The following is a 98,369-nucleotide window of genomic DNA, read 5'->3' on the forward strand; positions in this document are numbered from 1 at the left end:
CGACCACGCCGCCGGGCGAGTGTGAGGAGGGCGAGCCCGACTGCGAGCCCACCACACCTCCCACCACCAACCCGCCGACCACCACGCCCCCGGGTGAGTGCGAGGAGGGTGAGCCGGGGTGCGAGCCGACCACGCCTCCGGGTGAGTGCGAGGAAGGCGAGCCCGACTGCGAGCCCACCACGCCTCCGGGTGAGTGCGAGGAGCCCGAGCCGGGGCAGACCCCCGAGCCCGGCTGCGAGCCGACCCATCCCACCACCCCGCCCGAGCTCCCCGACACGGGTAGCGATCCCGCCCTGTGGGGAGCGGCCGCGATCAGTGCCGCCCTCATCATCGGCGGTACCGTCGTCCAGCTCCGCGGCGGACGCCTCGTCCGCACCCGCCGCCACTGACGTACGGCTGACGTGACGTCAACAGAGGCCCCCACCCTCACCGGTGGGGGCCTCCGGCGTTGCTGCACATGGGGGAACCCCGCGCGACGTTTCGGCCGAGAGGCTCGTTCACACGGCATGAATCTGCGCTCTCACGCCGGCATGGGCCTCCTCATGACCGCGCTCGCCTCCGCCGCCATGGCCACCCCGGCCGCCGCCGTCGAGGCCCCGGTGGTCGTTCCCCTCCAGGGCCTGGAGCCGGTCCTCCCCATGGACGCCCCGACCGTCGCGACCGGCGTCCCCGTGCCGGTGCCCGGCGCCCCCACCGGTTTCCAGAAGGGCTTCGGCGCCCTGCCCGACGTGGTCCTGCCGAGCGTCCCGCTCACCGGCACCCTGCCCGAGACCGTCGTGGCCGCCCCGCTCCCCGAGCTCCTGGAGGGCAGTGAGCCCGGCAGGGCGCTCCTCGCCACCCCGCACTCCGAGATGCAGGCCGCCACCCCCGGCGCCATCCTCGGCAACCCCCTTGAAGCCCCCCGCGGCAACGGCCTCGCCGGCGTGCCCGACCTCCACGTGCCGCAGCTCGGCCTCGTCACCCCCATGCTCAGCGGAGCCCTCGACTCCCAGCTCGGCCTCGCCCCCGAGCACGGCTGAACCTTCCCCTCCCTGCGCTCCGGAATTCTGTACGAACGCGATCCGGGCGAGTGAAGACACGATTCTTCCCCGCTACCGCACGGGGTGCTCCTCGTTGCACCGGAAGGCTTGTCGCATGGCCGCGGCCCGTGGTCCGGTGCCCCGCCCGTCGTATCCGACGGCGGGCGGTCGCCGGACCACGGACCACTTCTTTCCGGGATTCCCTTCCTGAATCCGGGGCTTTTCAGATTTCCCTCCTCCCGTTCGGTCCAAAGGCCGTGACCCGTCCCGTGGTACGGCGTTGAACGGAAGTGACGGCCGTGATCCCTGCGGTCGCTCGACCCATTCAAGGAGTTCTGATGTCTCGCTTCGCCAAGGCTGCCGCCGTTCTGGCCGGCACCGGTGCCGTTGCCCTCACCGGAGCCGGCCTGGCCGTCGCCGACTCGGGCGCCGAGGCCGTCGCCGCCGGCTCCCCCGGTGTCGTCTCCGGCAACGTCGTGCAGGTCCCGATCCACGTGCCGGTCAACCTCTGCGGCAACACCGTGAGCGTCATCGGTGCGCTGAACCCGGCCTTCGGCAACACCTGCATCAACGCCGACGGAGGCCCGGACCGCAACGGCGGCGACGGCGGCTACGGCGGCTGAACCCGCCCCCGTGCTTTCCCGGACGTCCCCCCGGTCCCGCCAGGGCCGGGGGGACGTCCGTGTCCGGGGGCCGGTCCCGCCGGGTCAGACGTACCGGTAGATCTGGCCGTGGTCGGACATCTCCGCCGGCGTCACGCCCCACGGCGCCATCGGCTCGTGCCGCGCCACCACCTTCCGGTACTGCGCGTCGCCCAGCGGCAGCGGTTCCGCCGGCAGGTACGCGGCCCCCGGATTGCGCTGCTGCCACCGCGACCACACCAGGTCCACGAAGGAGTGGTGCAGCCAGAACACCGGGTCGTTCACCGAGCCGCCGCCCAGCATCAGACCGCCCACCCAGCGGTGCACCCGGTTGTGGATCCGGAACCGGTCGTTGCCCGAGCCCGGCGCCCACCCCTCCAGACGGTTGCGGAGACCCGAGGGACTGGTCGAGTTCCAGGGAGCCGTGTCGTACGCCCGCTCCCGCAGCACCTCGTCCAGCTGGGCCGCCGTCGGCAGCGTGATCGGATCGCGCGGACGGCCGAAGTCCCTGGTCAGGTACGAGACCTCGGTCATCGCGTACTTCACCGTCCACCTCCCGGCGGCGTAGGCGAAGGGGCCGGTGGTCACCTGGAGGTCCGAGCGGCGCCCGTTGCCGCCCATGAAGTCCTCCGACCAGAGCGAGGCCGCCGGCGTGTTGTCCCGGGTCCAGTCCCAGTACGGCACCGTCACCGTCGCGTCGATCCGGCGCAGCGCACGCTCGAACTCAAGGAGGAACTTCCGGTGCCAGGGCAGGAAGCTCGGCGCCATGTGCGCGACCCGCAGCCGGCCGCCGCCGTCGGCCGTGTAGAAGTCGATGTGCGTGCGGACGAACTCGTCGTACTCGCCGCGGCGCTTCAGTTCGAGCACCGCGGCCACGAAGCTCCGGCGCTCGGCCGCGGTCAGATCGCGCTGGTTCTTACGCGTGTACACCACGCGGGTTCCCTCCCGTGAAGTCGCTGAAGTCGCTGGGATCGGTGTGGTCGCCGTGCGCCGCCGCGTACCGGGACAGCGGGGCCGGTCCCGCCGCGTCCACGGCCGTACGGGTGGCGGCGAGCGGGGTCGGGCAGGACGCGTAGTGGTCGAGCGGGGTCACCCAGCCGCCGTCGGCGCACCGCATCAGGTGCAGCGGCCGGCCGTCCACCAGGGCCACCGGCTCGCCCCCCGGCCCCGTGAGGCCGCGGATCCGGCGGCCCGCGTACATCTCGTCGAAGAGGTACGGATCCGGTTCCTCCGATTCGGGGGAGCGCGCCGCGATCCGGCCGAGGACGCCGCCGGTGGCGGCGGTGACGGCCAGCGCGAAAAGGGACCGGAGGGCGACACGGCGCGGGAAAGGCATCGGCGATCTCCTGGTGTCGACGAGAGGATTCGGGAACGGCGGTGCTTCGGGAACAAGGGGGCTTCAGGGCACAACGATGAAAACCCGGGTTCGTTGCGGCCGGGAGTTCGACCGGGGGAATGTCGGCCGGATGAGTGAATTCGGCACGAGGAAAGAGCGGCCGGGCCACTAGCATCCGTCCCCATGACCACTCCCCCTGTCCTTTCCGAGGCGCGCAGCGCCTCCCCGCTCGGCACGCTCACGGTGATTCCGTGGTCCAGCGAGGCCACCGACGACTCCGCCGGGACGCCTTTCCTCATGGCGTATTCGCTCGGTGACGGCCGTGACGGGCCGGAGGCCGGTCAGCAGGCGATGCGCTCCGCCCTGGAGGCCATGGGCCTCTCGGTCGGAGACCGGCTCTTCGACCTGGAGAAGGACGCCGGGATCAACGCCTCGCTGCTCGTCGAGGGCGGTTCCGCGGTGCTGACCCTGCCCTTCCTCAAGGTGCAGTGCCCGGTGCCCGCCGAGTGGCAGGCCGCCGCCCGCGAGAGCGGCAAGATCTACTTCCTCTGCTCGGTGCGCCCCTGGGCTGAGGGGGTCCCGGGGCGGCCCGTGGACGAGGACCGGCTGCGGGCCTTCGTCTCCGACGAGGAGATGCTCGCCGACTGCGCCCATGTCCTGATGCCGGTCCGGCGCGTGCAGGGCTGAACGGAAGGGGCGGCGCGATGACGACGCTCGGGGTACGGGACGGTGTGCCCGGCCGGAGGCAGGAGGACCGTGCGGCGCCGGCCGGGCGGCGGGAGGACGGGACGGTCGGCGCGGGGCGGGCGCTCGGCTGGCTGCTGGTCGTCACCGGGGCGGCCGGGATCCTGGCCGCGTGGGTGATCACGATCGACAAGTTCCTCCTCCTGGAGGACCCGGGCTTCCAGCCGGGGTGCAGCCTGAACCCGGTCGTGTCCTGCGGGAGCGTGATGAAGAGCGAGCAGGCCTCGGTCTTCGGCTTCCCCAACCCGATGCTCGGTCTCGTCACGTACGCCGTCGTCGTCGCCGTCGGGGCCGGGCTCCTCGCGGGGGCCCGGTACCGGGGCTGGTTCTGGCTGGGGCTGAACGGCGGGATGCTGTTCGGGGTCGGCTTCTGTACCTGGCTGATGCAGCAGTCGCTGTACGAGATCAACGCGCTCTGCCTGTGGTGCTGCCTCGCCTGGGCGGCGACCCTCACCATGTTCTGGTACGTCACCGCGCACAACGTGCGGACCGGGGTGCTGCCCGCCCCGGCGGCGGTGCGCGGCTTCTTCGGCGACTTCGCCTTCGCCCTGCCCGTCCTGCACACCGGGATCATCGGGATGCTGATCCTGACCCGGTGGTGGGACTTCTGGACCAGCTGACGTGACCTCTTCCCGTACGTGGCCGCGGGCCGCACTCCTGGTGCTGCTCGCGGCCGGTCTCGCGTTCCTGCTGCTGCACGACCGGCTCGCGCCCGGCGAGCGGCACACCGGGACCCGGGCCGCGCCCGGCGTCTCGCTGCTGCCCCGGGTGCCCTCCGGCTTCTTCACCGGCTCCGACGCGGAGGGGGTGCGGCGGATCTCCGGGGCGGAGGAGTGGCTGGGCGGCGGCGAGCTGCGGGTCGGGCACACCTATCTGCCGGGCGACCGGTGGTCCAACATCGAGGGGCATCCGGAGCTCTTCGCGCCCTGGGCGCGGTGGAAGGCCGAGCGGCCGGGGCGGCTCTTCGTGCTCAACGTGCCGATGATGGACCGCAACGAGGCCGGGCTTACCGACGCAGAGGTCCGCGAGGGGCTGCGGCGGGGCGCGGGCGGCGCCTTCGGCGTCCACTTCCGGGCGCTCGGCGAGAGGCTGGTGGAGCACGGGCTCGGGGACGCGGTCCTGGTGCTCGGCTGGGAGATGAACGGCACCACGTACGGGCACCGCTGCGGGCCGGACCCGGCGGCCTGGAAGGCGTACTGGCGACAGACGGTCGGGGTGCTGCGGGCGGTCGAGGGGCAGCGGTTCCGCTTCGACTTCACGCCGAGCCGGGGGCGGGACGCGGTGCCGTGGCCGGAGTGCTACCCCGGCGACGACGTCGTCGACATCATCGGGATGGACGCCTACGACCAGCCGGAGGGGCTCTCCTTCGAGGAGCAGGTGGGCGAGGAGTACGGGCTCGCACACCACGTGGCCTTCGCGAAGGAGCACGGCAAGCCCGTCTCGTACCCGGAGTGGGGGCTCTTCCGGAACGGGGACAACCCGGCGTACGTGCGGGGGATGCTCGAATGGTTCGCCGCCCACCGGCCCGTCTACCAGACGGTGACGGACTACTGCCCGCACGGGGTGTGGGGGTGCGCGGACAATCCGCGGTCGGCCGAGGTGGTCAGGGGCGCGCTGGGAGCGCCGGGCCGGCCTTGAGGGTGTCGACCGTGCGGTGCAGCAGGTCCATGAGGTCCTCGGTGAGGCCGCGTTCCGCCCAGTAGAGGGTGGCCTCGCGCAGGGCGCCGAGGACGGCGGCGGTGAAGACCCGTACCTCCAGGTCGTCGGGGGCGCGGCCGGTGCGGTCGGCGAGGGCGCGGGCGAGCCGGCGGCCGGTCTCGGCGGTGGTCTCGGTCAGCCGGGCGCGGACGGCGGGGGTGTCGGCCATGAGCCGGGCGCGGAGCCGGATCTCCTCCGGGTCGGCCGCCAGGGCGGAGCCGAAGGCCTCGGCGAGGACCGCGCGGAGGGATTCGAGGGGCTCCTCGCCGGCGGGACGGGCGCGGAGCAGGGCTTCGAGGTGGTCGTCGTTGTCGTCGGTGAGGAGGATGTCCTCGCGGACGGGGAAGTAGCGGACGACGGTGGAGGGGGAGACGTCGGCCTCGGCGGCGATCCGCTCGACCGTTGCCGCCTCCCAGCCGTCGGAGGCGGCGATCCGGCGGCCGGCACGGCGGATCTCCGCGCGGGTCCGCTCCTTCTTCCGTTCCCTCAGACCCTTGGACATACCGTCATTCTGCCTGGTCAGGCCTGGTAGGCGACCAGGGAGATGCCCACGTAGTGGACGATGAAGGCGGCGAGGGTGAGGGAGTGGAAGACCTCGTGGAAGCCGAACCAGCGCGGGGACGGGTTCGGGCGCTTCATGCCGTAGATGATGCCGCCGGCGCTGTAGAGCAGGCCGCCGACGATGACGAGGACGAGGACGGCGATGCCGCCGGTCCGCATGAAGTCGGGGAGGAAGAAGACGGCGGCCCAGCCCATCGCGATGTAGCAGGGGGTGTAGAGCCAGCGGGGGGCGCCCACCCAGAAGACGCGGAAGGCGATGCCGGCGGCCGCGGCGGCCCAGACCGCCCACATGAGCGGGGTCGCGGTGGAGTCGGGGAGCAGCAGCAGGGTGAGCGGGGTGTAGGTGCCCGCGATGATCAGGAAGATGTTGGCGTGGTCGAGGCGGCGCAGGACCGCCTCGCCGCGCGGGCCCCAGTTCCCCCGGTGGTAGAGCGCGCTGATGCCGAAGAGCAGGCAGGCGGTGAGCACGTAGACGCCGCAGGCGATGCGGGCGCGGGGGGAGTCGGCGAGGGCGACCAGGACCAGGCCCGCGACGATCACGGCGGGGAACATGCCCGCGTGCAGCCAGCCTCTGAGCCGTGGCTTCAGCGGGAGCGACGGGGCCTGGGCGGGCGGGGCGGAGGCGGCCTGGGTCACGTCCGGCATGGCTGCAGTCATGAGACGGAATCGTACCTACGGACCCGTAGCTCTCGGATATGAGTGGCGATGCTCACGTGTGCACCCCCCTGGACATATGGGCGTTTCCATCGGATGATCAAATGAGTGCGGTCGGCACCGGATGAGCAGCTACGACGCATCCGGGTCGCAGCCCCCACGGGGCATACAGCGGAACACACCCCTCTACAAGGAGCGATCGTGGCGCGCGACAACGCGGCTCCCCTTCCCACCCAGCACCAGGAGCTCATCTCCTGGGTGAACGAGATCGCGGAGATCACCCAGCCGGACAGCATCGTCTGGTGCGACGGTTCCGAGGCCGAGTACGACCGCCTGTGCGAGGAGCTCGTCGCCAAGGGCACGTTCACGAAGCTCGACCCGGTGAAGCGACCGAACTCGTACTACGCCGCCTCGGACCCCAGCGACGTCGCGCGCGTCGAGGACCGCACCTTCATCTGCTCCGAGAAGGAGGAGGACGCGGGCCCGACCAACCACTGGAAGGCCCCGGCGGAGATGAAGGAGATCTTCGCGGGCGAGAAGGGCATCTTCCGCGGGTCGATGAAGGGCCGGACCATGTACGTGGTCCCCTTCTGCATGGGCCCCGTCGGCTCCCCGCTCTCCGCCATCGGCGTCGAGATCACCGACTCCGCGTACGTCGCGGTCTCCATGCGCACCATGACCCGCATGGGCCAGGCCGTCCTCGACGAGCTCGGCACCGACGGCTTCTTCGTCAAGGCCGTCCACACCCTCGGCGCCCCGCTCGCGGAGGGCCAGGAGGACGTGCCGTGGCCGTGCAACTCCACGAAGTACATCTCGCACTTCCCGGAGACCCGCGAGATCTGGTCGTACGGCTCCGGCTACGGCGGCAACGCGCTCCTCGGCAAGAAGTGCTACGCCCTGCGCATCGCCTCCGTCATGGCCCGTGACGAGGGCTGGCTCGCCGAGCACATGCTCATCCTCAAGCTCACCCCGCCGCAGGGCGAGGCCGAGGCCCCCAAGTACATCGCCGCCGCCTTCCCGTCGGCCTGCGGCAAGACCAACCTCGCCATGCTGGAGCCCACGATCCCCGGCTGGACCGTGGAGACCATCGGCGACGACATCGCCTGGATGCGCTTCGGCGAGGACGGCCGCCTCTACGCCATCAACCCCGAGGCCGGCTTCTTCGGCGTCGCGCCCGGCACCGGCGAGCACACCAACGCCAACGCCATGAAGACCATGTGGGGCAACTCCGTCTTCACCAACGTGGCGCTCACCGACGACGGCGACGTGTGGTGGGAGGGCATGACCGAGGAGGCGCCCCGGCACCTCACCGACTGGAAGGGCAACGACTGGACGCCGGAGTCCGAGACCCCGGCCGCCCACCCGAACGCCCGCTTCACCGTCCCGGCCGGCCAGTGCCCGATCATCGCGCCGGAGTGGGAGGACCCGAAGGGCGTGCCGATCTCGGCGATCCTCTTCGGCGGCCGCCGTGCCTCCGCCGTGCCTCTGGTCACCGAGTCCTTCGACTGGAACCACGGCGTCTTCCTCGGCGCCAACGTGGCCTCCGAGAAGACCGCCGCCGCCGAGGGCAAGGTCGGCGAGCTGCGCCGCGACCCCTTCGCCATGCTGCCGTTCTGCGGCTACAACATGGGCGACTACATGGCGCACTGGATCAAGGTCGGCGCGTCCGCGGACGCCGCGAAGCTGCCGAAGATCTACTACGTCAACTGGTTCCGCAAGAACGACGCCGGCCAGTTCGTGTGGCCCGGCTTCGGCGAGAACAGTCGCGTCCTGAAGTGGATCGTCGAGCGCCTCGACGGCAAGGCCGAGGGCGTCGAGACCCCCATCGGCATCCTGCCGACGAAGGAGGCCCTGGACACCGACGGCCTGGACCTGGCCGACGAGGACCTGGACTTCCTGCTCACCGTCGACAAGGACGTGTGGCGCGAGGAGGCCGGCCTGGTCCCCGCGCACCTGGAGACCTTCGGCGAGCACACGCCGAAGGAGCTGTGGGACGAGTACGAGGCGCTGGTCGAGCGCCTGGGCTGATCCCGTAGCGGCACCGAGACTCGTGGTGGGCTGCCCCGACATTCCGCCCTGACCAGTGGGGGTCACGACGGTCCACCACGACGCATCCGGCCCCGGAGCCCCCTCAGGCTCCGGGGCCGGCGCATGTCCGCCGCCGGCCCGGAGGACCGGCCGGGGTCAGAGGATCGGCTGGGTGGCCTCGACCACCGCGATGGCGGCGCGGCAGGCGTCGCGGAACTTCACGAACTCGCCGTTCCAGCTCGACGCGCGCCCGCCACGGGACCCGTAGTCGTCGAAGAGGCTCTGGCGCAGCTCGGTCGTCAGCTCCAGCTGGGCGCCCATGGACAGCATCGTGCGGTTGCACGGGTTGTTCACGTGGCTGCCGTCGAAGTCGGCCAGGGTCGCCGAGTACGGGGACTTGAAGGCGTCGACGGCCTGGAAGCCCGCCTTCTTCAGCTCCGTCACCAGGGCCGTGCGGAAGGCCGGGTTCAGACCGCCGACGACCGCCACGCGGCGGTTGCCCGTCGCCGGGAACTCCGAGGTGGGCAGCTTGAGCTGGTCGAAGGTGCAGCCGTGCAGCGAGAGCACGTTGAGGTGGCTGGACACCAGCGACAGGGCGACGTGGTCGTCGCAGTTCTTCGAGGTCACGTGGAGCGCCCTGTTCCCGCTGGAGAGCAGGCCCTCGAACATGAAGTAGTCGTGCGTGACCGGCAGCACCGGCGCGCCGGCGGAGTCGCTCGGGCTGTAGCCGGCGATGCCGAGGCACAGCTCGGAGGTGCCGATCTCGATGCCGCCGCCGTGCAGCGCGAGGACCGCGGTGCGCGGGAAGTCGTACTTCTGGCCCATCTGGAGGTCGAACTTCTCGTGCCTGCGGTAGCGGCGGCTGAAGGTCGAGCCCTCCTCCGAACCGAGCGCCTTGTAGAGCGCGGTGTTGGAGGGGTACTCCTCCGAGTAGTCCGCCGCGACCGCCGGAGCGGCGGCGGCGAGCTGGCCGAGGAGCGGAGCGCCCGCCGCGGCTGCGGCGAAGGCCGTCAGGACGGTGCGGCGGGACGCGGAACGATCATTGAGTGTCATGCCCGGAACATAGCCCAGGGGGGTGGCGGCCCCGGTGTCAGGTCCCCCGGTCCTCCAGATAGCGGGTGTGCGCCCGCTGGCGGAGCTCCTCCGCCTCCTGGAGCTCCGCCGCGATCCGGCCCGCCTCCTCGCGCAGGGCGGTCAGCTGCCGCTCCAGATGCCGCTCGGGCGGTTCGGAGCCCGGGTTCACCCGGGACCACCAGCGGGTCCGTACGAAGGCGTCGACCGCCTCCGGCACGTCCTGGCGCACCGCGCGGGCCAGCACGTGGAGGTGGTCCGGGTCGCTGACCCAGCCCGGTTCGAGCAGCGCCTCGAAGAGCGCGTCCAGGGCGTCGAGGAGCTCCCGGGCCGGCTCCGGCAGCTCCACCTCCGCCAGGTACTCCCGCAGGGTGGCGTGGTCGGCGCGCAGTGACTCCAGCTGCTCGTCCGTGCCGGGGAAGGCCGGGGCGTCGGGCCGCTCGGGCGGGGCGATCAGCGCCCCCGCCGCGTACAGGCCCGCCACCACCAGCGGCCACAGCGCACCGGCCGCGCCGGTGAGGGTGAGGCCCACGCCGACGAGGCCGCAGGCGCAGCCGGTGAGGTTCTTGCGGGACTCGGCGTAGCGGAGCACCGGGTTACTGGTAGCCACGGATCTCCTCGAAGGCGCCGTTCAGGGAGCCCTTCGTGGCGTCGAAGAGCTTCCCGCCGGTCAGGTCGGCGATGTGCTCCAGCTCGACCCGGTCGGAGTCGCCGAAGAGGATCGGGAAGACCGGGGTGTGCCGCTGCCCGGCGGGCAGGTCGCGGAAGAAGGCGTCGAAGTCGCCGCCCTTCATGCCGTCGGTGTTCTCCCCGTCCGTCATGAGCACGATCGAGGTGAAGGTGTCGCGGGGGGAGGCGCCCAGACTGCGGTAGGCCTCGGTGAGGCTGGAGTAGATCGCGGTGCCGCCGGAGGCGGTGAGCCTCCCGGCGTCGGCGCGGATCGCCTCCCGGGCCTTCGCCGGGTCCTTCGGGTCGACGGTGTAAGCGCGCACCTCGCCGGTCTTCACGGTGCTGCCGAAGGGCATCAGGGTGACCTCCTCGCGGTCCCGGAAGTCCTCGGTGAGCTCGGCGAGCGCCTCCTTCAGACGGGTCAGCCGCTCGCCGCCCATCGAGCCCGAGGTGTCCAGGACGTAGACCGTGCGGGAGGGGCGGCGGAGCGTGTTGTCGTACGCGTCGAGCAGGCCGTCGGCGACGGAACGGCTGCCGGGGAAGGGCAGTTCGCGCCGCAGCCCCCGGTCCAGCCGGGGCGAGGGCTCGACGCCGGCGACGACCGGGCGGCGCAGGGTGGTCTCGGTGATCCGCCGCTGGGCCTCGGGGGTGCGCAGGTAGGCGGTGAGTCGCTGCGCGGACTCCTTGGCGCCCGCGGAGGCGGCGGTGAGCAGGGTGAGCGGGTAGTCGGCGGTGACGACGCCGTCGGAGGGGCGGATCACGGTGAGCGCGCCGGGCGTGGAGAGCAGCACGGACTCGTAGTTGACGAGCGCGTCGACGTCGGCGCGGCGGGCGTAGGAGGTGGCGAGCCAGCCGGAGGAGCCGGAGGTGAGCTTCTGGCCGGCGAAGAACTCGCGGAGCTTCGGGGTGGCCTTCCTGACGTCCTGGTCGGTGAGGGCGGACTGGGCGCCGGAGAGACCGGAGGCGACCGACACCAGGGCGGAGAAACCGGAGTTGGAGCGCTTCGGGTCGGTCATGCCGTACGTCAGCTTCCCCGCCGCGACCGCCTGGTGCAGCTGCGACCAGGTGACCTTCCCCGGGTCCCAGCCGAGCCGGGTGACGACCTCGGGACGGACGCCGAGCGCCACCGGGGAGGTCATCACCGGGGTCTCGTTGGTGATCCGCCCCGCGGTGTCGGGGCGCAGCCGCAGGTAGTCGTTGGAGGAGAGCCAGACGGCGTCGTACTCCTTCTCGGCGCGGCCGGAGGCGATCTGCTCGACGGCGTCGAGGGTGCCCGCGTAGGTGGGGCGGACGGTGACGCCGGTGGCCTCGCGGGCCTCCTCCAGGACCGGTGCCATGTCGGCGAGTTCGGAGGAGGCGAGGACGCGGAGGGTGCCGGGCGCGGCGGGGGCGGTCGGGTCGGCTTTCGGGCGGCTTGAGCTCTGGCCGCCCTTCGGATCGTCGGAGGACGAGCAGGACGCGGCGGTGGTGGTGAGGGCGAGGCCGAGGGCCAGGGCGGCGAGCAGTCGCGTACGGGATCTCATGCGGGTGTTCACGCGGTCGGGCCGCCTTCCAGGGCGTTCGTGCGGCGGCTGCGGTCCAGATGGGCGCTCGCTTCCCGGAGTTCGCCGGTGAGGGACCGTACGGTCTCCGCCATCGCCTCGGTCGCCTGCACCTTGTACGTGTCGATGGCGTCGAGGGTGCGGTAGATCTGCTGGAAGGCGGTGCGCAGGGTCTCGGCGCCGACCGCCGGGTCGGCGGCGATCCGCTGGATCTCGCCGGCCTGGCCGGCGAGCATCTCGGCGTTGCCCCGGATCAGGTCCTCGGTGGTCGAACGGAGCGCGTTCACCTGCTCGGTGACCTTGCGCTGGTTCTCCAGGGCGGAGGCGAGCACGACCGCGATCCGCAGCGCCGACAGGGTCGTCGTCGCGGCCCGGTCCACGCCCTTGATCAGCTCGTCGTTGTTCCGCCGGACCACGTCCATCGCGAGGTATCCCTGGGCGCAGACGGCGAGTTGGGTGAGCAGGTCCTGGTGCTTCTGGCGGACCGGGAAGAGGACGTCGGCGCGGAGCGCGTCCGCCTGGGCCGGGTCCGCGGTGGCCGCGATCCGCTGCTCCACGGCCGCGTCCAGGGCCTCGGTGAGGACGGCGAACTCCTGGAGCTTGCCCATGGTCTCCCACAGCCGGGCCCGCTCGGTCTGCAACGCGGCGTTGTCGCGGCGGAGTTCGTCCTGGCCGCCGCGGAGCGCGCCGACGATCCGGTTGAGGGCGGCCTGCGAGGAGGCGTACGCGGCGACGTGGTCGCGGAACCGGTTGCCGCCGGGCAGCTTCGAAAGGAGAGCCTTGAAGCCCTTGCCGGGGGTGTCCCGGGGGTCCAGGTCCTCGACTGTGCGCCGGAGTTCGACGAGCGAGGAGCCGACGCGGGCCGGGGCGTCCCCGCCGCCCCGGCCGAGCGAGCGGACCGTGCGGTCCAGCATCCGGTTCGACTGCTGGGCGGCGGCCCGCATCTCCCCGGAGCCGAGCGCGGCGATCTCGCCGATGCGGTCGGCGAACTCGGGGGAGCGCGGGTCGAGTCCGGCGAGCGAACCCACGTACTCCTCGGCCCGGCGGACCGTCTCCGCCCGCACCGACTCGTCCAGCGGCACCAGGCCGGAGGCCTGCTCGGCGCGGACGGCGGGGGCCGGGGCGGGCGGGGTGAGGACGAGCGGGGTGTCGTGCTCGGGCGGGGTCAGGACGAAGGTGCTCTCCGGCGGGCCCGCGTACGGGTTGCGGGCCCGCCCGCCGGCGCGCGGGTCGGTGTGGTGCTCGGTCATGCGGTGCCCCCCTGGTCACGGGTCCGCCGCGCCATGTCGCGCAGCACCGCGCCGGTGGGCACGGGCGCCTGGCGGACTCCGGTCAGTGTCTGGTTGAGGTATTCGCCGTGCGGGGTGGTGGCCTCGGTGAACTCGGGCGCGGCGCCCTGCGGCCGGAAGCCGTGCCGGACGGCGAGGCGGCGCAGCTCCGGGTCCTCGGAGAGCAGCCGGCCCAGCTCCTTGCCCCCTTCGGTGAGCGGGACGAGGGTGTGGTCGCTGTTGACCGTGGTGTCCGGGTAGAGCACGACGAGGTCGCCCATCGGCCGGTCGGCGAGGAGCTGGGCGGCGACCTGGGACTCGTACACGAGGACCAGCGGGTTGCCGACGCCGCTCACGAAGTCCCGGAAGGGGGCGTCGGATCCGGTCTGCTGGGCGCCCTGCACCCGGGTCAGCTTCCGCAGCAGCGGGGCGGTGCGGCCGACGGCCTCCTTGCCGTCCGCGACCCGGCCGCCGTCGGCGACGTAGCTCGCGGCGGCGAGGTAGAGGGCGCCGGAGTTGGAGGCCAGCGGGTCGGTGGAGGTGATGAAGAGGGTCCCGCTCAGCTCGGCGTGCCGGTCGGCGCCCTTGAGCTGCTGCCAGGTCCGGTCGGCGCGGACGGCGGCCAGGTAGGCGTCCATCCGGAGGATGCCCCGGGTGCCGCGGGCGGTGAGGGTGACCAGGCCGTTGTCGGCGAGGACCCGGGCGGCGTTGTTGTGCGCGACCACCACCAGGGGCGAGTAGAACGGGCGCAGCGGTGCGGCGAGGGCCTTGTCGGCGGCCTTGGCGCGCAGCTCGTCGGCCGGTCCCTTCGAGGACGGGAACGCGAAGTCGTACCCCTTGAGGGGGAGTTGCTCCATGTCCCAGGACCCTGAGGTCTCGGTCCGCACGGTGAGGCCCTTGGCGGACAGGGCCTTCACGACGTCGGGGTCGGCGAAGAACTCGCTCTTCTCCGACCCGATGACTCCTCGCACGGTCTTCGTCGCCGTGCTCTGGTCCTGATCGCCGCCCGTCAGGAGGACGGCGGCCACGCCGCCGAGGAGCAGGACGGCCAGGACGATTCCGAGAATGCGTCTCACGCGGGCAGCGTGCTCGCGGAAACCCACATTCCAGGGGGAGTTGGGTGGACGGCGGGTGAAGTGCCGATCCCGGTAGGGAACCGGAGGGACGCCCGCCGGTGGGTTGGTTGGCTCCCGGGCCGCGCGTTTCGTGCCGCGCGGCCCGGGGCCGTCAGGGGGCGGCGACCGGGGGTCCCCGGCGGCCGTCAGGGGGCGGCGGCCAGGGGGTCCCCGGCGAGCGCCGCGGTGTGCGCGTCCATCCGCTCCGCCGCGAGGATCGCGGCGGAGGTGTCCGCGCGGGAGGCGGCGACGACCAGGGCGCGGCCCGCGAGCGCGTGCGCCTTGCGGTGCAGTTCCTCGCGGGGGGCGCCGCTCAGCCCCGCGTGGCGGGCGGGCGGCGCGCCGCGCAGCCGGGCCACCTGCCGGGCGATCCGCTCGCCGCCCTCGTCGTCGCCGAGCTCGTCGGTCACGGCGAGCAGGGCGGCGAGGTGCCCGGCGAGCTGGATGTCCAGCTCCTCCTCGCGGGAGCGGTGCGGGTAGGCGCCGGGGGCGTCGGCCGCCGTGTGGACCGACTTGGTGCGGATCGGTTCGTACATGGGACGGCCTCCTGACTGCTCGAAGACCATCCTAGCTTAGATACTGTCTAAAGTTGAGCTGCGTCCGATCCGTGGGCGGGCGGCGCTCCCAGGGGCTCAGTGCTGGCTGTAGCCGTCCAGGAAGCGGCCGATCCGCGTCACCGCGTCCGCGAGGTCCGCGACCGCCGGCAGCGTCACGATCCGGAAGTGGTCCGGCTCGTGCCAGTTGAAGCCCGTCCCGTGCACCACCATGATCTTCTCGGCCCGCAGCAGGTCCAGGACCATCTGCCGGTCGTCCTTGACCTTGTAGACGTTCGGGTCGAGCCGCGGGAACAGGTACAGCGCGCCCTTCGGCTTCACGCAGGTCACGCCCGGGATCGAGGTCAGCAGCTCGTACGCCGTGTTCCGCTGCTCCAGGAGCCGCCCGCCCGGCAGCACCAGGTCCTCGATCGACTGCCGCCCCTGGAGCGCGGCGGCCACCGCGTGCTGGGCCGGCATGTTCGCGCACAGGCGCATGTTGGCGAGGATCGTCAGGCCCTCGATGTACGAGGACGCGTGGTGCTTCGGGCCGCAGACCGCGAGCCAGCCGGAGCGGAAACCGGCCACCCGGTAGTTCTTGCTCATGCCGTTGAAGGTGAGGCAGAGCAGGTCGGGGGCGATCGCGGCGGTCGGGGTGTGGGTGGCGCCGTCGTAGAGGATCTTGTCGTAGATCTCGTCCGAGCAGACCACCAGGCCGTGCCGGCGGGCGATCTCGGTGAGCGAGCGCAGCATCTCGTCGTCGTAGACGGCGCCGGTCGGGTTGTTCGGGTTGATGATCACGATCGCCTTGGTGCGGTCGGTGATCTTCCGCTCGATGTCGGCCAGGTCAGGCATCCAGTCCGACTGCTCGTCGCAGCGGTAGTGCACCGCCGTACCACCCGCCAGGGAGACCGAGGCCGTCCACAGCGGGTAGTCGGGGGCCGGGACGAGGACCTCGTCGCCGTCGTCGAGCAGCGCCTGCATCGACATCTGGATCAGCTCGGAGACGCCGTTGCCGAGGTAGATGTCCTCGACGGAGAGGTGGATGCCCTTGGTCTCGTAGTGGCTCATCACCGCGCGGCGGGCCGAGAGCAGCCCCTTCGCGTCGCCGTAGCCGTGCGCCTCGGAGAGGTTCCGGAGGACGTCCTCCAGGATCGCGGGCGGGCACTCGAAACCGAAGGCGGCCGGGTTTCCGGTGTTGAGCTTGAGGATGCGATGACCCGCGGCTTCGAGCCGCATCGCCTCTTCGAGCACCGGGCCCCGGATTTCGTAACAGACGTTGGCGAGCTTCGTGGACTGGATCACCTGCATGACGAGAGCTTACGGCGGCCGGGGGCGCGATGCGTCGTGTTCTCGGACACGTCGGGCATCCCGGAGGGAGCCGGGGCGCCGATCGCGGGAGGGCCGGTGGTGTGATCCACGCAACGTGGCGCGCTCCCTGCAATGCGGGGCCATGAGCTTCGAGGACCCTGACAGACGTTCGAACGGCCGCCGCCGTCACGCCTCCGCCCGGCGCGGGCGGGGCGCCCTGTGGCTGGCCGTCGCGGGCGGGGTCGCGGTCCTCGGACTCGGCGCGGCGGCCCTGTCCGGCGGGAGCGGGGGGACCCGGGGGCCCGCCGAGCGGGAGCGCGAGGGCGCCGGCCTGCCCACCCTGATCCAGCCGGGGGCACCCAGCCCCTCCGACGGCTCGGAGCCCCCGGCCACGGCGGGGCCCGGCCGCACCGCCGACGCGACCCCGTCCGCCTCGGAGACTTCCTCCGCCTCCCCCACGCCTCCCGCGCCGGAGACCCCCTCCGCGCCGGCCACGGCCCTTCCCTCCGCCACCACCGGCCCGGCCCCCACGGCGACCGAAGGCGGCGGCGAGGGCACAAGCCGGGGCAGGTCCGACGACGCCCCCGGGGTCAGGAAGAAGCCCAGGTAGTTTTGTCGGTCATGTGGGTCGTGAGCGGTTCCGGATGCCGGTGGCTGGGTGCGGGCGGCGCGCTCGCCGTGACCGTCGGCGGGTACGCGGCCGGCGCGCTGCCCGTGCTCGGCGGGGGACCGCTGTGGGAGCAGAGGGGGACCGGGGGGACCGGACTCCTCGGGGCGGTGCTCGCCGCCGTCGGGCTCACCGTGCTCGTCGCCGCCTGGTGGCGGTACGGCGTGCTGCTCGCGCGCGGGGCCGCCGGGGGAGTCCTCGGGACGCTCGCCGCGTGGACGGCACCGCTGCTCGCCGCCCCGCCGCTGCACAGCGCCGACGTGTACAGCTACATCGCCCAGGGCGCGATGGTCCTGGAGGGGTACGACGTGTACGGGGCCGGGCCCTCGGTGCTCGGGCCCGGTGAGCTCGGCGCGGAGGCGGCGGCGAGCGTCGGCGGGAACTGGACCGACACCCCGGCCCCGTACGGGCCCGCCTTCCTGCTGGTCGCCGAGGCGGTCGTCAAGCTCACCGGCGGGGCCGTCGTCCCGGCCGTGCTGCTGCTGCGGCTGGTCGCCGTCGGCGCGCTGGCGCTGATCGTGTGGGCCGTACGCGGCTTCGGGCGCGGTTCCGGGGACGGCGAGAGGGACGGCGAGAGGGACGGCGACGGGGCCGTGTGGCTCGCCGCCCTCAACCCGCTGCTCCTCGTCCACGTCGTCGGCGGCGTCCACAACGACGGCCTGATGGCCGGGCTCATGCTCGCGGGCGTGCTGCTCGCCGTGCGCGGGCGGTGGGTCCTGGGCAGCGCGCTCGTCGGGTGCGCCGTGATGGTGAAGTCGCCCGCCGCCGTCGCGCTCCTCTTCATCGGGGTGCTCGTCGCCCGCCGGGCCGGCGGCGGGGCCCGGGGGATCGCCCGGGGGCTGGTCCTCCCGGGGGCGGTCGCCGGGGCCGTGGCGGCGGGGGCGAGCCTCGCCGCCGGGACCGGCTTCGGCTGGCTGGGCACCCAGTCCGTGGCCGGGGCCATCCACACGCCGCTGTCGCTCACCAGCGACCTCGGCCTCGCGCTCGGCTCGCTGGTCGCGGACGACCCCGGGCCGGTCAAGGCCGTGGTGCAGAAGCTGGGGCTGCTGGCCGCCGTCGTGATCATCGCGCTGCTCGCGCTGCGCGCGTACCGGGGCCGCCTCGACCCCGTCCTCGGCCTCGGGTACTCCCTGGTGGCCCTGGTCGCGCTCTCCCCGATGGTGCAGCCCTGGTACCTGCTGTGGGGCACGGTCGTCGTCGCGGCCGTCGCCTGGCACAGCAGGGCCGGGCAGGTGCTCGCCGTCCTTTCGGCGGCGCTCGTGTACGAGACCCAGCCCTCCGGTCACACCCCCTGGTACGGCTTCGTCGCCGCCGGTCTCGTCCTCGCGCTCGGCGCGGTGTGGCTCCGGCGCGACCGGTGGCCCGCCGGAGCCGGGGACCTCAGTGTCCGTCCAGCAGGGACCGCAGTCCGCGTGTGAGGCGCTCGTACTCGTCCGGCCGGTTGTAGACCTGCCCGCAGACCCGGATCCCGCCGCCGCCCGGCCATGGCCAGATCAGCACCCGGCAGCCGAACCGGACCATGATCTCCTCGCGCAGCGCCTCCGCCTCGGGCCGCGTCCGGGCGAACCGTTCCGGCAGCCGGAGCGCGCGCATCGCGAGCCGCGCGTCGGACGGCAGCGGCGTCACCCCCGGCAGCCGCGCCAGAAGCCCGGCGCCGTACGCCGCGAGGGCGCTGTTGTGCGCCCGTACGGCTCCGGCGCCGAGCCCCGCGAGCAGGTCCAGGCCCTCGGGGGCGGCGAGCAGGCCCGTGTAGTCGGCGGTCGCGCGGTACTCCACGGAGCGGGGGAAGCCCCGGTGGTCCTCCCAGGACGGCACCGGCGCGGGCACCCGGTCCCGCAGCGCGGGCGCGACCGCGAGGACGGCGCTGCCCGGAGGCGCGTACCCCCATTTGTGCAGGTTGCCGAACCACAGGTCCGGGCGTCCGGCGAGGGGATCGGCCAGCATCCCGGGCGCGTGCGCCCCGTCCACGACCGTGGTCACCCCGCGCGCGGCCAGCTCGGAGAGCAGCCCGGGCCCGGCGACGATCCGGGCCGTCGGCGAGCTGATCCGGTCGAGCAGCGCCACCTTCGTGCGGGGCGTCAGCGCGGCGAGCACCGCCTCCCGGACCGCCTCCTCGTCCGGGAGCCCCGGGTCCAGCGGGACGGTGACGATCCGGGCCCTGCGGGCGGCGGCCGCGACGACCGTCCCGTAACCGTGGTCGGTGACCAGCACCTCGTCGTCGGGGGCGAGCCGCAGCGCGTCCAGGGCGAGGTGCGCGGCCTCGGTGGCGTTGGTGACGAGCGCGATGCCCTCCGGCTCCGCGCCCAGGTGGGCGGCGATCCGCTCCCGGGCGGCGGCCAGCCGGTCCGGCGCGCCGAGGAAGAACGCGTCCGGATCGGCGGCGGCCTCGTCGGCGATCCGCCGCCGCGCCCGGGCGACGGGCAGCGGGACGGCGCCGAAGGAGCCGTGGTTGAGGTGCGCCACGCGCGCGTCGAGCCGGAAGAGCTCCGGACCGCCGGGGAAGACGCCGGCCGTGCCTTCCGAGTCTTCCGACGGGCTCATCGGACCTCGGCCGTCGCCGTGGCGCCCGGGGCGACCTTCACGCGGACCGTCGTGTACGTCACGCCGTCGATCGTACGGGTCTCGGCCGGGCGGGCCGTGCCGTTCACCACGACCGTGCGATGGGCGCCGGGGAAGCGGGCCTCCCAGGTGTACGGGGCCGGGCCCGCCGTGTGGGTGAGGGCGGAGCGGCGGGCGCCGTCGTGCCGCAGGGCGAAGACCGAGTCGCCGATCCGCAGGTCCTCGATGCCCAGCCACTCCATGCCCGAGGGCAGCCGGGACAGGGTGGAGAGGGAGCGGGCGGGGGCGTCCGGGGTGACGCCGAGGAGGCCCTGCACGGTCTGGCCGACGAGGGTGAAGGAGACCTCGGGGTAGTCGCCGTTGGTGCCCTGGCGGCGGTTGACGTGCGGGACGTCCTTCCGGGCGTGGATGTGCTTCATCCACGCCCAGGCCGTGTCGGGGCGGCCGTTGGCGAAGAAGGTGTCGGGGAGGTAGGTGAGCGCCTCGATGTTGGCGGGGCGGTCCGCGCCCCGCGCCTGCTCCTCGATGTAGTCGAGGTACGCCTCGCGGCGGGGACCCGGCGCGACGATCCCCTTCATCGGCATGAACCAGCTGTTCTCCTTGCCCCAGCCGGTCAGCGCCCGCCCGTCGGTGGTGTAGCCGCGGACCATGTCCGCGCCCGAACCGGTCCCGCTCCACTCGGAGTTGAAGTACCGCTTCAGCTCGGCGGCGCGGCGGGCGAAGTCGGCGGCGAGGGCCCCGTCGCCCTTGGCGCGGGCGAGCGCGGACATCGCCCGGTACGCCTGGTACTGGGAGCCGATGGCGTCGCCGGCCTCGGCCAGCGGCTCGTCGCTCTGCTCGTTGTAGCTGGCCACGCCCTGGAAGATGCCCCCGCCGGTGCCCTCGGCGACCTTCACCCGGGCGCCGTTGTCCTTCCGTCCGTCGTGGAGGGCGACGAACTCCTCGGTGGCGTGCCGGTAGAACTCCCACAGCACCGGGTCGTCGAGGTAGCTCCGGTCGCCGGTCCAGCGGTACGCCTCCTCGGCCTTCTGGACCAGTTCGAAGACGGCGGGGACCTCGCGGACGAAGAGGTCGGGGCGGCGGTAGTCGATGGACAGGTAGGTGCGGTTGTCGAAGTTGAGCGCCCACACCGGGTAGTAGGCGTGCTCGGCGGTGGCGGAGGCGGCGAACGCGCGGAGCATCGCCTTGTTCTCGGCGTGCAGGCCCAGCACGCCCGCGCCGGAGAGCTGGTGGGCCGTGTCGCGGGAGTAGTAGCCGCTGCGGTTGGCGTAGCCGGCCCAGTAGGAAGGGGCGTAGACGCCGGTGCCGGTGCCGCCGGTCTGGCGCTCGTCGGCGTTCAACGGGCCCTCGGTGCCGGGGAGGTGGACCCAGCTGTTGGCCTTGGCCGCCGCCCAGGCGAACATCGCGGCGGCCTCCGGGTCGCTGGAGCTCACCCGGGGGACGGCGGCGGCGGGGGAGACCATCACGTCGTCGGCGTTGACCCAGCCCTGGCCGGACTCGAAGGCGATCTCCAGGCGGTCGCCGGGGGCGAGGGCGACGGGACCGAGCGTGTGGCGGCGGTAGTCGGCGGCGGCCGGCAGCTCGACGGAGGCGGCGGGGGCGCCGTTGACGCGGAGCACGTACCGGCCGCCGGGACCGCCGGTGGCGAGCCAGGCGGAGACGACGTACGCCCCGTGTCCGGTGGCGGTGACCGTCTGCGCGACCTTCAGGCCGCTGCCCGCGTCGAGGTACGCGAGCCGGGCGCCGGCGTGCGGGTAGTTGGTCGCGGTTCCGGTGCCGGAGGTGAACTCCCAGCCCTGGCCGCCCGCTTCGAAGCCGGGATCGGAGACGGCGAGGAGCGCCGGGGCGGCGGACGGCGGGGTCCCGGCGGCGGCCGGGGCCGCGGTGAGCGGGGCGAGGGCGGCCAGCAGAGCCACGGCGGAGGCCAGGACCGTACGGGAACGCGTCATCGGGTTCTCCCGGAGGGCGGAGGGGTGGGGTGGGGGGTGGCGCGCGGCACGCTAGCAACCCGTACGCAGGCTTGCAATGGTTCTAGCAGGCTTCAAGCGACGGACGAACTGAAAGTTTTCACCAGAGGATTGCAACTCGACTCGGGCCGCTTGTACTGTCCCGGCCCATGGCAGACAACGACCGCGACGACGCGGACAGAAGCCGACCGGACCGCAGAGCCGTCCTGCGCATGGGCGGCGGCGCACTCGCCGCCGGACTCGGCGGCCTCGCCCTCACCGCCTGCACCGGCACCGGCGCGGACGGCGGCGGAGGCGGGAAGGGGGACCCGGGGAAGGGGAGCGTCAGCGTCTGGTCCTGGCAGGGACCCGCCGCCGAACTCAAAGCCCTGATACCGGAGTTCAACAAGACCTACCCGGACATCCAGGTCACCGTCGAGGACATCGGCAACCCCGCCATCTGGGAGAAGATCACCGCCGGACTCGCCGCCGGAGGCCAGGGTCTCGCCGACGTCCTCCACATCGGCGTCGACTACCTCCCCGGCTACGTCGAACGCTTCCCCGGCGGCCTCGCCGACCTCGCCCCTTTCGGCGCCACCGCCCACAAGGACGCCTTCGCGAACGGCCTCTGGGGCACCGTCAGCCCCGACGGGAAACGGGTCGACGCCCTTCCCTGGGAGGCCAATTCGGCGGGCTTCTACTACCGCGCCGACCTCTTCGAGAAGGCCGGCGTCGACGCCGAAGCCCTCCAGACCTGGGACGAGACCGTCGAGGCCGGCAAGCAGATCAAGGCGAAGACCGGCGCCCACCTCCTCGGCATCGACAAGCCCGCCTCCCAGGCCGACGCCGCCAACTTCTTCCAGATGCTGCTCCAGCTCCAGGGCACCTTCTACTTCGACCTCGAAGGCCGCGTCGCCCTGGACTCGCCCGAGGCCGTCCGGGCCATGACGCTCATCAAGACCATGAACGACGCCGGTCTCGTCAGCGACCTCTCCGGCGGCTGGAACACCCTGATGAGCTCCCTCAAGAAGGGCACCAACGCCGTCGTCCCCTACCCCACCTGGTTCGGCGGCGTCATCGAGGAACAGGTTCCCGACCAGGCCGGGCGGTGGAGGGTCCGGCTGCCCCCGGCCGTCCGCCGCGGCGGCCCCACCGCAGCCACCGTCAACTCCACCCACCTCGCCGTCGCCGGCAGCAGCAGGCACCAGGCCGCCGCCTGGTCCTTCGTCGAGTACGTCCTCACCCGCCCCGCCTCCCAGGTGCGGATCTACCGCGGCAAGGGCATCGCCCCCGCCCTCATGAAGGCCTACGACGACTCCGTCTTCCACGAGCCGTCCGCCTTCTTCGGCGGCCAGAAGAAGGGCGAGATCTTCCTCGCCGCCCTCAAGGCCCCCTCCCCGCCGGTCAACTACACCGCCGACTACGCCCGCGCCCTCAAGCTCGTCACCGACGCCCAGTCCAAGGTCCTCCTCAAGGGCGCGGACCCGGCCGCCGTCCTCCGCGACGCCGCCGCCGAACTCGTCCGCCAGACCGGCCGGAAGGCCGCCCGGTGACCCTGGCGAAACCGCTCCCGGCCACCGCCGCCGTCGCCCGCCCCCGGCGGCGGCCCCGGCGGCACGGCCGGGCGGCCCCCTACCTCTTCGTCCTGCCCGCCCTGCTGCTCTTCACCGCCTTCAAGCTCTACCCGATCGGCTGGTCCTTCCTCCTCAGCCTGCACCGCACCGTCGCCGGCACCGACACCTTCGTCGGCCTCGACAACTACGCCCGCCTGCTCGACGACCCGCTGATGTGGACCGCGCTCCGCAACACCCTCGTCATCCTCGCCGTACAGGTCCCGCTCATGCTGGCCCTCGCCACCGGCCTCGCCGTCGCCCTCGACTCCCGCATCCTCAAAGGCCGTTCCGTCTTCCGACTCGGCTTCTTCCTGCCGATGGTCACCGGCCTCGTCGCGTACGGCATCGTCTTCTCCGTCCTCCTCAACAAGGACTACGGACTCGTCAACTGGCTCCTCGGCCGCGCGGGCATCGGCCCCGTCCCCTGGCTCACCGACGGCATGTGGGCCCGGATCTCCCTCGGCCTCGCCCTCACCTGGCACTACACCGGCTACAACGCCGTCATCCTGCTCGCCCGCCTCCAGACCGTGCCCCGCGAGCTGTACGACGCCGCCGCCGTCGACGGGGCCGGAGCCCTCGCCGCCTTCCGCCACGTCACCCTGCCCGGCCTGCGCCCCGCCCTCCTCCTCACCACCGTCCTGTCGACGATCGGCACCCTCCAGCTCTTCGACGAGCCGACCGTCCTCACCGGCGGCGGACCCGACAACGCCACCCTCACCCTCGGCATGTACCTCTACCGCAACGCCTTCACCTACTACGACTTCGGCTACGCCTCCGCCGTCGCCTACGCCCTCACCCTCCTGATCGGCCTCCTCGGCCTGCTCCAGTTCCGCCTCCTCGGAGACCCGAAGGGAGACGCGCGGTGACCCCACGGACCACCGGCCGGTCGATCCTCCTCACCTCCGGCCTCGCGATCGCCCTCGCCGCCGTCGCCGTCCCCTTCTACTGGCTCGCGATCGGCGCCACCCACAGCTCCCAGGAGCTGTTCACCAGCCCGCCGCCGCTGCTGCCCGGCGGCCACCTCGCCGAGAACATCGAAACCCTCCAGGAGACCGCCCACTTCGGCCGGGTCGTCCTCAACTCCCTCGGCATCGCCACCGTCTACACCCTGCTCGCCGGCGCCGTCTGCACCCTCGCCGGATACGGCTTCGCCACCTACCGCTTCCGCGGCCGCGAAGCCCTCTTCGGCCTGCTCATGCTCGGCCTCGTCGTCCCCGCCCAGATCACCCTCGTCCCCCTCTTCCGGATGATGGCCGAACTCCACTGGCTCGGCACCTACCAGGCCGTCATCGCCCCCAACCTCGCCCTCCCCTTCGGGATCTTCCTCATGCGCCAGTCCATGGCCGCCCTCCCGCAGGAGCTCCTCGACTCCGGCCGCATGGACGGCTGCGGCGAGCTGCGGCTCTTCTGGCGGGTCGCGCTGCCGCCCATGCGGCCCGCCCTCGCCGCCCTCGCGATCTTCCTCTTCCTCTACCAGTGGAACGACTTCGTCTGGCCGCTCGTCGTGCTCCGCGACGACCTCACCTTCACCATCCCCGTCGCCCTCGCCTCCCTCCAGGGACTCGACGAGACCGACTACGGCGCCATCCTCGCCGGCACCTCGATCGCCGCCGTCCCGATGGCGGTCGTCTTCCTGCTCCTCCAGCGCCACTTCGTCTCCGGCCTCCTCGCCGGCGCGGTGAAGGAATGACCATGGACCCCCGTACACGCCAAGCCACCGAACCCCTCACCACGGCCCACGAGACCCCCGCCCCCGCCGAACCCCTCATCGACCGCGTCTCGATCGCCCTCCACGCCCCCGGCACCGACCCCACCTGGACCCTCACCCCGCTCCCCGGCCCCGCCGGCCTGCGCGCCCTCGACGTGCACGCCCCCGGCGCCCCCGTCGAGATCCGGCTCTCCGTCCCCCTCGGCGACGCCGCCGGCTACTGGCACCCCCAGGCCGGCTGGCACCGCACCCTCGTCCCCGACTGGGCCGGCCGCACCACCACCTGCCTCGTCGACGGCCCCGCCGCCGGCAGCCTCTACGAGCACTCCGGCGCCACCGTCCTCACCTGGGCCGCCGCCGACCCCGTCACCGAGGCCACCGTCCGCCACGGCGTCTCCGAGGAGCACGACACCCACGTCGTCCACCTCCGGCTCCCCGCCGCCGACCGGCCGCACCGGCTGCTCCTCGCCCCCCGGGCCCCGTCCGTCGCCGCCGCGCTGCGCCCGCTGCGTACCCACCTCGCCGCCGCGCACCCGCCCATGCCCGTCCCCGACGCGGCCCGCGTCCCCGTCTACTCCACCTGGTACGCCTTCAACCAGGACGTCACCGCCGAGGCCGTCGAGACCCAGGCCGCCCTCGCCGCAGGACTCGGCTGCGGGGCGCTCATCCTCGACGACGGCTGGCAGAAGTACGGCTCCGGGCGCGGCTACGCCGGTCTCGGCGACTGGGAACCCGACCCGGCGAAGTTCCCCGACCTCACCGCCCACGTGGCCCGGGTCCGGGCCCACGGCCTGCGCTACCTGCTGTGGGTCGCGCCGCTCCTCCTCGGCCCCGGCGCCGACCGCCACGCCGACTGGGCCGCCGCCGCCCCCCGCCCCGCCTCGGCACCCGGCGCCCACGTCCTCGACCCGCGGCTCCCCGAGGTCCGCCGGCACGTCACCGACCTGTGCGTCTCCCTCGTCACCCGGCACGGCCTCGACGGCCTCAAACTCGACTTCCTCGACGAGGCCGCCGTCTACGCGGGCGACGGCCACGGCGACGTCGGCCACGCCATGACCACCCTCCTCGACGGCCTGCGCCGCGCCCTGGAAGCCGTACGCCCGGACGTGCTGATCGAACTGCGCCAGCCGTACACCGGACCCGGCATGGCCCCGTACGGGAACATGCTGCGCTCCTTCGACTGCCCGGCCGACGCCACCGCCAACCGGGTCCGCACCCTCGACACCGGCCTCCTCGCCGTCGGCGGCGCCGTCCACTCCGACATGCTCATGTGGTCCGCCGACGCCGGCGAGGAGGCCGTCGCCCGCCAGCTGATCGGCGCCCTCCACTCCGTACCGCAGATCTCCGTCCGCCTCGACGCCGTGCCCGCCGCGCACCGGGAGACCGTACGGTTCTGGCTCGGCTGGTGGCGGGAGCACCGGGAACTGCTCCTCGACGGGGAGACCGAGCCCGGCCGCCCCGACGCCCTCTACCCGCTGGTCACCGCCGTCCGCGGCGAGGAGTGCCTGATCAGCGTGCACGGCGACCTCGTCGTCCCGCTCGACACCACCGCCCACCGGACCTTCCACCTGGTCAACGGCTCCGCCCGGGACCGTCTCCTCGTCGAGGCCACCGGCGGCGGGGGGCCCGTCACCGCCCGGGTCCACGGACCCGGCGGCCGTATGATGAATAACCCCCTGACGTCGCTGCCGCTGCTGCCGGAGGGTCCACGGCCGCTGGCCGTCCCGCGCGGCGGCCTGGTGTCGCTCACACTCACGGAAGGACAGCGATGAAGGTCGGCATCACCGACCTCGCCGCCCACGCACAGGTCAGCGAGGCCACCGTCAGCCGGGTGATCAACCGGCGCCAGGGGGTGTCCCGCAAGACCCGCGAGGCCGTCGAGCGGGCCATGGCCGAGCTGGGGTACGAGCGCCCCACCCAGGGCCAACTCGTCGCCGTGGTCACCGAGTTCGTCTCCAACCCGTTCTTCGCCGACGTCGCCGAACGGATCGAGTCGGCGCTCGCCCCGCACGGCCTGAAGACCGTCCTCTGCCCGGTCTTCCCCGGCGGCGTGCAGGAGCTGGACTACCTCACCGCCCTCGTCGACAAGGGCGTCGCCGCCGTCGTCTTCCTCTCCGCCTCCAACACGGTCGAGGGCGCCGACACCGAGAGCTACGAGCTGCTGCGCCAGCGCCGGGTGCCGTACGTCGGGATCAACGGCGAGTTCGCCGACGGGGTGCCCGTGCCCGTCTACTCCACCGACGACGCCCTCGCCGCCGAACTGGCCGTCGACCACCTCCACCGCCTCGGCCACCGCCGCATCGGCATGGCCTCGGGGCCGGCCGGCAACCGGCCCGCCGACCGGCGGGTCCGCGGCTTCGTCGACGCCATGACCCGGCGCGGCTCCACCGACGCGGAATGCTGGGTGGTCCGCCAGTCCTACACCGTCGAGGGCGGCCAGGCCGCCGCCTCCGCCCTCGCGGGCCAGGGCGCCACCGCGATCGTCGCCGCCAGCGACTACATGGCCCTCGGCGCCGTCCGGGGCCTGCGCAGGCTCGGCCTGTCGGTCCCCGAGGACGTCTCCGTCGTCGGCTACGACGGCACCTCGGTCACCGAGTTCACCGACCCGGCCCTCACCACCGTCCGCCAGCCCGCCGACCGGCTCGCCCTGGAGGTCGGCCGCTCGGTCCTCGCCCTCGTCAGCAACAGGGACGTGCCCACCGGCGAACTCCTCTTCGACCCGGAGCTGGTCATCCGGGCGTCGACGGGACCGGCGAAGGAACGCTAGACCGGGGTGCGGCGCACCGCGCGGCCCGCCAGGACGTCCGTGCGCCGCCCGCCCTCGATCGCGAAGCGGCCGTTCACAAGGACGTGCGGGATGCCGACGGGAAGGGTGCGCGGGGAGTCGTACGTGGCTCCCGCCGCGACCGCCGCCGGATCGAAGAGCACCAGGTCCGCCACGTACCCCTCCCTCACCAGGCCCCGGTCGGGCAGCCGCAGGCGGGCCGCCGGGCGCGAGGTCAGACGGGCCACGCACTCCTCCAGGGAGAGCACGCCCTCCTCGCGCACGTACCGGCCCAGGTACTCGGGGAAGGTGCCGTAGGCGCGCGGGTGCGGTTTGGCGCCCTGGAGGATGCCGTCGGAGCCGCCGGTGTGCGCCCGGTGCCGCATGATCGCCCGGACGTTCTCCTCGTGGCCCACGTGCTGGAGGACCGTCGTCCCCAGGCGGTCGGCCAGGAGGAGCGCGCGGGCCTCCTCCCAGCCGGTGAGGCGGCGGCCCACCCGGTCGGCGAGCACGGGGTCTGTGACGCCCGAGACCTCCACCGTCGACCAGTCGACCGGCACCCCGTGGCAGCCGTCCGAGCCCGTCACCTCCAGGTCGTGCCGGATCCGCTCCGCCGCCGCCCCGTCCGCGAGCCGCCCGAGGACCGCCTCCGGGCCGCCCTCCTGCGCCCACGACGGAAGCAGGGCGAGGAGCGTGGTGCAGCCGGCGGTGTACGGGTACGTGTCGAGGCTGAGGTCGCAGCCCTCGTCGAGGGCCCGGTCGAGGAGCGCCAGGAGCTCCGGCGCCCGGCCCTCGTTCTCGCCGAAGTTCAGGGTGGCGTGGGCGAGATGGAGCGCGCAGCCCGCCTCCCGGGCGAGCGCGATCGTCTCCTCGTACGCGCGCAGGGCGCCCGCCCCGTAACTGCGGTGGTGCGGGCAGTAGTAGCCGCCGTACTCCGCCACCACCCGGCACAGTTCGGTCAGTTCGACGTCGGGGGCGTACATGCCGGGCGTGTAGGTGAGGCCGGAGGACAGGCCGACCGCGCCCTGCTCCAGGCCCTCGGCGACGAGCCGGCGCATCCGGTCGAGCTCGGCCGGGGTCGCCGGGCGGTTCTCCCAGCCCATCGCGTACATCCGGACCGTGCCCTGCGGGACCAGGTAGGCGGCGTTCACCGCGATGCCCTCGCCGCCGTGCGCGGTGTCGAGCCGGTCCAGGTACTCGCCGACCGTCCGCCAGTCCAGGTCCAGGGCCGTGTCGTCGGGGCCACCCCCGTTCCAGCCGGCGACCGCCCGCCGGACCTCCTCCCGGGTGCGGTCGTCGACCGGCGCGTACGACAGGCCGTCCTGGCCCAGGACTTCGAGGGTCACGCCCTGTGCGACCTTCGCGCTGTGATCCGGGTCGCGGAGCAGTGCGAGGTCGCTGTGGGCGTGCATGTCGACGAAGCCGGGGGAGAGGACCAGGCCCTCCGCGTCGACGACCCGGCCGGCCGTCGGCCGCCGGCAGCCCGCCGCCGCGGCCTCCCGCACGACCGAGACGATCCGGCCCCCGTCCACGGCCACGTCGGCCCGGTAGGAGGGGGCGCCGGAACCGTCGACGACCTCGGCGTCACGGAAGACGAGATCCCACACCCCGGGCCCCTAGAAGAACGTGCGGACGTAGTCGACGACCGTGCCGTCCGCCTCGACCAGCGGGATCAGCTGCCACTTGTCGAAGGACGTGCACGGGTGGGACAGCCCCATCCCCACCCAGTCCCCGACCTCCACGTCCGCGCCGTCCCCCGTGCTCAGCCACGCGTGCTGGTCGGACAGGGCGGTCACCGTGATCCCGTTGGCCGGGCGGATCTCGCCGGTCCGGGCGTCGCGCACCACCTGCGCCTCCGGCAGGTGGAGGTCGTACGCGGCGTCCCGCTTGCCCGCGTTGGTGAACGCCTGCCCGGCGGACGGGCGCGAGACCACCTGCGACCAGAGCCGGAACGCGGGCTGGAGGGCGCCCTCCTCGGGGACGCGGTTGAAGGGGGTCTTCTCCCGGTACTGGCCGTCGTCGTGCGAGACGTACGCGCCCGAGCGCAGCAACTTCAGGACGGGCAGGGAGAGTTCGGGGATCTCCGCGAAGACGTCGGCGACCGCGTCGAACCAGGCGCTGCCGCCCGCGCTCACCACGATCTCACCGACGGACGGGGCGAAGCGGCCGTCCTTGTCGAAGGCGGCGGCGAGACCGGTGAGCCGGCGCAGCCAGGCCCGTACCGACTCCCCGTCCGCGCCCGGCACTTCGGCCTCGTAACCGGAGACGCCGACCAGACGGAGGGTGGTGGTCGCGGCGACCGCGTCGGCGACCGCCGCGCACTCCGCCTCCGTACGGGCGCCGGTACGGGCCCCCTCGCCGGCGCCCAGCTCCACCACCACGTCCAGCGGACGCCGGGCCCCGGCAGCGCGCAGCGCCTCGTCCATCAGCTCGACCCCGCGCACCGAGTCGACGTAGCAGACGAGTCGGAACTCCGGGTGCGCGTCGAGCTCGGCGGAGAGCCAGCGCAGCGCCACCGGGTCGACGACCTGGTTGGCGAGGAAGATCCGGTCGATGCCGTGGGCCCGGTAGACCCGCACCTGGTGGGGGACGGCGGCCGTGATGCCCCAGGCGCCGTGCGCGAGCTGGCGGTGGAAGAGGACCGGCGCCATCGAGGTCTTGCCGTGCGGCGCGAAGGCGAGGCCGTGCCGCTCGGCGTACTCCTCCAGGGCGCGCAGGTTGTGCTCCACGGACTCGGCGGAGAGCGCGAGGACCGGGGTGGTGAAGCCGCCGGTGAAGAGGGAACGGCGCTGGGCGGCCAGCTCGCCGACGGTCAGGCCCTCCGCGTCCGGCGGCAGGCCCTTGAAGCGGTGGTCGACGCGCTCGTTCGCCAGCTCGTCCGGCATGGACCCTCCTTGTGGGAGTGTTGCAGGGGGAGTGTTGCATCATCTGCAACGTTCATTGCGTATGTCGCTCGTCGCTGTCTAACATCCGGGCCGAGGCCGGGTCAATGGACCGGCCGCGCCCGAGGAGCCGGAGGAGCGACCGTGGCCGAACCGCCTGCCGAGGCCGCCCCCGAGGTCGTCTGCGTGGGGGAGTCCCTGGTCACCTTCCTGCCCTCCGTACCCGGCCGCCTCGCCGACGTCCCCGCCTTCACCCGCGCCATCGGCGGCGCCGAGTCCAACGTCGCCTGCACCCTCGCCGCCGCCGGGCACCGCGCCCGCTGGGTCGGCCGGGTCGGCGCCGACGGCTTCGGCGACCACCTGCTCGCCGCCCTCGCAGCGTACGGAGTCGACACCGGCGCCGTCCGCCGCGACCCGCACCGGCCCACCGGCGTCTACTTCCGCACCGACGCCGACCGGGCCACCGACGCCCACGAGGCCGTCTACTACCGGACCGGCTCCGCCGCCTCCGCGATGTCCCCGGCGACCGTCCCGTACGAGACCGTCGCCGACGGCCGGATCCTCCACCTCACCGGCATCACCGCCGCGCTCTCCGCCGACTGCCGGGCGCTGCTGTACGAGCTGACCGCGCCCCGGCCGGGGCGGCCCCTGGTCTCCTTCGACGTCAACCACCGGCCCGGGCTGTGGCGGGACGGGCGTGCGGCCGAGGTGCTCCTCGACCTCGCGAACCGCGCCGACCTCGTCTTCGTCGGCGCCGACGAGGCGAAGGCGCTGTGGACCACCGGCGACCCGGCCGCGCTCCGCGCGCTCCTGCCCGAGCCGGCCGTCCTGGTGGTGAAGAACGGCGAACGGCCGACGGTCGCTTTCACGCGCGCGGACGGGGGCGACACCGTCACCGCCGTCCCGGCGCCCCGCGTCGACGTCGTCTCCACCGTCGGCGCCGGCGACGCCTTCGCCGCCGGTTTCCTCTCCGCCACCCTCCGAGGCCTCGGCATGCGGGCGCGGCTCCGCCACGGCCACCTCATGGCCGCCGCCGCCCTCACCGCCCCCGGCGACCTCGCCGCCCCTCCCCGGCGCGCCCACGCCGACCGCCTCGCCGCGCTCGACGCCGGCGCCTGGGGGAGACTGCACCTCGGCCCCGGCCGGCCGCCCGCCGGTACGGAGGCCGACGAGGAGGTACGTACCCGATGAGCCAGACCGTCGACCGCGCGCTCGGCATCCTGCCGCTGCTCGCGCGGGGCCCGGCCGACCTGGGCCAGGTCGCCGACCACCTCGGCGTGCACAAGTCGACCGCCCTGCGGCTGCTGCGCACCCTCCACGAGCACGGCCTCGTCCACCGGCAGCAGGACCAGCGCTACCGCCTCGGCGCCCGCCTCTTCGCCCTCGCCCAGGAGGCCGTGGAGAACCTCGACGTCCGCGAGATCGCCCACCCCCACCTCGCCGCCCTCAACGAGCGCACCGGCCACACCGTCCACCTCGCCGTGTACGAGGACGGCGAGGTCCTGTACATCGACAAGGTCGAGAGCCGCTACCCGGTCCGCATGTACTCGCGCATCGGCAAGCCCGTCGCGATCACCGTCGCCGCCGTCGCCAAGCTGCTCCTCGCCGACCTGCCCGAGCCCGAGCGGCGCGCGCTCGCGGCCCGGCTCGACTACCCCCGCTACACGCCCCGTTCGACCCCCGACGCCGCCGCCTTCCTCCAGGAGCTGGCGACCGTACGGGAACAGGGCTGGGCCACCGACCTCGGCGGCCACGAGGAGTCCATCAACTGCGTGGCCGCCCCCGTCCGGGGCCCCGACGGCCGGGTCGTGGCCGCCCTGTCGGTCTCGGCGCCCAACGTCGTCGTCACCGCCGGGGAACTGCTCGCGCTGCTGCCGCAGGTGCGGCGTACGGCGGAGGCGATCGGCCACGACTACTCCGGCACCACACCACCGGTCCCACCGAAGGAAGCAGAGGCGTCCGCCGATGAGTGAGAAGACCGCGATCGTCCCCGCCACCCACACCGCCCCGCCCGCGAGGTTCTCGCACGGCGTGCGGAAGGGGAACATCCTCCAGGTCGCCGGACAGGTCGGCTTCCTCCCGGCCGTCGAGGGGCAGCCGCCGACGCCGGCCGGGCCGACCCTGCGCGAGCAGACCCTCCAGACGCTCGCCAACGTCAAGGCGGTCCTGGAGGCGGGCGGGGCGGGCTGGGACGACGTGATGATGATGCGCGTCTACCTCACGGACGTGGACCACTTCGCCGAGATGAACGCGCTCTACGACCGGTACTTCGAGGAGCAGGACCTCAAGGCCCCGCCCGCCGCCCGCACCACGGTCTACGTCGGCCTGCCGAAGGGTCTCCTCATCGAGATCGACGCCCTCGCGGTTCTCGACTGAACCCGCTTGTGCCCTTCACAGGTGGGTCGGCCATACTGCCGCCGTGGAGCAGAGCATGGGACCCCTGATCAAGCACCTGGAAGGTGCCTCGGCCGACCCGTCGTTCGTCCCCGGCATCACGGCGGCGACGGCAGCGCCCGAGGACGTCGCCGAGAACGTGACCGAGGACCTCGTCGAGGAAGAGGCGCCTGCCGAGGAGGCGGCCCCGCCCGCGCCCGCCGACGGGCCCGTCTTCGAGGCCGCCGACCGGCGGGGGCGGATCGTCGCCGACGCCGAGGGGGTGCGGCTGAAGTACGACACGGAGGAGTGCGAGTTCCGCTGGGACGAGCTCGCCGCCGTCGAGAGTGCGAAGGGACGGTTCGGGAAGCGGTTCACCGTCACCGTGCACACCCCTGACCGGCGCTGGTATCCGATCGACATCCAGGCGCCGGACAAGGGGCGGCTCTCCGTGTGGGAGTCGGAGCTCGACGCGGTGCTCGACGCCTACTTCGACGAGACGGCGTCCTGACGGCCGGTCAGGCGGTCGGGCAGTACTGCGCCTGCTTGCCGATCGAGCGGTACATGCAGTCCGCGTTCTCCAGGAGCTGGAGGACCGCGTCGCGGTTGCGGGCGGTCTCCCGCTCGATCACCTCGTCGGGCGGGTAGAAGCCGCCGTTCCAGGACGAGGTCGGGTACATCTCGAAGGTGTAGCCGAAGATCTTGTGGACGCCCCAGAGGTAGTCGTCGATCGACCCGTCGGTGATGTAGAGGTCGCTGGACTGCTCGGGGGTGTAGCCGTTGCTCGCCGCCATGCTCCGGCCGACCGTGGCGAAGGCGTCGCGGTCGTCCTGGGTCATGCCGGGGGCGGTGTCGGCGGTCGTCCAGCCGAAGGGCCACAGGACCAGTTCGCTGTAGGTGTGGAAGTCGATGCCGGCCTTGATCTGCTGCTTGCCGCCCACGACGCGGGAGCGGACGAAGTCGGCGACGACCTTCACCTCGGGGGCGGACTCGGGGGCGGTGCCCCGGTAGGTCTCGGAGCTCTTGGAGCCGGAGGAGCCGCCGCAGCAGCCCCACTTGTAGTCCCAGTTCCGGTTCATGTCGGTGCCGACGTACCGGGAGTTGGCGTTGGGCTGCCGGTTCTTGCGCCAGCTGCGGTAGGAGCCGGTGGCGATGTCGTACTCGCCGCCGTCGGGGTTGAGGTCCGGGATGATCCAGATCTCGCGGTTGTTCACCATGTTCGTGACCCGGGGGTCGGTGCCGTATCCGGCGCCGAGCTCGCGGAGCAGGTACAGCGCCATCTCGACGGTGAGGTGCTCGCGGGCGTGCTGGTGGTGGGTGAAGAGGACCTCCGGCTCGTTCTCGTCCACGGCCACGTTGTCGCTGATCTTGATGGCGACGATGTCGCGGCCCTGGTAGCTCTTGCCGATGACCCGCTTGCTCATGATCGACGGGTACGCGGCGAGCCGCTGGTCGATCTCCGCCGTCATCTCGGCGTAGTTGTGGTACCGGGAGTCGGCGGAGGGGAAGTCGAGCGTGCCGAGGGCGGACCGGGCGGACTCGCCACGGTCGGGCGGGCCGGGCAGGGCGACCGGCTCATAGCCGAGGGCCTTGAGGCGGCCGAGCTGGCGTTCGTCGGCGCTGACCACGACCGAGCGGGCGTCGACCTCGTCGATCGAGACGCCGGTGGCGGTGAGCGCGGTGCGGGCGGCGGTGGTGGAGGGCCCGGCGATCTCGTACTGCCGGATCACCTCCTCGCCGCCCCTGGCGGCGGTCGCCTGGTCGGCGCCGGCGGGTGAGGAGAGGGCGGAGAGGGGCGCCGCGAGGGCGAGCGCCACGAGGGCCGCGAGGGTGGCGGACCTTCTGCCGCATCGGGGACGTCGCATGGTGTCTCCTGGGTGGGGAGTGTGGGGGAGTGCGACAAACAGGTGCGGGTGTCCGGGGCACATGGTGGGGCCATGTCATGGACGGGTCAAGGTGGGGAGTTCGGCCATGGTCGACGCCAAGTTAAGCGAGGAGAGCCCTGGAAACGCGGCACGGCGCCACCGGAGGGGGCGGTGGCGCCGCGCGTAGGGGGACGCGTACGGGACGGTGTTACGGCCTTGTGGGTTACGGCAGACCGTGGACGTGCGGGCCGACCGCGTTCGACCAGGCGTTGCCGGCCGTCGCGTCCCAGTTGGTGGACCAGGTCATGGCGCCCCGCAGGGTCGGCCACGCCTGGGCCGGCTTGAAGGTGCCGCAGCCGGTCAGCCTGGTGAGGCAGTCGAGCGCGCTGTTCACGACCGACGGGGAGACGTAGCCGCTGCCCGCGCCCCGGGTGGAGGCGGGGACGCCCAGGCCGACCTGGGACGGGTCGAGACCGCCCTGGATCTGGATGCAGGCGAGCGCGGTGAGGAAGTCCACCGACCCCTGGCTGTACACCTTGCCGTCGCAGCCCAGCATCGAACCGCTGTTGTAGTACTGGGTGTTGACGACCGTGAGGATGTCCTTCACGGCGAGCGCCGTCTTGAAGTACTCCGTGCCGGTGTTCTGCATGTCGATGGTCTGCGGGGCCATCGTCAGGACCATCGAGGGGCCCGCCTTGGCGGAAAGCTGCCGCAGCGCCTTCGTCAGGTAGGTGGAGTTGATGCCGTGTTCGAGGTCGATGTCGATCCCGTTGAAGCCGTACTCCTGGAAGAGGGCGTAGGCGCTGTTCGCGAAGGCGGTGGCGCTGGCGTCACTGTTGATCGTGACGTTGCCCTTCTCGCCGCCGACCGAGAGGATCACCGACTTGCCGGCCGCCTTCTTGGCCGCGATGTCGGCCTTGAAGTCGGCGACCGAGGCGTAGCCGACGGCCGGGTCGAGGTTGAAGACGATCTGGCCGGGCGTGGCCGTCGAGTCCGCGAAGGAGACGGCGATGATGTCGTAGGCGTTCTGGACGTCGCGGAGCTTCTGCTTGGCGGCGCCGTTGTCGAAGTTCTGCCAGTAGCCGGTGACGGCGTGCTTCGGAACGGCCGGGTTGTCGCCGCCACCGCCGCCCTTGGCCGTACGGGCGCCGACCGGGGCCGACTTGGCGGACTCGCCCGCCGCGTTGACGGCCGAGACCTGGAAGGAGTACGCGGTGTCGGCGGCCAGACCGGTGACCGTGGTCGAGGTGCCGCTGACGGTCGCGGCGAGCGAGCCGTCCCGGTACACCTTGTAGCCCGTCGCGCCGGAGACCGCGTTCCAGCTCAGCGGGACGGAGCTGGTGGTGGGCGTGCCGGCGGCGAGCCCGGCCGGGGTGGCGGGGACGACCGGGTCCGGGTCCTGACCGCCGCCGCCGTCGGGGCCGTAGACGCTCACGTCGTCCACGAAGTAGGCGGCGGTGCCGTACCACCCGTGGGTGTAGATCTCGACCGAGGTGGTCGAGGCGCCGGTGGTGAAGCTGGTGGTCAGCTGCTTCCAGGACGGCGAGTCGGGCGTCCAGGTGGAGACCGAGCCGCTGCCGGTCCCGGTGCCGCTCGCGCCGAGGTAGGCGTACCCGCCCTGGACCCAGGCGCTCAGCGTGTACGTCGAGTTGGGCTTCACGGCGACGGTCTGCACGCACTTGGCGTTGTCGAGACCGGCGGGGGTGGCCTTCAGGGCGCCGGCCCCGCTGCGTACCGGCGAGGAGACGGCGGCGCCGCTCCCGGCCGAACAGGCCCAGTTGGCCAGGCCGTTCTCGAAACCGGCGTTCTTGGCGTTGTTGACGTCGGCGGCCAGCGCGGTGCCGGTGCCGCCGGCCAGGGCGAGCCCGGAGCCGACGGCGAGCGCGAGCGCGCCGCCGAGCCAGCGGCGGGCGGCCGGGCGGGAGACGGCCCGGCGGCCGGCGGTCCGGCGGTGGGTGGTGCGGTCCACGTGCATCCTCCGGTGGGGGAGTCGGGGATTCGGGGATCGGGGCGGTGGTCGGGGATCGGGACGGTGTCCACCGCCGTTGCCGCACCAAGTTGGTCCAGACCAATTGCGTTGTCAAGGCCTCTGGCAGGCGGAGCCGAGGAATCCACTGACGGGAAAGACCGCGGGAGTTGATGGATTATGCGTTCACCACCCCGGTCCCCGTGGATAAGGTGCAGAACAGTCGTGGTGAGCGGCCCCCGGGGCTCCCGAGGCCGGGCGCCGGGAGGGGGACGGGAAGACGGGGGGTCCGACGTGCCGACAGCGATCGCGGTCACCGGCGCCGACCTGGTGCTGCCGCCCACCGACCCCGGCACCCCCAACGCCGCCGTGCTCGCCGACCCGGCCGCCCGCACCCTCGACGACTCCGTCACCGAACTCCGCCGCTTCGTCGACCGCTTCGGGCACGTCCTCGTCGTCTGCCCCGCCTCCGCGCCCCCCGCCGTCGCCCACCGCCTCCACACCGTCCGCGGCCTCCTGGAGAGCGACCGGATCGCCCTGGTCAGGACCGACCTCCCGCCGCTCGGCACCGCCGTCCTCGTCCGCCAGCTCCGCCAGCTCTCCGCCTGCGAGTTCAGCCCCGGGGTCCTCGCCTCCGCCGCCCGCCTCCTCGCCCACTACATCTACGCGGGCGCCGTCCTCGGCTCCGTCTCCCGCCTCGACCGCGTCCCCGTCACCCTCGGCTCCCACCTCAAGAGCTGGCTCCCCGGCGCCCACTTCGCCGTCCTCGCCGGACCCGCCCCCCGGATCGTCCGCGTCGGCGCCGACGAAACCGCCTTCGCCGGACCCGAGTTCACCACCCGCCTGCTGACCGCCCGCGGCCAGCTCGCCACCGACTGGCCCACCGCCACCCTCGCCCCCCGCTGGGCCGTCGCGGGCCCCGTCGAGGAGACCGCCCTGCCCGCCTCCTCACCCGCCTGGTGGGGCACCCCCAAACTCGTCGAGTTCGCCGCGTACCTCCCCGACCTGCCCGTCCTCCACCAACTCGTCGCCTCCGTACGCCGCGAGACCTGCCACTGGTGCGGCATGGAGCTCATCGGCGACCGCTGCGGCTTCTGCGCCGCCCCCCTGGCGACCCCCGCCCTCCCGACCCAGGCCGGCCCGCCCCGATGAACCCGCCCACGCCCCTGACCGAGGAAACCCGAACCGAGGGAACCCGATGAACTCCCGCCAGCGCCGCGGCGTCATCCTGCTGCTGCTCTCCGTCCTCTGCGCCCTCGGCGCCTTCGCCGGCGTCCTCGCCGTCATCAGCGACGTGAACGCCAAGGTCGGGCCGGAGACCACCGCGTACCGGGTCAAGGACAAAGTGGAGCCCTACACCCCCCTGAGGGCCTCCGACTTCGAGAAGATCTCCATGCCGAAGCGCTGGCTGCCCGAGACCGCCGTCACCGACCTCGCCCGCATCGAGGGCAAGATCGCCGTCACCCGCCTCGCCGCCGGCTCGCTCCTCCAGAGCGACATGATCGTCCAGCGCCCCGCGCTCGAACCCGGCGAGCAGGAGATCGCGATCATGATCGACGCGGCCACCGGCGTCGCCGGCAAGATCAACCCCGGTGCCACCGTCAACATCTACGCCACCTTCACCGGCGAGAAGAAGGGCGAGCCCAGCCAGTCCCGCCTCCTCGTAGCGGGCGCCCGCGTCATCGACGTCGGCAGGCTGACCTCCATCAACGCCCCCGCCGGCAGCCGCGCCAACCGCGCCACCGAGGCCGTCCCCATCACCTTCGCCCTCTCCGCCCAGGACACCCAGCGCGTCGCCTACGCCGAGTCCTTCGCCGAACACGTACGCCTCGCCCTCGTCGCCCCCTCGGCCGCCGGCGCCCCGCCGGCCCCCGCCCCCGGCGACCGCACCTACACGCTCGACAAGGAGAAGTGAGGCCCGGCCATGCCCACCAGGATCCTGCCGGCCGTCGGCGACCCCGACGCGGCCCGGGCCGTCACCACCCTCCTCGGCCAGCTCCCCGACACCGAGCCCGCCCCGCCCGTCCCCGACTCCACCCAGCTCGTCGACACCCTCGCCCGGCTCGCCGCCGACTCCCTCGACGCGCTCCCCGAGGTCGTCCTCGTCCACGAGCGGATCGGCCCCGTCCCCGCCCTCGACCTCGTCCGCGAGGTCGCCCTCCGCTTCCCCGCCGTCGGCGTCGTCCTCATCACCGCCGACTCGGGCCCCGGCCTGCTCTCCGCCGCCATGGACTCCGGCGCCCGCGGCCTCGTCTCCCTCCCCCTCGGCTACGAGGAACTCGCCGTCCGCGTCCAGGCCGCCGCCCAGTGGGCCGCCGGCTTCCGCCGCCACCTCGGCGGCGGCGCCGAACTCCTCACCGCGGGCCCCGGCGGCACCGTCGTCACCGTCAGCGGCGCCAAGGGCGGCGTCGGCACCACCCTCACCGCCATCCACCTCGCCCTCGCCGCCCGCGCCTCCGGCCGCACCGTCGCCCTCGTCGACCTCGACCTCCAGAGCGGCGACATCGCCTCCTACCTCGACGTCCAGTTCCGCCGCTCCGCAGCCGACCTCGCCGCCATCACCGACCTCTCCCCCCGCGTCCTCCAGGACGCCGTCTACGTCCACGAGACCGGCCTCTCCCTCCTCCTCGCCCCCGCCGACGGCGAACGCGGCGAAGAGGTCACCGACCGCGCCGCCCGCCAGATCGTCAGCGCCCTGCGCGGCCGCCACGAGGTCGTCGTCGTCGACTGCGGCTCCCGCCTCGACAGCGCCAACGCCGCCGCCGTCGAGATGGCCGACACCGCCCTCCTCGTCACCACCCCCGACGTCATCGCCGTCCGCGCCGCCAAACGGACCGTACGCATGTGGGAACGGCTCCAGGTCCGCAAGGCCGAGAAGAGCGTCGCACTTGTGAACCGCCACTCCCGCACCACCGAAATCCAGCCACCCCTCGTCCAGAAGATCACCGGCACCCGCATCGCCGCCGCCACCGTCCCCGACGCCCCCAAGGAACTCCAGGCCGTCGTCGACGCCGGCCGCCTCCACGAACTCGACGCCCGCTCCACCGTCAAGCAGGCCCTGTGGTCCCTCGCCGGTGAGCTGGGCCTCGTGGGCACGGCGGCGGCGCCCGCCCCCGGCAAGCAGCTCGCCCGTGCCGGGGACCGGGGGGCACTGGGGCTGCGGCGGCGCGGGGGAGGGCGCTGAGCCGTGGAGAGAGTGAGGGGGCGGGGCGACCGGGGCCAGGTGGCGGTGGAGTTCGCCGGGATGGTCCCGTTGATCCTGCTGACGCTCGCCCTGCTGTGGCAGGTCGTCCTTGTGGGGTACGCGTACACGCTGGCGGCCAACGCGGCGGACGAGGCGGCGCGTGCGTGCGCGGTCGGCGACGACGGCAAGGCGGCGGGAGAGCGGCACTTCGACGGCGCGTGGCAGGGCTCGGCCACATGCAGCGGCCCGGCGGGCGGGATGGTCACGGCCGTCGCCACGGTCAGGATCCCCGTCCTCTTCCCCGGCACGGCGGGCTTCGGCGACGCGAAGGCGACGGCGGGCGCCGTCTACGAGGGATCGGTGGGGACGCCGTGAGGCATACGAGGGTGGGGAAGGGCCTCGCGAGGCCGGGCGGTACGGGCCTGCGGGGCGACGCCCCTCGGAGTCGTACGACATCTCCGTCCGCTCGTCGGGACCGCGGCCAGGCGGCCATCGAGTACCTCGGCTTCCTGCCCGTCCTGCTGCTCGTCGGCCTCGCCGGGCTTCAGCTCGGCCTCGCGGCGTACGCGGCGCAGCAGGCGGGGACGGCGGCGCGGGCGGCGGCACGGGCGGCGAGCAGCGACGCGGAGGACGCGCCGAGCGCGGAGGCGGCGGCAGCGGCGGCGGTCTCCGGATGGATCAGACCCAGAGTGGAACACGGCGGGAGCGACGGCGAAGTGACCGTCACCGTCGAAGTCGACATCCCCAGCGTCGTCCCCTTCTGGAACTTCGCCCCGGCCACCAAGTCCGCCACCATGCCCCTGCCCCGGACCTCGGAAGGGGACGACCGCCGATGAGCCTGCGCGCCCGCATCCACCACCACCCCGGTGACGACCCGAGCGCCCTCGGCCCCGGCGCGGGCCGGGAGGACGGCCACCTGGTCGCCTCCTTCCGCGCCAAGCTCCTCGAAGAGATCGACCTCACCGAGATGTCCGCGCTCGCCGCGACCGAGCGCCGGGCCCGGCTCGAACGCGTCCTCGGGCACATCATCAGCCGCGAGGGCCCGGTCCTCTCCACCGCCGAACGCGGCCGCCTGATCCGCCGCGTCGTCGACGAGGCCCTCGGGCTCGGCGTCCTCGAACCGCTCCTCGAAGACGCCTCCATCACCGAGATCATGGTCAACGGCCCGGACCAGATCTACATCGAGCGCGGCGGCCGCGTGGAACTCCTCCCGCTCCGCTTCGCCTCCCACGACCAGCTGATGCAGACCATCGAGCGGATCGTCTCCACCGTCAACCGCCGCGTGGACGAGTCGAATCCGATGGTCGACGCCCGTCTCCCGTCCGGCGAGCGCGTCAACGTGATCATCCCGCCGCTCTCCCTCACCGGCGCCACCCTCACCATCCGCCGCTTCCCCCGCGCCTACACCCTCCACGAGATGATCGGCCTCGGCTCGCTCGACGAGCAGATGCTGCTGCTCCTCTCCGGCCTGGTCCAGGCGAAGTTCAACATCATCGTGTCCGGCGCCACCGGCACGGGCAAGACCACCCTCCTCAACGCCCTCTCCGGCCTGGTCCCCGAGGGCGAGCGGATCATCACCATCGAGGACTCGGCGGAGCTCCAGCTCCAGCAGTCCCACGTCATCCGCCTCGAAGCCCGCCCGCCGAACATCGAGGGCCGCGGCCAGGTCACCATCCGCGACCTCGTCCGCAACTCGCTCCGCATGCGCCCCGACCGGATCATCGTCGGCGAGGTCCGCGGCGGCGAGACCCTCGACATGCTCCAGGCGATGTCCACAGGGCACGACGGCTCCCTCGCCACCGTCCACGCCAACTCCGCCGAGGACGCCCTGATGCGCCTCCAGACCCTGGCGTCGATGTCGGAGGTGAAGGTCCCCTTCGAGGCGCTGCGCGACCAGATCAACAGCGCCGTCGACGTCCTCGTCCAGCTCACCCGCCACCCCGACGGCACCCGCCGCGTCACCGAGATCGCGGCCCTCGCCTCGCACGGCAGGGAACGCTTCGTCCTCGCCACCGTCTGCCGCTTCCAGGCCGAGCCGCTGGCCGCCGACGGACGGGTCCACGGCCGGTACGTCCACCACCCGCTGCCGCGCCGCCTCGCCGAACGCCTCTACCTGGCGGGCCAGCCGATACCGCCGGCGTTCGGCGTGGCCGCCGACGACACCCACCTGACCACCCGAGAAGCGACCTGAGGAGGCCGGTGACGTGACGATCGACCCCTTCTGGCTGACGACCGGGGTGGCGCTGCTCGCCTGCGTCCTCGGTGTCACCGGCATCCAGGTGTACGCGAACGGCGCCCGGCGCCAGGCGGCGCTCGTCGCCCGCCTCGACGACACCGCCGTCCCCGAGACGCCGGGCCGCCGCAGGCGCCGCTTCGTCGCCCTTGACCGGAGGGTCCGGGCCACGGCCCTGGGCCGCAACCTGGAACGCCGCATCGCCGCGACCGGCCTGGACGTGACGCCGGGCGAGTTCGCGGTGGGCCTGGCGGCGACGGTGGCGGTCCTCTGGGTGATCGGCCAGGCGGCCCTCTCCGCCTTCTTCGGCCCGATCTGCGGCCTGTTGGGCGTGTGGGTGGCGTACGGCTACCTCAACTGGCAGCGTCAGAAGCGCATCGAGAAGTTCATCAACCAACTCCCCGAACTCTCCCGCATCCTGGCCAACGCCACCCAGGCGGGCCTCGCCCTCCGCATGGCGATCAGCCTGGCGGCGGACGAGATGGAGTCCCCGGCGGGCGACGAACTGGAGAAGGTGTCCCAGCAGTTGGCGGTAGGCGCCCCCCTGGACGACGCCCTGGCGGAACTGGCGGACCGCCTCCCCTCCCGCGAACTGGTGGTGTTGGTCACGACCTTGGTCCTGGCGAACAAGGCGGGCGGCACGGTCGTCTCCTCCCTCCGCAACCTCACCGAGACCCTGGAACAGCGCAAGGAGACCCGGCGCGAGGTCCGCACCCAGCTCTCCCAGGTGAGCATGACGGCGTACGCGGTCCCCGTGATCGGCTTCGGCTCACTGCTCCTGATCGACAACATGCAGCCCGGAGCCCTGGACCGCATGACGGCCTCCCCGATCGGCCAGGGCGCGGTCATCGCGGCCTGCGCCCTCTACGTCCTCGGCTTCGCCGCCATCCGCCGCTTCTCGAAGATCGACGTGTGAGGGTGAGGGACGGAACCGGATGCTGGAACTAGCCATCGCCCTCCTGGCCGGCCTCTCGGTGGCCGGCTTCGCCTACGGCCTGCGCCTCTACCGCGCCGACGCCCGCCTCCCCGACGACCTCCGCCTCGCCCTGGAGGTCGGTTCGACCCGCACCGGCGCCGTCGACTCGGCGGTCGACCGCCTCGGCATGCGCTGGTCGCCCACGATCCTCCGCTGGATGGGCCCGAAGCGCGTCGACAAGGTCCGCCGCCGCATCGACCTGGCGGGCAACCCCGGCGGCCTGACGATCGACCGCTACGGCGCGAGGCGGGCCGTCTACGGCTTCCTGGGCGGCGTAGGCGCCCTGCTGATGCTGAGCAAGGGCTCGTACGTGACGGCGGCCCTCCTCGTGGCCTTCGGCGCCTTCTGGACGGAGGTCGGCATCTGGTCGGCGGTCCGCATCCGCAAGGACCAGATCGAACGCACCCTCCCCGACTTCCTGGACGTCCTGGCGGTGGTCGTCTCGGCGGGCCTCGGCTTCCGCCAGGCGCTGGAGCGTGTGGCGGAGAAGTACGAGGGCCCCTGGTCCGACGAACTCCGCATCACCCTCCGCCAGATGGACATGGGCGTCCCCCGCCGCCAGGCCTTCGACGAACTCCGCCGCCGCAACGACTCGGAGCAGGTGGCCCAGTTCGTGACGGCGTTGCAGCAGGGCGAGGAGCTGGGCGCCCCCATCGTCGACACCCTGATCCAGATCGCGGAGGACATGCGCCGCACAGACGCCCAGAACGCCCGCCGCAAGGCGGCGAAGGCAGTCCCGAAGGCGACCATGGTCATCACGACGCTGATGGTCCCGGCGACGATGATCCTGCTGGGCGCGGGCCTGTTCCTGGGGACGGGGACGGACCTCGGCTCGATCGCGGGGGAGTGAGCGATGGAGTGAGTGATATGGACCAGACAGAGGTACTGCTCATCGGGGGGCGCGCCGGCGTCGGCAAGACGACGGTGGCGTGGGAGGTCTCGGCGCGTCTGCGCGCCGCGCTGGTCGACCACTGCGTCATAGAAGGCGACTTCATGGCGCAGGTGCATCCCGCTCCGGACGGGGACCCCCAGCGCGAGAAGATCGCCGAGCGCAATCTGACGGCGCTCTGGTCGAACTACGCCGATCTCGGCCATCGCCGCCTGATCTACACGCAGACGGTGAGCGTTCTGGCCGAGAACGAGGGCATGTTCCGGCGCGCCATGGGTGCGGACGTCAGGATCGTGCGGGTGGTGCTCACCGCGACGGATGCCACGGCCCGCGAGCGGCTGACGGGGAGGGAACAGGGCTCGGAGCTGGAGCAGGAGCTGAAGAGCAGCGCCCGTAAGGCGCGGATCCTGGATGAGCGGGCACCGGCGGACGCGGTGCGGGTGGTGACCGACGGACGTTCCGTGGTCGACATAGCGCGCGAGGTGGTGGGGGCGGCCGGCTGGCTGGGCGGCGCCTCCGGTTAGCCGCGGCGGGCGGTTTGTGCGGCCGGTTTGTGCGGCCGGTTTGTGCGGCGGTGGGCGGCCCGCCGCTGACCGCGAACCGGACCGGCCGGGCATCGCCGGCTCGATCCGGTCCCGGTCCCGTTCCCGTCAGGGGCGATGGTCAGTCGTCGTCACCGTCCCGCCGTCGGTCCCGGTCCTCGAAGAGTTCCAGCACGTCCGGCAGGGGCGAGTAGTGCGGCGCGCACGCCGGGCAGGCGTAGACGTTGAACCCGGGCCCGGAGCTCTGGTGCACCTCGGCGACGACGACCGGCTCCGCGGTGATGGCGCAGCACCGCACGCACATCCGCACGGGCCGCCGCGCGGGGCCGGGGAGCGGCAGGGCGCCGTCCCTCACGCGACCCCCAGCCCATGCAGGTCCCGGGTGTCCAGGTCGATCCCGAAGTCGGCGGCGAGCACGAGCACGAGCCGCCGCTGCCGCTGCCGAGCCCGTTCCTTCCGCCGCTCCTCGGCGACGAGGTAGGGCCGGACGAGGACGGAGGCGGCGCCGTCGAGGGGAAGGTCGAGGCCGTAGGGGGAGCGGGGTGCGGGGAGGGGGAGGGGGAGGGGGAGGGGGAGGGCGGTTGGTGGGGTGCGGCGGTGGTACGGCGACGGGGCTGGTGTCGCGGTAGCGGCGGGCGGACGGAAGGCGACCCTCGCCCATGCGACGAGGGCGCGGATAAGCTGCGACATGTCGACCTGCTTCTTTCAGGTTGGCCACGCCCCGGGAGTCCTGATCCGACTCGCCGGGGCCTTTCATGTCGGCAGCGTAACTGATGCCGACAGTAGTCGACAGTGGACGGCAGTGGTTGACAGTTGTCGGCGATGCGCGAACGTTGTCGGATGCTTATGTTCGATTGCGTGACAGAGCAGATCAATCCCGGCGCCGCCGCCTACCACTACGAACAGCTCGCGAAGATCCTGGAGGGCAGGATCAGGAGCGGGGAGTTCCCGGCGGGGGTGCGCCTGCCCGGTGAGCTGGTCCTCTCCCAGGAGTACGGCGTCGGCTCCAACACCGTCCGCCGAGCCCTCGACATCCTGCGCGAGCGGGAGCTGATCGTGACGGTGCGCGCGAGGGGCTCCTTTGTGGCCGAGCGACTGCCCGACGCCGACGGGGCCGGTGACTGACGCACAGGCGTCCGCGCCCTCGCCCGCACGTCTACAACTGTCTCGATCTCACCTCGGGTTGACGATCCCCCTTCGCACGGGCAACCGCATGTGACAGAGTGCTGACCGAGTGTGGGAGGGGTGGCCGTTGATGCACGTGATCGTCAGGAGCCTGAACAACCAGCGTGTCGACGCAACTTGCCGCATCACCGAGCGGGCGGCCGACCGTCACGGAGACCACGTCTTCGCCGAACTCCCCGCCCGCACACGCGCCGAGGCCATAGCCTCCTTGCTGGGCCCCAGGCCCACCCGATGACCCGGGCCCGCACCAGGGCCCACGGGTACGGTACGCCGTCCCTCCGGTCGGCGGACCGTACCCAAGCGCAGGCGTCTGACAGCGGAGGGGAGCACGATGTACGACGCGATGCTGAAGGCTCTGACAAGACTGCGACACCACGCGCCGCCCCGCGACGACCGGGGCCAGACGGCGGTGGAGTACCTGGGGATCATCGTGGTGGTGGCAGCCATCATCATCGCCATCGCTGGAACCGACATCGGCAGCTCGATCATGGATGCGATCACCGAAAAAATCAGTGCGATCACCGGTGGCGGTGGGGGGTAGGGGGCGTTCGAGCAGACGAGGGTCAGGCGTTTCCCGCTTACGTGACAGTAATCGCGGGGCTTCTGTTCCTGGCCTTCGTCTACTTCGCTGTCGGGCAGGCCGCAGTCCTTCGCAACGGCGCTCAGACGGCTGCCGACGCGGCAGCCCTCGGGGCAGCCCAGGACGCTCGGGAGCAACTCCGGGAGGGTTGGCTCAAGGTGATAGGCGATCCGGCTCAGTGGCAGCGATTCGTTCGGGGCGAGGGATACGCCGTGGAACGCTCCTGCCAGAGGGCCGCCGAGTTCGCCTCGCGCAACGATGCCGAGGTCAATGACTGCGTGCCGCTGGATTTCGGCTTCACCGTGACTGTGCAGACCGAGGGCACGGTCGGTGAGTCGATCGTCCCGGGTACGGACGAGCGGCGCGCCACGGCCACCGCCTCTGCGGTGGTCGAGCCACTGTGTAGGTTCGATCCGCCCGAGCCGAGCCCTGAACCGACCCCTGAACCGGATCCGTCCAGTACGCCGCCCGAGGAGCCTGAGGAAGAGGATCCCGACCCGATCTCGGGCCTCACCTGCGACGGCGAGCCTTGGGAGATCGACCCAGAGGACCCCGTGCTACCCGGAGTCGATGACCTCTTCCGCGTTCGACTGACCAGTGACGACGAGTAAAGGAAGCGCTCTTCATGGACGTCTCGTACGTGAGAGGGGGGCTCATCGCCTTCGCGGTGGCGGCCTCTTTGGCTGTTACCGGCTGTGGGGCCGATGCCGAACCCAAGTTGTCTAACAAGCCGGCGACCACGACGCCGCAACCCCAGCAGCCAACGACCACCACGGCGGAGCAGCTCACTGAAGAACCGGCGGAGACGATCGCCCTCGCCAAGGGGCAGAAGGGACTGGAACTGGCTATCACGCTCGCCGAGCGCGATGAGGGTGGCTTCCTCACCATCAAGGGTGTGCTGAAGAACAGCGCTGACTCCCCGGCCGTCCTACCAGCCAAGATGAGGGGCGACGAGACCGAGGTGGTCAAGCACGGCAAGTCCCTCGGCGGAGCCACCCTCGTAGACCCCGTCGGCAAGAAGCGCTACTACGTCCTACGCGACACCGACGGCCGCCCCCTCACCACCACAGGTCTCGACAGCCTGGGCCCCGGCAAGTCCACCGCCGTCTTCATGCAGTTCCCCGCGCCCCCCGCCTCCACCACCGAGGTCTCGTTCCAACTGCCCACCTTCGAACCCGCCACCCTCAAGCTCTCCTGAGGCGACGTCATGACAACGACGACAGGACGATCAGGACGACGGCGCAGGCTGGCCGCGCTCGCGGTCGTGGCGATCACGGTGTGGCCGCTCAGCTCAGGCGAGGCCCTCGCCGACGACCCACCCGGCACCACCTCCACCTCCCCGCCCCCCGCCATCGACCCCAACTCCCCCGGCCTGATGCTCCCCGACGGTGCCACGCTCGCGCCCGCCAAGGTGCTTGACATCAAGCAGATCGTCGAGGAGGAGGGCGGCGAGCAGCGGCGCGAGGACACGAACGTCGACGTGACGTTCGCGCTCCAGGCCGAGGTGCTGTTCCCGAAGGACAGTGCCAAGCTCAGCCCCGCCGCCACCACCCGTATCCGGGCCATCGCCGCCGAGGTGCGGACGCAGGGGTCGGGCCGGGTGCGGGTCTTCGGGTTCACGGACAACCTGGGGTCGTACGAGCACGGTCTCAAGCTCTCCAAGGAGCGCGCGGTCGCCGTCCAGCAGGTCCTGGCGCGCGAGCTGGACCCGGGGACCTCGTACGACATCCGGGGCTACAGCGAGGACTACCCGATCGCCGACAACCGCACCGAGGAGGGCCGGAAGAAGAACCGCCGCGTGGAGATCTCCTTCCCCCGCACCACGGCCGGACCCCCTGCCGCTCCCTGACGACCGGCGAATCCACCCCTCAGGCGCGTACGTCGTGCATCCGCCCCCGGATCTCGGCCACCCGCGACCGCACCTGCGCAGCCGGAAGGACACCGCTCTCCGTACGGCGTTCGGGGTACTCGCCCCGGCAGGGCCCGCAGTCGCCGTCCTGGAGGGTGTCCGTGTACCCGGGCGCGCCGCAGGTGCCGCATTCGAGGATGCGGGGCGGCGCGGGGGTGCGCCGGACGGGCGGCGGCGGCAGCTTGTCGGTGAGGCGGCGGCGTACGAGGCCGGCGGGGTGGTGGACGGACTGCGGGAGGCCGGCGGTGAGGGCGCGCAGGACGCTCTCCTCGTCGGCGTCCCGCTCGAACCACTCCTCCACCAGCGGCATCAGCGCCCGGCACTCGACATGCGAGAGCGACAGCGCGGAGTTCGTACGCCCGAGCGCGGCGAGCAGGATGTACGCCCGCGACCGCCTCGGTCCCGCCGACTCCTTCGGCACGTCGCCCTGTTGGAAGGCGGCCCACCACCGACTGTCACGCGGGGTCCGCGAGAACCACGTTCGAGTGACCCACTTCCCGCCGAGGCACTCCCGCCCCCGCCGCAGATGCCCGGCCCGCTGGATGCGGTTGAGCGCGGTCCGGAGGGCGCACTGCCCGTACGGCAGCTGCTTGGCCAGCGTCTTCACCGAGATGTCGCTGCCGTCGGGCAGCCGGTCGATGTACGCGGCGATGGCGGCCTCGCGGGCCGGAAGATGGGCGAAGTCCTGCCGTCCACGGGCTTCCTGCTGCGGCGCGGACCGCTTGCCGTACCCCGGACTGGCCAGGGGGTGGAGGGCATCACTAAACTCGGCATCAGCCATGAGGATCGACTCCGTAGCGTTGCGATCTTGATGGTGAGACCCTCGCAAGGTGTTCGCAGCACCTGGTGGGGGTCGACTTCTTTCACAAGCCTGACGCCACGCTAAGCGCTTATGACGCTCCGTGGCAAGTCCGCAACTCTTCGCACCCGCGCCGCCCAACTCGCAGGGTGGGAGGGCGGGTTGTCCAGGCCCGTACCCCATCCCCAGAACACCGCCCGAACCCCGGACCTTAAGCTTCGGGCCGACCGGCCCATGCCGGGGTGAAGGCGGGCGCGATGTCCCGGCGGGCATCCCGGACCCTTTCCGTTTCCGCCCGCCCTCGCCCCCGCCCCTGCCCCCGCCGCCGACGGCCCCGGGGTCATCGATCGCCCCCGGGCGCCGACGGCCGTCCGGAATCGGCCTCACCGCGACCGGCCCGGCCTCGCGCCGCGAGCTCGTCGGCATCCCGCGCTCCCTGGGCGTCACCGCTGACTTTGGTCCGATCGGCTGGATGTGCCGGTGGTTCGTGCCGGGGCGCTCCGTGCGGCGCTGGGGCCGAGGTTATGAAGGGAATCGAACGAAATCGGATGAGAGTTCGCCATCCGGTCATCCTCGAACATCAATCCCAGGAGTCGCGCGATGCGTCCCATCAGAGCGGCCGGCCTCGGCACGGCCACGCTGGTCACCCTCCTCGCCTTCACCCCCGTCGCGGCCGTCGCGACGGACGCCGGCCCCACCCAGGCCACGGGCAAGACCCCGACCATCACAGTCCTGGCCGAGGTGCAGCAGGCGACCCGCTTCCCCGTCACCCCCGGCACCGTCTCGCAGGGCGATCGGGTCGTCGTCCGCTCGGACCTCTTCGACGAGGCGCACAACAAGGTCGGCGAGACCCACGGCAGCTGCACCACCACCCGGGGCGGCGACGATGAAGCGGAGCAGTGCCTCGTGACCTACGTCCTCCCGGGCGGCCAGATCACCACGCAGGGCGTGTACTTCGACTACCTCGACCAGGGTCCCTTCGACGCCGCGATCACCGGCGGCACCGGGAAGTACGAGAAGGCTCGCGGCTCGGTCCACTCCGAGACGATCGCCACGGACCCGAAGGTCGTGAGGCGCTTCACGATCCACCTCGCCTGACGGACCCCGACGTCCACCTGACCCCGGAATCCGGCCTTCTCCCCTCGCGTCGCACCTGGGAGACGGTCGTACGAAAGGAGCTGCGGGTCAGGGGGCGTCCAGGGCGGCTCGCCCTTCACACGGCGCTCGCCGCTTCCTCGTGCCCGCCCGCGCCGACATTCCGGCCTTCCCATGCCGACACCCCGGCCTTCCCGTGCCGGGCCGCGCACGGCAGGGCGAGCCCCGCGACGGGCGGCCTGCACGGGCGAAGAAGACCGACCCCGATCATGCGGCGACCGGGACCAACCTCCTCGGCCTGGTCAAGCACGTGGCCACCGTCGCGGCCAAGTACGACGAGGAAACCCGTGCGGCCTACCGCGCGAAGATCGAGCGGGCCGCCAGGGCGGCGGTACCGACCCGACCGGCGACGGACCGGGCCGGAGGACGTCTCACAGGGAGTGATCTCCGTGCCCGTCCTCGACGGGCGCGTTGTCGACCGGGAACAGCATGCCGGGCCCTGTGGCCGGGCGGTTGACAGCACTCCACACTCCACCCCCCCCGCCGCATGACGGCGGGGCGAAGCAGCCGGGCCCGAACTATCCGGCAGCATCCGAAGGCGGCGGATAGTCGTCCACGTGCCAGACCGTTCCGTCCGCGCAGGGATGGCCGGCGAACTGGTCGGAGGTTCCGCCGCCCAAGGACATGCGGTCGCCTTCGCGGGCGAAGACCTCGCCGTCCTCGTCGCGGACGACGGCCTTGCCGTTCTCCCACGCAGCGGTCCACCCGTGTGCCCAGGACAGTGCGCTGACCACCTTGCTGCCGTCACCTCGGAAGCCGAGACAGTTCCTGTCCGTGACCAACAGCGTCCCAGGCATGTGGGCGAGCAGCCCATCGCCGGGGGCGCCCTTCGAACGGTTGATCATCCGGGGTGGCGTCGCGGGCTTCTCGGCCGCGCCGACCGCCTTCCCCTCGGCGGCGACGGTCTTCGGGGCCGGGTCCTCCGGTGCCCCGCCGGTGGCCGACCCGCAGCCGGTGACCCCCGCCAGCAGCAGGACTCCCGCCACGGCCGCCACGCCACGGTGCACGGTCTGGTGGTCTGCCATCGCATCCCGTCCGTTCGTCAGGCGCACGACTGGTGTGCGCTCCAGGGTGGGACGGGCGTGCCGCCGTACAGGTTCCGTACGGTGACGTGGAGGCGGACATGGTGGAGCCGGCGTTCGGGTACGGCTCGCACGTGGTCGACGCGGTCCGCTCCCCAGCCTCCGGGCGCGCTCGTCGCCGCCTCCGCCGCCTCCGCCGCCACCCATGTCCAACTCGGGTCATTGACGCGACAGTTGGTCTAGGCCAATGATGTGGTCATGCTGAGACTCCGTCTGCGTCACGCCGTACGCGGCGCGCTCGCCGCCCTCGTCCCGCTCGCCCTCCTCGGGGCCGTCGGTGGCCCCGCGCACGCCGCCCCGGAGGGGGCGGCGGCCTGGCCCGAACCCGCGCCCGTGGTCTCCCGGGTCGAGACCACGGACCCGGTCGTCTTCATCACCATCGACGACGGCTGGTTCCACGACCCGGCCGCCGCGAAGCTGCTGCTCGACCGCCGGGTGCCGGCCTCGCTCTTCCTGCTCCCGGGGGCGTACTCGTACGACTCCGGCTACTTCCACCAGCTGCTCGACCACGGGCGGTCCCGCGTCGAGAACCACTCGGTCGACCACCCCTACCTCACCACGCTCGACGCCGCAGGCCAGAAGGCCGAGATCTGCGGGGCACGGGACGCGCACCTTGCCGAGTTCGGCGACGGGCCCCGGCTGCTGCGCCCGCCGTTCGGCGTGTACGACGCCACCACCCTGACCGTCGCCCGCACCTGCGGCGCGAAGGCCGTGGTGACCTGGACGCACAACTTCACCGGCGTGGGCGAGTCGGGACCGGCGCCCGAGCTGAAGGCCGGCGACATCATCCTGCTGCACTTCGAACCGACCCTGGAGCAGGACCTGAAGCGCGCCCTGGACCTGGCCGAGGCGGCCGGCCTGAAGCCCGCGCCACTACGGGAGTACGTACCGGAGTAGTCGCTACGGGGTGAGGTGCGGGAGGAAGGAGACGGCCCCCGTACCCCCCCGTACCCCCCGTACCCCCGGAGGGTGTGGGGCGTCGGGGCCGGATGGAGGCCCGGACACGCCAGGAGGCGGCGGCCTTTTCATCCGTCTCGCAGCTCCGCCAGCGTCGCCTGGACGGTGGCGATCATCTCGTGCGGCCGGTGGAGGACGGTCGCGGCCGTGAAGCGGAGGGCGCGTCGTACCTCTGGGTGGGAGGCCAGGCGGTTGAACCTCTCCGTATCCCGCTCGTGGGCCTCCCGGGTCCCGTGGAAGGCGTAGCCCTCCACCTCGACCGCCAGCCCCTCGGGCCGGAAGAGGAAGTCCGGTCGGAGCGTGCGGCCGTCCGTGGGGAAGCAGAGCGGGACCTGCGTCTCGGGGTGGAGCCCGGCGTCGTGCATGCGGAGCCGGGCGACGGTCTCCGCCGGCGAGCCGGAGAGCGGGTCGACGAGGGGCAGCCAGAGGCTCGCCCGCCGGCTTCCCTTTCTCGTCGGGCCCTTCGACAGGAGCTCCTCACGGAGAAGGCCAGGGGAACGGATGAGGGGAGGCCGGACCACCCCGCGCACCCTCCGCCGGGAGAGGGCGGAGTCCGCGGCGACGACCGCCTCGTCACGCGAGCCGAGCCGTATCACGTCGCCGACCGTGCGGACCGGGGTCGTCACCCGGAGCCCCTTCCGTACGGTGACGTCGCACGCGTCCAGGGGGATCAGGCGGACGAGCGTGCCGGGGCGGCGTCTCTGCAGGGCGGGGTGGGGGTCGGTGAGCTCGACGGGGTCCGTCGCCCGGGGGCCGTCGAGGAGTTCGATCCGGTGGAGGACGGCGGCCGACCGGTGACTGCAGACGAGCCGGGGCTGGAGCAACTGCAGGGCCCTGGCGCGGTGTTCCCAGTCCACCACCACCCCGGGCGGCGCCCAGGCACCCCGGCAGATCGGCTGCCACCGTCCGCTCCGGAGGCGCCGCTTCACCCTGCCCGGCGGCCAGCCCGCCGCGTGCGCCCACTCGGTGAGGAGCACCCCGTCGCGGGCCAGTCGCGCCAGGTCGTCCGCTGTGAACTCCGTGCCGCCCGTGCTGTTCATGGACCAACGATCCATGAACGAGGGGCGGTCCGCATCCCCTGTGGAAAACGTGGAGTTCGGGGCTGGTGGTCGGGTCAGCGGTGGGTGGGGAACAGGGTGTCGAGGTCGGAGTAGGAGAGGGCGCCGGTGAGCGGGGGGTGGGCGCCGGTGGCGTACAGCTGCCGCGCGGCTCGGTGAGCGGCGGTGTACGCGGTCTGGGCGACGCTCGTGCCGAGGCTGACGCGGGCGACGCCGAGGGCGCCGAGTTCGGCGACGGTGGGCGTTCCGGGTTCGGCCAGGACGTTCAGCGGTACGGGGACGGCCGCGGCGAGTTCCGCGAGGAGGGCGGGGTCGGTGACGCCGGGGACGAAGACGCCGTCGGCGCCGGCGTCCACGTAGGCGCGCGCCCGCTCCAGGGTGTCCTTCAGACGGGTGGCGGGGTCGCCGAGGCCGAACAGGTACGTGTCCGTACGGGCGTTGAGGAAGAGAGGCACGCCCGCACGGTCCGCCGCCGCCCGGGCCGCCGTCAGTCGTGCGGCGAGTTCGGCCGGAGGGCGGGTGCCGTCCTCGATGTTGACGCCCACGGCGCCCGCCTCCAGGACCCGCGCGACCGTCTCGGCGACGCCTGCCGCGTCCTGGCCGTACCCGCCCTCGATGTCGGCGGTGACCGGTACGTCGACCGCCGCGACGACACGGGCGATCAGGTCCACCACCCGGTCCGGGGAGACGGCCTCCCCGTCCGGGCGGCCGAGCGCCCAGGAGACCCCGGCGCTGGTGGTGGCGATCGCGGGCGCCCCCGCCGCCTCGATGACACGGGCACTGGCGACGTCCCAGGCGTTGGCGAGGGCGAGGGGGCGGGCGGGGGTGTGGAGGGAGCGGAAGAGCCGGGCCTTGTCCTTGGATGATGTGCTCATGCGGTCAGTCAAGCAACGGCCCGGGCTCCCTGTCCGGCAGAAAACCGACACCACCGTCGCCCGGTGCCGACCCCGGCTCATCGCGGTTGCGGTCGGCGCGGGCGCCTCACGAGCTCGTCAGGCGCGCTCGGGCCAGACCGGGCCCTGGTCGGTCCAGATGACGCCCTTGTTGCGGCACAGGCAGAAGGGGTGGCCGATCGGGTCGGTGTAGACCTGCCAGCCGTAGCCGTCGGGGCCGATGAAGTCCTGCCTCAGCGTCGCACCGAGGTCGAGGACGCGGCGCTGCTCGGACTCGATCTCGTCCACTTCGAAGTCGAGATGGAACTGCTTGGGGTGCTCGCTGTCGGGCCACTGCGGAGCGCGGTAGTCGTCCACCCGGATGAATGCCAGCTCGATCTCGCCGAACTGGATGCCGGCCCAGTCCTCGGAGCTGCCTTCCTTGACCGGACGGCCCGTCACCTCGGAGTAGAAAGCCGCCAGCTTCATCGTGTCCGGGCAGTCGATGATGAAATCGGTGAGTCGCAGCATCCCGCGATCTTGGCACAAGCTCACATCCGGCTTCGATACAGGCCCTGGACGAGACAGGCCCTGGATCAGTTCGACGGCGATGCGAGGCCGGCACAGTCGGCGCAGGGCGTCCGTGTCGCCCGTGAGGACGGTGACGTCGCCGTGCTCCGCGTGAGCCGTGGCCGCGAGCATCGCGTCGACGGCGTACTTGTGGCCGTGCAGACCTTCCTCGGCGAGCAGTCTGCTCGCCGCACGTGCGATCTCCTCCGTGACGGGGCGCACCTTGGCCAGGGAGACGGCCTGGTCGAACGCCGCCTGCGGCACCTTCGGGTCGCGTGCCTCCACCAGCGTCGCGGCGCTCGTCACGACGAGCAGATCCGGTCTGCGGGCGACGTCCAGCCATACGGTCATGTCGCGGTGCCGACGGGAGAGCTTGGAGAGGGCCTCGCCGTCGAGAACGAGAGTTCCGCTCATGCGGCGTCCGCCGGAGCGGACTCACCACGGTGAGCGGCGCGGTGGGCGGCGTGGTGGGCGCGGATGCGCTCGGCCCTGTCCGACACCTCGGCGGGGTCGACCGGTCCGTGCTCCGCCTCCGCGGCGGCGATGTACTCGTCGATGGCCTCGCGCTGGAGCTGCCGCTGGACGGCTTCCTCGATATAGGAGGAGACGCCTTGTCTGCCGGCGCGTGCGCGGATCGCCTCCAGGGTCTCGGCGCGCAGGGAGACGCTGGTGACTCGGGTCTTGCCGGGGCGAGGCTTGTCCATGAGGAAAGTGTCTTACGTGACCTACTGACCCGCTGGTGCTCCGCGGCGCCCGGCCACCGCCCGCCGGCGGAGGGGGCACCCCGGAGGCCCCGAGTACAGGAGTTCAGCCGACGGAGGTCGGGGCGCCGGGCTCTCCGAGTTCCCCGAGCGCCGTCCGGATCTCCGCCGTCATCCGCTCGGGGTGCGCGAAGACCCCGCGGGCCGTGAAGCGCGGCATCCGGCGGACCTCCGGGCAGGACCGGAGCGCGTTGAAGGGGGCGAGGTCCCGCTCGTGCGCCCGGCGCGTGCCGTGGTACGCGCAGCCCTCGACCTCCACCGCCAGGCCCGCGGCCCGGAAGGGGAAGTCCGGGTGGAGGAGGTGGCCGCCGGGGGTGCGCAGGGGTGGCCGGCACTCGGGGGAGAGGGCCGCGCCGGCCATCCGCAGGCGGGCCACCGTCTCCGCCGGCGAGCCCGCCGCCGGGTCCGCAGGCGGGAGCCAGGACCGGGCGCGCGGCGCACCCGGACGCCGTACCGCCAACTGCGAGGCCAACTCCCCGTACCGGACCGGCGGTTCCCTTCGTACGCCACCGACCACCCGGCGGGACGGCGCCGAGTCCGCGACCACCACCGCCTCCTCCCGGAGGCCCGTATCAGGTCGGCGACCGTCCGCGCGGCCGTCGTCGTCCGCAGGCCCCGGCGCAGGCAGACGTCCTCCGGCGGGAGCGAGGCCCTGGATCCGGAGGGCACCCGTATCCCCGTCAGGACCTCGATCCGGTGCAGCCGCGCCGCCGTACCGTGGCTGCAGACCCGGCCGGGGCGCAGCAGTTGGAGCGCGGTCTTCCGGACCCGCCAGTCCGTCTCCTTGCCCGGCACCGCCCACGCACCCCGGCGGATCCGCTGCCGGCCGTCCCGCCGCAGCCGCGCGGTGAGCCGGCCCGGCGGCCGGTCCGCCGCCGGCGCCCAGGCCGTCAGGAGCACCCCGCCCCAAGCGAGGATCAGCAGCTCGTACATACGCGCAACGATCCACGGAAGAGCGACACTTCGCACCCCCTGTGGAAAACCAGCTGAAAGTTGTCCCCAGGGAAGCGTAAAAGTGTCGGGACAGAGAACCGGGGGAGGAGCATTCTGGACCGAAACACCACAACGCTCCGGGGCAGGGCCGCCGATGCAGCACATCAGTCCTCAGAACAGTCCCTCCACACCAGCGTCGGGCGTGCAGCTCGTCCATGACCTCCTCCTCCACGTCCCCGCCTTCCGGGGCGCCTACGAGAGCCATGTCTTCCGGCAGGGCGGGGTCCTGCCGCACGTCTTCTTCTGGGACGTCGTCCAGGGGGTCGTCCGCTCCTTCCTGGCGGAGGGCGAGGAGGCCGACTGGCGCCGCACCCTCGACTTCCTGGAGGAGCGGAGCCGCCTCGGTGACGCCGCCGTCGACGAGGTGATCGTCACCTCCTTCCTCGGTGATCTTCCGTCCCCGCACGAGCCCGGTCACGGGATCGTCCAGCAGCTCGGTCCCGTCATGGCCGCGAAGTTCGGGCGTATGAGGCCCCTGGGCTGAGCCTCACTTCCCGCCTCCGGACTTCCCGCCTCCAGGGGTGATCGGCGGCCCCGGATAATCGGGCGCATGTCCCCGCCGACCAGCCGTTCCCCGCTCCTCCTCGCCCTCGGCGGTTACGCCGCCACCCGGCTCCTCGGCCTCGCCGCCCTCGCCGTCGCCGCCGCCGCGACCGGCAAGGACGGGTTCCACCGGCTGAGCGGACGCTGGGACTCGGTCTGGTACGCGCGGATCGCCGAGGACGGGTACGGGTACCAGGTCACCCTCCCGAACGGGGACGTCCACTCCGACCTGGCGTTCTTTCCGCTCCTGCCCGGCCTGGAGCGGGGACTGTCCGCCGTCCTGCCGCTCGACGCGGGCGGCGCCGGGCTGCTGGTCTCCTGGACCGCCTCCCTCGCCGCCGCCTGGGGGATCTTCCGGTGCGGCGAGCACGTCCTCTCGGCGCGCGCGGGGATCTTGCTGGCCGTGCTGTGGGGGGTGTATCCGACCGCGTTCGTGCAGTCGATGGCGTACACGGAGACCCTGTTCACCGCGTTCGCCGCCTGGTCGCTGTACGCGGTGCTGCGCGGCCGCTGGATCCTCGCCGGGCTCCTCTGCGTGCTCGCCGGGCTCACCCGGCCCACCGCCGTCGCGCTGATCGCCGCCCTCGGGGTCACCGCGCTCGTCGCCCTCGTCCGGGAGCGGCGGCTGCCCTGGCGGACCGTCGCCGGGGTGCTGCTCGCGCCGCTCGGCTGGCTCGGGTACGTCGCGTACGTCGGCGTCCGCGAATCGAGCCCCACCGCCTACTTCGACGTCCAGGCCGCGTGGGGCAACTCCGTCGACGGCGGGCTCGCCCTCGCCCGTTTCATCGCCTCCCTGCCCTGGGCGGCGGCGCTCGGCCTGTGCGCGGCCCTCGCGCTCCTGGCGTGGCTGGTCGTGCTGTGCGTCCGGCAGCGCCAGCCGCTGCCGCTGCTCCTCTATACCGTCGGGGTCGTCGTGGTGTCGCTCGTCGGCGCCGCGTACTTCGGCTCCCGGCCGCGGCTGATGATGCCCGCCTTCGGGCTGCTGCTGCCGCCCGCCGCCGCGCTCGCCCGGTTCCGTACCGGCACCGCCGTCACCGTGCTCGCCGCCCTCGCCCCGGCCTCCGCCGTGTACGGGGCCCTCACCCTCCTCGGGCCGGGTCCGCCGTGACCGTCACCCGCGCCCCCGGCCGCACCCCCCACCCCGCCATCGCGCCCGCCTCCGCCTCCAGGACGTGCCGGGCGCGGGGGCGGAGCATGCCGAGCCGGCCCGGGCGCATGGTGACCACCGCCAGGACCCTGAGGCCCCGGTCCAGGTAGGCCACGTCGATCGGGAAGCGCATGCCGAAGGTGTGCACGCTGTTCGCCGGGGTGAGGAGCATCGCTCCCGCGATCCCGTCCCGGCCGAGCAGGCCGCGCCGCCGCGCCCGGTACGAGGCCGCGATCTCCAACGGGACCGTCGCGTCCTCCGGCACCACCAACAGCCCCGTCCCGTCCCGCCGACTCCGCCCCATGGCCCCGACCTTAGACCTAAGGTCGGGGCCGTGTACGCCTCGCTGATCGTCCTCGCCGCCCTCTGGGGAGCCGCCGCCGGGCTGCTCGTGCCGCGGGCCGCGTACCGGCTCTCCGTGGAGCCCGAGGAGCCGTGGCGGGAGCGCTGTCCGGCCGGGCATCCGCTCGCCGGGCCCGCGCGCGGGTGGCTCGGCGGGCCGGGGCGGGACGCGTGCGCCACGACTCCGGTGCCGCTGGCCGCGCCGGTGCTGACGGCGCTGGTCTGCGCGCTGCTGGCCGCCGCCACCGGCGGGCCGCGGCCGGAGCTCGCGGTGTGGCTGCTCGCCGCGCCCTTCGGCGTGCTGCTCGCCTGCGTCGACGCCCGCGTGCAGCGGCTGCCGGACGGACTGACCCTGCCGCTCGCGCTCGCCGTGCCGCTGCTGCTCGGTGCCGCCGAGCTCCTCCCGTACGACGCCGGGTCCTGGACCCACGCCCTGCTCGGGGCCCTCGCGCTCGGCGGCGGCTACCTCGTCCTGCACCTGATCAGCCCGCAGGGGCTGGGCTTCGGGGACGTGAAGCTGGCGCTGCCGCTGGGCGCCGCCCTCGGCTGGTACGGCTGGGGCGTGCTCTTCACCGGCGCCTTCCTGGGCTTCCTGCTCGGCGCGGGGTACGGCTTCGGGCGCGTCCTGCTCGGCCGCGCGGCCCGCTCCTCCGCGATCCCCTTCGGCCCCTTCATGCTGGCCGGCGCCCTTCTGGGCCTCGCCTTCGGTGCCTTCACCGCCCTCCCCTGAAGCGGGCGTCGAACCGGGCGTCGAACCGGGCGTCAATACGGCTCCGGTGCCGGGCGGTCCCCCGTGGGAGGGACGGAAGTCCGCCGCCACGCCGGGGCGCAAACCCGCCACAGGAGCTCGGAGCCCTTGCGGCGCTTGGGATCCGGGGAAATCCGGTCTCTTCGTCCGGCCCACGTGGCGCGCAGCACGACTAACGAAGGGTTATGGTGGAAACCCCCCCTCGGGCCGGTCCGTATCCCCCCCCACGGACCGGCCCGTTTTCTTTTCCCACCCGTTTCCCACCCGTTCCCCGCTCTTTCCCGTGCCGGGGACCGGGCTCAGCCCCGCCCGGCCCAGATGTTCGTCCCCGCCGTGTCGACGGCGAAGGAGTCGATCTCCTTCAGCTCCGCCTCCGTCAGCGGGGCGGCGGCCAGCGCCGCCACGTTCTCCTCCAGCTGGGCCACGCTCGACGCGCCGATCAGGGCCGAGGTCATCCGCGGGTCCCGCAGCACCCACGTCAGCGCCAGCTGGGCCAGCGACTGGCCGCGCCGCTCGGCGATGTCCGCGAGGCCGCGCAGGCGGCGCAGCACCTCCTCGGAGAGGAGGTTCGGGTCGAGGGACTTGCCCTGGGTGGCGCGGGAGCCCGCCGGGACGCCCTCCAGGTACTTGTTGGTGAGCAGGCCCTGGGCCAGCGGCACGAAGGAGATGCAGCCCATGCCGGCCGTCTCCAGGGTGTCGAGCAGCGCGTCCTCCTCCGTCCAGCGGTTGATCATGGAGTAGGAGGGCTGGTGGATCAGCGGCCGGACGCCCATCCCGGTCAGGATCCGCGCCGCCTCGGCGGTCTGCTCGCTGTTGTACGAGGAGACGCCGACGTACAGCGCCTTGCCCTGCTGGACCGCGGAGGCGAGCGCCCCCATGGTCTCCTCCAGGGGGGTGTGCGGGTCGAAGCGGTGCGAGTAGAAGATGTCGACGTGGTCGAGGCCCATCCGCTTCAGGGAGGCGTCGAGCGAGGACATCAGGTACTTGCGGGAGCCCCACTCGCCGTACGGGCCGGGGTGCATCAGATAGCCGGCCTTCGTCGAGACGATCAGCTCGTCCCGGTAGGGCGCGAAGTCCTGGGCGAAGATCTTGCCGAAGTTCAGCTCGGCCGAGCCGGGCGGCGGGCCGTAGTTGTTCGCCAGGTCGAAGTGGGTGACGCCGAGGTCGAAGGCGCGGCGCAGGATCGCCCGCTGGGAGTCGAGCGCGCGGTCGTCGCCGAAGTTGTGCCAGAGGCCGAGGGAGATGGCGGGAAGCTTGAGGCCGCTGCGGCCCGAGCGGCGGTACTCCATGGAGTCGTAGCGCTCCGCGGCGGCGCGGTACAGGGGGGAATCAGTCACGTATCTCTGCTTATCACGGACTTGTGACACTGCCGTACGGAGTTGTGACGGTCCCGGTCTGGGACCCTTCATCCGTGCGCAGTAGTGTGGCGGCCTGCGAACCGCCCGCCCATGGAGGGGTAAAGAACAGTGAACCTGCGCGACCTGGTGTACGGGCTCTACGCGCGCCGGGTGGAAGGCCGTCTCGACCACGACCAGGTGCCCAAGCACATCGGTGTCATCCTCGACGGCAACCGTCGCTGGGCCAAGGCGTCCGGCGGGACCCCCGAGCAGGGACACAAGGCGGGCGCGGACAAGATCCAGGAGCTGCTCGGCTGGTGCGCCGAGACCGACGTCGAGGTCGTCACGCTCTGGATGCTCTCCACGGACAACCTGAACCGTCCCGAGGAGCAGCTCGTCCCGCTGCTCGCGATCATCGAGGACGCGGTGAAGGCGCTGGCCTCCGACGGGCGCTGGCGGGTCCACCACGTCGGCACCATGGACCTGCTGCCCGCCCGGACGCAGCTGGTCCTGAAGGAGGCCGAGGAGGGCACCCGTACCAACACGGGGATACTGGTCAACGTCGCCGTCGGCTACGGCGGCCGGCAGGAGATCGCCGACGCGGTCCGCTCGCTCCTCCTGGACCACGCCGAGCGCGGCACCAGCTTCGAGGAGCTGGCCGAGACCGTCTCCATCGACCTCATCTCGGAGCACCTGTACACGCGCGGGCAGCCCGACCCGGACCTGGTGATCCGCACCAGCGGCGAGCAGCGCCTGTCCGGTTTCATGCTGTGGCAGAGCGCGCACTCCGAGTACTACTTCTGCGAGGTCCACTGGCCGGCCTTCCGCAAGGTCGACTTCCTGCGGGCGCTGCGCGACTACGCCGCCCGGCACCGCCGCTACGGCACCTGAGGCCCCCGCCGGCCCCGCCGGCACAGCAGACCCCGGGGAGTCACCGGGCGTTCACGAACACGCCGTCATATGCCGTGGCATGGTCAGGAGTGTTCGAGGGCATAAGCCTGGTGAAGTGAGCGGCACGGAGACCGCCACCCGGGAGGCCCCTTGCACCAGGACGACCGTGCGGGAGACGCGCGGGAGAAGCGGAGGGCCGGTGTTCGGCCTGTGCAGGGCGGTCCGTTCCCGGTCCCATTCCGCCGCGACACCGGTTCTTCCGTCGCACCCCGGCCTCATACGGGTCTTCAGAGGGGGTCTGTCCTTCCGTGGTGACCAGCACGAAGCGCCGCCTTTCCGACCGGCGCACCTATGTTCTCGACACCAGCGTCCTGCTCGCCGACCCCAAGGCGATGTCCCGCTTCGAGGAGCACGAGGTCGTGCTCCCCATCGTGGTGGTGACCGAGCTGGAGGCGAAGAGGCACCACCCCGAGCTCGGCTACTTCGCCCGGCAGGCCCTGCGCCTCCTGGACGACTTCCGGGTCCGGTACGGACGTCTGGACGCCCCCCTGCCCGTCGGCGACCTCGGCGGCACCCTGCGGGTCGAGCTCAACCACTCCGACCCCGGCGTCCTGCCGGCCGGCTACCGGCTCGGCGACAACGACTCCCGGATCCTCGCCGTCGCGCGCAACCTCCAGGCGGAGGGGTACGACGTCACGGTGGTCTCCAAGGACCTGCCGCTGCGCATCAAGGCGTCCTCGGTGGGCCTGCTCGCCGAGGAGTACCGGGCCGAACTGGCCATCACGGGCACCGACGGCTGGACCGGCATGTCCGAGCTCGCCCTCTCCGGTGAGCAGGTCGACCTGCTCTACGAGGAGGAGCGGCTGTACGTGCCGGAGGCCGCCGGGCTGCCCGTGCACACCGGTCTGGTGCTCCAGTCGGAGCGCGGCAAGGCGCTCGGCCGGGTCGGCACCGACGGGAACGTACGGCTGGTCCGCGGCGACCGGGAGGCCTTCGGGATCCGGGGCCGCAGCGCCGAGCAGCGGATCGCGCTCGACCTGCTCCTCGACCCGGACGTCGGCATCATCTCGATGGGCGGCCGGGCCGGCACCGGCAAGTCGGCGCTCGCGCTCTGCGCGGGCCTGGAGGCGGTCCTGGAGCGGCGTCAGCACCAGAAGGTGATGGTCTTCCGTCCGCTGTACGCGGTCGGCGGGCAGGACCTCGGCTATCTGCCGGGCAGCGAGTCGGAGAAGATGAGCCCCTGGGCGCAGGCGGTCTTCGACACGCTCTCGTCGGTCGCCGGGCGCGAGGTGATCGAGGAGGTGCTCTCCCGGGGGATGCTGGAGGTCCTTCCGCTCACCCACATCCGGGGCCGCTCCCTCCACGACGCCTTCGTCATCGTCGACGAGGCCCAGTCCCTGGAGCGGAACGTCCTGCTGACCGTTCTGTCCCGCATCGGGGCGAATTCGCGGGTGGTTCTCACCCATGACGTCGCCCAGCGGGACAACCTGCGGGTGGGGCGGTACGACGGAGTCGTCGCCGTGGTCGAGAAGCTGAAGGGGCATCCGCTCTTCGCCCACGTCACCCTGACCCGCTCCGAGCGGTCCCAGATCGCCGCCCTGGTGACGGAGATGCTGGAGGACGGCCACCTGTAGCGCCCCTCGGAGGGGCAGCCGCCCGATTCGTACCTATTGGCTCCCGTACGGGAGTTGGCGCCGCCCGGCGAAGCGGAGGAGCTTAGTCGGGCGGCGCCCCCATGTCTCCGACATACGCCAAAACACCTGCGTCCACCGGGGTGTGAGCTTTCACACGCAACGCGGAATTGCCTTGCGGTGTCCGCGTCCGGCAAAGTCTTGCTTCCGTCAGGCCCCGCGTACGGCACCCGTGCACCCTCGACCGATTCGAAGGCGCACACCCCAGCACCGCACAACTCCACACTCGCCGCCGTCCGCCGCCCACAGCACCACGGGCCCGTGTCTTCTGTGACCCGGTACGACGAAGACCAGCGCCAGGGGCACGATTTCGCCCGCGTGGTCACCGATGCGGGCGATGCTGGAAGGAAACCGTGTGAGCCGGATCTCGGTCCGGGGATTCGCGGTGGCGTCTGCCACCGCGGTCACCACCGTCGGCGCCGTCGTAGGCGTTGCCACGGGCAACGCCGCCCAGGCCACCTCGGACGACAACTTCGAGGCCGCCGCGAACGACAGCACGCTGCTCGCGGACATCCCCGCCGGCGCGCAGGCCCAGGTACAGGTCGCCTCCCTCTCGGAGCAGGCCGACGTCCAGGCCGCCGCCGCGGACGCCACCGCGCGCAGGAGCGCCGAGGAGGCCGCCCGCCTCAAGGCCGCGGCGGACGCCGAGGCGAAGAAGAAGGCCGCCGACGAGAAGGCCGAGCAGGAGAAGAAGGAGCGCGAGGAGCGGGAGGCCCGCGAGCGGGCCGAGCGCGCCAGCCGCGACGCCGTCCGCAGCGCGTCGAGCTTCGCCGCCCAGAGCTCGTACTCCGTCTCCGAGGTCAAGGCGATCGCCCGCCAGATGATCCCGGCCTCGCAGTTCCAGTGCTTCAGCAACATCGTGGACCACGAGTCCGGCTGGAACTACCGGGCGATGAACCCGTCCTCCGGCGCCTACGGCCTCGTCCAGGCGCTGCCCGGCTCCAAGATGTCCTCGGCCGGCGCGGACTGGCAGACCAACCCCGCCACCCAGATCAAATGGGGCCTCAGCTACATGAACGGCCGCTACGGCAGCCCCTGCGGCGCCTGGACGTTCTGGCAGGCCAACCGCTGGTACTAGACCGGCGCGTGCTCAACCTCGGGAAGCCCCGCACCGTCCTACGGTGCGGGGCTTCCTGCGTGTAGGTTGCCAGGGACCATGACGGGGGGAAGAAGGACGAGATGTCGAGACTGCCAGGATGGCTGCGCCGGCTGGGCGCGGGCATCAGCCGCGTCGGGGCCGAGCTGGACGCCCGGCGCGCCGAGGCCGAGCGGCTGGGGGTGACCGGACCGCCGTACGAGCCGCCGCCGGCACCCGCTCCGGAGCCCGCCTCGACGGCGGCGGAACCGGTCGCCGAACCGGCCCCGGACCCGGCCGTCGCGGCGGTCGCCGTCGCCGAGGACCGTACCGTCCCCGCCCGCCCCGACCCGGTCTCCGCCATCCCCTGGGGCATGCGGGTCGCCGCCGAGGCCGGCTGGCGGCTGCTCGTGCTCGCCGGCACGGTCTGGGTGCTGATGCGGGTCATCAGCTCCGTCCAGCTCGTCGTCCTCGCCTTCGTCGCCGCCCTCCTGGTGACCGCGCTGCTCCAGCCGACCGTCGCCTGGCTCCGCTCCAAGGGCATGCCGCGCGGACTGGCCACCGCCATCACCGCCATCTCCGGCTTCGTCGTCATGGGCCTGGTCGGCTGGTTCGTGGTCTGGCAGGTGATGGACAACATCGACACCCTCACCGACCGGATCAGGGACGGCATCGAGGAGCTCAAGCGCTGGCTCCTCGACAGCCCCTTCCACGTCACCGAGCGGCAGATCAACGACATCGCCAAGAACCTCAGCGACACCATCGGCGCCAACGCCGAGGAGATCACCTCCGCCGGACTCCAGGGCGTGACCGTGATCGTCGAGACCATGACGGGGATACTGCTCGCCATGTTCTGCACCCTCTTCCTGCTCTACGACGGGAAGAAGGTCTGGGAGTGGACGCTCAAGCTCGTCCCGGCGCAGGCCCGGCCCGGCGTCGCCGGCGCCGGACCGCGCGCCTGGCGCACCCTCACCGCCTATGTGCGCGGCACCGTCCTGGTCGCCCTCATCGACGCCGTCTTCATCGGCCTCGGCCTCTACTTCCTCGACGTGCCGATGGCGGTCCCGCTCGCCGTCTTCATCTTCCTCTTCGCCTTCATCCCGCTCGTCGGCGCCGTCATCTCCGGAGCCCTCGCCGTCCTCGTCGCGCTCGTCACCAACGGCGTGTTCACCGCGCTGATGGTGCTCGTGGTGGTCCTCGCCGTGCAGCAGATCGAGGGCCACGTCCTCCAGCCGTTCATCCTCGGCCGGGCCGTCCGCGTCCATCCGCTGGCCGTGGTCCTCGCGGTCGCCGCCGGCGGTCTGACCGCGGGCATCGGCGGTGCCGTCGTCGCCGTCCCGCTGGTCGCCGTCGCCAACACCGTGGTCGGCTACCTCAGGGCGTGGAGCCACGAACCGGCACTCCTGACCAGCCCCGAACCGCGCGGCGCGACCGCCTTCGCGGTGGCACCGACCCCGGCACCCGGCTCGCCGGACCGAAAGGAACCGAAGTGATATCGGAGCCCGAGCTGGAGGGCGGCACCCCCTTCGACACCACCGAGGTGCTCACGGAGGAGCGCGGCCCGCGCCCGCCGCGGAGCCGCCGGCCCTGGCTGTGGGCGCTCGGCGGGGCGGTGCTCGCCTCGGCGGTGTGGGGCGGCGGGCTGTACGCGTACGGGCTGAAGAAGGAGGAGAGCCCGGACCTGGGCGGGTACAAGACGCCGGTGGCCCTCTGCGAGCTCGCGCAGCTGAAGGCGCTCACGACGGTCCTCGGCGAGCGGGGGGACAGCGGTGGAGAGGAGGCCGGGATGGACGACCCGGTCCTGTACTCCACGGGCTGCGACATCTCCTTCGGCCCGGGGGACAGCGGGTACCACGTCTCCCTCAGGTACACCCTGCACAAGGTGACGGACCCGGGACCCGAGTTCAAGGCCCGGGCGAAGGACTACGGCCTCGTCACGGAGATCGGCGGACTCGGGGAGCAGGCCCTCTTCGACGACAGCGGCGGCGAGGGCGGGCAGCTGCGGGTCCTCGACGGCCAGGCCGAGATCGAGCTGAACATCTACCGGAACTACTCGATCGACGACGAGGGCAACCCGGTCGAGCCGCCCCCGTCGGCCGACCTCTCCGGCATCGACGTCCCCATCGCCCAGGACGTGCTGGCGCTCATGGAGGCGCTCAAGAAGTGACGGAAGGGCCCCGGGGCGCGTGCCCCGGGGCCCTTCTCGTGCGCGTACGGCTCCGCCTACTCGGCGAGGACGGCCTCCGCGTCCAGGGTGACGGCGACCGCCTGGATCACCGCGGCGATCTTGAACGCCTCCTGGATGGTCTCGCGGTCGACGCCCGCCTTGCGCAGGACCTGCTCGTGCGAGTCCAGGCACTGGCCGCAGCCGTTGATCGCGGAGACGGCCAGCGACCAGAGCTCGAAGTCGACCTTCTCGACACCCGGGTTGCCGATGACGTTCATCCGCAGGCCGGCCCGCATCGTCCCGTACTCGGGGTCCGACAGCAGGTGCCGGGTCCGGTAGAAGACGTTGTTCATCGCCATGACGGCGGCGGCGGACTTGGCGGCCTGGTACGCCTCGGGCTTCAGGTTCGCCTGGGCCTCGGGCTCCAGCTCCTTCAGCACCTTCGGCGAGCGCGAGGCGATCGCGCAGGCCAGGACGGTGCCCCACAGCTGCTGCTGCGGCAGGTCGCTGTTGCCGATGACCGAACCGAGGTTCAGCTTCAGGTCCTTGGCGAAGTCCGGTATCGCGGACTTGAGCTCATCGAGGGCCATGCTCACTCACCGGCCAGGAGCTTGCCGGCGTCGAGGGTGTCCTCGCCCTTGTTCCAGTTGCAGGGGCACAGCTCGTCGGTCTGCAGGGCGTCGAGGACCCGCAGGACCTCCTTCGGGTTACGGCCGACGGAGCCCGCGGTCACCATGGTGAACTGGATCTCGTTGTTCGGGTCCACGATGAAGACGGCACGCTGGGCGAAGCCGTCCTCGCCCTCGACGCCGCAGTCGCGCATGAGCTCGTGCTTCGAGTCGGCGAGCATCGGGAAGGGCAGGTCACGCAGGTCGGCGTGGTCCTTGCGCCAGGCGTGGTGGACGAACTCGGAGTCGCCGGAGACACCGAGGATCTGGGCGTCGCGGTCGGCGAACTCGTCGTTCAGCTTGCCGAACGCGGCGATCTCGGTCGGGCAGACGAAGGTGAAGTCCTTCGGCCAGAAGAACACCACGCGCCACTTGCCCTCGTAGGACTTGTGGTCGATCTGCTCGAACTCCTTGCCGCTCTCCAGCGACACGCAGGCGGTCAGGTCGTAGGTGGGGAACTGGTCACCGACAGTGAGCACGCGCTCTCCTTGCAGGACGGAAGGATCCCTTTTTGGGGGACTTCCACGAGGGGTTGGACGTCTCACATCCTGGCACGGGGTGCATTGATCAGTGAAATAGCTAGAGTGGACCGCGTTGATCGAAGGTGGTTATCAGTGGCATCCCCGTACGGCACCCCGCACCCTCCCCAGCGCGCCAAGCAGCCCAGTCTCTCCCAGCTCAGGGCCTTCGCGGCGGTCGCCGAGCACCTGCACTTCCGCGACGCGGCGGCGGCCATCGGAATGAGCCAGCCCGCGCTCTCGGGCGCGGTTTCGGCACTCGAAGAGGCACTCGGTGTCCAGCTCCTGGAGCGGACCACCCGGAAGGTGCTGCTCTCGCCCGCCGGGGAGCGGCTCGCGGTGCGCGCCCGGGCCGTCCTCGACGCCGTCGCCGAGCTGATGGACGAGGCGGAGGGCGCCCAGGCGCCCTTCACCGGGGTGCTGCGGCTCGGGGTCATCCCCACCGTCGCCCCCTACCTCCTCCCCGACGTGCTCCGGCTCGTCCACCGCCGCTACCCCGAGCTCGACCTCCAGGTCCACGAGGAGCAGACCGCCACCCTCCTGGAGGGGCTGGCCGCGGGCCGGCTCGACCTGCTGCTGCTCGCCGTCCCCCTCGGCGTCCCCGGCGTCACCGAACTCCCGCTCTTCGACGAGGACTTCGTGCTCGTCGCCCCGCAGGACCATCCGCTGGCCGGCCGGGACGGCATCCCGCGCGAGGTGCTGAAGGAGCAGCGGCTGCTCCTCCTCGACGAGGGGCACTGCCTGCGCGACCAGGCCCTCGACGTCTGCCGCGAGGCCGGGCGGGTCGACGGGCCCGAGGTCACCACCACCGCCGCAGGGCTCGCCACCCTGGTGCAGCTGGTGGCCGGCGGGCTCGGCGTGACGCTGCTCCCGCGCACCGCCGTCACCGTCGAGACCGCCCGCAACCCCGCCCTGTGGACCGGCGCCTTCGCCGACCCCGCGCCCACCCGCCGGATCGCTCTCGCCCTGCGCTCCGGGGCCGCCCGGCAGTCCGAGTTCGAGGAGCTGGCGGAGGCGCTGCGGGAGGAGCTGGCGGAGCTGCCGGTACGGGTGCTGGGCGCGGGCTCCTGAAACCCCCCGGTGTCAGGAACCCGCGCCCCGTGTCTCGTACATCTGCTCGGCGGGTTACTCCGTGCGCAGCCCGTCCGCGCGCATCAGCCGCCACAGCGGCGGCAGGCTGAGCAGCGTCACCGCGGCGATCAGGCCGAGGCCGACGCCGACGACGGGCAGGAAGGCCCACCAGTCGGTGACCGGCAGGCCGCCGAGGCCCAGCAGGACGACGCCGAGGCCGAGGCCGCCCGCCACGGCGAGGGCGAGGCCGAGGAGGATCGGGACCGCCGTCTGCCACAGCACCGACCAGCTCAGGGTCGAGCGCCGGGTACCGAAGGCGACGAGCGAGGACAGCAGCCGCTTGCGGTCCCGCAGTTGCTCCAGGGTCGAGACCAGGAGCGAGGCCGCCACCAGGAGCATCGTCAGGGTGGAACCGACGAGGATGCCGGTGCGGACGCTGGAGAACGCCGCGTCGCGCTCGGTGTCCTTCAGGGTGCGGACCCAGGACGTCGGGTCGATGGCCGCCGCCGTGTTCCGTACGAGGTCGGCGGCGTCCGGCACCGCCGGGTCGAGGCGGACCATGACCTGCGCGTCGGGCTCGTCGAGCAGGGCGGTGTCGAGCGCCGACGGGGTGGCGAGCACGCCGTACTCGTACATGCCCGTCGGGGCCGGGCGGGAGTCGACGATCCGGGCGGTGTCGGGGATGCGCCACTGCGGCAGCGGGGTCCCGGCGGGGCGCTTCGGCGCGCTCGGGTGGGGGTGCGGGTCGCCCAGGGCGACCGTGGCGCCGGGGCGGGCGGTCCGGGTGACGTGGGAGTCGTCGGGGGTGCCCTGGGCGCCGTGCGCGAGGAAGACGAAGACGTCGCCGTCCTTGCAGGAGGGGAGCACGGCGTACTCCCCGAGGGAGGCGCAGTCGCCGACCCTGAGCGAGGTCATCGGGGCGAACTCCTCGCCCGCCTTCAGCGGTCCCGGCCGCCACACGTGCGACTCGACGGTGCCGATCGCGCCGGTGACGCCCTCGGTCCCGGTGACGCGGTCGATCATCCCGCGGGCCTCGGCCGAGGTCCCGGCGTCGAAGCCGATCGCGATCTGGGCGCGGGAGGTGTCCTGGCCCGTGGAGAGGGTGAAGTCGTTCTCCATCGCCTGGAAGAGCATCTGGAGCGCGATCGCCCCGGTGGCCGCGACGACGATGCCGCTGACCGCGCGGGCCGCCGCGCCGGAGCTCAGCTGGAGCCTGCGGACCGCGAGCTGCCAGGCCACGGGACCGGCGTGCAGCCGCTTCACCCCTGCCTCGACGAGCCAGGGCAGGAGCGTGGTGAGGCCGATCAGGGCCAGCGTGGTGCCGGCGACGACGCCCACGGTGTCGATGCCGGTCTCGGTGACCTGGACGTCGCCCGTACGCAGGACGAGGACGGCCGCGCCCGCGGCGAGGAGCAGCAGCCGCCACCACAGCCGGCGGCGGCGCGGGGTGGAGGTCCGGACGACGCCGAGCGGCTCGATCGCCACCCCGCGTAGCGCGAAGAGCGTCACCACGACGGAGGCGACCGGGACCACGGCGAGGACGAGCGCGGCGAGCGCGGGCATCGGCACGACGTCACCCGGGTAGGCGTTGACGTCCCAGATGGTGAACGTCCCGGCGAACTGCCGGGCCACCGCGAAGAGTCCGAGGCCCGCCAGAAGGCCGAGCAGCGCGCCCGCGAGGGACTCGCCGGCCGCGATCCGCCGGGTCGTGGCGTTGTCCGCGCCGATCAGCCGGAGCGCCGCGAGCCGCCGGTCGCGCTGCTCGCCGCCGAACCGGGCGGCGGTCGCGACGAAGACGAGCACCGGGAGCAGCAGGACGACGCAGGCGACGACGACGAGGAGGGTCAGGAAGGCGTTCATCGGCTCCTCTGGCACCGACCAGCCGTAGCGGGTGCCGCGCCCGTCGAGGTTCTCCGCGTCGAGGAAGTCGACGTGGGCGACGTACCGCAGCTCGGCCGGGCCGATGAGTCCGGCCTCGCCGATCGTCCCGACGACCTTGTAGGGCAGCCGTTCCCTGAGGAGGGCGCCCTCGGGGGAGTCGAGCAGTTCGCCGAGGGCGGGGGAGACCAGCATCCCGCCGAGCTCGGGGAACGCGGCCGCGCCCGGCGGGACCGGGGGTGCGTCGCCCTCGGGGCGCAGCAGCAGTCCGCTGATCACGTCGTCGCGGTAGACGGTGGTCTGCCCGAGGTGGAGGAAGGAGTCGGGGCGGGGCGAGGTGACCTGTTCGCTGCCGTCGACGGCGCGGACCGACTCCCGCACCTCCCGCTGGAAGAGCATGTTCGGGAAGGACGCGGCGAGCAGCAGCAGCGCCACGCCGAAGCCGACGCCCGCCGCGGTGAGCAGCGTACGGAGCAGGCCCGAGCGGCCGCCGGCGAGGGCGAAGCGGGCGCCGAGCGCCAGGTCGCGGGCCCAGGTGGCGGGGCTCATGCCGCCCACTCCGTGGACCGGACCGTGCCGTCCCTGACGACGACCTCGCGGTCGGAGTACGCGGCGACGCGGGCCTCGTGGGTGACGAGGACGACGGCGGCGCCGGTGTCGCGGGAGGCGTCGGTGAGCAGCCGCATCACGCGCTCGCCGTTGAGGGAGTCGAGGGCGCCGGTCGGTTCGTCGGCGAAGATCACGCGCGGGGCGGTGACGAGGGCGCGGGCCACGGCGACGCGCTGGCCCTGGCCGCCGGATATCTCACCGGGACGCTTGCCCGCGGTGTCGTCGACCTCCAGGCGGGCGAGCCATTCGACGGCCCGCGCCTCTGCGGCCTTCCGCTTCTCGCCGTTGAGCCGGAGCGGCAGGGCCACGTTCTCCGCGCAGGTCAGTTCGGGGACGAGCTGGCCGAACTGGAAGACGAAGCCGAAGTCGGTACGGCGCAGGGCGCTGCGGGCGGTGTCGGAGAGGGCGGTGAGGTCGCGCCCGTCGTAGACGATCGAGCCCGCGTCGGGGCGGACGATCCCGGCGAGGCAGTGCAGCAGGGTGGACTTGCCGGAGCCGGAGGGGCCCATGACGGCGACGACCTCGCCGGCGCGGAGGGCGAAGTCCGCGCCGGCGAGCGCCGGGGTGGGGCCGTACGACTTGGTCAGTCCGGTGGCTCGGAGGAGGGTCATCGGCGGACCTCCTCGGCGAGCGCGTCGAGGCGGGCGGCGGTCAGTTCGAGCCAGCGCAGGTCGGCCTCCAGGTGGAAGAGGGCGTGGTCGCAGATGAGCTGGTCGGCGAGGTCGCCGTCCTTCTTGCGGCGGGTGAGCTCGCGCATCAGGCGCAGGTGCTCGGCGCGCTGGGTGTCGAGCAGTTCGGCGGCCCCGCGGCCGGTCAGCAGGGCGAGGACGACCTTGGTGTAGAGCGTGGACTGGAGGTACGGCTCCGGCTTCTCGGGGGTCGCGAGCCAGCGGGCGACGTCGGTGACGCCGGCCTCGGTGATCGCGTACCGCTTGCGCTCGGGGCCGTCGCCGGGCTCGATGCCCTCGACGACGACGAGGCCGTTCTTCAGGAGGCGGGACATCGTCGAGTAGACCTGGCCGTAGTGGAGCGGCCGGTCGTGACCGAAGCGCTCGTCGAAGGCGCGCTTGAGGTCGTAGCCGTGGCGCGGGCCCGCTTCGAGGAGGCCGAGAAGGGTGTGACCGATGGACATGGGCGTCACTGTACACGGGGTGTATACGCACGCTGTATAGCCGCAGGGTGTGGACGCGCACGAAAACGGAACCGGTCCTTCACGCAACCATCACCTCCGCTCGTGCGTCGGTTCCCCTGGGGGTGGGTGCTGATTCTCACGTCCTGAAAAGACGTGATCGGTTGTCCTTTGTCCGCCCTGGCGGTGTTAGCTGGCTTGCCGAGCTGATCCGGCGGCATGCCACGCCATGCCGCGCCGGGCAGGGGACGACGGGACACGACGACGAGCGGAGCGACACGACACATGGGCCGACCGGACACCAAGGCGAAGAAACGGGGCATACGCCGCCTCTTCACCTGGAAGAAGCTCCTGGGCACCTTCTTCGTGGTCTGCCTGCTCGGCATGGGCGGCCTCTACGCCGTCTACGTCATGGTCCCCGTGCCCACGGCCAACGCCGAGGCGACCATGCAGAGCAACATCTACAAGTACGCCAACGGCAAGATCCTCGCCCGCACCGGCGAGATCAACCGCGAGATCGTGGGCCTGGAGAAGATCCCCCTCCCCGTCCAGCGGGCCTTCGTCGCCGCCGAGAACAAGACCTTCTACAAGGACAACGGCGTCGACATCAAGGGCACCACCCGAGCCGCCTGGAACACCCTCACCGGCAAGGGCAAGCAGGGCGGTTCCACCATCACCCAGCAGTACGTCAAGAACTTCTACCTGAGCCAGGACCAGACGGCCACCCGCAAGCTCAAGGAGATGGTCATCGCGGTCAAGGTCGACCAGCAGATGTCCAAGTCCGAGATCCTCGCCGGGTACATGAACACCAGCTACTACGGCCGCTCCGCCTACGGCATCCAGGCCGCCGCCCGCTCGTACTACGGCACCGACGCCTCCAGGCTCACCACCGCCCAGGGCGCCTACCTCGCCTCGCTGCTCCAGGCCCCCAACCAGTACGACTGGACCTCCGCCAACGCCACCGGACGCAAGCTCGTCGAGGAGCGCTGGAACTACGTCCTCGACAACATGGTCGAGGAGGGCTGGCTCCCCGCCTCCGAGCGCGCCGGCATGAAGTTCCCCGTCCCGCGGGCCCCCAAGCCGCTCCCCGGCATGGAGGGGCAGACCGGCTACATCGTCGAGGCGGCGAACCAGGAGCTGATGCGCCAGGGCGTCAGCGAGGAGGACATCAAGGCCGGCGGCTGGACCATCACGCTCACCATCGACGAGCAGAAGCAGAAGGACCTCGTCGCCGCCGTCGACGAGCAGCTCGAGGACAAGATCGACCGCAAGGGCGACAGGAAGGCCGCCACCGTCCAGGCCGGCGCCACCTCCGTCGACCCGAAGACCGGTGCCGTCGTCGCGATGTACGGCGGCATCGGCGCCACCGAGCACTGGATGTCCAACGCCACCCGGCGCGACTTCCAGCCCGCCTCCACCTTCAAGCCGATCGTCCTCGCCTCCGCCGTCGACAACATGGCGACGACCCAGGACGGCCGCGAGATCGGCCTGAACACCGTCTACGACGGCACCAGCAAGCGGAAGGTCGTCGGCAGCGAGATCCCCTTCGCCCCGGAGAACGAGGACAACCGCTCGTACGGCCCCGTCACCGTCCAGCGGGCCACCAACAGCTCGATCAACTCGGTCTACGCCCAGATGATCGTCGACGTCGGCCCCGCCAAGGTCAAGAAGACCGCCCTCGCCCTCGGCATGAAGGACGGCCAGGACTTCGGCACCACCCCCGCCATGTCGCTCGGCACCATGGGCGCCTCCACCCTCGACATGGCCGGCGCCTACGCCACCCTCGACAACCACGGCAAGAAGGTCACCCCGACCCTCGTCAAGGCCGCCGAGCACCGCGACCGCCAGGTCGACACCGTCAAGCAGACTGGCGAGCAGGTCATCAGCCGCGAGGCCGCCGACACCGTCACCAAGGCCATGATGGGCGTCGTCCGCAACGGCTCCGGCTTCCGCGCCGCCGGCGACTACCAGGCCGCGGGCAAGACCGGCACCTCCGAGAACAACCGGTCCGCCTGGTTCGTCGGCTACACCCCCGAACTGGTCACCGCCGTCGCCCTGTTCGGCGAGGACACCTCCGGCAAGATCGCCCAGCAGGTCACCCTCACCAACGCGATCAACCCCGGCCGCGCCAACGGCGGCCGCGTCCCCGCCAAGATCTGGGGCGCCTACACCGAGCGCGCCCTGAACGGCGGCTCCGACGCCGAGTTCGACCTGGAGGTCGAGGGCGGCAGCGGTGGCGGCGGCGCCGAGCCGACCGGGACCAGCAGCAGCCCGACGCCGAGCGAGGAGCCCAGCGAGGAGCCGACGGAGACGCCCACGACCCCGCCGGCCACCACCGGCACCATCCCGCCTCCCCCGCCCACCTCGACGGCCACGACCCCGCCGATGCCCACCCAGGACACCACCACCGTCCCGCCGCCGCCGACCGAGGAACCCACCCGGGAACCCACCAACACGGCGACGATCCAGCCGCCGGACATCGGACTCCCCGGCGGCGGGAGCGGGGGCGGCAGCGGCGGAAGCGGCGGCGACGAGGGCGGCACCAGCACTCAGCAGCCCCGCTGACGCCCGCACAGCCGAAGAAGGCCGGTCCCCGGGAAGGGGACCGGCCTTCGCCGTCGGTACAGGGATCAGAGCCGCGTCGCCAGCTCGAACCAGACGACCTTGCCGCCGGACAGCCGGGTCGCGCCCCACCGCCGTGCCAGCCGGTTCACCAGGAACAGGCCGCGCCCGCCCTCGTCCGTCTCCCGCGCCCGCCGCTGCCGGGGCAGCTGCGGGGAGTCGTCGCCGACCTCGCAGCGCAGCACGTCGGTGCGCAACAGCCGCAGCGTCACCGGCCGTTCCGCGTACCGCACCGCGTTCGTCACCACCTCGCTGACCAGCAGCTCGACGGAGTCCGTCAGCTCCTCCAGGTCCCAGCGGGCGAGCGCCCGCCGCGCGAGCCTGCGGGCCCGGCCCGGGGCCGCGTCCTCCGGCTCCAGGAACCAGTACGCCACGTCGCTCGGCGCGATCCCGTCGAACCGGGCCGCGAGCAGCGCGATGTCGTCGTCCCGGTCGCCGGGCCCCAGCATGTCGAGCACGTCGTCGCAGAGCGCCTCAAGGGGCGGCGCGTGGTCGGGGCCGGTCAGCCGGGCCGCCGCCGTGAGCCGCTCCCGCAGCTGCTCGATGCCGGTCCACACGTCCCGCAGCCGGGACTCCACCAGACCGTCCGTGTACAGCAGCAGCGTCGCGCCCGCCGGGGCGTCCAGCTCGACCGCCTCGAAGTCCACGCCGCCGACGCCGATCGGGGCGCCCGCAGGCACCCGCAGCACCTCGGCGTGCCCGTCGCGGTGGAGCAGTATCGGCGGCGGATGGCCCGCGTTGGCGACCGTGATCCGGTGCGAGACCGGGTCGTAGACCGCGTACAGACAGGTCGCCATCCGGTTCTCGCCGAGCCGCTGCGCCTGCTCGTCGAGGTGGTGCAGCACCTCCTGCGGCGGCAGGTCGAGCCCGGCCAGGGTCTGCGCGGTGGTGCGCAGCTGGCCCATGATCGCGGCCGAGGTCATGGAGTGGCCCATGACGTCGCCGACGACCAGGGCGACCCGGCTGCCGGGCAGCGGGATCGCGTCGTACCAGTCGCCGCCCACCCGGGCCGTCTCCGCCGCCGGCAGGTAGCGGGAGGCGAGCTTGACGCCGGTCGGCTGCGGCAGCGAGTCCGGCAGCATCGTGCGCTGGAGCTCGTCGGCGATGTACGCCTCGCGGCCGTACAGTACCGCCTTGTCGATGCCGAGCGCGGTGTGGGTGGCCAGTTGGGCGCCGACGAGCAGGTCGTCCGGCTCGAACGCGGGCTGTTCGGCGCGGCGCAGGAGGACGGCGGCGCCGATCACCCGGCGCCGGCCGCGCAGCGGCGCCAGTATGGCCCGCGGTCCGTGCGGCAGCGGATGGTCGGGGCCGAGGAGTTCGGCGAGCGCGGTCAGGGCGGCGGCGGAGTCGCCGAAGACCGGCCGGACCCCGCGGAGCACCTCGGCGAGCGCGCTGCCGGAGCGCACCTCGCACAGCTCGGCGGCCGGGGTCGGGTCGGGATCGGGTACGAGGACGAGCTCGTCGCCCTCCACGTCGGGCGTTAACCGCAGCCGGTCGGTGCGCCGCAGCCGCAGCACGAACGGCGCCACCGGCCGCTCGTCGCCCACCGGCAGGGGATCGCGCAGGTAGACCAGGATCTCGTCGGAGAAGGCCGGCACGGTGGCGCGGCACAGGCCGAGCACGATCTCGTCCAGGTCGAGGCCGCGCGCGACCCGCCGGGTCGCGGCGCCGACGAACCGCAGCCGGTCGCCCTCGCGCCGCCCGGCCTGCCCGCCGCCGTCCCCGCCCGAGGGCTTCGGCGAGACGGCGACGGCGACCGCCGGAGCACCCGGCCCGGCGGCCTCCGCCGGCGGGACCGGCTGCGCCGGGGCCGCGGGCTGGGCGGGGATGTCGGAGGGCAGGCCGACGGGCGCGGCCTCCTGGCGAGGGCGCGTCTGTTCCTGGGGCCGGTCGGCCAGCGGCTGCCGGCCTTCGTGGGAGGTGGGCTGCTCCGTCACGCGTGGGATTCCGTCCGTCCGGGCCGGTGGTGCGATGCACTCGCTCTTCTCGCCGATGCCGCGTCCTCCGCGGGTATAAACCCCGAGTTCGCCACGGGGACGAACCCCGAGTTCTCCCCGGGGGCGCGCCCCGAGTTCTCCCCGGGGGCGCGCCCGGCGTTCTTCCCCGGGACGAACCCCGGGTTGCTCGGGTTCCCCGGGTTCCTCACGGGGGCGGACCCCGGGGAGACGATGTACGCGGACGATCCGCGGGCGGCGGCAGGGGCAGGGGGCGCGCCACCCGGGCACAGCTCCGGCACTGCTCTCCCCCTCATCGATGACGTGCGGTGACGTGTGGTCAGTTGCTGTGCTGCGTTCGGTCGGTGACGTCGTGCGTGCCCGGTTTCGGCCGTGCGGAGGACGATCCTACGTTTGGACCCCGGGGGCGCATCAAGGGTCTCATGGCGCCGTGTGCACCGGAGTGCGGTCCCAGTCCGCCGGCAGGACGGGAACGGTCCACGCGGGATCGGGTCGCCACTCCTCCCAGCCGTCCCGGAAGGGCGACCCCCAGGCCCCGACCAGCTCCACCGCCGCCGCCCCGGCGGCCCGCACCCGCTCGGCCCGCTCGGCGCTCATCAGCCCGGCCCGCTGGGCCTGGGCGAACTCGTCCTCGTCCCGCCAGAGCCAGCTGCGGTCGGGATAGACGGAGATGTCGAGGAAGTGGTCCTCGGAGTCGACGCCGCCGGCCCAGCGGCGGCGCGGCTCCTCCAGGTTCACGTACCAGCTCCGGAAGCGCCAGCCGCGCTCCCAGAAGAGCCAGACCGACCAAGGGTCGCCTGGCCGGGCGAGCTTGAGCACCCCGCTGCCCGCCCAGCGGGCGTGCTCGGTGGTGCGGGGCGCGGTGTAGCGGGTGGCGAGCGGCTCGTCGTGGACGGGGGTGCCGTCGGCGAGGACGGGCCGGACGCACTCGGTGCCGGGCGCCATCCACACGGCGAGCAGATCGGGCGTGTCGTGGACGACCGTCACCGGCCGGCAGATGTGCACCTCGTCGGTGCCGATGCCCCGGTAGCGCCAGAGGATGTGCTCCCCCGGCGCCCAGCGCTGGATGTCGTCCGAACCGCCCGCTCCTGTCATGCGCAGATTTTAGGGGCGCGCTCCCACCGGCGCTGCGGTACGGGTCACGCTTGCGTCACGTGAGAGGACGGCCGGGCTTCACGGCGGCGTCACGGCCGGGGGCGTAGGGGTACGGGGGCGCGGCCCGGGTCGTACGGGGACGGTTTCACGGCCTGGTCATGCGCAGGACGTCCAGGGCCTCGTCGAGCTGTTCGAGGGTGAGGTCGCCGCGGTCCACGTAGCCGGACTCCAGGACGACCTCCCGGATGGTCTTCCGCTCGGCCAGGGACCGCTTGGCGACCTTGGCGGCCTCCTCGTAGCCGATGTACTTGTTCAGCGGGGTGACGACGGAGGGGGAGGACTCGGCGTACTCGCGGGCGCGCTCGACGTTGGCGGTGACGCCGTCCACCGTGCGGTCGGCGAGCAGCCGGGAGGCGTTGGCCAGGAGCCGTACGGATTCCAGCAGGTTCTTGGCCATCACCGGGAGCATCACGTTGAGCTCGAAGTTCCCGGCCGCGCCGGCCACGGCGACCGTGGTGTCGTTCCCGGTGACCTGGGCGGCGACCATGAGGACCGCCTCCGGGATCACCGGGTTGACCTTGCCGGGCATGATCGAGGAGCCGGGCTGGAGGTCGGGGAGGTCGATCTCGGCCAGTCCCGTGCGGGGGCCGCTGGCCATCCAGCGCAGGTCGTTGGCGATCTTGGTGAGGGAGACGGCGATGGTCCTGAGCTGACCGGAGGTCTCCACCAGGGCGTCGCGGGCGCCCTGGGCCTCGAAGTGGTCGCGGGCCTCGGTGAAGGGCAGGCCGGTGGTGCGGGCGAGCTCGGCGACGACGGCGGCCGAGAAGCCGGGCGGGGTGTTGATGCCGGTGCCCACCGCGGTGCCGCCGAGGGGGAGTTCGGCGAGCCGGGGGAGGGAGGCGCGCAGCCGCTCGACGCCGTACCTGACCTGGGCCGCGTAGCCGCCGAACTCCTGGCCCAGGGTGACCGGGGTGGCGTCCATCAGATGCGTACGACCGGACTTCACGACCGTCGCGAATTCGGCCGATTTCCGCTCCAGGGCGGTGGCCAGGTGGTCGAGGGCCGGGATCAGGTCGCGGGTGACGGCGGCGGTGGCGGCGATGTGGATGGAGGAGGGGAAGACGTCGTTGGACGACTGCGAGGCGTTGACGTGGTCGTTGGGGTGGACGGCCCGGTCGGCCGGAAGCCGTTCGCCCGCGAGGGTGGCCAGGACCTCGTTGGTGTTCATGTTCGAGGAGGTTCCGGAGCCGGTCTGGAAGACGTCGACCGGGAAGTGCTCGTCCCAGCGGCCCTCCGCGACCTCCTCGGCGGCGGCCGCGATCGCCTCCGCCCGGTCCCGGTCGATCACCCCGAGTCCGGCGTTGACCGTGGCGGCGGCGGCCTTGATCCGGGCCAGCGCCTCGATGTGGGCGCGCTCCAGGCGCTGCCCGCTGACCGGGAAGTTCTCCACGGCCCGCTGGGTCTGCGCCCGCCACTTGGCGTGCGCGGGAACCCGCACCTCGCCCATGGAGTCGTGCTCGGTCCGGTAGCCGTCCGTGTCGTCCGTGTCGTCGTTCATGCGGTCGTTCGTTCCGTCGTTCATGACTCACAACCTCCTGAAAAAGATGAGCACTTGTCTTGTTCGATGTATTCCCAAGGCGCGTACCGGCCAGTAAAAACCGTGGGTAACCCCACTTCCAGGAGGCGCAATGACGCGCACCAGGTACAGACTCCGGTGGCCCATCGCCGCCGTCGCCGCGGCGGCCGCCGCACTCGGCACCATGACCGCCGCCGCCCCGGCCGGCGCGGCCGAGACCGGTACGAGGGCCGCCGTCGCCTCCGTACCGCTCCCGGCCGAACTGGAGGCGATCCGGGCCGCCGAGGCCACCAGGATCTACGGCAGCCCCGAGGAACGCCCCCTCGACCAGCGCAAGACCGGCCTCATCTCGCTCGGCGACAGCGAGATCTCCGGCGAGGGCGTCGGCAACTACGACCCGGCGACCAACACCTCGTCCAACCAGTGCCACCGCTCGCCCGACACCGCGATCCACCGGACCGGCATCGCCGCGGACCTCACCTTCAACGTGGCCTGCTCGGGCGCGTACACCGGCAACATCCGCATCGGCGGCTCGAAGCAGTACGCCGACGAGCTGGTGCAGAGCGACAGCCTCGCCATCAAGGCCCGCAACACCCGGATCAAGATGATCGTGCTGGTCGCCGGCGCCAACGACGACCTCCAGTTCGGCCCCGTCATGACCGACTGCGTCACCCGCTGGATCCTCAGCCAGGGCGCCTGTGAGCCGAAGTACGCCCCCGGCTGGCAGGCCCGCGTCGACGGGCTCCGCCCCAAGGTCGAGGCCACCGTCGGCGACCTCCGCAAGGTCATGCGCGACGCGGGGTACGCGGACGACGCGTACAAGCTGGTGGTCATGGGCTACCCGAGCCCGATCGGCCCCGACTTCTACGACAACCCGAACTTCCCCGGCAAGCTCCCCGGCGGCTGCGCCGGATACGACTCCGACGCCAAGTGGGGCCGCAACTACGCGGTTCCGACCTTCGAGAAGGGCATCCGCGCGGCGGCGAACGCCACGGGCGCCACCTACCTCGACAGTTCGCGGCTCTTCCACGGCCACGAGGTCTGCATGGAGGACGCCTGGGCCCGCGGGCTCTACCTGGACCTCGCCGACCACTTCCCGTGGGACGAGAACACCGCCCGGCAGTCCTTCCACCCCAACTACCGCGGCCACGGCGCCTTCGCCTCCTGCCTGACCCAGCTCTACGCCTCGGGCCTGCGCGAGGCGAGCTGCGCCGACGTGAACTCCACCGGCACCCCGACGCTCTTCCCGCTCGCCTGGGACGACGCGTACAAGCCGCTGCGGAACGAGGCCACCGGCAACTGCCTCGACGTCGCCGCCGCCACGTCCGCCAACAACACCGCCGTCCTCGGCTGGGACTGCCACGGCGGACGCAACCAGGGCTGGTGGTACGACTCCGCCCGCAAGACCCTCCACACCGAACTGACCCAGGACCGCTGCCTGGACGTGCCGGGAGCCGCGTACCAGACCGGCAAGGCGCTCATCATCTGGAACTGCAGCGGCGCCGCCAACCAGAAGTTCGTCCGGGACGGCGCCACGATCCGGCCCGCGGCCGCGACCGGCCTCTGCCTCACGCAGGGGGCGGCGAAGGAGCCGGTCCGGCTCCAGAACTGCGACGGATCGGCGAACCAGAAGTTCGCCTGAGCCGATCGCCCCGATGACGTCGTGGCCCTCCGTCCGGTGCGGGACGGAGGGCCACGGCCGTTCGCGGGAGAGCGCTCAGGACAGCTTGAGGGTCGACTTCGCCAGTTCGTACGCCGGGATCATCGCCCGGTGCTCCTCGGGGTCGAGGCCGCCGAGCTCCACGACGACCGTGCCCTTCGCGGTCTCCACCGCGAACGACCGCTTCTCCTTGTCCTCGTCGAGGAGTTCGACGTGCACGCTGTAGCGGGCCTCCACGACGGGCAGCCCGCCCGCCGTCGTGTCCGTCAGGGCAAGCCCCTTGCTGCCCTTCTCGGCCTTCACGAAGGCGGTCAGGGTGGCCTTGGCCGGGCCCTTCGGCGCGGTCCACACCCGCAGGAAACCGATGTGCCCGGCGCCCTTGGCGTTCACCTCGCAGACGACCGTGGCCGGGCCCTGCCGCAGCAGTTCGGCGAAGTCGGGGTCGGCGGGCGGGCTGACCGCCTTCGGCTTCCAGTCCTCCGCGAAGGAGAAGGACACGGGCAGGGAGCAGGCCGTGCCGGGCCCGCCGAGCGAGCCCCCGGCGGCAGCGACCGCGGGGGTGGTGGGCGTGGGGGTGGCGGGCGTGGCCTTCGTCGGAGGCGCGGCGGCCTCCTGCTCCGTACCGCCGCAGCCGGTCAGCAGCAGGCCCAGGGCGGCGACGGCGACGGTTGCGAGGAGGGGTGATCTTTCTGGCATGCGCTCATCATCTCCGACCGGGGTGCGGGCCCCCGGACCCGGCCGGACAATGGGTGGCGAGCCTCGGGGACATCCGCCACCCACAGGAGGACGGACATGAGCCGCAGCTTCAGGAGGATCGGCGCGCTCGGCGCCGCGACGGCGGCGGCCGTCGCCTTCACGGCCGCCGCACCGGTGGCCGCCGCCGCACCCGCCGCCGACGGCTTCGAGTTCACCCTCTACGCCAAAGAGGTCCCGACGGACGAGAGCGGAGAGGAGACGGGCGCGGCACCCCAGGTCGGGGACTCCTTCGCCTTCGCCGACGACCTCTACCGCACCAAGGGCGGGGAGAAGATCGGCAAGGACGGCGTCAGCTGCACCGTGGTGCGCGCCGGCGACCCGATCGACACGCTCTGCGTCGGCACCTTCGCCCTGACCGGAGGACCGGGCGGCCACCTCACCGGGCAGGCGATGCTCTCCGTCGACCCCTCGAACGAGGCGCCCGCCGCGTTCGACATCGCGATCACCGGAGGCACGGGCGACTTCAAGGACGCCCGTGGCTGGATCCGCTCCACCCCCGACGGGGACTACTCGAAGCTGGAGTTCCACATCACCCGCTAGCGGGTGGGCCGTCAGGACAGCTTGCCGTAGTCCGGCAGCTTGAAGGCGCGTTCGGCGTGGCCGCCGACGATGTCGGTCGTGTTGTTCCCGATGTTCGCGATGATCGTGTAGCCCTTGGCCTCGATCTCGGCGCGCTTCTCCGTCTTGTACGCGCTGACCTCGGCGAAGAGGTCGGGCAGCGAGCGCACGTACAGCCCGTCCACCGGGTAGCCGACCTTCTTCAGGTTCCACTCGGTGAGGGAGTGGATGATCCCCGGGCGGGCGGTCACGAAGAAGACCTTCACCCCGCGCGCGTGCGCGTCCCGGACCAGGGCGTGGACCTCGGGGATGGCCGGGGTCGGCAGCTCCCAGAACGGGTGGAAGTCCGTCTCCAGGGAGCTGTTGTCGATGTCGAGGACGATCGCCTGCTTCTCCGTACCGGCGTCCTTCGCCCGCTCCTCGATGTACGGACGGGCCTCGGCGACGACCGCCGCCACGTCACGGCGCCAGGTCCCGTAGTCCACGTTCGCGAGGGCGGCGGCCGAGGCGAGGTGGGTGTCGGGGTCGGCGGCGGAGGCGGCGGGCGCGGGCCCGACGACGAGGAGGGCGGTGAGGCCGAGGGCCGCGGCGGCCTTGGCCTGGGTGGGGACGGAGGGCATGGGGGCTCCCGAGTGGTCGACCGGCTCAGTGGTTGACATGCTCGCGACCCATACTGACCAGTAAGTGGCCGGCTGACTACCGGTCGGTAGCGACTTTCGGAGCGGAACATGACGGCGCCCCCGGTCCACGGGGGGACCGGGGGCGCCGCGGAGCGCTACCCGGGGTTACGACAGCTGGGAGCCCTGGCGCACCGGGATGTGAGTGAACGTCGGCTCCGGCGCCGGGTTCTGGAAGAAGTCGTTGCCCTTGTCGTCGACGACGATGAACGCGGGGAAGTCCTCGACCTCGATCTTCCAGACGGCCTCCATGCCGTCCTCCTCGTTGTCCAGGACCTCGATCTTCTTGATGCAGTCCTGGGCGAGGCGGGCGGCCGGGCCGCCGATGGAGCCGAGGTAGAAGCCGCCGTGCGTGCCGCAGGCGTCGGTGACCTGCTGGGAGCGGTTGCCCTTGGCGAGCATCACCATCGAGCCGCCCGCCGCCTGGAACTGCTCCACGTACGAGTCCATGCGGCCGGCCGTCGTCGGGCCGAAGGAACCGGAGGCGTACCCCTCGGGGGTCTTCGCCGGACCCGCGTAGTAGACCGGGTGGTCCTTCATGTACTGCGGCATGTCCTCGCCCGCGTCGAGCCGCGCCTTGATCTTCGCGTGCGCGATGTCACGGGCGACCACCAGCGAGCCGGTGAGGGAGAGACGGGTCTTGACCGGGTACTTGGTCAGCTCCGCGAGGATCTCGTCCATCGGCTGGTCGAGGTCGATCCTGACGACGTCACCCGACTCGTCGAGGTGCTCGTCGGTGGTCTCCGGCAGGAAGCGCGCCGGGTCGGTCTCCAGCTGCTCCAGGAAGACGCCCTCGGCGGTGATCTTCGCGACGGCCTGGCGGTCGGCCGAGCAGGAGACGGCGATCGCGACGGGCAGCGAGGCGCCGTGGCGGGGGAGGCGGACCACGCGCACGTCGTGGCAGAAGTACTTGCCGCCGAACTGCGCGCCGATGCCGATCTTCTGCGTCAGCTCGAAGACCTTCTCCTCCAGCTTCTTGTCGCGGAAGCCGTGACCGGTCTCGGCGGAACCCTCGGTGGGCAGCTCGTCCAGGTAGTGCGCGGAGGCGTACTTCGCGGTCTTGAGCGCGAACTCGGCGCTGGTGCCGCCGACGACGATCGCCAGGTGGTACGGCGGGCAGGCGGCCGTGCCGAGCGAACGGATCTTCTCCTCCAGGAACTTCATCATGCTCGCCTCGTTGAGGACGGCCTTCGTCTCCTGGTAGAGGAAGGACTTGTTGGCGGAGCCGCCGCCCTTCGCCATGAAGAGGAACTTGTACGCGCCGCCGTCGGTCGCGTACAGCTCGATCTGCGCGGGCAGGTTCGAGCCGGTGTTCTTCTCCTCCCACATGGTCACCGGGGCCATCTGCGAGTACCGCAGGTTGAGCTTGGTGTACGCGTCGTAGATGCCCTTGCTGAGGGCCTCCTCGTCCCGGCCCCGCGTGAGCACGTTCTGCCCGCGCTTGCCCATGACGATCGCGGTGCCGGTGTCCTGGCACATGGGCAGGACGCCCGCGGCGGCGATGTTCGCGTTCTTCAGCAGGTCGAGCGCGACGAACTTGTCGTTGCTCGACGCCTCCGGGTCGTCGATGATCTTCCGGAGCTGGGCCAGGTGGGCCGGGCGCAGGTAGTGCTGGATGTCGTGGATCGCCTCGGCGGCCAGCTTGCGCAGCGCCTCCGGCTCGACCTTGAGGAACGTACGGCCGTCGGCCTCGAAGGTGGAGACGCCCTCGGCGGTCACCAGGCGGTAGGGCGTGGTGTCCTCTCCCAGGGGGAGCAGATCGGAGTACGCAAACTCTGGCATGACGGCAGCCATTCCTCACTCGGCAGACAGCAGCGCGCCGCCTCCGTTGGCGGGCGCGCCCTCCAGCGTAGAACGAGGGCGGGGCCCCGATCCTGTGAGGTAAGGCTCACCGGGGGCCGGGACCGCGCCGATGTGGAGTGTTGCGTCGCGCGTCGGCCGCGCCTCGCGTCGGCCGCGTCGCGCGTCCCCTAGGGGAGAGATGGGGGTTCGCATCCCTGGTCGCGATCTATCGCGTGTGCCAGGGTGGATGCGTGGACCTCGAAAAGCAGCCCGATCCCGCGCAGCAGCCCGCCGCGACCCCGCCCGAGGCGCCGGCACCGCCCACGCCGCCCGTGGCCCCCGCCCCGCCCACCGCTCCCGCCCATGCCGACCCCCAGGGCTCCCTCCGGGCCTCCGACGCCGACCGGGACCGGATCGCGGAGATTCTGGCGGAGGCGCTGGCGCAGGGGCGGCTGGACGCGGCGGAGCACGCGGAGCGGGTCGAGGCGGTCTACCGGGCGAAGACCATGGGCGAGCTGGAGCCGATCGTGCGGGACCTGCCGGCCACCGACGGCCCGAGCGGCGCCCCGGCGGGCGGCGCGGCCGGCGCGCGGACGGAGCCGGTGCCCGCGGCGTACGGGCCCGAGGACGTGGAGGGGAACGCGGACCAGCTGGTCGCGGTCTTCTCCAGCACCACCCGCAAGGGCCGCTGGCGGGTCGCCCGCCGCACCAACGCCTTCTCGATCTTCGGGAACATCGAGATCGACCTGACCGAGGCGATCTTCGCCCAGCCGCTCACCACCATCAACGCCACCTCGATCTTCGGGAACGTCGAGATACGCGTCCCCGAGAACATCAGCCTCCGCGGAACCGGCACCGGCATCCTCGGGAACTTCGAGGTCACCTCCCTGGAGGGGGTCGACCCGCAGGCACCGCTGGTGGTGGTCAACGGCTACGCGGTGCTCGGGAACGTGGAGGCGAGACCCAAGCGCGGCAAGCGGGTCATCGACCTCCAGAGCAAGCCCCGCAAGCACCTGGGCCACTGACCGACCGTCACCGACCGACCGTCATCGACCGGCCGCTGCCGACACGGCCGGCGGGTATCGGCCACGAGGTGACCGGAATACGTCACCGGTGCTCCGGACTCCGGATGGGCGGCCTACGCGGTGCATAGGCGCGCGCACAGCGGGTAGGGCTGCTGCATCGCTGCTCGCTCGCGAAGCCGTCGTCAGGAGTAGATCGTGTTGCAACTGCCGCACCAGCCCCTCCCGGTAGCCGCCGTGCCGCCCCAGCGTGCTCCCGCGCGGGAGGACGAGGACGGCCCCTGGCACGCGGAGGCGGTGTGCCGCCGGGACGAGGCGGGACTCTTCTTCGCCCCCTCCAAGGAGCCGACCGCCGCCCGGCTCGCCCGGGAGGAGGCGGCCAAGCGGGTCTGCGCTCGCTGCCCGGTGATGGTCGACTGCCGCGAGCACGCGCTGCTCCAGCCGGAGCCGTACGGCGTGTGGGGCGGGCTCACCGCCGCCGAGCGCCGGGTGGTGCTGGCCCGGCGCCGGCGCCGCGAGGTGGAGCTGCGCAAGGCGGCCGCGGCGGAGCGGATCGCCCAGGCCGGCTGACGGGCCGGACCCCGGTTCCGTACGGGAAGGGGCGCCCCCACCGCACATGGGGGCGCCCCTCTTCGTACCTGCCGTCGTCCCGCCGAGCCGGTTCGCCGGATCGGTTCGCCCGGTGTCGGTTCGCCCGGTGTCAGTTCGCCCGGTCGAAGTCGATCTTGCTGTACGCGCGCAGCTTCGAGAGCCGGTGCGTGGAGTCGATCTGGCGGATCGTGCCGGACTTGGAGCGCATGACCAGCGACTGGGTGGTCGCGGTCTCGGAGCGGTAGCGCACCCCGCGCAGCAGCTCGCCGTCGGTGATGCCGGTGGCGACGAAGAACACGTTGTCGCCGCTGACGAGGTCGTTCGTGGTGAGGACCCGGTCCAGGTCGTGGCCGGCGTCGAGGGCCTTCTGCCGCTCGGCGTCGTCCTTCGGCCACAGCTTGCCCTGGATGACGCCGCCGAGGCACTTTATGGCGCAGGCCGAGATGATGCCCTCGGGCGTGCCGCCGATGCCCATGAGCAGGTCGACGCCGGTGCCCTCGCGGGCGGCCATGATCGAACCGGCCACGTCGCCGTCCGAGATGAACTTGATCCGGGCGCCGGTCTCGCGGATCTCCTTGACCATGCCCTCGTGGCGGGGGCGGTCCAGGATGACCACGGTGACGTCCTCGGCCTGCATGCCCTTGGCCTTGGCGACCCGGCGGATGTTGACCGAGACGGGCGCGTTGATGTCGACGAAGTCGGCGGCCTCGGGGCCGGTGACCAGCTTGTCCATGTAGAAGACCGCGGACGGGTCGAACATGGCGCCGCGGTCCGCGGCGGCGAGCACGGCGATGGCGTTCGGCATGCCCTTGGCGTTCAGGGTGGTGCCGTCGATCGGGTCCACGGCGATGTCGACCTCGGCCCCGGTGCCATCGCCGACCCGCTCGCCGTTGTAGAGCATCGGCGCCTCGTCCTTCTCGCCCTCGCCGATGACGACGACGCCGTTCATCGAGACGGTCGAGATGAGGGTCCGCATCGCGTTGACCGCGGCGCCGTCCGCGCCGATCTTGTCGCCGCGGCCGACCCAGCGGCCGGCGGCCATGGCGGCGGCCTCGGTCACCCGGACCAGTTCGAGGGCCAGGTTGCGGTCGGGGGCCTCGGGGGAGACCTCAAGCTCGGGAGGGAGGTGGTGCTCGGTCATCGGAGCGCACCTTTCTGTACGACGACGGCCGGAAAAAAGAGGGTGCTGCGACTCTATCGCCAGGTCGACAAATTGAGCAGAGGGGCCCACGTATGAGCGCGGGACCGCGATGCGAACATAGGGGGCGTGGCAGCTAAGCGAGGCAGGCAGACGGTACGCGGGATGTTCCAGTCCCTCGGGGTGATCATGGTCGCCGCGGGGGTCATGTATCTCTTCGTCCCGCACGACGAGAACGTGGAACCGGTGGAGGCCAAGGACTACCGGGTCGAGCTGATCACGGCCCAGCGCGCGGCGCCGTACCCGGTGCTCGCCCCCGAGGGCCTCGGCGACGACTGGAAGGCGACGGTCGTCTCGTACAAGCGCGAGCAGGGCGACGCCTGGAAGCTCGGCTTCCTCTCCCCGGACGCCCAGTACGTGTCGGTCAACCAGTCGACCGCGGAGCCGAAGAAGTTCGTGCCCAAGATCACGCACGAGGCCAAGGACACCGGCAGGACGCAGACGGTGGCCGGCCAGGTGTGGCAGCGCTGGGAGGGCCCCAAGTACGACGCGCTGGTGCGGACCGAGGGCGGGACGACCACGGTCGTCACCGGCACGGCCTCCTTCGAGCGACTCGCGGAGATGGCGGGCGCGCTCCGGGCGCAGCAGGCCTGACCGCGCGGAGAAGCACACGGAAGAACCCCCGGCGCCCGGCGCCGGGGGTTCTTCCGCGTGGGGACCGGGGGTCCGGCTCAGACGGTGGTGATGACGTCGTCGTAGGCCAGGCGCGGGGAGCGCGGGAACGAGGCGTCCTCACCCGGCTTGCCGATGTTGACGACCATCAGCGGGGTGTGGTCGTCGTCCAGGAACTCCTTCTGGACGCCGGCGAAGTCCAGGCCGGTCATCGGGCCGGCGGCCAGGCCGGCGGCGCGGACGCCGACGATGAAGTAGGCGGCCTGGAGGGCGGCGTTCACCAGGGCGGACTGCTCGCGGACCGGACGCTCGGAGAAGAACACGTCCTTGGCCTGCGGGAAGTGCGGGAACAGGACCGGGAGCTCCTCGTGGAACTCGTTGTCGGCGGAGAGGATCGCGACCAGCGGGGCGGTGGCGGTCTTGGCCTGGTTGCCCTCGGCCATGTGCTTCACCAGGCGCGCACGGGCCTCCTCGGAGCGGACCAGCGTGATGCGCAGCGGGGTCTGGTTGAAGGCGGTGGGGCCGTACTTCACCAGGTCGTAGATCGCCTGGACCTGCTCGTCGGTCACCGGCTCGTCGGTGAACGTGTTGGCGGTGCGGGCCTCGCGGAAGAGGAGGTCCTGGGCGGCGGAGTCGAGAACGAGAGACATGCTGCGTACCTTCCGGACTGCAAGAGGGCCGCCCGGCAGGGGTCCGGGCGATGTCTCGAAGGTACGCCCAAGGTTGGTGAAAATTCAACTATCTAATCCGGATAGTGATCCGCTTCACTTCGCCCAGTCTAGCGGGACCCGCATCCCCGAGAGCCCTTCGCTCATCGCCGCCTGCCGCCTGCCGCCTGCCGCCTGCCGCCTGCCGCCTGCCGCCTGCCGCCTGCCGCCTGCCGCCTGCCGCCTGCCGCCGTGCCTGTCTTCACCCCGGCCCGTTTCCGCCCTGGGCGTCTCCGCCTCTCCGGCCTCGCCTCCCTCTCCGCCCTTACTCGTCCCCGTCCTCCTCCTCGTCCGCCTCCCGGTCGGCCGCCAGGGAGGCGTCGAGGCGGGCTCTGGCGCCTTCCAGCCAGTGCCGGCAGACCTTTGCCAGCTCCTCGCCGCGTTCCCAGAGCGCCAGGGACTCCTCCAGGGTCGTCCCGCCCGCCTCCAGGCGCCGGACCACCTCGACCAGCTCGTCGCGGGCCTCCTCGTAACCGAGCGCCGCCGTCGTCTCCGTACCGCTCGCCATCTCTTCTCCGCTCTCCTCGACCTGTCCGATTCCGTATCCGTATCCGTATCCGTATCCGTACCGACTGCCGACCACCGACTGCCGACCACCGGCTACCGGCTACCGGCTCACGCGCGCCGCACCGTGAACTCGCCCTCGGCCACCCGGGCCCGCAGCTCCTCGCCCGCCGCGACCTCCGCCTCCGTGCGGACCACCGCGCCGTCCGCCCGCTGGAGCACCGCGTACCCGCGCTCCAGGGTCGCCGCCGGGGAGAGCGCCCGTACCCGCGCCCGGGTGTGCGCCAGCTCCGACTCCGCCCGGTCGAGGAGGTGCCCGAAGACCCGTCGGCCGCGCGCCCGGAGGGCGTCCAGCTCGTCCTCCCGGACCTCCACCATCCGCTGGGGCTGCTCCATCACCGGCCGGGCCAGCGCCTGCGCGAGCCCGCGCTCCTCCCGCTCGACGAGCCCCCGGACGGTTCGCAGCGCCCGGTCCCGAAGGCCGCGCACCCGCTCCAGCTCCTCGCCCACGTCGGGGACGACCTTCTTCGCCGCGTCCGTCGGGGTGGAGGCCCGCAGGTCGGCCACCAGGTCGAGCAGCGGGGTGTCCGGCTCGTGCCCGATCGCGGACACCACCGGCGTCCGGCACGCGGCCACCGCCCGTACCAGCTGCTCGTCCGAGAAGGGCAGCAGGTCCTCGACGCTGCCACCGCCCCGGGCCACCACGATCACGTCCACGTCCTCGTGGGCGTCCAGCTCCCGCACCGCCTCGATCACCTGCGGCACCGCCTTCACGCCCTGCACCGGCACGTTCCGCACCTCGAAGCGGACGGCCGGCCACCTCCGCCGCGCGTTCTCGAGCACGTCCCGCTCGGCGGCCGAGGCCCGGCCGCAGACCAGGCCGATCAGGCGGGGCAGGAACGGCAGTGGCTTCTTCCGGTCGAGCGCGAAAAGACCCTCCGCGGCCAGCCCCCGCTTCAGCTGCTCAAGGCGGGCCAGCAGCTCGCCGACCCCCACCGGTCTGATCTCCGCCGCCCGCAGCGACAGCTGCCCGCGCGGCGCGTACCACTCCGGCTTGGCGTGCACGACGACCCGCGCACCCTCCGAGACGACGTCGGCCACCGCGTCGAAGACCTGCCGGTAGCAGGTCACCCCGATGGAGACGTCGTACGAGGGATCCCGCAGCGTCAGGAAGACGACCCCGGCCCCGGGGCGCCGCGAGAGCTGCGTGATCTGCCCCTCGACCCAGATCGCTCCCAGCCGGTCGATCCACCCCCCGATCATCCGGGAGACCTCACCGACGGGCAGCGGCGTTTCGGCGGACGTAGTCAGAGCCATGCACCGAGCGTAACGGCGCCCTACGACAACGTCAGCGCCCCGCGACCCCCGAGCCGGAAGGCTCGACCGCCGATCCGAAAGCCCGGCCCCACCAGCCCCCGCCCCCAGAAGCCGCCACCCTCAAGGGTTCCGGTCCCCTCCCGCTCCAGAGGCATCGACCTCCGACGGCCCAGGTCGAAGGCCCGCGCCCCCCTCGCCCCCGCTCACCCCCCACCAGGCCGCCGACCAGCCCCCTGCACCGCCAGCACCACCAGCCCCACGCCCAGCCAGACCACGCCCACCACCTGGGCCGACACCGACGCCTCCACGATCACCGCGACCAGGATCGCCGCGCCGGTCACCGGCAGCACGACGTGCCGCAGCCAGTGCGGCGGGCCCTCCGCCCGCTGGACCGCGAACCAGCCCACCACGCTCGCGTGCAGCAGGACGAAGGCCGTCAGGGCGCCGACGTCCACCACCGAGACCAGGTGGTCGAGGCCGTCGTCGCGGCGGGCCGCCCAGACCGCCGCGATCATCGTCACCGCCGCCGACACGAGCAGCGCCACCCGGGGCACGCCCGCGTCGGTCCGTGCCAGCGCGTGCGGCAGCCGTCCCTCGCGGCCCATCGCGAAGAGCAGCCGGCTGCCTGCCGCCTGCCCGGCCAGCGCCGCGAAGGCCGCGCCGATCGCCTTCGACACGGCGACCAGATCGTGCAGCCAGCCGCCCACCGACGCGTCCACGGCGTCGTAGAACGCGGACCCCTGCCGTACCGGCTCGGCCGCGAGCTCCGCCGAGGAGACCGGCTCCAGGAGCGCCACCAGCCAGGTCTGGGCGACGAAGAGGGCGCCCGCGAGCACCAGGCAGAAGAGCAGCGCCCGCGCCACCTTCGCCGAGCCGCCGGTGACCTCCTCCGCGAAGGTCGCGATCGCGTCGAAGCCCAGGTACGACAGGACCGCCACCGACACCGCGCCGATCACCGCCGCGAGCGAGAAGGTCCCGTCGCCGGTGAGCGGCGACCACCAGTCGCGCTGTGCCCCGTCCCGTACCAGGACCACCACCGCCGACACCACGAAGACCAGCAGCACCACGATCTCCATCGCGAGCACCGCGAAGCCGACGCGGGCCGCCGCCCGCACCCCCCACAGGTTGAGCAGGGTGGTCACCACCACCGCGATCCCCGTCCAGACCCACCGGTGCACCTCGGGCACCAGCGCCTCCATCGCGATCCCCGCGAAGAGGTACGCGACGGCCGGGATCAGCAGGTAGTCGAGCATCGCCATCCAGCCGGCGACGAAACCGGGCGCCTCGCCGAGCCCCTTGCGGGCGTACGCGAAGACCGAGCCGGCCTGCGGGGCGACCCGGACCATCTGCGCGTAGCTGAAGGCCGTGAACGCCATGGCCACCGTCGCCACGACGTACACCAGTGCGACGGCGCCGTGGGACTTCGCGTCGAGCGTGCCGAAGACGCCGACCGGCGCCATCGGGGCGATGAACAGCAGCCCGTACACGACCAGGTCACGGAAGCCGAGCGTCCGCCGCAGACTCTCGTGATCCGAAAACCCGGGCGGCCCGGCCTGCCCCGACCGCCCGGCCCGTCCCGGCCGCTCCGGCCCCCGCCCGTCCCCCTCCACCCCCGCGTTCTCAGCCATGGCGTCAGTTTCGGCCACGGCCGTGCTCCAGCCGCTCACCGACGCGGCCTTACGATGGGACGCATGACTGCAACGCCCGCGCCGACGCCCGAGTCCGCCCCCGCGAACCAGAGCGCCGCCGACCGCCCGAAGCGTGTCCTGCTCGCCGCTCCCCGCGGCTACTGCGCGGGCGTGGACCGTGCCGTGATCGCCGTGGAGAAGGCCCTGGAGCAGTACGGGGCCCCCGTCTACGTCCGCCACGAGATCGTCCACAACAAGTACGTGGTCCAGACCCTGGAGCGGAAGGGCGCGATCTTCGTCGACCAGGCCACCGAGGTCCCGCCGGGCAACATCGTGATGTTCTCCGCGCACGGCGTTGCCCCGACCGTCCACGAGGAGGCCCGCCGGGGCCGGCTCGCGACGATCGACGCGACCTGCCCGCTGGTCACCAAGGTCCACAAGGAGGCCATCCGGTACGCCAAGGAGGACTTCGACATCCTCCTCATCGGCCACGAGGGCCACGAGGAGGTCATCGGCACCTCAGGCGAGGCCCCCGACCACATCCAGCTCGTCGACGGCCCCGAGGACGTCGCCAAGGTCGAGGTCCGCGACCCCTCCCGGGTCGTCTGGCTCTCCCAGACCACCCTCTCGGTCGACGAGACCATGGAGACGGTCGACGCCCTCAAGGACAAGTTCCCGCAGCTCGTCTCCCCGCCGTCGGACGACATCTGCTACGCCACGCAGAACCGCCAGACCGCGATCAAGGAGCTGGCCGGCCAGGCCGAGCTCGTCATCGTCGTCGGCTCCAAGAACTCCTCGAACTCGCAGCGCATGGTCGACGTCGCCCTCCAGGCCGGCGTCCCCGCCGCGTACCTGGTGGACTTCGCCAGTGAGATCGACGAGGCCTGGCTGGAGGGCGTGACCTCGGTCGGCCTCTCCTCCGGCGCCTCCGTCCCGGACGTGCTGGTCCAGGAGGTCCTGGAGTGGCTCTCCGAGCGCGGCTACGCCGACGTGGAGATCGTCAAGACCGCCGACGAGTCCCTCACCTTCTCGCTCCCCAAGGAGCTCCGCCGCGACTTGCGCGCCGAGGCCGCCGAGCTCGTCAAGGAGTAGCCGAGGAGTAGGAGCGGCCCCCGCCGGTTAGCGTGAGTCCATGAACGTCTTCGGAGTGGACATCGGCGGCTCGGGCATCAAGGGCGCCCCCGTGGACCTGGAGCGGGGCGCCCTCGCCGAGGAACGGCACAAGGTCCTCACCCCGCGGCCCGCGACACCGGACGATGTCGCGGGCCGCGTCGCGGAGGTCGTACGGCACTTCGGCTGGACCGGCCCGATCGGCGTCACCTTCCCCGGCGTCGTCACCGGCAGCACGGTCCGTACCGCCGCCAACGTCGACGCGTCCTGGATCGGCACCGACGCCGGCGCGCTCATCGGCGAGGCCGTCGGCGGCCTCCCCGTCACCGTCCTCAACGACGCCGACGCGGCCGGGGTGGCCGAGATGACCTTCGGCGCCGGCCGGGGCCGCACCGGCACGGTGATCATGCTGACCCTCGGCACCGGCATCGGCTCCGCCGTCTTCACCGACGGCCGCCTGGTCCCCAACACGGAGCTGGGCCACCTGGAGCTCAAGGGCCACGACGCCGAGAAGCGCGCCTCCTCGAAGGCGCGCGAGGACGAGGAGCTGAGCTGGGAGCAGTGGGCCACCAAGCGGCTCCGGAAGTACCTGGCCCACGTGGAGATGCTCTTCTCCCCGGAGCTGTTCATCCTCGGCGGGGGAGTGAGCCGCAAGGCCGACAAGTTCCTCCCGTACCTCGACGGCCTCCGCACCGAGGTCGTCCCCGCGGAACTGAAGAACGACGCCGGCATCGTCGGCGCGGCGATGGCCACGAGCACGCGGGGACCGGGGCGCGCCTAGCGGGGGCGGGGGGCGCCTGGTGGGAACGGGGGGCGGGGGGTACGAGTACGGGACGGGCGCGGTCTCGCGTACGGCTACGGGCTCGGCCGCCGACCGCGCGCGGCGGCCTGATTCCGCCGGACGGCACCGGAGCCGGTTCCGGTACCAGCACCAGCACCGGTACCGGACCTGCTACCAGCGCCACCGCCGGGCCCGGTAGCGGCACCGGGCCCGCCGCGAGGAGCCCCGGCCGGATGCCCCGCCCCGACGGGCCGACGCCGTCGCCGGCCCATCTCCCGTACCTTCCGTACGCTCGCGATGAGCCCGGCGACCAGCGTGCCGCCGTACAGCCAGCCCGCGTGCACGGCGAGCGCCGTGACCACGGCCATCGCCTGGCCGCCGAAGCCCCCGGTGCCGCCCGCGATCGGCACCACGCCCACCGCGAAGGCGATCGGGACGGCGATCGGGGCCGTGACGAGGTCGGCGGTACGGACCCAGAGCGCGGTGAGCGCGCTCACGGGCAGGAACAGCAGCCCGAACGCCAACGGCGAACCGTCCAGGACCAGCCAGTCCAGGAAGCCGACGAGGAGCATCGCCGCCGCGGCGAAGAGCCCCGCGCCGAGACCGGTGAGCCGGGGCGCGGGCAGCCGCCGCAGGGCCTGCACCACCGGCGGCGCCGGCCGTCGTGCGGCGGCCGGGGTGCCGACCCGGTAGACGGTGGCCGCCCCGGCCCCTTCCACAAGGGCCCCGGGCGGTGTGAGCGGGGTCTGCGGCCGTCGGCGGCCTTGCGGCTGACTTGTCCTGTGCTGCTCCACCTCCCCAACGTAGGTCGGGAGGCGGCGGGAGGGGCCCGGGACACGCCCTTTGGGTGATCTCGGGCCGCAGTTCGACGGAACTCGACGGAACCCGACGGAAGCCGACCGGCGGCGGGCCGCGGCCTGGTCGGCGGGGGTCGTGCCGGTCCCCCGTAAACTGGGGGATCGACCCACCACCTCATCCTCATCCTTATCTAGGGAAGTCGCCACCGTGTCGCTCACGATTGGAATCGTCGGTCTGCCGAATGTCGGCAAGTCGACCCTGTTCAACGCCCTGACCAAGAACGACGTGCTGGCGGCCAACTACCCGTTCGCCACGATCGAGCCCAACGTCGGCGTCGTCGGCGTCCCCGACGCCCGCCTGACCAAGCTCGCCGAGATCTTCGGCTCGCAGCGCATCCTTCCGGCCACCGTCGACTTCGTCGACATCGCCGGCATCGTGCGTGGCGCGAGCGAGGGCGAGGGCCTGGGCAACAAGTTCCTGGCGAACATCCGCGAGTCGGACGCGATCTGCCAGGTCATCCGTGCCTTCAAGGACGAGAACGTCGTGCACGTCGACGGCAAGGTCTCGCCCAAGGACGACATCGAGACGATCAACACCGAGCTGATCCTGGCCGACCTCCAGACCATCGAGAAGGTCCTCCCGCGCCTCCAGAAGGAGTCGCGGATCAAGAAGGACGTGGCCCCGAAGGTGGCGGCGGTCGAGGCCGCGAAGGAGATCCTGGAGCGCGGCGACACCCTCTTCTCCCAGGGCGTCGTCCAGGGCTCGGAGAAGGCGGAGCTCCTCCACGACCTCCACCTCCTCACCACCAAGCCCTTCCTCTACGTCTTCAACGTCGACGAGGACGAGCTGACGGACGACGCCTTCAAGGACGAGCAGCGCGCCCTCGTCGCCCCCGCCGAGGCGATCTTCCTCAACGCCAAGCTGGAGGCGGACCTCGCCGAGCTCGACGAGGCGGACGCCATGGAGCTCCTGGAGTCCGTCGGCGCCGAGGAGCCCGGCCTCGCCACCCTCGCCCGCGTCGGCTTCGACACCCTCGGCCTCCAGACCTACCTCACGGCAGGCCCGAAGGAAGCCCGAGCCTGGACGATCAAGAAGGGCGCCACGGCCCCCGAGGCGGCCGGCGTCATCCACACCGACTTCCAGAAGGGCTTCATCAAGGCCGAGGTCGTCTCCTTCGCCGACCTCGTGGAAACGGGCTCGGTCGCCGAAGCCCGCGCCAAGGGCAAGGCCCGCATGGAGGGCAAGGAGTACGTCATGCAGGACGGGGACGTGGTGGAGTTCCGCTTCAACGTGTAGCGGGTGACATACCACCACGTCGCTGATCTGGCAAACGTGCAGGTCAGATGGGGTCCGACTCTTCGGAGTCGGGCCCCTTCGTTTTTACCGTGCTGGATAGGTGCTGGATATTCTGACCCCTCGTCACCTGTCATCACCCCTCATCATCCGTACCGTGCTGGATTCGTGCTGGATGCCGACGGATCGCGCGGGTGTGGAGGGGGTACGGCCGTGAGCGGGGGGTCACGGATCCGGGCGTGGGGCTGTTCAGCACACATTCTTCACAGGCTTAACGGCCGTTGCGGAAACAAATCTCGACCCGCCCGACGTTGTTGATCTCCCACGCGACAACGGGGGTGGTGGGCTTGAAACTGTTCCGTACGGATGCAACGAAAAGCGGCGCGACCGAGGTCACGCCGCGTCTTGCCGAGGCTGAGGCCGATGTGCAGGGTCTCGTCGAGGCCAACATGGAGACCCTGCTGGGCGTCCGGTTCCTGGCGAGCGAGTACGGCACGGGACCGGTCCACGGGGGACGGATCGACTCGCTCGGACTGGACGAGAACGGATCACCGGTCATCGTCGAGTACAAGCGCGGGGTCGACGCCGGCGTCATCAACCAGGGCCTGTTTTATCTCAGCTGGCTGGTGGACCACCGGGCCGAGTTCGAGCACCTGGTCCGCGACCGGCTCGGGGCGACGGCCGCGTCCCAGGTGCTGTGGAGCGGCCCGCGCTTGATCTGCATCGCCGGCGACTTCACCCGCTACGACGTGCACGCCGTCCGCGAGCACCGGCGCTCGATCGACCTGGTCCGCTACCGACTCTTCGGCAGCGATCTGCTCGGGCTTGAGACCGTGGCGTCCGTCAGCGGCGGCACGCGGGTGGCCCGCCAGGCTCGCCCGCAGGCGGTCGCTCGGGCGGCAGTCGGCGTCCAGGCCGCGTCGATGGTGGAGCTGGCGAGCGCGGTCGACGAGGCGCTGCTTGGTCTCGGGGACGGCGTAAACCGCGTCGAGCGCAAGCAGTACCGGGCGTATCAGCGGCTGCGGAACTTCGCCTGCGTGTGCCCGCCGCAGCGGAGCAAGCTCCTGGTCTACCTGAAGGTCGACCCGAAGGACGTCGACCTTGTTCCGGGCTTCACCCGGGACGTGTCCGGTCTCGGTCACCACGGGACGGGCGATCTGGAGGTGCAGCTCCGTACGCCGAGGGACGTGGAGCGGGCGCAGGAACTGTTCCGGGCGAGCTACGCGGCGGCGTGAATATCTGCCGGCCTCTTGGCCGTGCGCGCTTCGCGGGGAGTCTGTGGTCCGCGGCGGTGCCTTTCGACGGATGAGCAGGGCGTGGCGGTGGACCATCAATACTCCGGGGGATCGCCGGTTTGGCCAACCGGCGATCCCGAGCTATGTTCCCCCGCGCGCAGGATGCGGGTCGCTGATCACGCAAGACGCTCGTCGCTCTGGCCGTTCGAAACCCGGGAGCCGATCTGGCACATGGGGTAGCCGCGCCCGCCCATGCCGAGGAGCTGGGAGGACATCGTTCCGGGCTGGCATATCGCCCCGCAGCTGGTTTTCGGCGCTCACTCCCCACCACCGGCATCTGCGGGGCAGGATGGAGGCATGTCTGAGACCTCGGCCAGGAAGGCCGTCGCCCCGAGCGCATCTGCCCTCGACCTGGAGATGAGCCTGCTGCTTCCCTCCTCCGCGCCGGCTTCGTGGAGCCCTGCGGTCCACGAGGCCGCCCGTCTTCTCGGTGGTCAGCCGTGGGAGGAGGGCAGGTCGAAGCCCACCGATCTGCTCACCCTGGCCCTGCTTCTGTTCGCCCGCACGCATACGGACAACCGAGCTCCCCAAGGCGTGTCGGTTGCCGAGCTGCACGAGGCTCTGTCGGGGCCGGCGGACCGTGAGCCGCAGGTCATCGAGGAGATCGACCAAGCCCTGACCGATGCCGGACAGGGCTTTACCTCGGGAGCAGAGAGTGCCCCGCTGTGGGACCTCTTCAACACCGCCCGCAACCGGTACGTCTATGGCGCGAGCGCGCTGGTGGACGACATTGAGCCTCCA

At 72.4% G+C, this 98,369-nt stretch carries 98 protein-coding genes and 2 pseudogenes; 54 read left to right on the top strand and 46 right to left on the bottom strand.

Annotated features, from left to right (window positions below; all coding sequences use genetic code 11):
* The 3 genes and pseudogenes from QK442_RS28250 to QK442_RS28260 form a co-directional block, all read left to right on the top strand.
* Positions 1–389, top strand: a pseudogene (locus QK442_RS28250) (hypothetical protein); the annotation flags it as partial.
* 117 nt (positions 390–506) lie between these two features.
* A complete protein-coding gene (locus tag QK442_RS28255) occupies positions 507–1,019 on the top strand; it encodes a hypothetical protein (RefSeq protein ID WP_282696909.1) in 513 nt (170 codons plus the stop codon).
* 338 nt (positions 1,020–1,357) lie between these two features.
* Positions 1,358–1,642: a chaplin gene (locus tag QK442_RS28260; protein WP_282696910.1), complete on the top strand. Its 285-nt coding sequence runs from the start codon at positions 1,358–1,360 to the stop codon at positions 1,640–1,642.
* An 84-nt stretch (positions 1,643–1,726) separates the two neighbouring features.
* On the opposite strand, the gene QK442_RS28265 is transcribed toward QK442_RS28260, so the two are convergent.
* Entirely contained in the window at positions 1,727–2,593 is an 867-nt protein-coding gene (locus QK442_RS28265; RefSeq protein ID WP_282696911.1) for a tyrosinase family protein, read from the bottom strand.
* Positions 2,577–2,996, bottom strand: a complete 420-nt coding sequence (locus tag QK442_RS28270; protein ID WP_282696912.1) for a tyrosinase family oxidase copper chaperone — start codon at positions 2,994–2,996, stop codon at positions 2,577–2,579. Before QK442_RS28270 ends, QK442_RS28265 begins: the two co-directional genes overlap by 17 nt.
* A 183-nt stretch (positions 2,997–3,179) precedes the next feature.
* Here QK442_RS28270 and QK442_RS28275 point away from each other — a divergent pair, with 183 nt between their 5' ends.
* Genes QK442_RS28275 through QK442_RS28285 form a run of 3 tightly spaced genes read left to right on the top strand, consistent with a single transcriptional unit; the run spans position 3,180 to position 5,378 of the window.
* Complete coding sequence (locus QK442_RS28275) at positions 3,180–3,683, top strand: DUF5949 family protein (protein WP_282696913.1); 504 nt, start codon at positions 3,180–3,182, stop codon at positions 3,681–3,683.
* A 17-nt stretch (positions 3,684–3,700) separates the two neighbouring features.
* On the top strand, positions 3,701–4,360 hold the full coding sequence (locus QK442_RS28280; RefSeq protein WP_282696914.1) for a vitamin K epoxide reductase family protein: 660 nt from the start codon (positions 3,701–3,703) through the stop codon (positions 4,358–4,360).
* 1 nt (position 4,361) lies between these two features.
* Positions 4,362–5,378: a glycosyl hydrolase gene (locus tag QK442_RS28285; RefSeq protein WP_282696915.1), complete on the top strand. Its 1,017-nt coding sequence runs from the start codon at positions 4,362–4,364 to the stop codon at positions 5,376–5,378.
* On the opposite strand, the gene QK442_RS28290 is transcribed toward QK442_RS28285, so the two are convergent.
* Together QK442_RS28290 and QK442_RS28295 are read right to left on the bottom strand one after the other, a co-directional pair.
* A complete protein-coding gene (locus QK442_RS28290; RefSeq protein WP_282696916.1) occupies positions 5,344–5,940 on the bottom strand; it encodes a TetR family transcriptional regulator in 597 nt (198 codons plus the stop codon). The two genes, QK442_RS28285 and QK442_RS28290, sit on opposite strands and share 35 nt — an antisense overlap.
* A gap of 17 nt (positions 5,941–5,957) precedes the next feature.
* Positions 5,958–6,644 carry a hemolysin III family protein gene (locus QK442_RS28295; RefSeq protein WP_282696996.1) on the bottom strand — a complete coding sequence of 229 codons (687 nt, stop codon included), beginning with the start codon at positions 6,642–6,644 and terminating at the stop codon, positions 5,958–5,960.
* A gap of 210 nt (positions 6,645–6,854) precedes the next feature.
* Here QK442_RS28295 and QK442_RS28300 point away from each other — a divergent pair, with 210 nt between their 5' ends.
* Entirely contained in the window at positions 6,855–8,681 is a 1,827-nt protein-coding gene (locus tag QK442_RS28300; RefSeq protein WP_282696917.1) for a phosphoenolpyruvate carboxykinase (GTP), read from the top strand.
* Positions 8,682–8,837: 156 nt separating this feature from the next.
* On the opposite strand, the gene QK442_RS28305 is transcribed toward QK442_RS28300, so the two are convergent.
* The 7 genes from QK442_RS28305 to QK442_RS28335 form a co-directional block, all read right to left on the bottom strand.
* Positions 8,838–9,734, bottom strand: a complete 897-nt coding sequence (locus tag QK442_RS28305; protein WP_282696918.1) for a poly-gamma-glutamate hydrolase family protein — start codon at positions 9,732–9,734, stop codon at positions 8,838–8,840.
* Positions 9,735–9,771: 37 nt separating this feature from the next.
* Positions 9,772–10,362, bottom strand: a complete 591-nt coding sequence (locus QK442_RS28310) for a hypothetical protein (RefSeq protein ID WP_282696919.1) — start codon at positions 10,360–10,362, stop codon at positions 9,772–9,774.
* On the bottom strand, positions 10,349–11,944 hold the full coding sequence (locus QK442_RS28315; protein ID WP_282696997.1) for a VWA domain-containing protein: 1,596 nt from the start codon (positions 11,942–11,944) through the stop codon (positions 10,349–10,351). The genes QK442_RS28310 and QK442_RS28315 overlap by 14 nt, the downstream gene beginning before the upstream one ends.
* 8 nt (positions 11,945–11,952) lie before the next feature.
* Positions 11,953–13,212 (bottom strand): toxic anion resistance protein, encoded by a 1,260-nt coding sequence (locus QK442_RS28320; protein ID WP_282696920.1) that lies wholly within the window; start codon positions 13,210–13,212, stop codon positions 11,953–11,955.
* Positions 13,209–14,333, bottom strand: a complete 1,125-nt coding sequence (locus QK442_RS28325) for a hypothetical protein (protein WP_282696921.1) — start codon at positions 14,331–14,333, stop codon at positions 13,209–13,211. Before QK442_RS28325 ends, QK442_RS28320 begins: the two co-directional genes overlap by 4 nt.
* Positions 14,334–14,491: 158 nt before the next feature.
* Positions 14,492–14,881, bottom strand: coding sequence for a hypothetical protein (locus tag QK442_RS28330; protein WP_282696922.1), 390 nt, complete (start codon positions 14,879–14,881; stop codon positions 14,492–14,494).
* Positions 14,882–14,977: 96 nt separating this feature from the next.
* Positions 14,978–16,189 carry a pyridoxal phosphate-dependent aminotransferase gene (locus tag QK442_RS28335; RefSeq protein ID WP_282696923.1) on the bottom strand — a complete coding sequence of 404 codons (1,212 nt, stop codon included), beginning with the start codon at positions 16,187–16,189 and terminating at the stop codon, positions 14,978–14,980.
* A 142-nt stretch (positions 16,190–16,331) separates the two neighbouring features.
* Here QK442_RS28335 and QK442_RS28340 point away from each other — a divergent pair, with 142 nt between their 5' ends.
* Positions 16,332–16,799 (top strand): hypothetical protein, encoded by a 468-nt coding sequence (locus QK442_RS28340; RefSeq protein WP_282696924.1) that lies wholly within the window; start codon positions 16,332–16,334, stop codon positions 16,797–16,799.
* A gap of 11 nt (positions 16,800–16,810) precedes the next feature.
* Positions 16,811–18,274 carry a polyprenol phosphomannose-dependent alpha 1,6 mannosyltransferase MptB gene (gene mptB / locus QK442_RS28345; protein WP_282696925.1) on the top strand — a complete coding sequence of 488 codons (1,464 nt, stop codon included), beginning with the start codon at positions 16,811–16,813 and terminating at the stop codon, positions 18,272–18,274.
* Here mptB and QK442_RS28350 read toward each other — a convergent pair.
* Positions 18,237–19,397: an aminotransferase class V-fold PLP-dependent enzyme gene (locus QK442_RS28350; protein ID WP_282696926.1), complete on the bottom strand. Its 1,161-nt coding sequence runs from the start codon at positions 19,395–19,397 to the stop codon at positions 18,237–18,239. The genes mptB and QK442_RS28350 overlap by 38 nt on opposite strands.
* Entirely contained in the window at positions 19,394–21,364 is a 1,971-nt protein-coding gene (locus tag QK442_RS28355; protein ID WP_282696927.1) for a hypothetical protein, read from the bottom strand. The genes QK442_RS28350 and QK442_RS28355 overlap by 4 nt, the downstream gene beginning before the upstream one ends.
* A 167-nt stretch (positions 21,365–21,531) precedes the next feature.
* Here QK442_RS28355 and QK442_RS28360 point away from each other — a divergent pair, with 167 nt between their 5' ends.
* Genes QK442_RS28360 through QK442_RS28380 form a run of 5 tightly spaced genes read left to right on the top strand, consistent with a single transcriptional unit; the run spans position 21,532 to position 27,449 of the window.
* Positions 21,532–22,914: a sugar ABC transporter substrate-binding protein gene (locus QK442_RS28360; RefSeq protein ID WP_282696928.1), complete on the top strand. Its 1,383-nt coding sequence runs from the start codon at positions 21,532–21,534 to the stop codon at positions 22,912–22,914.
* Positions 22,911–23,840: a sugar ABC transporter permease gene (locus QK442_RS28365; RefSeq protein WP_282696929.1), complete on the top strand. Its 930-nt coding sequence runs from the start codon at positions 22,911–22,913 to the stop codon at positions 23,838–23,840. The genes QK442_RS28360 and QK442_RS28365 overlap by 4 nt, the downstream gene beginning before the upstream one ends.
* Positions 23,837–24,664, top strand: coding sequence for a carbohydrate ABC transporter permease (locus QK442_RS28370; protein ID WP_282696930.1), 828 nt, complete (start codon positions 23,837–23,839; stop codon positions 24,662–24,664). The genes QK442_RS28365 and QK442_RS28370 overlap by 4 nt, the downstream gene beginning before the upstream one ends.
* Before the next feature lie 2 nt (positions 24,665–24,666).
* Positions 24,667–26,454, top strand: a complete 1,788-nt coding sequence (locus tag QK442_RS28375; protein WP_282696931.1) for a glycoside hydrolase family 36 protein — start codon at positions 24,667–24,669, stop codon at positions 26,452–26,454.
* On the top strand, positions 26,451–27,449 hold the full coding sequence (locus QK442_RS28380; RefSeq protein ID WP_282696932.1) for a LacI family DNA-binding transcriptional regulator: 999 nt from the start codon (positions 26,451–26,453) through the stop codon (positions 27,447–27,449). The genes QK442_RS28375 and QK442_RS28380 overlap by 4 nt, the downstream gene beginning before the upstream one ends.
* Here QK442_RS28380 and QK442_RS28385 read toward each other — a convergent pair.
* Both QK442_RS28385 and QK442_RS28390 read right to left on the bottom strand, forming a co-directional pair.
* Positions 27,446–29,053, bottom strand: coding sequence for a D-aminoacylase (locus tag QK442_RS28385; RefSeq protein ID WP_282696933.1), 1,608 nt, complete (start codon positions 29,051–29,053; stop codon positions 27,446–27,448). The two genes, QK442_RS28380 and QK442_RS28385, sit on opposite strands and share 4 nt — an antisense overlap.
* 9 nt (positions 29,054–29,062) lie before the next feature.
* On the bottom strand, positions 29,063–30,331 hold the full coding sequence (locus QK442_RS28390; protein WP_282696934.1) for an alanine racemase: 1,269 nt from the start codon (positions 30,329–30,331) through the stop codon (positions 29,063–29,065).
* A 141-nt stretch (positions 30,332–30,472) separates the two neighbouring features.
* Between QK442_RS28390 and QK442_RS28395 the strand changes: the two genes are divergently transcribed.
* From QK442_RS28395 to QK442_RS28410, 4 genes are read left to right on the top strand one after another with little or no spacing between them, the layout of a single operon-like run.
* A complete protein-coding gene (locus QK442_RS28395) occupies positions 30,473–31,519 on the top strand; it encodes a sugar kinase (RefSeq protein WP_282696935.1) in 1,047 nt (348 codons plus the stop codon).
* The gene (locus tag QK442_RS28400) at positions 31,516–32,301 is read left to right on the top strand and encodes an IclR family transcriptional regulator (RefSeq protein WP_282696936.1); all 786 of its coding nucleotides are present in this window, start codon (positions 31,516–31,518) and stop codon (positions 32,299–32,301) included. The genes QK442_RS28395 and QK442_RS28400 overlap by 4 nt, the downstream gene beginning before the upstream one ends.
* Positions 32,294–32,704, top strand: a complete 411-nt coding sequence (locus tag QK442_RS28405) for a RidA family protein (protein ID WP_282696937.1) — start codon at positions 32,294–32,296, stop codon at positions 32,702–32,704. Before QK442_RS28400 ends, QK442_RS28405 begins: the two co-directional genes overlap by 8 nt.
* 43 nt (positions 32,705–32,747) lie before the next feature.
* Positions 32,748–33,212, top strand: a complete 465-nt coding sequence (locus QK442_RS28410; protein ID WP_282696938.1) for a hypothetical protein — start codon at positions 32,748–32,750, stop codon at positions 33,210–33,212.
* Between the two features lie 7 nt (positions 33,213–33,219).
* Here QK442_RS28410 and QK442_RS28415 read toward each other — a convergent pair whose 3' ends face one another.
* Complete coding sequence (locus tag QK442_RS28415) at positions 33,220–34,566, bottom strand: M14 family metallopeptidase (protein WP_282696939.1); 1,347 nt, start codon at positions 34,564–34,566, stop codon at positions 33,220–33,222.
* 223 nt (positions 34,567–34,789) lie between these two features.
* On the bottom strand, positions 34,790–36,535 hold the full coding sequence (locus QK442_RS28420; protein ID WP_282696940.1) for a glycoside hydrolase family 18 protein: 1,746 nt from the start codon (positions 36,533–36,535) through the stop codon (positions 34,790–34,792).
* Positions 36,536–36,826: 291 nt separating this feature from the next.
* On the opposite strand from QK442_RS28420, the gene QK442_RS28425 reads away from it, so the two are divergent.
* Genes QK442_RS28425 through QK442_RS28465 form a run of 9 tightly spaced genes read left to right on the top strand, consistent with a single transcriptional unit; the run spans position 36,827 to position 44,338 of the window.
* Positions 36,827–37,684, top strand: coding sequence for a hypothetical protein (locus QK442_RS28425; RefSeq protein WP_282696941.1), 858 nt, complete (start codon positions 36,827–36,829; stop codon positions 37,682–37,684).
* Between the two features lie 46 nt (positions 37,685–37,730).
* On the top strand, positions 37,731–38,447 hold the full coding sequence (gene cpaB / locus QK442_RS28430; RefSeq protein ID WP_282696942.1) for a Flp pilus assembly protein CpaB: 717 nt from the start codon (positions 37,731–37,733) through the stop codon (positions 38,445–38,447).
* Positions 38,448–38,456: 9 nt separating this feature from the next.
* Positions 38,457–39,716 (top strand): P-loop NTPase, encoded by a 1,260-nt coding sequence (locus QK442_RS28435; RefSeq protein ID WP_282696943.1) that lies wholly within the window; start codon positions 38,457–38,459, stop codon positions 39,714–39,716.
* 3 nt (positions 39,717–39,719) lie between these two features.
* Complete coding sequence (locus QK442_RS28440) at positions 39,720–40,091, top strand: TadE/TadG family type IV pilus assembly protein (RefSeq protein ID WP_282696944.1); 372 nt, start codon at positions 39,720–39,722, stop codon at positions 40,089–40,091.
* A 47-nt stretch (positions 40,092–40,138) separates the two neighbouring features.
* On the top strand, positions 40,139–40,552 hold the full coding sequence (locus QK442_RS28445; protein ID WP_282696998.1) for a TadE/TadG family type IV pilus assembly protein: 414 nt from the start codon (positions 40,139–40,141) through the stop codon (positions 40,550–40,552).
* Positions 40,549–41,907: a CpaF family protein gene (locus QK442_RS28450; protein ID WP_282696945.1), complete on the top strand. Its 1,359-nt coding sequence runs from the start codon at positions 40,549–40,551 to the stop codon at positions 41,905–41,907. Before QK442_RS28445 ends, QK442_RS28450 begins: the two co-directional genes overlap by 4 nt.
* Before the next feature lie 13 nt (positions 41,908–41,920).
* Positions 41,921–42,865 carry a type II secretion system F family protein gene (locus QK442_RS28455; RefSeq protein ID WP_282696946.1) on the top strand — a complete coding sequence of 315 codons (945 nt, stop codon included), beginning with the start codon at positions 41,921–41,923 and terminating at the stop codon, positions 42,863–42,865.
* 22 nt (positions 42,866–42,887) lie between these two features.
* Positions 42,888–43,775: a DUF5936 domain-containing protein gene (locus tag QK442_RS28460; RefSeq protein ID WP_282696999.1), complete on the top strand. Its 888-nt coding sequence runs from the start codon at positions 42,888–42,890 to the stop codon at positions 43,773–43,775.
* A 17-nt stretch (positions 43,776–43,792) separates the two neighbouring features.
* Positions 43,793–44,338: an AAA family ATPase gene (locus tag QK442_RS28465; RefSeq protein WP_282696947.1), complete on the top strand. Its 546-nt coding sequence runs from the start codon at positions 43,793–43,795 to the stop codon at positions 44,336–44,338.
* Between the two features lie 139 nt (positions 44,339–44,477).
* Here QK442_RS28465 and QK442_RS28470 read toward each other — a convergent pair whose 3' ends face one another.
* Both QK442_RS28470 and QK442_RS28475 read right to left on the bottom strand, forming a co-directional pair.
* Positions 44,478–44,711 (bottom strand): hypothetical protein, encoded by a 234-nt coding sequence (locus QK442_RS28470; protein WP_282696948.1) that lies wholly within the window; start codon positions 44,709–44,711, stop codon positions 44,478–44,480.
* A complete protein-coding gene (locus QK442_RS28475) occupies positions 44,708–45,046 on the bottom strand; it encodes a hypothetical protein (RefSeq protein WP_282696949.1) in 339 nt (112 codons plus the stop codon). Before QK442_RS28475 ends, QK442_RS28470 begins: the two co-directional genes overlap by 4 nt.
* A gap of 168 nt (positions 45,047–45,214) precedes the next feature.
* Between QK442_RS28475 and QK442_RS28480 the strand changes: the two genes are divergently transcribed.
* From QK442_RS28480 to QK442_RS28500, 5 genes are all read left to right on the top strand, one after another.
* Entirely contained in the window at positions 45,215–45,481 is a 267-nt protein-coding gene (locus QK442_RS28480; RefSeq protein WP_282696950.1) for a GntR family transcriptional regulator, read from the top strand.
* 391 nt (positions 45,482–45,872) lie between these two features.
* Positions 45,873–46,082: a Flp family type IVb pilin gene (locus QK442_RS28485; RefSeq protein ID WP_282696951.1), complete on the top strand. Its 210-nt coding sequence runs from the start codon at positions 45,873–45,875 to the stop codon at positions 46,080–46,082.
* Positions 46,083–46,123: 41 nt separating this feature from the next.
* Positions 46,124–46,732: a pilus assembly protein TadG-related protein gene (locus tag QK442_RS28490; protein ID WP_349239687.1), complete on the top strand. Its 609-nt coding sequence runs from the start codon at positions 46,124–46,126 to the stop codon at positions 46,730–46,732.
* Between the two features lie 107 nt (positions 46,733–46,839).
* On the top strand, positions 46,840–47,319 hold the full coding sequence (locus QK442_RS28495) for a hypothetical protein (RefSeq protein WP_349239688.1): 480 nt from the start codon (positions 46,840–46,842) through the stop codon (positions 47,317–47,319).
* Between the two features lie 9 nt (positions 47,320–47,328).
* Positions 47,329–47,970 carry an OmpA family protein gene (locus tag QK442_RS28500; RefSeq protein WP_282696953.1) on the top strand — a complete coding sequence of 214 codons (642 nt, stop codon included), beginning with the start codon at positions 47,329–47,331 and terminating at the stop codon, positions 47,968–47,970.
* A gap of 19 nt (positions 47,971–47,989) precedes the next feature.
* Here the strand turns inward: QK442_RS28500 and QK442_RS28505 are convergent, their stop codons facing one another.
* Complete coding sequence (locus QK442_RS28505; protein WP_282696954.1) at positions 47,990–48,811, bottom strand: hypothetical protein; 822 nt, start codon at positions 48,809–48,811, stop codon at positions 47,990–47,992.
* A gap of 618 nt (positions 48,812–49,429) precedes the next feature.
* On the opposite strand from QK442_RS28505, the gene QK442_RS28510 reads away from it, so the two are divergent.
* Entirely contained in the window at positions 49,430–49,927 is a 498-nt protein-coding gene (locus tag QK442_RS28510; RefSeq protein ID WP_282696955.1) for a hypothetical protein, read from the top strand.
* Between the two features lie 575 nt (positions 49,928–50,502).
* On the opposite strand, the gene QK442_RS28515 is transcribed toward QK442_RS28510, so the two are convergent.
* Positions 50,503–51,009: a hypothetical protein gene (locus QK442_RS28515; protein WP_282696956.1), complete on the bottom strand. Its 507-nt coding sequence runs from the start codon at positions 51,007–51,009 to the stop codon at positions 50,503–50,505.
* A 255-nt stretch (positions 51,010–51,264) separates the two neighbouring features.
* Here QK442_RS28515 and QK442_RS28520 point away from each other — a divergent pair, with 255 nt between their 5' ends.
* Positions 51,265–51,963, top strand: coding sequence for a polysaccharide deacetylase family protein (locus QK442_RS28520; protein WP_282696957.1), 699 nt, complete (start codon positions 51,265–51,267; stop codon positions 51,961–51,963).
* Between the two features lie 128 nt (positions 51,964–52,091).
* On the opposite strand, the gene QK442_RS28525 is transcribed toward QK442_RS28520, so the two are convergent.
* The 6 genes and pseudogenes from QK442_RS28525 to QK442_RS28550 all read right to left on the bottom strand — a co-directional run bounded on the left by QK442_RS28525 (position 52,092) and on the right by QK442_RS28550 (position 55,831).
* Positions 52,092–53,063, bottom strand: a complete 972-nt coding sequence (locus QK442_RS28525; RefSeq protein ID WP_282696958.1) for a hypothetical protein — start codon at positions 53,061–53,063, stop codon at positions 52,092–52,094.
* 74 nt (positions 53,064–53,137) lie between these two features.
* Entirely contained in the window at positions 53,138–53,956 is an 819-nt protein-coding gene (locus tag QK442_RS28530; protein WP_282696959.1) for an isocitrate lyase/phosphoenolpyruvate mutase family protein, read from the bottom strand.
* Between the two features lie 117 nt (positions 53,957–54,073).
* Positions 54,074–54,484: a VOC family protein gene (locus QK442_RS28535; RefSeq protein ID WP_282697000.1), complete on the bottom strand. Its 411-nt coding sequence runs from the start codon at positions 54,482–54,484 to the stop codon at positions 54,074–54,076.
* A 63-nt stretch (positions 54,485–54,547) separates the two neighbouring features.
* A pseudogene (locus QK442_RS28540) lies at positions 54,548–54,937 on the bottom strand (PIN domain-containing protein); the annotation flags it as partial.
* Entirely contained in the window at positions 54,934–55,227 is a 294-nt protein-coding gene (locus tag QK442_RS28545) for a hypothetical protein (RefSeq protein ID WP_282696960.1), read from the bottom strand. The pseudogene QK442_RS28540 and the gene QK442_RS28545, both read right to left, overlap by 4 nt.
* Positions 55,228–55,330: 103 nt before the next feature.
* Positions 55,331–55,831, bottom strand: a complete 501-nt coding sequence (locus QK442_RS28550) for a hypothetical protein (protein WP_282696961.1) — start codon at positions 55,829–55,831, stop codon at positions 55,331–55,333.
* Positions 55,832–56,419: 588 nt separating this feature from the next.
* Between QK442_RS28550 and QK442_RS28555 the strand changes: the two genes are divergently transcribed.
* Both QK442_RS28555 and QK442_RS28560 read left to right on the top strand, forming a co-directional pair.
* Positions 56,420–56,761, top strand: coding sequence for a hypothetical protein (locus tag QK442_RS28555; RefSeq protein WP_282696962.1), 342 nt, complete (start codon positions 56,420–56,422; stop codon positions 56,759–56,761).
* 66 nt (positions 56,762–56,827) lie between these two features.
* Positions 56,828–57,928, top strand: coding sequence for a hypothetical protein (locus tag QK442_RS28560; RefSeq protein ID WP_282696963.1), 1,101 nt, complete (start codon positions 56,828–56,830; stop codon positions 57,926–57,928).
* On the opposite strand, the gene QK442_RS28565 is transcribed toward QK442_RS28560, so the two are convergent.
* Complete coding sequence (locus tag QK442_RS28565) at positions 57,900–58,271, bottom strand: DUF192 domain-containing protein (protein ID WP_282696964.1); 372 nt, start codon at positions 58,269–58,271, stop codon at positions 57,900–57,902. The two genes, QK442_RS28560 and QK442_RS28565, sit on opposite strands and share 29 nt — an antisense overlap.
* 30 nt (positions 58,272–58,301) lie before the next feature.
* On the opposite strand from QK442_RS28565, the gene QK442_RS28570 reads away from it, so the two are divergent.
* Positions 58,302–59,039 carry an A24 family peptidase gene (locus tag QK442_RS28570; RefSeq protein WP_282696965.1) on the top strand — a complete coding sequence of 246 codons (738 nt, stop codon included), beginning with the start codon at positions 58,302–58,304 and terminating at the stop codon, positions 59,037–59,039.
* A gap of 317 nt (positions 59,040–59,356) precedes the next feature.
* On the opposite strand, the gene mgrA is transcribed toward QK442_RS28570, so the two are convergent.
* Positions 59,357–60,394, bottom strand: coding sequence for an L-glyceraldehyde 3-phosphate reductase (mgrA, locus tag QK442_RS28575; RefSeq protein ID WP_282696966.1), 1,038 nt, complete (start codon positions 60,392–60,394; stop codon positions 59,357–59,359).
* A 129-nt stretch (positions 60,395–60,523) separates the two neighbouring features.
* Between mgrA and QK442_RS28580 the strand changes: the two genes are divergently transcribed.
* The 5 genes from QK442_RS28580 to QK442_RS28600 all read left to right on the top strand — a co-directional run bounded on the left by QK442_RS28580 (position 60,524) and on the right by QK442_RS28600 (position 66,218).
* Entirely contained in the window at positions 60,524–61,285 is a 762-nt protein-coding gene (locus QK442_RS28580; RefSeq protein ID WP_282696967.1) for an isoprenyl transferase, read from the top strand.
* A 308-nt stretch (positions 61,286–61,593) separates the two neighbouring features.
* Positions 61,594–62,919 (top strand): PhoH family protein, encoded by a 1,326-nt coding sequence (locus QK442_RS28585; RefSeq protein WP_282696968.1) that lies wholly within the window; start codon positions 61,594–61,596, stop codon positions 62,917–62,919.
* Between the two features lie 412 nt (positions 62,920–63,331).
* A complete protein-coding gene (locus QK442_RS28590) occupies positions 63,332–64,054 on the top strand; it encodes a transglycosylase SLT domain-containing protein (protein WP_282696969.1) in 723 nt (240 codons plus the stop codon).
* Positions 64,055–64,155: 101 nt separating this feature from the next.
* Positions 64,156–65,544 (top strand): AI-2E family transporter, encoded by a 1,389-nt coding sequence (locus tag QK442_RS28595; RefSeq protein ID WP_282696970.1) that lies wholly within the window; start codon positions 64,156–64,158, stop codon positions 65,542–65,544.
* A complete protein-coding gene (locus QK442_RS28600; RefSeq protein ID WP_282696971.1) occupies positions 65,541–66,218 on the top strand; it encodes a hypothetical protein in 678 nt (225 codons plus the stop codon). The genes QK442_RS28595 and QK442_RS28600 overlap by 4 nt, the downstream gene beginning before the upstream one ends.
* A gap of 56 nt (positions 66,219–66,274) precedes the next feature.
* On the opposite strand, the gene QK442_RS28605 is transcribed toward QK442_RS28600, so the two are convergent.
* Together QK442_RS28605 and QK442_RS28610 are read right to left on the bottom strand one after the other, a co-directional pair.
* On the bottom strand, positions 66,275–66,808 hold the full coding sequence (locus QK442_RS28605; RefSeq protein WP_282696972.1) for an alkyl hydroperoxide reductase: 534 nt from the start codon (positions 66,806–66,808) through the stop codon (positions 66,275–66,277).
* A 2-nt stretch (positions 66,809–66,810) separates the two neighbouring features.
* Positions 66,811–67,365 carry a peroxiredoxin gene (locus QK442_RS28610; protein ID WP_282696973.1) on the bottom strand — a complete coding sequence of 185 codons (555 nt, stop codon included), beginning with the start codon at positions 67,363–67,365 and terminating at the stop codon, positions 66,811–66,813.
* A 135-nt stretch (positions 67,366–67,500) separates the two neighbouring features.
* Here QK442_RS28610 and QK442_RS28615 point away from each other — a divergent pair, with 135 nt between their 5' ends.
* The gene (locus QK442_RS28615; protein WP_282696974.1) at positions 67,501–68,475 is read left to right on the top strand and encodes a hydrogen peroxide-inducible genes activator; all 975 of its coding nucleotides are present in this window, start codon (positions 67,501–67,503) and stop codon (positions 68,473–68,475) included.
* Positions 68,476–68,529: 54 nt separating this feature from the next.
* Here the strand turns inward: QK442_RS28615 and QK442_RS28620 are convergent, their stop codons facing one another.
* Genes QK442_RS28620 through QK442_RS28630 form a run of 3 tightly spaced genes read right to left on the bottom strand, consistent with a single transcriptional unit; the run spans position 68,530 to position 72,094 of the window.
* Positions 68,530–70,902: an FtsX-like permease family protein gene (locus tag QK442_RS28620; RefSeq protein WP_282696975.1), complete on the bottom strand. Its 2,373-nt coding sequence runs from the start codon at positions 70,900–70,902 to the stop codon at positions 68,530–68,532.
* Positions 70,899–71,573: an ABC transporter ATP-binding protein gene (locus tag QK442_RS28625; RefSeq protein ID WP_282696976.1), complete on the bottom strand. Its 675-nt coding sequence runs from the start codon at positions 71,571–71,573 to the stop codon at positions 70,899–70,901. Before QK442_RS28625 ends, QK442_RS28620 begins: the two co-directional genes overlap by 4 nt.
* On the bottom strand, positions 71,570–72,094 hold the full coding sequence (locus QK442_RS28630) for a PadR family transcriptional regulator (RefSeq protein WP_282696977.1): 525 nt from the start codon (positions 72,092–72,094) through the stop codon (positions 71,570–71,572). The genes QK442_RS28625 and QK442_RS28630 overlap by 4 nt, the downstream gene beginning before the upstream one ends.
* A gap of 282 nt (positions 72,095–72,376) precedes the next feature.
* Here QK442_RS28630 and QK442_RS28635 point away from each other — a divergent pair, with 282 nt between their 5' ends.
* The gene (locus QK442_RS28635) at positions 72,377–74,656 is read left to right on the top strand and encodes a transglycosylase domain-containing protein (RefSeq protein ID WP_282696978.1); all 2,280 of its coding nucleotides are present in this window, start codon (positions 72,377–72,379) and stop codon (positions 74,654–74,656) included.
* A gap of 65 nt (positions 74,657–74,721) precedes the next feature.
* On the opposite strand, the gene QK442_RS28640 is transcribed toward QK442_RS28635, so the two are convergent.
* From QK442_RS28640 to QK442_RS28650, 3 genes are all read right to left on the bottom strand, one after another.
* Entirely contained in the window at positions 74,722–76,650 is a 1,929-nt protein-coding gene (locus QK442_RS28640) for a serine/threonine-protein phosphatase (RefSeq protein ID WP_282696979.1), read from the bottom strand.
* Positions 76,651–77,088: 438 nt separating this feature from the next.
* Positions 77,089–77,763, bottom strand: coding sequence for a DUF402 domain-containing protein (locus QK442_RS28645; protein WP_282696980.1), 675 nt, complete (start codon positions 77,761–77,763; stop codon positions 77,089–77,091).
* A 145-nt stretch (positions 77,764–77,908) separates the two neighbouring features.
* Positions 77,909–79,321, bottom strand: a complete 1,413-nt coding sequence (locus tag QK442_RS28650) for a class II fumarate hydratase (RefSeq protein WP_282697001.1) — start codon at positions 79,319–79,321, stop codon at positions 77,909–77,911.
* A gap of 130 nt (positions 79,322–79,451) precedes the next feature.
* Between QK442_RS28650 and QK442_RS28655 the strand changes: the two genes are divergently transcribed.
* A complete protein-coding gene (locus QK442_RS28655; RefSeq protein WP_282696981.1) occupies positions 79,452–80,981 on the top strand; it encodes a ricin-type beta-trefoil lectin domain protein in 1,530 nt (509 codons plus the stop codon).
* Positions 80,982–81,056: 75 nt separating this feature from the next.
* Here the strand turns inward: QK442_RS28655 and QK442_RS28660 are convergent, their stop codons facing one another.
* Entirely contained in the window at positions 81,057–81,695 is a 639-nt protein-coding gene (locus QK442_RS28660) for a lipoprotein (protein ID WP_282696982.1), read from the bottom strand.
* Between the two features lie 96 nt (positions 81,696–81,791).
* Here QK442_RS28660 and QK442_RS28665 point away from each other — a divergent pair, with 96 nt between their 5' ends.
* The gene (locus QK442_RS28665) at positions 81,792–82,295 is read left to right on the top strand and encodes a hypothetical protein (RefSeq protein WP_282696983.1); all 504 of its coding nucleotides are present in this window, start codon (positions 81,792–81,794) and stop codon (positions 82,293–82,295) included.
* Between the two features lie 11 nt (positions 82,296–82,306).
* Here the strand turns inward: QK442_RS28665 and QK442_RS28670 are convergent, their stop codons facing one another.
* On the bottom strand, positions 82,307–82,933 hold the full coding sequence (locus QK442_RS28670; RefSeq protein ID WP_282697002.1) for an HAD family acid phosphatase: 627 nt from the start codon (positions 82,931–82,933) through the stop codon (positions 82,307–82,309).
* A 165-nt stretch (positions 82,934–83,098) separates the two neighbouring features.
* Positions 83,099–84,772, bottom strand: coding sequence for a fumarate hydratase (locus QK442_RS28675; protein WP_282696984.1), 1,674 nt, complete (start codon positions 84,770–84,772; stop codon positions 83,099–83,101).
* 332 nt (positions 84,773–85,104) lie between these two features.
* Here QK442_RS28675 and QK442_RS28680 point away from each other — a divergent pair, with 332 nt between their 5' ends.
* Together QK442_RS28680 and QK442_RS28685 are read left to right on the top strand one after the other, a co-directional pair.
* Positions 85,105–85,797 (top strand): DUF1707 domain-containing protein, encoded by a 693-nt coding sequence (locus QK442_RS28680; protein ID WP_282697003.1) that lies wholly within the window; start codon positions 85,105–85,107, stop codon positions 85,795–85,797.
* Between the two features lie 195 nt (positions 85,798–85,992).
* Positions 85,993–86,364: a WhiB family transcriptional regulator gene (locus QK442_RS28685; protein ID WP_282696985.1), complete on the top strand. Its 372-nt coding sequence runs from the start codon at positions 85,993–85,995 to the stop codon at positions 86,362–86,364.
* 130 nt (positions 86,365–86,494) lie between these two features.
* On the opposite strand, the gene glpX is transcribed toward QK442_RS28685, so the two are convergent.
* Positions 86,495–87,526, bottom strand: a complete 1,032-nt coding sequence (gene glpX / locus QK442_RS28690) for a class II fructose-bisphosphatase (protein ID WP_282696986.1) — start codon at positions 87,524–87,526, stop codon at positions 86,495–86,497.
* 126 nt (positions 87,527–87,652) lie between these two features.
* Here glpX and QK442_RS28695 point away from each other — a divergent pair, with 126 nt between their 5' ends.
* Positions 87,653–88,177 (top strand): DUF4245 domain-containing protein, encoded by a 525-nt coding sequence (locus tag QK442_RS28695; protein WP_282696987.1) that lies wholly within the window; start codon positions 87,653–87,655, stop codon positions 88,175–88,177.
* 77 nt (positions 88,178–88,254) lie between these two features.
* Here QK442_RS28695 and QK442_RS28700 read toward each other — a convergent pair whose 3' ends face one another.
* The 4 genes from QK442_RS28700 to QK442_RS28715 form a co-directional block, all read right to left on the bottom strand.
* A complete protein-coding gene (locus tag QK442_RS28700) occupies positions 88,255–88,845 on the bottom strand; it encodes a malonic semialdehyde reductase (RefSeq protein WP_282696988.1) in 591 nt (196 codons plus the stop codon).
* 322 nt (positions 88,846–89,167) lie between these two features.
* The gene (locus QK442_RS28705; RefSeq protein ID WP_282696989.1) at positions 89,168–89,410 is read right to left on the bottom strand and encodes an exodeoxyribonuclease VII small subunit; all 243 of its coding nucleotides are present in this window, start codon (positions 89,408–89,410) and stop codon (positions 89,168–89,170) included.
* 107 nt (positions 89,411–89,517) lie between these two features.
* Positions 89,518–90,723: an exodeoxyribonuclease VII large subunit gene (gene xseA / locus QK442_RS28710; RefSeq protein WP_282696990.1), complete on the bottom strand. Its 1,206-nt coding sequence runs from the start codon at positions 90,721–90,723 to the stop codon at positions 89,518–89,520.
* A gap of 203 nt (positions 90,724–90,926) precedes the next feature.
* On the bottom strand, positions 90,927–92,351 hold the full coding sequence (locus QK442_RS28715) for an APC family permease (protein WP_282696991.1): 1,425 nt from the start codon (positions 92,349–92,351) through the stop codon (positions 90,927–90,929).
* Between the two features lie 63 nt (positions 92,352–92,414).
* Here QK442_RS28715 and QK442_RS28720 point away from each other — a divergent pair, with 63 nt between their 5' ends.
* Complete coding sequence (locus QK442_RS28720; RefSeq protein WP_282696992.1) at positions 92,415–93,443, top strand: 4-hydroxy-3-methylbut-2-enyl diphosphate reductase; 1,029 nt, start codon at positions 92,415–92,417, stop codon at positions 93,441–93,443.
* A gap of 40 nt (positions 93,444–93,483) precedes the next feature.
* Positions 93,484–94,242, top strand: a complete 759-nt coding sequence (gene ppgK / locus QK442_RS28725; RefSeq protein ID WP_282696993.1) for a polyphosphate--glucose phosphotransferase — start codon at positions 93,484–93,486, stop codon at positions 94,240–94,242.
* A gap of 74 nt (positions 94,243–94,316) precedes the next feature.
* Here the strand turns inward: ppgK and QK442_RS28730 are convergent, their stop codons facing one another.
* A complete protein-coding gene (locus QK442_RS28730) occupies positions 94,317–94,889 on the bottom strand; it encodes a DUF6542 domain-containing protein (protein ID WP_282697004.1) in 573 nt (190 codons plus the stop codon).
* A 358-nt stretch (positions 94,890–95,247) separates the two neighbouring features.
* On the opposite strand from QK442_RS28730, the gene ychF reads away from it, so the two are divergent.
* The 3 genes from ychF to QK442_RS28745 form a co-directional block, all read left to right on the top strand.
* Positions 95,248–96,336 (top strand): redox-regulated ATPase YchF, encoded by a 1,089-nt coding sequence (gene ychF, locus QK442_RS28735; protein ID WP_282696994.1) that lies wholly within the window; start codon positions 95,248–95,250, stop codon positions 96,334–96,336.
* 335 nt (positions 96,337–96,671) lie between these two features.
* On the top strand, positions 96,672–97,568 hold the full coding sequence (locus QK442_RS28740; protein ID WP_282697005.1) for a DUF5655 domain-containing protein: 897 nt from the start codon (positions 96,672–96,674) through the stop codon (positions 97,566–97,568).
* A gap of 357 nt (positions 97,569–97,925) precedes the next feature.
* On the top strand, positions 97,926–98,369 hold a 444-nt coding region (locus tag QK442_RS28745; RefSeq protein ID WP_282696995.1), incomplete at its 3' end, for a hypothetical protein.

The sequence above is a fragment of the Streptomyces sp. CC208A genome (assembly GCF_030010625.1).
In the GTDB taxonomy this organism is placed as follows: domain Bacteria; phylum Actinomycetota; class Actinomycetes; order Streptomycetales; family Streptomycetaceae; genus Streptomyces.

What these genes read in the sequence shown, in the direction of transcription:
- ppgK (WP_282696993.1), top strand. Translation starts at nt 93,484, where the DNA reads ATGAACGTCTTCGGAGTGGACATCGGCGGCTCGGGCATCAAGGGCGCC.
- QK442_RS28305 (WP_282696918.1), bottom strand. Translation starts at nt 9,734, where the DNA reads ATGACACTCAATGATCGTTCCGCGTCCCGCCGCACCGTCCTGACGGCC.
- glpX (WP_282696986.1), bottom strand. Translation starts at nt 87,526, where the DNA reads ATGACCGAGCACCACCTCCCTCCCGAGCTTGAGGTCTCCCCCGAGGCC.
- QK442_RS28315 (WP_282696997.1), bottom strand. Translation starts at nt 11,944, where the DNA reads ATGAGATCCCGTACGCGACTGCTCGCCGCCCTGGCCCTCGGCCTCGCC.
- QK442_RS28720 (WP_282696992.1), top strand. Translation starts at nt 92,415, where the DNA reads ATGACTGCAACGCCCGCGCCGACGCCCGAGTCCGCCCCCGCGAACCAG.
- QK442_RS28380 (WP_282696932.1), top strand. Translation starts at nt 26,451, where the DNA reads ATGAAGGTCGGCATCACCGACCTCGCCGCCCACGCACAGGTCAGCGAG.
- QK442_RS28595 (WP_282696970.1), top strand. Translation starts at nt 64,156, where the DNA reads ATGTCGAGACTGCCAGGATGGCTGCGCCGGCTGGGCGCGGGCATCAGC.
- QK442_RS28390 (WP_282696934.1), bottom strand. Translation starts at nt 30,331, where the DNA reads ATGCCGGACGAGCTGGCGAACGAGCGCGTCGACCACCGCTTCAAGGGC.
- QK442_RS28355 (WP_282696927.1), bottom strand. Translation starts at nt 21,364, where the DNA reads ATGACGCGTTCCCGTACGGTCCTGGCCTCCGCCGTGGCTCTGCTGGCC.
- QK442_RS28295 (WP_282696996.1), bottom strand. Translation starts at nt 6,644, where the DNA reads ATGCCGGACGTGACCCAGGCCGCCTCCGCCCCGCCCGCCCAGGCCCCG.
- QK442_RS28620 (WP_282696975.1), bottom strand. Translation starts at nt 70,902, where the DNA reads ATGAGCCCCGCCACCTGGGCCCGCGACCTGGCGCTCGGCGCCCGCTTC.
- xseA (WP_282696990.1), bottom strand. Translation starts at nt 90,723, where the DNA reads ATGGCTCTGACTACGTCCGCCGAAACGCCGCTGCCCGTCGGTGAGGTC.
- QK442_RS28635 (WP_282696978.1), top strand. Translation starts at nt 72,377, where the DNA reads ATGGGCCGACCGGACACCAAGGCGAAGAAACGGGGCATACGCCGCCTC.
- QK442_RS28700 (WP_282696988.1), bottom strand. Translation starts at nt 88,845, where the DNA reads ATGTCTCTCGTTCTCGACTCCGCCGCCCAGGACCTCCTCTTCCGCGAG.
- QK442_RS28660 (WP_282696982.1), bottom strand. Translation starts at nt 81,695, where the DNA reads ATGCCAGAAAGATCACCCCTCCTCGCAACCGTCGCCGTCGCCGCCCTG.
- mptB (WP_282696925.1), top strand. Translation starts at nt 16,811, where the DNA reads ATGTGGGTCGTGAGCGGTTCCGGATGCCGGTGGCTGGGTGCGGGCGGC.
- QK442_RS28485 (WP_282696951.1), top strand. Translation starts at nt 45,873, where the DNA reads ATGTACGACGCGATGCTGAAGGCTCTGACAAGACTGCGACACCACGCG.
- QK442_RS28565 (WP_282696964.1), bottom strand. Translation starts at nt 58,271, where the DNA reads ATGGGGCGGAGTCGGCGGGACGGGACGGGGCTGTTGGTGGTGCCGGAG.
- QK442_RS28645 (WP_282696980.1), bottom strand. Translation starts at nt 77,763, where the DNA reads ATGACAGGAGCGGGCGGTTCGGACGACATCCAGCGCTGGGCGCCGGGG.
- QK442_RS28605 (WP_282696972.1), bottom strand. Translation starts at nt 66,808, where the DNA reads ATGGCCCTCGATGAGCTCAAGTCCGCGATACCGGACTTCGCCAAGGAC.
- QK442_RS28515 (WP_282696956.1), bottom strand. Translation starts at nt 51,009, where the DNA reads ATGGCAGACCACCAGACCGTGCACCGTGGCGTGGCGGCCGTGGCGGGA.
- QK442_RS28530 (WP_282696959.1), bottom strand. Translation starts at nt 53,956, where the DNA reads ATGAGCACATCATCCAAGGACAAGGCCCGGCTCTTCCGCTCCCTCCAC.
- QK442_RS28520 (WP_282696957.1), top strand. Translation starts at nt 51,265, where the DNA reads ATGCTGAGACTCCGTCTGCGTCACGCCGTACGCGGCGCGCTCGCCGCC.
- QK442_RS28330 (WP_282696922.1), bottom strand. Translation starts at nt 14,881, where the DNA reads ATGTACGAACCGATCCGCACCAAGTCGGTCCACACGGCGGCCGACGCC.
- cpaB (WP_282696942.1), top strand. Translation starts at nt 37,731, where the DNA reads ATGAACTCCCGCCAGCGCCGCGGCGTCATCCTGCTGCTGCTCTCCGTC.
- QK442_RS28320 (WP_282696920.1), bottom strand. Translation starts at nt 13,212, where the DNA reads ATGACCGAGCACCACACCGACCCGCGCGCCGGCGGGCGGGCCCGCAAC.
- QK442_RS28415 (WP_282696939.1), bottom strand. Translation starts at nt 34,566, where the DNA reads ATGCGACGTCCCCGATGCGGCAGAAGGTCCGCCACCCTCGCGGCCCTC.
- QK442_RS28275 (WP_282696913.1), top strand. Translation starts at nt 3,180, where the DNA reads ATGACCACTCCCCCTGTCCTTTCCGAGGCGCGCAGCGCCTCCCCGCTC.
- QK442_RS28475 (WP_282696949.1), bottom strand. Translation starts at nt 45,046, where the DNA reads ATGTCGCAGCTTATCCGCGCCCTCGTCGCATGGGCGAGGGTCGCCTTC.
- QK442_RS28450 (WP_282696945.1), top strand. Translation starts at nt 40,549, where the DNA reads ATGAGCCTGCGCGCCCGCATCCACCACCACCCCGGTGACGACCCGAGC.
- QK442_RS28510 (WP_282696955.1), top strand. Translation starts at nt 49,430, where the DNA reads ATGCGTCCCATCAGAGCGGCCGGCCTCGGCACGGCCACGCTGGTCACC.
- QK442_RS28650 (WP_282697001.1), bottom strand. Translation starts at nt 79,321, where the DNA reads ATGAACGACGACACGGACGACACGGACGGCTACCGGACCGAGCACGAC.
- QK442_RS28400 (WP_282696936.1), top strand. Translation starts at nt 31,516, where the DNA reads ATGAGCCAGACCGTCGACCGCGCGCTCGGCATCCTGCCGCTGCTCGCG.
- QK442_RS28545 (WP_282696960.1), bottom strand. Translation starts at nt 55,227, where the DNA reads ATGGACAAGCCTCGCCCCGGCAAGACCCGAGTCACCAGCGTCTCCCTG.
- QK442_RS28270 (WP_282696912.1), bottom strand. Translation starts at nt 2,996, where the DNA reads ATGCCTTTCCCGCGCCGTGTCGCCCTCCGGTCCCTTTTCGCGCTGGCC.
- QK442_RS28435 (WP_282696943.1), top strand. Translation starts at nt 38,457, where the DNA reads ATGCCCACCAGGATCCTGCCGGCCGTCGGCGACCCCGACGCGGCCCGG.
- QK442_RS28715 (WP_282696991.1), bottom strand. Translation starts at nt 92,351, where the DNA reads ATGGCTGAGAACGCGGGGGTGGAGGGGGACGGGCGGGGGCCGGAGCGG.
- QK442_RS28465 (WP_282696947.1), top strand. Translation starts at nt 43,793, where the DNA reads ATGGACCAGACAGAGGTACTGCTCATCGGGGGGCGCGCCGGCGTCGGC.
- QK442_RS28535 (WP_282697000.1), bottom strand. Translation starts at nt 54,484, where the DNA reads ATGCTGCGACTCACCGATTTCATCATCGACTGCCCGGACACGATGAAG.
- QK442_RS28290 (WP_282696916.1), bottom strand. Translation starts at nt 5,940, where the DNA reads ATGTCCAAGGGTCTGAGGGAACGGAAGAAGGAGCGGACCCGCGCGGAG.
- QK442_RS28665 (WP_282696983.1), top strand. Translation starts at nt 81,792, where the DNA reads ATGAGCCGCAGCTTCAGGAGGATCGGCGCGCTCGGCGCCGCGACGGCG.
- QK442_RS28525 (WP_282696958.1), bottom strand. Translation starts at nt 53,063, where the DNA reads ATGAACAGCACGGGCGGCACGGAGTTCACAGCGGACGACCTGGCGCGA.
- QK442_RS28500 (WP_282696953.1), top strand. Translation starts at nt 47,329, where the DNA reads ATGACAACGACGACAGGACGATCAGGACGACGGCGCAGGCTGGCCGCG.
- QK442_RS28260 (WP_282696910.1), top strand. Translation starts at nt 1,358, where the DNA reads ATGTCTCGCTTCGCCAAGGCTGCCGCCGTTCTGGCCGGCACCGGTGCC.
- QK442_RS28625 (WP_282696976.1), bottom strand. Translation starts at nt 71,573, where the DNA reads ATGACCCTCCTCCGAGCCACCGGACTGACCAAGTCGTACGGCCCCACC.
- QK442_RS28670 (WP_282697002.1), bottom strand. Translation starts at nt 82,933, where the DNA reads ATGCCCTCCGTCCCCACCCAGGCCAAGGCCGCCGCGGCCCTCGGCCTC.
- QK442_RS28505 (WP_282696954.1), bottom strand. Translation starts at nt 48,811, where the DNA reads ATGGCTGATGCCGAGTTTAGTGATGCCCTCCACCCCCTGGCCAGTCCG.
- QK442_RS28705 (WP_282696989.1), bottom strand. Translation starts at nt 89,410, where the DNA reads ATGGCGAGCGGTACGGAGACGACGGCGGCGCTCGGTTACGAGGAGGCC.
- QK442_RS28350 (WP_282696926.1), bottom strand. Translation starts at nt 19,397, where the DNA reads ATGAGCCCGTCGGAAGACTCGGAAGGCACGGCCGGCGTCTTCCCCGGC.
- QK442_RS28560 (WP_282696963.1), top strand. Translation starts at nt 56,828, where the DNA reads ATGTCCCCGCCGACCAGCCGTTCCCCGCTCCTCCTCGCCCTCGGCGGT.
- QK442_RS28655 (WP_282696981.1), top strand. Translation starts at nt 79,452, where the DNA reads ATGACGCGCACCAGGTACAGACTCCGGTGGCCCATCGCCGCCGTCGCC.
- QK442_RS28340 (WP_282696924.1), top strand. Translation starts at nt 16,332, where the DNA reads ATGAGCTTCGAGGACCCTGACAGACGTTCGAACGGCCGCCGCCGTCAC.
- QK442_RS28405 (WP_282696937.1), top strand. Translation starts at nt 32,294, where the DNA reads ATGAGTGAGAAGACCGCGATCGTCCCCGCCACCCACACCGCCCCGCCC.
- QK442_RS28280 (WP_282696914.1), top strand. Translation starts at nt 3,701, where the DNA reads ATGACGACGCTCGGGGTACGGGACGGTGTGCCCGGCCGGAGGCAGGAG.
- QK442_RS28375 (WP_282696931.1), top strand. Translation starts at nt 24,667, where the DNA reads ATGGACCCCCGTACACGCCAAGCCACCGAACCCCTCACCACGGCCCAC.
- QK442_RS28630 (WP_282696977.1), bottom strand. Translation starts at nt 72,094, where the DNA reads ATGTCCATCGGTCACACCCTTCTCGGCCTCCTCGAAGCGGGCCCGCGC.
- QK442_RS28335 (WP_282696923.1), bottom strand. Translation starts at nt 16,189, where the DNA reads ATGCAGGTGATCCAGTCCACGAAGCTCGCCAACGTCTGTTACGAAATC.
- QK442_RS28675 (WP_282696984.1), bottom strand. Translation starts at nt 84,772, where the DNA reads ATGCCAGAGTTTGCGTACTCCGATCTGCTCCCCCTGGGAGAGGACACC.
- QK442_RS28360 (WP_282696928.1), top strand. Translation starts at nt 21,532, where the DNA reads ATGGCAGACAACGACCGCGACGACGCGGACAGAAGCCGACCGGACCGC.
- QK442_RS28255 (WP_282696909.1), top strand. Translation starts at nt 507, where the DNA reads ATGAATCTGCGCTCTCACGCCGGCATGGGCCTCCTCATGACCGCGCTC.